At 60.0% G+C, this 112,599-nt stretch carries 107 protein-coding genes, 2 tRNA genes and 2 pseudogenes (2 of these 111 cut by a window edge); 61 read left to right on the top strand and 50 right to left on the bottom strand.

Annotated features, from left to right (window positions below; all coding sequences use genetic code 11):
• From CGA21_RS04330 to CGA21_RS04310, 5 genes are all read left to right on the top strand, one after another.
• On the top strand, positions 1-1,090 hold the 3' portion of the coding sequence (locus CGA21_RS04330) for an OprD family outer membrane porin (protein WP_188263610.1). The gene continues 152 nt to the left of window position 1, outside the view; the window shows 1,090 of its 1,242 coding nt (coding positions 153-1,242); its start codon lies beyond the left edge, outside the window; the stop codon is at positions 1,088-1,090.
• A 41-nt stretch (positions 1,091-1,131) separates the two neighbouring features.
• Complete coding sequence (locus CGA21_RS04325) at positions 1,132-2,487, top strand: spinster family MFS transporter (protein ID WP_188263609.1); 1,356 nt, start codon at positions 1,132-1,134, stop codon at positions 2,485-2,487.
• 86 nt (positions 2,488-2,573) lie between these two features.
• Positions 2,574-3,548, top strand: coding sequence for an AraC family transcriptional regulator (locus tag CGA21_RS04320; RefSeq protein ID WP_188263608.1), 975 nt, complete (start codon positions 2,574-2,576; stop codon positions 3,546-3,548).
• Between the two features lie 95 nt (positions 3,549-3,643).
• The gene (locus CGA21_RS04315) at positions 3,644-4,753 is read left to right on the top strand and encodes an NAD/NADP-dependent octopine/nopaline dehydrogenase family protein (protein ID WP_188263607.1); all 1,110 of its coding nucleotides are present in this window, start codon (positions 3,644-3,646) and stop codon (positions 4,751-4,753) included.
• Positions 4,750-5,754 carry a 3-hydroxybutyryl-CoA dehydrogenase gene (locus tag CGA21_RS04310; RefSeq protein ID WP_188263606.1) on the top strand — a complete coding sequence of 335 codons (1,005 nt, stop codon included), beginning with the start codon at positions 4,750-4,752 and terminating at the stop codon, positions 5,752-5,754. Before CGA21_RS04315 ends, CGA21_RS04310 begins: the two co-directional genes overlap by 4 nt.
• Before the next feature lie 352 nt (positions 5,755-6,106).
• Here CGA21_RS04310 and gudD read toward each other — a convergent pair whose 3' ends face one another.
• Positions 6,107-7,459, bottom strand: a complete 1,353-nt coding sequence (gudD, locus tag CGA21_RS04305) for a glucarate dehydratase (protein ID WP_188263605.1) — start codon at positions 7,457-7,459, stop codon at positions 6,107-6,109.
• 41 nt (positions 7,460-7,500) lie between these two features.
• Positions 7,501-8,865 carry an MFS transporter gene (locus CGA21_RS04300; protein WP_110754925.1) on the bottom strand — a complete coding sequence of 455 codons (1,365 nt, stop codon included), beginning with the start codon at positions 8,863-8,865 and terminating at the stop codon, positions 7,501-7,503.
• Between the two features lie 555 nt (positions 8,866-9,420).
• Between CGA21_RS04300 and CGA21_RS04295 the strand changes: the two genes are divergently transcribed.
• Positions 9,421-10,131 (top strand): FadR/GntR family transcriptional regulator, encoded by a 711-nt coding sequence (locus tag CGA21_RS04295; RefSeq protein WP_110754924.1) that lies wholly within the window; start codon positions 9,421-9,423, stop codon positions 10,129-10,131.
• 48 nt (positions 10,132-10,179) lie between these two features.
• Here the strand turns inward: CGA21_RS04295 and CGA21_RS04290 are convergent, their stop codons facing one another.
• Genes CGA21_RS04290 through CGA21_RS04280 form a run of 3 tightly spaced genes read right to left on the bottom strand, consistent with a single transcriptional unit; the run spans position 10,180 to position 11,949 of the window.
• Positions 10,180-10,851, bottom strand: coding sequence for a GNAT family N-acetyltransferase (locus CGA21_RS04290; protein WP_188263604.1), 672 nt, complete (start codon positions 10,849-10,851; stop codon positions 10,180-10,182).
• A 17-nt stretch (positions 10,852-10,868) separates the two neighbouring features.
• Complete coding sequence (locus CGA21_RS04285; RefSeq protein ID WP_188263603.1) at positions 10,869-11,315, bottom strand: GNAT family N-acetyltransferase; 447 nt, start codon at positions 11,313-11,315, stop codon at positions 10,869-10,871.
• A 10-nt stretch (positions 11,316-11,325) separates the two neighbouring features.
• A complete protein-coding gene (locus tag CGA21_RS04280) occupies positions 11,326-11,949 on the bottom strand; it encodes an FMN-binding negative transcriptional regulator (RefSeq protein WP_188263602.1) in 624 nt (207 codons plus the stop codon).
• A 90-nt stretch (positions 11,950-12,039) separates the two neighbouring features.
• Here CGA21_RS04280 and CGA21_RS04275 point away from each other — a divergent pair, with 90 nt between their 5' ends.
• The gene (locus CGA21_RS04275) at positions 12,040-13,566 is read left to right on the top strand and encodes a PLP-dependent aminotransferase family protein (protein ID WP_188263601.1); all 1,527 of its coding nucleotides are present in this window, start codon (positions 12,040-12,042) and stop codon (positions 13,564-13,566) included.
• A gap of 4 nt (positions 13,567-13,570) precedes the next feature.
• Here CGA21_RS04275 and CGA21_RS04270 read toward each other — a convergent pair whose 3' ends face one another.
• From CGA21_RS04270 to CGA21_RS04235, 8 genes are all read right to left on the bottom strand, one after another.
• Positions 13,571-18,100: a dermonecrotic toxin domain-containing protein gene (locus CGA21_RS04270; RefSeq protein WP_188263600.1), complete on the bottom strand. Its 4,530-nt coding sequence runs from the start codon at positions 18,098-18,100 to the stop codon at positions 13,571-13,573.
• 213 nt (positions 18,101-18,313) lie between these two features.
• Positions 18,314-22,882 carry a dermonecrotic toxin domain-containing protein gene (locus CGA21_RS04265; RefSeq protein ID WP_188263599.1) on the bottom strand — a complete coding sequence of 1,523 codons (4,569 nt, stop codon included), beginning with the start codon at positions 22,880-22,882 and terminating at the stop codon, positions 18,314-18,316.
• Positions 22,883-23,025: 143 nt separating this feature from the next.
• Complete coding sequence (locus CGA21_RS04260) at positions 23,026-24,126, bottom strand: polyamine ABC transporter substrate-binding protein (protein ID WP_083348698.1); 1,101 nt, start codon at positions 24,124-24,126, stop codon at positions 23,026-23,028.
• Positions 24,127-24,143: 17 nt separating this feature from the next.
• Positions 24,144-25,172 carry a histone deacetylase family protein gene (locus CGA21_RS04255; protein ID WP_110754915.1) on the bottom strand — a complete coding sequence of 343 codons (1,029 nt, stop codon included), beginning with the start codon at positions 25,170-25,172 and terminating at the stop codon, positions 24,144-24,146.
• A gap of 185 nt (positions 25,173-25,357) precedes the next feature.
• Entirely contained in the window at positions 25,358-26,350 is a 993-nt protein-coding gene (locus CGA21_RS04250; protein ID WP_110754914.1) for an AraC family transcriptional regulator, read from the bottom strand.
• A 64-nt stretch (positions 26,351-26,414) separates the two neighbouring features.
• Positions 26,415-27,044 (bottom strand): LysE family translocator, encoded by a 630-nt coding sequence (locus tag CGA21_RS04245; protein ID WP_110754913.1) that lies wholly within the window; start codon positions 27,042-27,044, stop codon positions 26,415-26,417.
• 71 nt (positions 27,045-27,115) lie between these two features.
• Entirely contained in the window at positions 27,116-28,465 is a 1,350-nt protein-coding gene (locus CGA21_RS04240; RefSeq protein WP_033044696.1) for an NCS2 family permease, read from the bottom strand.
• A gap of 289 nt (positions 28,466-28,754) precedes the next feature.
• Positions 28,755-29,198: a MarR family winged helix-turn-helix transcriptional regulator gene (locus tag CGA21_RS04235; protein ID WP_188263598.1), complete on the bottom strand. Its 444-nt coding sequence runs from the start codon at positions 29,196-29,198 to the stop codon at positions 28,755-28,757.
• An 82-nt stretch (positions 29,199-29,280) separates the two neighbouring features.
• Here CGA21_RS04235 and CGA21_RS04230 point away from each other — a divergent pair, with 82 nt between their 5' ends.
• Positions 29,281-30,447 (top strand): PLP-dependent aminotransferase family protein, encoded by a 1,167-nt coding sequence (locus CGA21_RS04230; protein ID WP_110754911.1) that lies wholly within the window; start codon positions 29,281-29,283, stop codon positions 30,445-30,447.
• A 163-nt stretch (positions 30,448-30,610) separates the two neighbouring features.
• Here the strand turns inward: CGA21_RS04230 and CGA21_RS04225 are convergent, their stop codons facing one another.
• The 5 genes from CGA21_RS04225 to CGA21_RS04205 all read right to left on the bottom strand — a co-directional run bounded on the left by CGA21_RS04225 (position 30,611) and on the right by CGA21_RS04205 (position 33,395).
• Entirely contained in the window at positions 30,611-30,982 is a 372-nt protein-coding gene (locus CGA21_RS04225; RefSeq protein ID WP_020800031.1) for a glutathione S-transferase N-terminal domain-containing protein, read from the bottom strand.
• Between the two features lie 102 nt (positions 30,983-31,084).
• Positions 31,085-31,630: a GTP cyclohydrolase I FolE gene (folE, locus tag CGA21_RS04220; RefSeq protein WP_020800032.1), complete on the bottom strand. Its 546-nt coding sequence runs from the start codon at positions 31,628-31,630 to the stop codon at positions 31,085-31,087.
• A 77-nt stretch (positions 31,631-31,707) separates the two neighbouring features.
• Positions 31,708-32,265 carry a Smr/MutS family protein gene (locus tag CGA21_RS04215; protein ID WP_020800033.1) on the bottom strand — a complete coding sequence of 186 codons (558 nt, stop codon included), beginning with the start codon at positions 32,263-32,265 and terminating at the stop codon, positions 31,708-31,710.
• Between the two features lie 87 nt (positions 32,266-32,352).
• Entirely contained in the window at positions 32,353-32,673 is a 321-nt protein-coding gene (locus tag CGA21_RS04210) for a hypothetical protein (RefSeq protein WP_110754910.1), read from the bottom strand.
• 131 nt (positions 32,674-32,804) lie between these two features.
• Complete coding sequence (locus tag CGA21_RS04205; RefSeq protein WP_008057272.1) at positions 32,805-33,395, bottom strand: cysteine hydrolase family protein; 591 nt, start codon at positions 33,393-33,395, stop codon at positions 32,805-32,807.
• Between the two features lie 239 nt (positions 33,396-33,634).
• On the opposite strand from CGA21_RS04205, the gene prmB reads away from it, so the two are divergent.
• Positions 33,635-34,543 (top strand): 50S ribosomal protein L3 N(5)-glutamine methyltransferase, encoded by a 909-nt coding sequence (prmB, locus tag CGA21_RS04200; protein WP_110754909.1) that lies wholly within the window; start codon positions 33,635-33,637, stop codon positions 34,541-34,543.
• Between the two features lie 128 nt (positions 34,544-34,671).
• Here the strand turns inward: prmB and CGA21_RS04195 are convergent, their stop codons facing one another.
• Together CGA21_RS04195 and CGA21_RS04190 are read right to left on the bottom strand one after the other, a co-directional pair.
• The gene (locus tag CGA21_RS04195) at positions 34,672-35,463 is read right to left on the bottom strand and encodes a hypothetical protein (protein WP_188263597.1); all 792 of its coding nucleotides are present in this window, start codon (positions 35,461-35,463) and stop codon (positions 34,672-34,674) included.
• Between the two features lie 92 nt (positions 35,464-35,555).
• Positions 35,556-36,553, bottom strand: a pseudogene (locus tag CGA21_RS04190) (alpha/beta hydrolase).
• Between the two features lie 83 nt (positions 36,554-36,636).
• On the opposite strand from CGA21_RS04190, the gene aroC reads away from it, so the two are divergent.
• Genes aroC through CGA21_RS04175 form a run of 3 tightly spaced genes read left to right on the top strand, consistent with a single transcriptional unit; the run spans position 36,637 to position 39,451 of the window.
• Positions 36,637-37,728 (top strand): chorismate synthase, encoded by a 1,092-nt coding sequence (gene aroC, locus CGA21_RS04185; protein WP_110754907.1) that lies wholly within the window; start codon positions 36,637-36,639, stop codon positions 37,726-37,728.
• A gap of 7 nt (positions 37,729-37,735) precedes the next feature.
• A complete protein-coding gene (locus tag CGA21_RS04180; protein WP_188263596.1) occupies positions 37,736-38,896 on the top strand; it encodes an MFS transporter in 1,161 nt (386 codons plus the stop codon).
• Positions 38,897-38,908: 12 nt separating this feature from the next.
• The gene (locus CGA21_RS04175) at positions 38,909-39,451 is read left to right on the top strand and encodes an acireductone dioxygenase (protein WP_188263595.1); all 543 of its coding nucleotides are present in this window, start codon (positions 38,909-38,911) and stop codon (positions 39,449-39,451) included.
• Positions 39,452-39,527: 76 nt separating this feature from the next.
• Here the strand turns inward: CGA21_RS04175 and CGA21_RS04170 are convergent, their stop codons facing one another.
• Positions 39,528-39,803, bottom strand: a complete 276-nt coding sequence (locus CGA21_RS04170; protein WP_110754904.1) for a DUF3509 domain-containing protein — start codon at positions 39,801-39,803, stop codon at positions 39,528-39,530.
• A gap of 344 nt (positions 39,804-40,147) precedes the next feature.
• Here CGA21_RS04170 and CGA21_RS04165 point away from each other — a divergent pair, with 344 nt between their 5' ends.
• Complete coding sequence (locus tag CGA21_RS04165; RefSeq protein ID WP_188263594.1) at positions 40,148-41,986, top strand: long-chain-acyl-CoA synthetase; 1,839 nt, start codon at positions 40,148-40,150, stop codon at positions 41,984-41,986.
• 111 nt (positions 41,987-42,097) lie between these two features.
• On the top strand, positions 42,098-42,616 hold the full coding sequence (locus tag CGA21_RS04160) for an ankyrin repeat domain-containing protein (RefSeq protein WP_020800044.1): 519 nt from the start codon (positions 42,098-42,100) through the stop codon (positions 42,614-42,616).
• A gap of 49 nt (positions 42,617-42,665) precedes the next feature.
• Here CGA21_RS04160 and CGA21_RS04155 read toward each other — a convergent pair whose 3' ends face one another.
• Positions 42,666-44,006: a phosphate ABC transporter substrate-binding/OmpA family protein gene (locus CGA21_RS04155; protein ID WP_110754902.1), complete on the bottom strand. Its 1,341-nt coding sequence runs from the start codon at positions 44,004-44,006 to the stop codon at positions 42,666-42,668.
• Positions 44,007-44,143: 137 nt separating this feature from the next.
• Positions 44,144-44,956 (bottom strand): exodeoxyribonuclease III, encoded by an 813-nt coding sequence (gene xthA, locus CGA21_RS04150; protein WP_110753940.1) that lies wholly within the window; start codon positions 44,954-44,956, stop codon positions 44,144-44,146.
• Positions 44,957-45,140: 184 nt separating this feature from the next.
• Between xthA and CGA21_RS04145 the strand changes: the two genes are divergently transcribed.
• From CGA21_RS04145 to CGA21_RS04135, 3 genes are all read left to right on the top strand, one after another.
• Positions 45,141-45,791 carry a GNAT family N-acetyltransferase gene (locus CGA21_RS04145; protein ID WP_008057251.1) on the top strand — a complete coding sequence of 217 codons (651 nt, stop codon included), beginning with the start codon at positions 45,141-45,143 and terminating at the stop codon, positions 45,789-45,791.
• Positions 45,792-45,854: 63 nt separating this feature from the next.
• Complete coding sequence (locus CGA21_RS04140; protein WP_188263593.1) at positions 45,855-47,582, top strand: autotransporter assembly complex protein TamA; 1,728 nt, start codon at positions 45,855-45,857, stop codon at positions 47,580-47,582.
• Positions 47,579-51,253 (top strand): translocation/assembly module TamB domain-containing protein, encoded by a 3,675-nt coding sequence (locus tag CGA21_RS04135; protein ID WP_188263592.1) that lies wholly within the window; start codon positions 47,579-47,581, stop codon positions 51,251-51,253. The genes CGA21_RS04140 and CGA21_RS04135 overlap by 4 nt, the downstream gene beginning before the upstream one ends.
• A 160-nt stretch (positions 51,254-51,413) precedes the next feature.
• Here CGA21_RS04135 and CGA21_RS04130 read toward each other — a convergent pair whose 3' ends face one another.
• Together CGA21_RS04130 and CGA21_RS04125 are read right to left on the bottom strand one after the other, a co-directional pair.
• A complete protein-coding gene (locus tag CGA21_RS04130) occupies positions 51,414-52,166 on the bottom strand; it encodes an anti-sigma factor family protein (protein WP_188263591.1) in 753 nt (250 codons plus the stop codon).
• Positions 52,163-52,669, bottom strand: coding sequence for an RNA polymerase sigma factor (locus CGA21_RS04125; protein ID WP_188263590.1), 507 nt, complete (start codon positions 52,667-52,669; stop codon positions 52,163-52,165). The genes CGA21_RS04130 and CGA21_RS04125 overlap by 4 nt, the downstream gene beginning before the upstream one ends.
• Before the next feature lie 159 nt (positions 52,670-52,828).
• Between CGA21_RS04125 and CGA21_RS04120 the strand changes: the two genes are divergently transcribed.
• Both CGA21_RS04120 and CGA21_RS04115 read left to right on the top strand, forming a co-directional pair.
• Entirely contained in the window at positions 52,829-53,905 is a 1,077-nt protein-coding gene (locus CGA21_RS04120) for a catalase family peroxidase (protein WP_188263589.1), read from the top strand.
• The gene (locus CGA21_RS04115; protein ID WP_188263588.1) at positions 53,902-54,447 is read left to right on the top strand and encodes a cytochrome b; all 546 of its coding nucleotides are present in this window, start codon (positions 53,902-53,904) and stop codon (positions 54,445-54,447) included. Before CGA21_RS04120 ends, CGA21_RS04115 begins: the two co-directional genes overlap by 4 nt.
• A 143-nt stretch (positions 54,448-54,590) precedes the next feature.
• Here CGA21_RS04115 and CGA21_RS04110 read toward each other — a convergent pair whose 3' ends face one another.
• Positions 54,591-55,742, bottom strand: coding sequence for a M14-type cytosolic carboxypeptidase (locus tag CGA21_RS04110; RefSeq protein WP_110753925.1), 1,152 nt, complete (start codon positions 55,740-55,742; stop codon positions 54,591-54,593).
• Positions 55,743-56,068: 326 nt separating this feature from the next.
• Between CGA21_RS04110 and CGA21_RS04105 the strand changes: the two are divergent.
• Positions 56,069-56,508 (top strand): annotated as a pseudogene (locus CGA21_RS04105) (gamma-glutamyltransferase); the annotation flags it as partial.
• A 408-nt stretch (positions 56,509-56,916) separates the two neighbouring features.
• On the opposite strand, the gene CGA21_RS04100 reads toward CGA21_RS04105, so the two are convergent.
• A complete protein-coding gene (locus tag CGA21_RS04100; protein ID WP_188263685.1) occupies positions 56,917-57,258 on the bottom strand; it encodes a DUF6124 family protein in 342 nt (113 codons plus the stop codon).
• A gap of 129 nt (positions 57,259-57,387) precedes the next feature.
• Here CGA21_RS04100 and CGA21_RS04095 point away from each other — a divergent pair, with 129 nt between their 5' ends.
• Positions 57,388-58,026: a LexA family protein gene (locus CGA21_RS04095; protein WP_188263587.1), complete on the top strand. Its 639-nt coding sequence runs from the start codon at positions 57,388-57,390 to the stop codon at positions 58,024-58,026.
• Positions 58,027-58,065: 39 nt separating this feature from the next.
• Here CGA21_RS04095 and CGA21_RS04090 read toward each other — a convergent pair whose 3' ends face one another.
• From CGA21_RS04090 to CGA21_RS04075, 4 genes are all read right to left on the bottom strand, one after another.
• The gene (locus CGA21_RS04090) at positions 58,066-60,021 is read right to left on the bottom strand and encodes an acetyl/propionyl/methylcrotonyl-CoA carboxylase subunit alpha (RefSeq protein WP_110753921.1); all 1,956 of its coding nucleotides are present in this window, start codon (positions 60,019-60,021) and stop codon (positions 58,066-58,068) included.
• The gene (locus CGA21_RS04085; RefSeq protein ID WP_110753919.1) at positions 60,021-60,836 is read right to left on the bottom strand and encodes a gamma-carboxygeranoyl-CoA hydratase; all 816 of its coding nucleotides are present in this window, start codon (positions 60,834-60,836) and stop codon (positions 60,021-60,023) included. The genes CGA21_RS04090 and CGA21_RS04085 overlap by 1 nt, the downstream gene beginning before the upstream one ends.
• Before the next feature lie 116 nt (positions 60,837-60,952).
• Positions 60,953-62,560 (bottom strand): carboxyl transferase domain-containing protein, encoded by a 1,608-nt coding sequence (locus tag CGA21_RS04080; protein ID WP_188263586.1) that lies wholly within the window; start codon positions 62,558-62,560, stop codon positions 60,953-60,955.
• 12 nt (positions 62,561-62,572) lie between these two features.
• On the bottom strand, positions 62,573-63,736 hold the full coding sequence (locus tag CGA21_RS04075; protein WP_008031893.1) for an isovaleryl-CoA dehydrogenase: 1,164 nt from the start codon (positions 63,734-63,736) through the stop codon (positions 62,573-62,575).
• Positions 63,737-64,045: 309 nt separating this feature from the next.
• On the opposite strand from CGA21_RS04075, the gene CGA21_RS04070 reads away from it, so the two are divergent.
• Positions 64,046-65,743 (top strand): AMP-binding protein, encoded by a 1,698-nt coding sequence (locus tag CGA21_RS04070; RefSeq protein ID WP_188263585.1) that lies wholly within the window; start codon positions 64,046-64,048, stop codon positions 65,741-65,743.
• 22 nt (positions 65,744-65,765) lie between these two features.
• Entirely contained in the window at positions 65,766-65,972 is a 207-nt protein-coding gene (locus CGA21_RS04065; protein WP_158539265.1) for a hypothetical protein, read from the top strand.
• Between the two features lie 387 nt (positions 65,973-66,359).
• Here the strand turns inward: CGA21_RS04065 and CGA21_RS04060 are convergent, their stop codons facing one another.
• From CGA21_RS04060 to CGA21_RS04050, 3 genes are all read right to left on the bottom strand, one after another.
• Entirely contained in the window at positions 66,360-67,259 is a 900-nt protein-coding gene (locus tag CGA21_RS04060; RefSeq protein ID WP_188263584.1) for a hydroxymethylglutaryl-CoA lyase, read from the bottom strand.
• A 143-nt stretch (positions 67,260-67,402) separates the two neighbouring features.
• Positions 67,403-67,804 (bottom strand): MerR family transcriptional regulator, encoded by a 402-nt coding sequence (locus CGA21_RS04055; RefSeq protein WP_110753907.1) that lies wholly within the window; start codon positions 67,802-67,804, stop codon positions 67,403-67,405.
• A gap of 207 nt (positions 67,805-68,011) precedes the next feature.
• Positions 68,012-68,941: a LysR family transcriptional regulator gene (locus CGA21_RS04050; protein ID WP_110753905.1), complete on the bottom strand. Its 930-nt coding sequence runs from the start codon at positions 68,939-68,941 to the stop codon at positions 68,012-68,014.
• A 163-nt stretch (positions 68,942-69,104) separates the two neighbouring features.
• Between CGA21_RS04050 and CGA21_RS04045 the strand changes: the two genes are divergently transcribed.
• Entirely contained in the window at positions 69,105-70,334 is a 1,230-nt protein-coding gene (locus CGA21_RS04045; RefSeq protein ID WP_033041303.1) for an acyl-CoA dehydrogenase, read from the top strand.
• Between the two features lie 36 nt (positions 70,335-70,370).
• Here CGA21_RS04045 and CGA21_RS04040 read toward each other — a convergent pair whose 3' ends face one another.
• Entirely contained in the window at positions 70,371-71,177 is an 807-nt protein-coding gene (locus CGA21_RS04040; protein ID WP_188263583.1) for a TatD family hydrolase, read from the bottom strand.
• Positions 71,178-71,413: 236 nt separating this feature from the next.
• On the opposite strand from CGA21_RS04040, the gene CGA21_RS04035 reads away from it, so the two are divergent.
• Both CGA21_RS04035 and CGA21_RS04030 read left to right on the top strand, forming a co-directional pair.
• Complete coding sequence (locus tag CGA21_RS04035; protein ID WP_188263582.1) at positions 71,414-72,835, top strand: transglycosylase SLT domain-containing protein; 1,422 nt, start codon at positions 71,414-71,416, stop codon at positions 72,833-72,835.
• A 103-nt stretch (positions 72,836-72,938) separates the two neighbouring features.
• On the top strand, positions 72,939-73,373 hold the full coding sequence (locus CGA21_RS04030; RefSeq protein WP_020800379.1) for a DoxX family protein: 435 nt from the start codon (positions 72,939-72,941) through the stop codon (positions 73,371-73,373).
• 63 nt (positions 73,374-73,436) lie between these two features.
• Here the strand turns inward: CGA21_RS04030 and CGA21_RS04025 are convergent, their stop codons facing one another.
• The gene (locus CGA21_RS04025) at positions 73,437-74,720 is read right to left on the bottom strand and encodes an NAD(P)/FAD-dependent oxidoreductase (RefSeq protein ID WP_110753898.1); all 1,284 of its coding nucleotides are present in this window, start codon (positions 74,718-74,720) and stop codon (positions 73,437-73,439) included.
• A gap of 183 nt (positions 74,721-74,903) precedes the next feature.
• Between CGA21_RS04025 and CGA21_RS04020 the strand changes: the two genes are divergently transcribed.
• Both CGA21_RS04020 and CGA21_RS04015 read left to right on the top strand, forming a co-directional pair.
• Positions 74,904-74,980, top strand: a tRNA-Val gene (locus CGA21_RS04020).
• A gap of 467 nt (positions 74,981-75,447) precedes the next feature.
• Positions 75,448-75,642 (top strand): hypothetical protein, encoded by a 195-nt coding sequence (locus tag CGA21_RS04015; protein WP_188263581.1) that lies wholly within the window; start codon positions 75,448-75,450, stop codon positions 75,640-75,642.
• A gap of 63 nt (positions 75,643-75,705) precedes the next feature.
• Here the strand turns inward: CGA21_RS04015 and CGA21_RS04010 are convergent, their stop codons facing one another.
• On the bottom strand, positions 75,706-76,458 hold the full coding sequence (locus tag CGA21_RS04010; protein ID WP_188263580.1) for a carbonic anhydrase: 753 nt from the start codon (positions 76,456-76,458) through the stop codon (positions 75,706-75,708).
• Between the two features lie 182 nt (positions 76,459-76,640).
• On the opposite strand from CGA21_RS04010, the gene CGA21_RS04005 reads away from it, so the two are divergent.
• Entirely contained in the window at positions 76,641-77,096 is a 456-nt protein-coding gene (locus CGA21_RS04005; protein WP_110753894.1) for a DUF2214 family protein, read from the top strand.
• A 95-nt stretch (positions 77,097-77,191) separates the two neighbouring features.
• Here CGA21_RS04005 and csrA read toward each other — a convergent pair whose 3' ends face one another.
• Positions 77,192-77,383 carry a carbon storage regulator CsrA gene (gene csrA / locus CGA21_RS04000; RefSeq protein WP_008057174.1) on the bottom strand — a complete coding sequence of 64 codons (192 nt, stop codon included), beginning with the start codon at positions 77,381-77,383 and terminating at the stop codon, positions 77,192-77,194.
• A gap of 251 nt (positions 77,384-77,634) precedes the next feature.
• On the opposite strand from csrA, the gene CGA21_RS03995 reads away from it, so the two are divergent.
• A complete protein-coding gene (locus CGA21_RS03995; RefSeq protein WP_188263684.1) occupies positions 77,635-78,000 on the top strand; it encodes an SPOR domain-containing protein in 366 nt (121 codons plus the stop codon).
• A 70-nt stretch (positions 78,001-78,070) separates the two neighbouring features.
• Here CGA21_RS03995 and CGA21_RS03990 read toward each other — a convergent pair whose 3' ends face one another.
• The 3 genes from CGA21_RS03990 to CGA21_RS03980 form a co-directional block, all read right to left on the bottom strand.
• Positions 78,071-78,760: an endonuclease gene (locus tag CGA21_RS03990; protein WP_033041209.1), complete on the bottom strand. Its 690-nt coding sequence runs from the start codon at positions 78,758-78,760 to the stop codon at positions 78,071-78,073.
• Positions 78,761-78,764: 4 nt separating this feature from the next.
• Complete coding sequence (locus CGA21_RS03985) at positions 78,765-79,055, bottom strand: DUF1654 domain-containing protein (RefSeq protein WP_110753890.1); 291 nt, start codon at positions 79,053-79,055, stop codon at positions 78,765-78,767.
• A 134-nt stretch (positions 79,056-79,189) separates the two neighbouring features.
• A complete protein-coding gene (locus CGA21_RS03980) occupies positions 79,190-80,278 on the bottom strand; it encodes an asparaginase (protein WP_110753888.1) in 1,089 nt (362 codons plus the stop codon).
• 326 nt (positions 80,279-80,604) lie between these two features.
• Between CGA21_RS03980 and CGA21_RS03975 the strand changes: the two genes are divergently transcribed.
• The 8 genes from CGA21_RS03975 (at position 80,605) to CGA21_RS03940 (ending at position 88,100) form a co-directional block, all read left to right on the top strand.
• A complete protein-coding gene (locus CGA21_RS03975) occupies positions 80,605-81,036 on the top strand; it encodes a hypothetical protein (RefSeq protein ID WP_188263683.1) in 432 nt (143 codons plus the stop codon).
• 158 nt (positions 81,037-81,194) lie between these two features.
• Positions 81,195-82,151 (top strand): sugar ABC transporter substrate-binding protein, encoded by a 957-nt coding sequence (locus tag CGA21_RS03970; protein WP_188263579.1) that lies wholly within the window; start codon positions 81,195-81,197, stop codon positions 82,149-82,151.
• A gap of 53 nt (positions 82,152-82,204) precedes the next feature.
• Entirely contained in the window at positions 82,205-83,758 is a 1,554-nt protein-coding gene (locus tag CGA21_RS03965; RefSeq protein ID WP_188263578.1) for a sugar ABC transporter ATP-binding protein, read from the top strand.
• Positions 83,755-84,732, top strand: coding sequence for an ABC transporter permease (locus tag CGA21_RS03960; RefSeq protein WP_110753879.1), 978 nt, complete (start codon positions 83,755-83,757; stop codon positions 84,730-84,732). Before CGA21_RS03965 ends, CGA21_RS03960 begins: the two co-directional genes overlap by 4 nt.
• 3 nt (positions 84,733-84,735) lie before the next feature.
• Positions 84,736-85,755, top strand: coding sequence for a LacI family DNA-binding transcriptional regulator (locus tag CGA21_RS03955; protein ID WP_188263577.1), 1,020 nt, complete (start codon positions 84,736-84,738; stop codon positions 85,753-85,755).
• 58 nt (positions 85,756-85,813) lie between these two features.
• A complete protein-coding gene (gene rbsK, locus CGA21_RS03950) occupies positions 85,814-86,731 on the top strand; it encodes a ribokinase (protein WP_110753875.1) in 918 nt (305 codons plus the stop codon).
• On the top strand, positions 86,728-87,132 hold the full coding sequence (gene rbsD, locus CGA21_RS03945) for a D-ribose pyranase (RefSeq protein ID WP_188263576.1): 405 nt from the start codon (positions 86,728-86,730) through the stop codon (positions 87,130-87,132). The genes rbsK and rbsD overlap by 4 nt, the downstream gene beginning before the upstream one ends.
• A complete protein-coding gene (locus tag CGA21_RS03940; RefSeq protein WP_188263575.1) occupies positions 87,132-88,100 on the top strand; it encodes a nucleoside hydrolase in 969 nt (322 codons plus the stop codon). Before rbsD ends, CGA21_RS03940 begins: the two co-directional genes overlap by 1 nt.
• Before the next feature lie 40 nt (positions 88,101-88,140).
• On the opposite strand, the gene CGA21_RS03935 is transcribed toward CGA21_RS03940, so the two are convergent.
• A complete protein-coding gene (locus CGA21_RS03935; protein WP_020799072.1) occupies positions 88,141-88,335 on the bottom strand; it encodes a hypothetical protein in 195 nt (64 codons plus the stop codon).
• Positions 88,336-88,469: 134 nt separating this feature from the next.
• Here CGA21_RS03935 and CGA21_RS03930 point away from each other — a divergent pair, with 134 nt between their 5' ends.
• Together CGA21_RS03930 and CGA21_RS03925 are read left to right on the top strand one after the other, a co-directional pair.
• Positions 88,470-88,775: a hypothetical protein gene (locus tag CGA21_RS03930; protein WP_110753870.1), complete on the top strand. Its 306-nt coding sequence runs from the start codon at positions 88,470-88,472 to the stop codon at positions 88,773-88,775.
• 166 nt (positions 88,776-88,941) lie between these two features.
• Positions 88,942-89,259, top strand: coding sequence for an I78 family peptidase inhibitor (locus tag CGA21_RS03925; protein WP_110753868.1), 318 nt, complete (start codon positions 88,942-88,944; stop codon positions 89,257-89,259).
• A 70-nt stretch (positions 89,260-89,329) separates the two neighbouring features.
• Here CGA21_RS03925 and CGA21_RS03920 read toward each other — a convergent pair whose 3' ends face one another.
• Together CGA21_RS03920 and CGA21_RS03915 are read right to left on the bottom strand one after the other, a co-directional pair.
• Positions 89,330-89,542: a cold-shock protein gene (locus tag CGA21_RS03920; protein WP_003179963.1), complete on the bottom strand. Its 213-nt coding sequence runs from the start codon at positions 89,540-89,542 to the stop codon at positions 89,330-89,332.
• A 292-nt stretch (positions 89,543-89,834) separates the two neighbouring features.
• Positions 89,835-90,137: a hypothetical protein gene (locus CGA21_RS03915; RefSeq protein WP_020799069.1), complete on the bottom strand. Its 303-nt coding sequence runs from the start codon at positions 90,135-90,137 to the stop codon at positions 89,835-89,837.
• Positions 90,138-90,511: 374 nt separating this feature from the next.
• On the opposite strand from CGA21_RS03915, the gene thrS reads away from it, so the two are divergent.
• The 20 genes from thrS to CGA21_RS03815 all read left to right on the top strand — a co-directional run bounded on the left by thrS (position 90,512) and on the right by CGA21_RS03815 (position 107,449).
• The gene (gene thrS / locus CGA21_RS03910) at positions 90,512-92,434 is read left to right on the top strand and encodes a threonine--tRNA ligase (RefSeq protein WP_008066670.1); all 1,923 of its coding nucleotides are present in this window, start codon (positions 90,512-90,514) and stop codon (positions 92,432-92,434) included.
• On the top strand, positions 92,434-92,985 hold the full coding sequence (gene infC / locus CGA21_RS03905) for a translation initiation factor IF-3 (protein ID WP_172435703.1): 552 nt from the start codon (positions 92,434-92,436) through the stop codon (positions 92,983-92,985). Before thrS ends, infC begins: the two co-directional genes overlap by 1 nt.
• Before the next feature lie 60 nt (positions 92,986-93,045).
• Positions 93,046-93,240: a 50S ribosomal protein L35 gene (rpmI, locus tag CGA21_RS03900; RefSeq protein WP_002553160.1), complete on the top strand. Its 195-nt coding sequence runs from the start codon at positions 93,046-93,048 to the stop codon at positions 93,238-93,240.
• Positions 93,241-93,268: 28 nt separating this feature from the next.
• Complete coding sequence (gene rplT, locus CGA21_RS03895) at positions 93,269-93,625, top strand: 50S ribosomal protein L20 (protein ID WP_007905879.1); 357 nt, start codon at positions 93,269-93,271, stop codon at positions 93,623-93,625.
• Between the two features lie 109 nt (positions 93,626-93,734).
• Positions 93,735-94,751 carry a phenylalanine--tRNA ligase subunit alpha gene (gene pheS, locus CGA21_RS03890; RefSeq protein WP_020799067.1) on the top strand — a complete coding sequence of 339 codons (1,017 nt, stop codon included), beginning with the start codon at positions 93,735-93,737 and terminating at the stop codon, positions 94,749-94,751.
• 26 nt (positions 94,752-94,777) lie between these two features.
• Positions 94,778-97,159: a phenylalanine--tRNA ligase subunit beta gene (gene pheT, locus CGA21_RS03885; RefSeq protein WP_188263574.1), complete on the top strand. Its 2,382-nt coding sequence runs from the start codon at positions 94,778-94,780 to the stop codon at positions 97,157-97,159.
• 3 nt (positions 97,160-97,162) lie between these two features.
• A complete protein-coding gene (ihfA, locus tag CGA21_RS03880) occupies positions 97,163-97,465 on the top strand; it encodes an integration host factor subunit alpha (RefSeq protein ID WP_002553164.1) in 303 nt (100 codons plus the stop codon).
• The gene (locus CGA21_RS03875) at positions 97,446-97,802 is read left to right on the top strand and encodes a MerR family transcriptional regulator (protein ID WP_003179985.1); all 357 of its coding nucleotides are present in this window, start codon (positions 97,446-97,448) and stop codon (positions 97,800-97,802) included. Before ihfA ends, CGA21_RS03875 begins: the two co-directional genes overlap by 20 nt.
• 89 nt (positions 97,803-97,891) lie before the next feature.
• Positions 97,892-97,968: transfer RNA gene (locus CGA21_RS03870), tRNA-Pro, on the top strand.
• Between the two features lie 506 nt (positions 97,969-98,474).
• The gene (locus tag CGA21_RS03865) at positions 98,475-99,251 is read left to right on the top strand and encodes a transporter substrate-binding domain-containing protein (protein ID WP_188263573.1); all 777 of its coding nucleotides are present in this window, start codon (positions 98,475-98,477) and stop codon (positions 99,249-99,251) included.
• A gap of 64 nt (positions 99,252-99,315) precedes the next feature.
• Positions 99,316-99,993, top strand: coding sequence for an amino acid ABC transporter permease (locus tag CGA21_RS03860; protein WP_020799005.1), 678 nt, complete (start codon positions 99,316-99,318; stop codon positions 99,991-99,993).
• On the top strand, positions 99,990-100,724 hold the full coding sequence (locus tag CGA21_RS03855) for an amino acid ABC transporter ATP-binding protein (RefSeq protein WP_020799004.1): 735 nt from the start codon (positions 99,990-99,992) through the stop codon (positions 100,722-100,724). The genes CGA21_RS03860 and CGA21_RS03855 overlap by 4 nt, the downstream gene beginning before the upstream one ends.
• Positions 100,725-100,744: 20 nt before the next feature.
• Complete coding sequence (locus tag CGA21_RS03850; RefSeq protein WP_110753860.1) at positions 100,745-101,980, top strand: cysteine desulfurase-like protein; 1,236 nt, start codon at positions 100,745-100,747, stop codon at positions 101,978-101,980.
• Positions 101,981-102,016: 36 nt separating this feature from the next.
• On the top strand, positions 102,017-102,895 hold the full coding sequence (locus tag CGA21_RS03845; protein WP_110753858.1) for a MurR/RpiR family transcriptional regulator: 879 nt from the start codon (positions 102,017-102,019) through the stop codon (positions 102,893-102,895).
• A 53-nt stretch (positions 102,896-102,948) separates the two neighbouring features.
• Entirely contained in the window at positions 102,949-103,845 is an 897-nt protein-coding gene (locus CGA21_RS03840) for an allantoinase PuuE (protein WP_188263572.1), read from the top strand.
• A gap of 51 nt (positions 103,846-103,896) precedes the next feature.
• Positions 103,897-105,333: a dihydropyrimidinase gene (gene hydA, locus CGA21_RS03835; protein ID WP_188263571.1), complete on the top strand. Its 1,437-nt coding sequence runs from the start codon at positions 103,897-103,899 to the stop codon at positions 105,331-105,333.
• A complete protein-coding gene (locus CGA21_RS03830) occupies positions 105,330-106,076 on the top strand; it encodes a fumarylacetoacetate hydrolase family protein (RefSeq protein WP_188263570.1) in 747 nt (248 codons plus the stop codon). The genes hydA and CGA21_RS03830 overlap by 4 nt, the downstream gene beginning before the upstream one ends.
• A gap of 335 nt (positions 106,077-106,411) precedes the next feature.
• Positions 106,412-106,630, top strand: coding sequence for a hypothetical protein (locus CGA21_RS03825; protein WP_110753852.1), 219 nt, complete (start codon positions 106,412-106,414; stop codon positions 106,628-106,630).
• Between the two features lie 284 nt (positions 106,631-106,914).
• Positions 106,915-107,115, top strand: a complete 201-nt coding sequence (locus CGA21_RS03820) for a hypothetical protein (RefSeq protein WP_110753849.1) — start codon at positions 106,915-106,917, stop codon at positions 107,113-107,115.
• Positions 107,116-107,134: 19 nt separating this feature from the next.
• The gene (locus tag CGA21_RS03815) at positions 107,135-107,449 is read left to right on the top strand and encodes a hypothetical protein (protein ID WP_223193986.1); all 315 of its coding nucleotides are present in this window, start codon (positions 107,135-107,137) and stop codon (positions 107,447-107,449) included.
• Positions 107,450-107,627: 178 nt separating this feature from the next.
• On the opposite strand, the gene CGA21_RS03810 is transcribed toward CGA21_RS03815, so the two are convergent.
• The 3 genes from CGA21_RS03810 to CGA21_RS03800 all read right to left on the bottom strand — a co-directional run bounded on the left by CGA21_RS03810 (position 107,628) and on the right by CGA21_RS03800 (position 109,268).
• Positions 107,628-108,155 (bottom strand): hypothetical protein, encoded by a 528-nt coding sequence (locus CGA21_RS03810; RefSeq protein WP_110753847.1) that lies wholly within the window; start codon positions 108,153-108,155, stop codon positions 107,628-107,630.
• 256 nt (positions 108,156-108,411) lie between these two features.
• Positions 108,412-108,831 carry a DUF6691 family protein gene (locus CGA21_RS03805; protein WP_188263569.1) on the bottom strand — a complete coding sequence of 140 codons (420 nt, stop codon included), beginning with the start codon at positions 108,829-108,831 and terminating at the stop codon, positions 108,412-108,414.
• A gap of 2 nt (positions 108,832-108,833) precedes the next feature.
• Positions 108,834-109,268, bottom strand: coding sequence for a YeeE/YedE family protein (locus CGA21_RS03800; RefSeq protein WP_188263568.1), 435 nt, complete (start codon positions 109,266-109,268; stop codon positions 108,834-108,836).
• A gap of 371 nt (positions 109,269-109,639) precedes the next feature.
• Between CGA21_RS03800 and CGA21_RS03795 the strand changes: the two genes are divergently transcribed.
• The gene (locus CGA21_RS03795) at positions 109,640-109,909 is read left to right on the top strand and encodes a hypothetical protein (protein ID WP_188263567.1); all 270 of its coding nucleotides are present in this window, start codon (positions 109,640-109,642) and stop codon (positions 109,907-109,909) included.
• A 169-nt stretch (positions 109,910-110,078) separates the two neighbouring features.
• Here the strand turns inward: CGA21_RS03795 and CGA21_RS03790 are convergent, their stop codons facing one another.
• The 3 genes in view from CGA21_RS03790 to CGA21_RS03780 are tightly spaced (at most 59 nt apart) and all read right to left on the bottom strand, a layout consistent with a single transcriptional unit that may run on beyond the window.
• Positions 110,079-110,450, bottom strand: a complete 372-nt coding sequence (locus CGA21_RS03790) for a c-type cytochrome (protein WP_188263566.1) — start codon at positions 110,448-110,450, stop codon at positions 110,079-110,081.
• Between the two features lie 59 nt (positions 110,451-110,509).
• Entirely contained in the window at positions 110,510-112,078 is a 1,569-nt protein-coding gene (locus CGA21_RS03785) for an FAD-binding oxidoreductase (protein ID WP_110753826.1), read from the bottom strand.
• Positions 112,079-112,091: 13 nt separating this feature from the next.
• Positions 112,092-112,599, bottom strand: partial view of a hypothetical protein gene (locus tag CGA21_RS03780; RefSeq protein WP_188263565.1) — the 3' portion only. 185 nt of this gene lie beyond the right edge of the window; 508 of the gene's 693 nt are visible here — the last part of the coding sequence; its start codon lies off the right edge, out of view; it ends in the stop codon at positions 112,092-112,094.

The following is a 112,599-nucleotide window of genomic DNA, read 5'->3' as shown; positions in this document are numbered from 1 at the left end:
TCCAGTGTCTGAAGTGCACAGTTGGTCCCAGGGTGTCGATGCGCAATTTACCTCCGGCTATACCGACACGGCCTTGGCCATTGGCCTTGATGTGGATGCGCAATACGCCGTGCGCCTGGATTCCTCGGGCAACGACGGTTCGCTGCCGTACAGTGTGAGCGATCAACAGACGGCCAATGACTACAGTCGCGCCGGTGCGACCTTCAAGATGCGCTACAGCAAGACCGAGTTGAAGGTGGGAGACCTGCGCCCGCAATTGCCGGTGGCGTTCGATGACCCCAGTCGACAACTGGATACCATCTATCAAGGCGCCGTGGTCGAGTCCAAGGAAATTGACGGATTGACCGTAACCGGTGGCCGCTTCTGGTCTGCCGTGACACGGGAGTCTTCCAATCACGAAAAGCTCTACAAGTTTGGCTCCACCGATAATCTCGACAGCGACGGCCTGGATTTCGGCGGCGTCACTTACGACATCAGCAAGACGTTGCAAGCCAGTTACTTCTATGGCGTCCTGCACGATATCTACCAGCAGCACTATTTCGGCCTGATGCACATGGCTGACCTGGGCAATGGCTACAAACTTAAAACCGACTTGCGCTACTTCAATAACAATGAAGACGGCAGTGCCTTGAACGGTGAAATTGACAACCGCTCCTACGGTGCCCTGTTCAGCTTGCTCAAGGGCGCGCACATGTTCGGCCTCAGTTACCAGCGCATGCTCGGTGACAGCGTGTTCCCGACCATGAACGGCTATATCCCGCAACCTTACCTGGTGCACTGGTCGTCCCTGGGTTTTGTCCGCCCCGATGAGAAGTCCTGGGGGGCGCGCTACAGCTATGACTTTGCCGGGATGGGCATGCCAGGGCTGAAGTTCTACACCCGCTACATCAAGGGCACGAACTGGGACCGCGGCGGCAACTTGAGCGACAACCAGGAAAGCGAACGCTACCTGGGGCTCAATTACGTGGTACAGAGCGGGGCGCTGCAAGGCCTTGGACTGGACCTGCGTAACATCGATGTGAAACAGAAGTACGGCTACGACTACAACGAGTTCCGTGTCGCCACGACCTACACGTGGAAGTTCTGGTAAGCGCATTGACTCCATAACAATTCCAACAGGAGCAAACACTAGTGAATATACAGGTCGATAACCCGGTCCTGCAGCGCAAGAAAACCTACGTTTACGAGTGGTACGTGGTGGCCCTGTGCATGATCGCCTACATCTTTTCGTTTGTGGATCGGCAGATCCTGGCGCTGATGATCGAACCGATCAAGGCCGACCTGCAGATCAGCGACACCCAGTTCAGCCTGCTGCACGGGCTGGCTTTTTCGTTGTTCTACGCCTTCATGGGCATGCCCATCGCCTATCTGGCCGACCGCTTCAGCAGGCCGAAGATCATCGCCGTCGGCGTGGTGTTCTGGAGCCTGGCGACCGCAGCCTGCGGCCTGAGCAAGAACTTCCTGCACATGTTCCTCGCGCGCATTGGCGTCGGCGTTGGCGAAGCGGCCCTGTCGCCCTCGGCCTACTCGATGTTCAGCGACATGTTCCCCAAGGAGAAACTCGGCCGCGCCGTGGGCATCTACTCGATCGGTTCGTTCGTCGGTGGCGGCCTGGCCTTCCTGGTGGGCGGCTATGTGATCGCCTTGCTCAAGGACATGAACACCATCGAGGTCGCCTTTCTCGGCGCGATGAAGGCCTGGCAACTGGCGTTCTTCATTGTCGGCCTGCCCGGTATCGTGGTGGGTCTGATGATCTGGCTGACCGTGCGCGACCCGGCGCGCAAAGGCCTGCAGGTCGATGCCCAGGGTCGAGCCAAGAAGGTCGCGATGAGCGATGGCTTGCGCTTCCTGGGTCGTCACCGTGCCACCTTCACCTGCCATTACCTGGGCTTTTCGTTCTACGCCATGGCCCTTTTTTGCATGATGAGTTGGAGTCCGGCGCTGTACATCCGCAAGTTCGGCCTGTCGCCGATGGAGGCCGGCTACATGCTCGGCACCGTGCTGTTGGTGGCCAATACCGCCGGCGTGCTGTTCGGTGGATGGCTCACCGACTACCTGGCCAAGAAGGGGCATCAGGACGCGGCGATGCGCACGGGTGTCATCGGCGCCCTGGGCATGGCGGTGCCGGCCGTGCTGTTCCCGCAAGCCGATCAGCTATGGCTGTCGGTGACCCTGCTGGTGCCGGCCATGTTCTTCGCCTCGTTCCCGATGCCGGCATCCACGGCAGCGATGCAGATCCTCGCGCCGAACCAGGTGCGTGCGCAGGTCTCGGCGGTGTTCCTGCTGATCAGCAACCTGCTGGGGTTGGGCCTGGGCACTACGCTGGTGGCGCTGTTGACCGACCGCTACTTCGGTTCGCCGGCAGCGGTGGGCTCGTCGATGTCGTTGGTGATCGCGGGTGCGTCGGTGTTGACCGTGCTGTTGCTCTGGCGTGGTTGCCGGCGTTTTCGCGAAAGCTATGCCCGGGAGTATCCGAGCCGCGCTTGATTGGTCATAGTCCATGATCGGTGCCTCGGCCCCGCTGCGTTTGTATGCAGCGGGGCTCAAGCACTTCCAGGCCAGGAGAATCCCCGATGTTGAATGACGTACACCTGCTGGAACGGCATAGCCTGTTCAGCTCGGCCGATTACCGGGAAATCCAGGACAAAGTCAGCCACTACCTGTGTCCGCACAGTTTCAACGTGCTGCGTGACGAGCCGATCCATACCCGGCTCAACGGCGTATTCTTCGGTACTTCGGCGCTGCTCGACCTGCGCTATGGCGCGCCGGTGGAGATCAACATCGGCGACATTGCCGACCAGTACCTGTTTCGCATCACCTTGCAGGGGCATTGCGAAGTGGCCCACGGCCGGCGCAGTGCGGCGATGCAGTCGGGCTGCCTGAGCGTTTCCTCGCCGTTCGCGCAAAGCCGTATCGTCACCGATGGCGAGTGCCGCAACCTGATCCTGCGCGTCGACCGTGACGCCCTGCAGCTGCAACTGCAACGCCTGCTCGGGCGCAGCCTGCGGCAGTCGGTGATCTTCGATGTCAGCGTCGACCCGCTGGGTGCCGGTGTGGTCAGCCTCTATCACACCCTGGACTACATCTGCCGGCTGTACGGCAGCGGCGTGGACGGGTCGCGACTCGCCAGCGGCTTGTCCGACTACCTGATGCAGCTGTTGCTCACCCAGCTGCCACACAACTATTCGGCGGATCTGCTGATCGATTCGCGCGCACCGCTGCCGCACCACGTGAAGAAAGCCCGTGACTACATCGAGGCGCACCTTGGCGAGCCGATCAACCTGGCGACCCTGAGCGAGCTCTGTGGTGTCTCGGCCCGCACCTTGCAGAACGGCTTCAAACAGTTTCTGCAGCAAGCGCCGGTCGAATACATCCGTGAGCGTCGCCTGGCGGTGATTCACGAATCGCTGCAGCAGGGCAATACCTGCGAAAGCGTCACCGATATCCTGTTGCGCCACGGCATCAACAGCTTCGGGCATTTTTCCAGTGCCTATCGGCAACGCTATGGCTGCCTGCCGTCGGACACCCTGCGCCGACACAGGCATTGAGACTTCTGCGTAATCCGTCAGTCGGCTGCGCAATCGGGACAGTCCGTGGCGGTGCAGACCGATAGCATCGAGTCTCTTACAAGAGGAGCAACTCGATGAATATTACCGTGCTGGGTGGGGGACATGGCTGCTACGCCGCTGCTGTCGAGATGGCTGAAAAGGGCCATCAGGTTCGCTTGTGGCGGCGCGATTCGGCAGCGCTCAAAGAGTTGCTGGCCATCGGCAGCCTGACCATCAAGGACTATCGAGGCACCCGTCAGCTGTCCGTCGGCAAACCGGGCGACAAACTGTCGTTCACCGACGACCTGGCCGAAGCCCTGGGCGACGCGCAACTGGTGATCATCCCTTTGCCGTCGACCTCCCACGAAGACCTGGCCCGGCACGTGGCGCCGCACCTGCGCGACGGCCAGGTGGTGTTCCTGCCACCGGGCACTTTCGGTAGCTACGTGTTCGCCAAGGCGATGGCCGATGCCGGTAACCACAGCAAAGTCGCCTTCGCCGAAACCGGCACACTGCCGTACCTGGTGCGCAAGCATGGCGCCAGCGACCTGGTGATCAGCTGCTACGCGACCCGCCTGCCGACCGGCGTGTTCCCCAGCAACCTGTCCGAGCACGCCTTCAGGGTATTGCGCGAGGCCTACCCGAGCGTCGAACCGATCGAAGACGCCCTGAGCGGTGCGTTGATGAACGCAGGCCCCATCATCCACCCACCGCTGATCATGATGAACGCAGGTCCCCTGGAGCATTTCGAGGCCTGGGACATTCACAACGAAGGCACCCAACCGTCGATTCGTCGCGTGACCAACCAGCTGGACGCCGAGCGCATGGCCGTGCGTGAAGCACTGACCTACGGTGCACCGCACTTTCCCCTGGCCGACCACTACAACACCAGTGAAGGCGAGGAATGGATGTACGGTCGCGGTGCCCATGGCAAGCTGACCGACAGCGGCGACTGGCGCGAAGACATCGACCTGCAGGCCCATCGCTACATGCTCGAAGACACCCGCCTGGGCCTGTCCTTCCTGGTGTCCGTCGGCCGTTGGGCCGGTGTGCCGACCCCGGTTGCCCAGGGCCTGCTGAGCATCGCTTCGGTCGTTGCCGAACGTGATCTCTACGCCGAAGGCCGCACCCTGGAAAACCTCGGTCTGGCCGGGCTCGACCGCGCACGGATGACTGAACTGCTGACCAAGGGTTTTCAATCATGAGCATTGAATGGCCTCAAGTCAGCGTGGTGGGCGCCGGCCGGATGGGCGAGGGCATTGCCCTGGCCTTCATCCATGCGGGCTTGCCGGTCACCCTTATCGACATCAAGGCGCGCGCCGAGGATGAGCGCGACGACTACTTCGAGCGCGTGCGCAATAACATCCGCGGCGAACTGCAGATGCTGGTTCGCCTCGGCGTGCTCCAGCCGGAACAGGCGGACATCGCGCTATCGCGCTTGACCCTGCAAACCCGGGATCGGGCCTGCGAGGCATTGCGCCAATGCGAGTTGGTGTTCGAAGCCGTGCCGGAAGTCATCGAGGTCAAGCAACAGACGTTCGCCTGGGTCAGCGAACATGTCCCGGCGTCGGCGATCATCGCGTCCACTACCTCGACGTTCCTGGTCACCGAGTTGAGTGAAATGGTCAGCACGCCAGCGCGCTTCGTCAACGCGCACTGGCTCAATCCTGCGCACCTGATGCCGCTGGTGGAAGTCAGCCGCAGCGCCGCAACCTGCCCCCAGGTGGTCGAGCGACTGCTGCAACTGCTCAAGCGCATCGGCAAGGTGCCGGTGGTGTGCAATCCGGTGGCGGGCTATATCGTGCCGCGCATCCAGGCACTGGCGATGAACGAAGCCGCACGGATGGTGGAAGAGGGCGTGGCCAGCGCAGAGGATATCGACACCGCCGTTCGCATTGGCTTTGGCTTGCGCTTCTCGGTACTGGGACTGCTCGAGTTCATCGACTGGGGTGGCGGCGACATTCTCTACTACGCCTCGCGTTACCTCAGTGGCGCGCTGGCGCCGCGCTTCGAGTCGCCACAGGTGATTGCCGACAACATGCACAACGGCCGCAACGGCCTGCGCGACGGCCAGGGTTTCTACGATTACCGTGAGCTGGACGTGGAGGCCTACAAGCAGCAGCGAATGGGTGCCTTCGTACAAAAGCTGGCGTCGTCGGGGCTGACGCCAGCGTTCGATGGCGCGTTGGGGCAGCCATCTGAATAACGGCCAAATGCAAACCGCCACTACTGTAGGAGCGAGCATGCTCGCGAAGAATCTGAGAGCGCCGCGGGGTGCCAGGTTTGCAGCGTTATCGTTGACGACCATCGCGAGCATGCTCGCTCCTACAAAACCCTCGACTACGACACTTCACCAAGCTTTGGCCTGCCCCGAATCCGTCTGAGGACGACCTCAAGCGCGCGGTCAACGGGCAGTACGGGAACCAGGTGTCGGCATCGTTGATTACCTGGCGATTGGCAGCATGGCGCTGTGCGGAAACCGGCATAAGGTCGCCGAGTTCCGCAAGCGACGCCAGGGTGCAACCCAGGGTTAGGGCACCTGGCTGTGGACCTGTCGATCAGCGCACCAGGCAAGGTTGCTTGTTGTTGAAGCGCCAGCCCGGAATCAGGAACTGCATCGCGACGCTGTCATCCCGCGCGCCGAGCCCCATGCTTTTGTAGCGCTCGTGGGCCTTGGCCACCGCGTCCATGTCGATCTCTACGCCCAGGCCATGCCGGGTCGGAACCTTGACGTAGCCGCCTTCGATTTTCAGCGGTTCCCGGGTCAGGCGCTGGCCGTCCTGCCAGATCCAGTGCGTGTCGATCGCGGTGATTTCCCCCGGTGCGGCGGCTGCTACCTGGGTGAACATGGCCAGGGAGATATCGAAGTGATTGTTGGAATGCGAGCCCCAGGTCAGGCCCCATTCGTGGCACATCTGGGCAACTCGCACTGAGCCTTGCATCGTCCAGAAGTGCGGGTCGGCAAGCGGGATGTCGACCGATTGCAACTGAATGGCGTGGCCCATTTCGCGCCAGTCGGTCGCGATCATGTTGGTGGCGGTCTTCAGTCCCGTGGCCCGGCGGAATTCGGCCATGACCTCGCGGCCCGAGTAGCCGTTTTCTGCACCGCACGGGTCTTCGGCGTAGGCGAGGACGTGATGCTGATCGCGGCACAAACGAATGGCTTCTTTAAGCGACCATGCACCATTCGGGTCAAGGGTGATTCGTGCGTCAGGAAAGCGTTCAGCCAGCGCGGTGACTGCTTCGATTTCTTCATCGCCGCTCAACACACCGCCCTTGAGCTTGAAATCGTTGAAGCCATATTTTGCGCTGGCTGCTTCTGCCAGGCGCACCACGGCTTCGGCGGTCATGGCTTTCTCATGACGAATCCGGAACCAGTCGTCTTCTGCGTCGGCTTCGTTACGGTAAGCCAGGTCCGTGACATGGCGGTCGCCGATGTAGAACAGGTAGCCGAGCATCTTCACCGCATCGCGTTGCTGCCCTTCGCCGAGCAATGCAGCCACCGGCACCTCGAGGAATTGGCCCAGCAAATCGAGCAGGGCGGCTTCCATGGCGGTCACTGCGTGAATGGTGATCCGCAGGTCGAAGGTTTGCAGGCCGCGACCGGCCGCATCACGGGAAGCAAAGGTGGTGCGCATCTGATTGAGGATGCGTTGGTATTGGCCGATGGGCTGGCCGATCACCAGGCTACGAGCGTCTTCGAGGGTCTCACGGATGCGTTCCCCACCTGGTACTTCGCCCACGCCGGTATTACCAAAGCTGTCCTTGAGAATGACAATGTTGCGAGTAAAGAACGGACCGTGGGCGCCGCTCAGGTTCAGCAGCATGCTGTCGTGGCCCGCGACGGGTACGACTTGAAAATGGGTGACGACAGGCGACTGGGTGGCGTTGGCAGAATGTTCAGCGTTCATGGCAAGTTCCTACGAGTATGGTCGTTCAACGAACAATGGAGTCAGTGCGCTTTGACTGTCGCATGCGTTGGAGCAGCGTTCGGTGGTGTCAGCACGGGTGATGGCTTGGGTGAGGTCCTGGCAAAAAACACCAGTATCGCGGCAAGAACCGAGGTGCCGGCCAAGCCGTAAAGGCCGCCTTGAATCGAGCCGGTGGTCTGTTCCAGGAAACCGAAGGTCGTGGGTGCCACGAAACCGCCCAGGTTGCCGATCGAGTTGATCAGCGCGATAACCGCGGCGGCGATACGGGCATCCAGGTAGCCCTGGGGAATTGGCCAGAACAATGAGGACGCGGACTTGAAGCCGATGGCAGCGAAGCAGATGGCGACAAAGGCGAAGATCGGCCCGCCGGTGGTGGACAGGAACATGCCGGCAGCTGCAATCAACAAGGCAGTTGCGACCCAGGCTTGCTGGAATTTGAACTTGCCCGACAGCGCCGCAAAGGAGTACATGGCGATGATCGAGATCAGCCAGGGAATCGAGTTGAAAAAACCTACCTGCACGTCACTCAGGTCACCCATCTTCTTGATGATGCTGGGTAGCCAGAAAGTCGCGGCATAGATCGTCAGCTGGATGCAGAAGTACAAGGCGCAGAACAGCAGGATCTGTCGATCTTTCAGGAGTTTGCCAATGGTCGGTTTCACGCTGGTCAGGGCTTCACGTTCGCGTTGCTCCTGATCGATGGCGCCGACCAGCGCATCCTGCTCCTGGCGCGTCATCCACTTGGCGTCGTGGGGTTTGGAGTCAAGCCAGAACCAGACGAAGAAGCCCAGGAACACCGAGGCCAGGCCTTCTATGGCGAACATCCATTGCCAGCCGTGAAAGCCAAAGCCTTCGATTTGCAACAGGGCACCCGACAGCGGACCGGAAATCAGTGAGGCAACGGCTGAGCCGCTGAGGAAAATGGCGATGGCTTTACCGCGCTCGACGCCTGGCAGCCAGCGAGTGAAGTAGTAGATCACGCCAGGGAAGAAGCCTGCTTCGGCCACGCCCAACAGGAAGCGCAGGATGTAGAAATGGGTTTCGTTCTGGATGAACGCCATCAGCGTGGCGACGATGCCCCAGGTGAACATGATGCGGGTCAGCCAGATGCGGGCGCCGACCTTTTGCAGCAGCATGTTGGAGGGCACTTCGAACAGTGCGTAGCCAATGAAAAAGAGGCCTGCGCCCAGTCCGTAGGCGGCAGCGCCAATGCCCAGGTCATGTTCCATGTGCGTGCGCACGAAGCCGATGTTGACCCGGTCGATGTAGTTGAGGATGAACATGATCACGAAAAGCGGGAGCACATGTCTCTTCACTTTGCCCACGGCGCGCGCGAGAACCGAATCATTTTCTGGAACGACAGATGCGTTGCTTGAATTGTTCACAATTCAAATCTCCCACTGATTATTTTTATGCGGGTTTGAGCGTGATAGCGGCGGCCTGGCCGCCGGTTATTGCTGTCGAGTTACCAGGCACCGAGCGCCTTGATCAGGGGCGCGTCGGGGTCGGTCAAAGGAAAAGGCAGGGAGGTCTTGCGAGAGGAGGGACTTGAGTACTTGAGGATTCATGGGATTCGCCTGCATCGATGGTTTTTGTTTAGATGTCTGGAGCGGGTTAAGTTGATAGACATCATACAAGTGGTTGTTTGGCGCTGCAATGCGGAGAATGGTGTTTTGTGTGCATAACGACGTGAGAAAATGACTTTTTTGGTTATTATAGGCAGTGTTCGTTGGCGTTTAACGGCTAAATCGTGCCGAGCCTGATAGGATCGAACTATCATTGAGCTAGAAGGTATCCCGAGTTAAACAGGACCGTATAGGTGTGTTGTCATACAAGTATGCGCCTTTTATGATGGCTTAGGGGGGGTACATTCGCATTTCGCCAGTGAATCTCCGGTGGGTGTTAAGCTCTGTGAAGCAAAATTCCGTGGACTCGAACCTATGCAAATTGAAAGCGGAACCCCTGTCCGCAGACGCCCCAATAATCTGGCTCAAGGCGTGGTCGAAGCACTGACCCAGCGCATTTTGCTCGGCCAATTGAAGCCAGGCGAAAAGCTGCCTTCGGAATCCACCATCGTTCTCGAACATGGCGTGAGCCGCACTGTTGTCCGGGAGGCTATCTCCAAGCTGCAAGCTTCGGGGCTAGTCGAGACACGACACGGAATCGGCACATTCGTGCTGGAGCAACCCTCCCAGCCAGGGCTGCGCCTGCACGTGGATACCGTTGCCAGTGTTCGCAGCATGCTGGAGCTGAGATTGGGCCTGGAGGTGCAGGCGGTTGCTCTGGCCGCTGTGCGCCGAAACGACGATCAGCTCGCGCGCATGCGCCAGGCCTTGAGTGATTACCAGGCTTCGCTGGCGAACAACGATAGTTGCGTCGAGCAAGACAAGCGCTTTCACCAGATCATTGCCGAGGCGACCGGCAATACGTTTTTCACGGAAATCATGCAGCACCTGGGCAATGCCATGATTCCTCGTACCCAGGTGAAGGCCGACGAGCGTGGAGGCGCCGATTTTTCGCAATTGGGGCAGCTGGCGAATCTGGAGCATGAAGCGATTTTCAACGCGATCAAGCGACAAGATCCCGATGCGGCTCGAGCAGCGATGGTGCTGCACCTGACCAACAGTCGGGATCGGTTTTCGGGTAGTTGAAGGGGGCTGAAACCGTGGCAAGGGAGCTTCCACTCCCTCACCGCTGTCTTATCCCCGGCACTCCACCAGGCTTTTCACCTGCCCCGAATCCGTCTGGTTCTCATCACTCAACCAGCGTTCGAACCCTGCGCCAATCGCCGGCCACTCCGAATCGATGATCGAATACCAGGCGGTGTCGCGGTTCTGCCCCTTGACCACCATGTGCTGGCGGAACACCCCTTCGAAACTGAACCCCAGGCGCTCGGCCGCGTACCTGGAGCGGGCGTTGGCGTTGTTGCACTTCCACTCAAGACGCCGGTAGCCGAGGGCGAACGACTCCTTGGCCAGCAGATAGACGGCCTCGGTGCTCTTGGGTGAGCGTTGCATCGGCGCGCCGAAGGTCACGTGGCCGATTTCAATGCGGCCCTGGGCCGGGACGATCGACATCAGGCTGAGGATACCTTGCGCCTCGCCGCTGGCGCGGTCGATCACGCTGAAGAAGTAGGGATCGCTGTTGGCGGCGTGGTTGTTCAGCCAGTCGTTGAAGGCGCTGCGTGCAGGGAAAGGACCGTAAGGCAGGTAGTCCCACAGTTTCGGGTCGGCACCCGGGCCTTGCAGGGCATTGAACAAGTCGTCGCCGTGGCGCGCCGGGTCGAGTTTTTCCAGGCGGATGAAACGCCCTTCGATCAGTTGGACTGTCGGGGCCGGGACGCCTTTCCAGTCGGCGAGTGAAGTCGGCATGCTGTTCTCCTTGAACGTTAAATGGCTTTGCGAAACTGGATGAAACCCGGACGCTCGGCGATGCGCTCGTAGAGCTGGATCGCGGTGGCGTTGGTTTCGTGGGTCAGCCAATGCACTTTGCAGCAACCGTGCGCCTTGGCAGTGGCGTAGACGTATTCGATCAGCTTGCGGCCAACGCCGGTGCCGCGGGTTTCGGGCGTCACCAGCAAGTCTTGCAGGTAGCAGGCGTTTTCGATGCTCCAGTTCGATCGATGGTAGATGAAGTTCACCATGCCGACTGCCTTGCCATCGATCCACGCCAACGCCGAATGAGTCGGTTCGTTGGTATCGAGCAGGCGTTGCCAGGTGCTTTGGGTGACAGCCTCAGGCAGTTCGGTGTTGTAGAAGCGCAGGTAAGCGTGCCACAAGGGCAGCCACGCCGCGTGATCGTCGGCGCTGACCTGGCGAATGTCGATCTGACTCATGTGAAGTTCCTTAACGCATCAAGTGGGCGAGGGCCTGATCATGCGCATCGGGGCTGGCGGCGAGCCCCTCGCGCACGCCGGCGATGTCTGCCGCGCTGCGGTTCTGGCTGAGCTTGCGCTTGCCTTCCAGGCGCTGGATCGGCAGGGCAAACCCGACGATGGCCTTGAGCATGCCGTCGATGTAGTCGGTGGGAGCATCGGCAACGGTCCAGGGTTGGGCGCGACCGGTCTCGTGACGATCGGTCAGGGCGCTGACCAGCTCGAGCAGGCGCTCGGCGTCCGTGAACACCTCAGCCGTGCCGTAGGCATGCACCGCGACGTAGTTCCAGGTTGGCACGACTTTGCCGTGTTCGGCTTTGCTCGGATAAAAACCGGGGCTGACGTAAGCGTCGGCGCCGGCAAAGATCACCAGGGCCTCGGCGCCTTCCTGCAGTGCTTTCCACTGTGGGTTGGCCTTGGCGAAGTGGCCGTAGAGGGTGCCATTGGGACCTTGCTCCGGGCGCAACAGCAGTGGCAGATGGCTGGCTTGCAGGCCTTGCTCGCCGTAGGTGACGAGCATGGCCAGGCGGGTGTCTAGCATCTGCCGGTGCAATTCATCCAGATCTTTGATGGCAAAACCGCTGGGGGTGTACATGGAAAAACTCCTTGGCGAATGCCTGCATCCTAGGCAGTCTATTGGTCTGTTGTAAGAGCCATTAATGACGAATTTCATAGGTCCATTGTCATGACGGATGCGCCGCTTTCCTTGTCGTTCAACCCGGCGGGTATCGAACTCGATCGCCGTCAGGGCCTGAGCCGTCAGCTTTACCAGGCCTTGCGCCTGCGTGTGCTCGATGGGCGACTGGCCAGTGGCACGCGGTTGCCGGCCAGCCGTGATCTGGCGGCGGCCCTGGGGGTTTCCCGCAACAGCGTGGTACGCGCCTACGATCAGCTCTTTGCCGAAGGGTTTATCGAGGGGCGGGTAGGGGACGGAACCTATGTCGCGCAACTACCGCAGACCGCGCTCCCGGCAAAAACACCGGGTAAAAAAACACCTGCCGCCTTATCCACGAACTGGCTGGACCTGCCTGTGGTTCCATCCGCCAAGGCGACTCGCAGCGCAGCGCTCGGACGCGTTGAAAACAACCATCTGGCCCTGCCGCCCAGTGGGCCGCCTCGGGCATTCCGGGTGGGGGTACCGGCGTTCGATCTGTTTCCTTTCGAGGTATGGGCCAAGCTGAATGCGGCGTTCTGGCGTAAGCCGGATTTGCAGCAACTGTGCTACGGCGATCCGGCGGGCGACGAGCGTCTGCGCGGGCTGATTGCCGCGTATTTGCGCAGTTCTCGCGGCATGCAGTGCACGGCCGAGCAAATAGTGATCACCAGTGGCGCGCAGCAGGGCATCAGCCTCTGTGCACAGCTGCTGGTGGAGCCGGGCGATGGCGTGGCGATTGAAAATCCGGGGTATCGGGCGGCGGGGCATGCCTTCGCCGTGGCCGGTGCGCATTTGCATGGCGTGGCGGTGGACAGCGAGGGTATCGACTGTGCCGAACTGGCCGGGCTCAGCGACTGCCGGCTGGCGTATGTCACGCCGTCGCACCAGTACCCCACCGGGGTGGTGATGAGCCTGGCACGGCGCCTTGAGTTGCTGGCCTGGGCCGAACGCAACCAGGGCTGGATCGTCGAGGACGACTACGATGGCGAGTACCGCTACAGCGGCGCACCCCTGGCACCGTTGGCCGCCCTCGACCGCCAGGGGCGGGTGTTGTACGTCGGCACGTTCGGCAAAGTCGCCTTCCCGGCACTGAGACTGGGATATCTGGTGCTGCCACCCGGCCTGGTCCAGGCCTTCTCGCAACGGCGCGCGGTGGACGTTCGGCATTCCGAAGTGAGCACCCAGGCGGTCATGGCGGAGTTCATGGCCGCCGGCCATTTTCAGCGGCACATCCGCCGCATGCGGCGAGCGGCGCTCAGTAGGCGTAACACGTTGCTCGCCGGTTGGCCTCGGGACATCCCCGGCGTCGGCAACCTGCCGAGTGTCGTGGCAGGGCTGCATCTGACGGTGGCGGTCGACTCGCAGGCACGTGAGCGCGAACTGGTGGAGCAGGCTTACAGTGTCGATATCGAGATCAACGCCCTGAGCAGCTACTGGTTGCCTGACTCGTCGCCACCGCCGGACTTGCGCGCCGGGCTGGTCCTGGGTTTTGCAGCGGTGCCCGAGGCGGCAATCAGCGCAGCACTGGGGCGTCTGGAAAAGGTCTGGCGTCGCTGAGCCATCAAGTTGCCGTTGTCACCGTTTCAGGCTCCAGGTCGAGGAACAATTTGCGCAGCAGCGGCTCTTCAATTTTTCTGAACACGCCATCGACGGGCTCCAGGGTACTCAAGTCCTTCTGCAATTCGGGTGTCAGCGTTTTCAGATAGTCCTCCGACACTTTCAAATGGGCCGCCGTCGGCATGTTCGCCGGGCTTTTCAAGGTTTCGTAGTGAAAGTGCGCAACCCACAGCGGCTGGTTGCGGGTCTTGTCGACAATCCGGTATTCCTGGAAAAAGTCGCCCAGGCCCCGGGTCCGGATTCGCCCTCGGGGGTCGCGGCTGATGTCGATTTGGCCGTTTTCATGCATCCATTTGAAAATGCTTTGGGTCGGTTTACGCCGACCGTAGAGGCTCGCTCGTACCTTGATGCCTTCCTGGCGAAGACGGCGGGCCGCCTCTCGCAGTTCCAGGCCCAGGTTGGCGGCGGGAGGCGGGGTGCCCTTGGCTTTGCTGATGTTGGCCAGGGCCTGATCAACGCTGTTGGCACTCTGTTCCAGCTTCAGAGCCTGTTGATCGAACAGGTCCTGTATGTCGGCCGGAATGCGCCTGGGCAGGAAAGCATCCTTGCGAGTGCGCTCCATGAACTTTTCAGCATCAAGGTTGAGTTCGGTGCCGGCCTCGATGATGTCCAGGTCACCCAGCGCCGTGGCGGGTTGCTGATAAATGGCCGGTGTGAGGGGCTGCAGCGGTTCCTCGCTCGAGCTTTGCGCCTGGTTTCTGACGGGGTCCCGTGGCCGGGTCCTGCGCACTTTTATCGCTGGCCGTGAGGGGCCAGGATGTTCGCGATCTACCGGCCCCGGCCGCGCAAGGGGTTCGGGTTCCGGGAGCAGGGCCTGGAGGCGATTGTGTGCCAGTTGTGCGAATTCATCGATGAGCGTGCGCAGGTGATTGAGCCGGGGCGGCTTGACCAACCCGGGATAAACGTCGGGCAACTCCCGGATTCGCTGTTCGGCGTCGGCAAAAACCTCCATGAGCCTGCTCAGTTCTTCGATACGCCCCTCCAGACGGGCAGGGGCTTCGCCGGCTTTCGTGAGTTCGATAACTTTGATCGCGGCCTTGGCGGCACTCACGACCAATCTGCCTACCGCGACACGCGCCTGTTGCATCAGGGGACTGGCCTGTTCCTGCAGGCACAGCTCCTGCGCCATGCCGATCTCGTTGGCCTTCAGATCCAGTGCTGAGAAGGAAGGGGCCACCTTGCTGCATAGCCGCGCACTTTCAACACCCGCTTTTCCCGCGGCGCGCATACCCTCGAGGGTCGAACTCCACAGCGTCAGCTTTTGTTCCATTTCCTGGCCGATGTCGGTGGCCAGCTGGATCTGTTCGACGTAGGTCTGTCTGGGCACCGGTTCGGCATGCCCGGGATCGGTCATGACACTGATAGCCTTGCCATAGGCGACTCGTTTGATGACAAGCCATAAGGACAGATTTTTCTGTAGCGCGCCGCTCATGCGCAGCAACTCTTGCTGGTAGTTTTCCGATCCGCCGAGTTCACGCCATTGGCGCAATTGTCCCAGTGCCTGGCGATACTCGTCGATCGCAGTGTCCAGTTTTTCCACGTACACCGCCATCAGTCGATCGTAGTCCTGGGCGCTGGCCTGCTGTGCATCGGCATACCGCTTTTTCAGTTCGGCTTCCTTCACAGGTTCCAGGTGCTTGAAGGCCTTCAGGGCCTTGTCCAGGCGCTCGAAATCAACGGTTGCCTGGAGGCGGCTGAGGGCATTCCCACCACCCCCACGCAAGCGCAGGCGAAGATCGAGCACCCATTGGCCTTTGCCGCTGTCCAGCAGCAGCGGTCCGGTTCGGGCGGGCGCATCCGGATGGACAATTTGGATCTGTTGTTCGCCACTCACGTTGACGTAGAACCACCGCTCACCGACCTGGGCGTAATTCCTGTTGTCATGCTGGTAGATATGAGGCGGGGCCGGCCTGACCGTGGTCACTTGCTCGCTGGAGAGGTCGGGGGCGACGACTTTGAATGTGTCCAGATAGGCACCCAGCGCTGTCGGTGTGCGCCGGGGCACCGAACCGGCGACGTCCAGCGAGGCGTAATGGCTCGGCGCATGTTCCGGCGCCAGCGCCACGGGAATGAAGGTGACGGTGACGGGCCTGACATCGGGTCTGGAGGCTCGGTCCAACGGCAGCCGTTCGATGTCTGGCGTGCTCGACGGCCTCTTGCGTGCCATCGCCGCGTGATGGCTGAGGATCATTCCAAGCGCCAACAGCACGTCCGCCACGGAGGTCCATTCGATGAATTCGTCACCCCGATCCCTGGCATCGAGTGCCTGTTGAATCTGATCGATGGCCTGCCAGACCCAGACCGCCGCACCCACGGCACCGCTGAGGAAATTCGAGGCGACGTTCAACAGCGCCCAGGCGCTGTCATTCAACACGCGCCAACGATATTCGGCATTGGATTGCGCCTGCCGGTCAGCGAGGTCGACCAGTGCCTGCGCGTTACTCTTGAACAGTACCGATAGAACGTCACCGGTGATCTCGTCGCTCTCCAGCACCACGCGCCCGAACCGGTCCGCCCGCTGCAGTGGATTGACCACCTGTTCGGCGACCAGCCACGGGGAGGGTAACCCCGTGGGGAAGACATACTGGGCGTACTCAAAACTCAGGGCTTTGTCGGGCAACCAGGCCAGCACCGAATCCCTGAGCTCACCGGCCTGGTGCATCGCGTACAACAGGTTTTGCCTGGAGGGGAATTGCAGAAGAGGTTCATCGAGCATCGGGCGATAAAGCAGGCAAGGACCGCCTTGTGTTGCGCGAGGGCCGATGATGAACATGTTTTCGACGGTGTCGCTGGTACTGATCAGGCGATGCTGCGGTGTCATGGTGAGCGGGTAGAGGGCGACGGTTTTGTTCGTAAGGTCCGGGTCCAGCAGCTCGCAGATGTATCGGTAACCCTGTTCATCAACACCGGTTTGCGCCTGGTACCTGGCTTCAAGCGCCTGCAGTGGCAACAGCCATCGCAGTTGGTTGCGATAGAAATCTTCCTGGCGTTGCGAACTGAGCGGATTTTCCTGAAGCCTGAGTTTGATCAGCAAGGGATATGCCTTGCCGACATCAACACGCGCCGCCACAAGGGTGAGCCATTGAGGTGTCAACCAGCCCGGTACCGCTGCGCCACTCTTGAAAAAGACCGATGCCATGAAGGGCGCTTCATTTTCCATGGCGTATTCGGCCAGTGTTTCAATGCGCTGGTCGAGCGGGTTGGGGAGCGTGAGGTTATCAGCGGCAAAGCTGTTGGTGATCTTGATCCGCAGATCGTCCAGCGCCAGGTGCGTCGCGCCAACGGCCAGCGGATCGGCAATGATCGCTTCGCGCATCAGGCGTTGCGCAAAATCGGTGATGGAGGGAACCTCGGCTCGGGCGAGTTTGCCCTGCGGTTGGCGATACAGCATGCCCAGGCCATTGATGTAGCGGCTGTAGTCCGAAATATGCTGGGGCGATGCGTTGTGCAGCCAATCAGGAATCGCCGCGTCCAGTTGCAGGAATCGCGCTTTTTCGGCGGGATCGAGCCCGGTCTCGGGTTCTACGTCATTGTTCAGCCGCGCCTCGATGGAATTCAACGAGTGGATGGCGTCCAGTTGCGAGGACACCAGTGCCCAGGCCATGTGGTCGAAAATGTTGCCTTGGGGTTCGTAGAGTCGCCAGGTCAGGGTGCGGCCTTTCAACTGCTCCTGCAGGCGCGCGGGAAGCGAATCCCCCAACTGCGTCATTGAACTGAACGACTCATAGGCACGCTCGATGGTGTACATCACCAGCAATGGGCGATTGTTGTACGTGGCCTTGAGTACCAGGGCGCCACCGATCAACAGATGGTGCGTGGCGTCATCCTCGACCGTATCGATATCGATCAGGCACGCCTGAATGACGGAAAACCCGCTGTCCGTATTTTTCCGGGTAGTGTTGTCCGGGTCATTGAAGACCTCTCGCGCCATCGCACATTCATCGCCGTCCCAACCCTTGACCTTCTGCACATTCAGCGCCTGGCGCAACGTGTCGGAGAGTTCCTGCCACCGAGCAATCCTGTGCCCCCTGGCATTCCAGAAATCGAGTTGGCTGCCTTGCAACGCCACGAACAGCATCGACGCCGACTCGTTGAGCAGCTTTGCAATCTCTTCGATGCTGACGGCTAGGTGAACCGGGCTTTTACTGGCCGGCTCGAGGGTAAGATAGTGTTCCCCTTCGAGGAAATTGGCTTTTGTACCCTGCAGGCCCTGTCGCACCAGTGCGTGGGTCAGCGATTCGAAAAGGGTCGGCCCCGCCTCTACGCTGTCGTCCACCACCCGCCACTGGGGGGAGGCGACGACGGCGGCGTCCGGGTCGATTTCCAGTTGCGGATAAAGTTCTTTCAAGGCCCGGCGCAGTAGCTGTGAAGCCACTTGATCGAGAGTCGGGCCATGACTGGTCTGGCTGATCAGATCACTCGTGTGTACCAGGGGCGTCGAGTCATTTTGCGGTAGTGAAGTGTTATTGCTCATGGCGGATACCTTGGGGGCAAGGGCGAGGCGGGGAAAGCCTCTTGTTGCGCCGAAGGTAATAGGGCGTCGACACCCGAGGGTGGTAGATAGTTATCGTGGGGGGGAAAAAGACCCCCGGCCACGATCTAAACCCATGGCGAGGCTGCCAGGCCGCCTCGCCTTAGCTTTTCTTTCCACCTCACGCCCTGAGCCTGTCCGTCAACCCGAGACGACTCATGATGGAGGCACTGTCGCGGTCTTCCTGGCGAAGAACAGCGCTTTGGCCAGTTGAGGGCTGATCTCGCTGCGATAGATCGAAATCGCTCGGAGATTGTCATTCGAGCCACGCGCCTCGTGCGCGCCGCCCAGGTGCCTTTGTTCAGCGGTTTTCAGGTGCGCAGCCGTGAAGTGCTGCACCGGCGCCGCGGCGTCGCCGTAGTGGAAGTGCGCGTACCACAGGACGCTCTGGTCGCTGGCGTCACGGATCTCATACTCATCGAGGTAATCTTTCTTGCGGCTCTTGAGCAGGCGTCGGCTCGGCGATTTGACGATGTTGACCTCGCCTTGCTCATGCAGCCACTGGACGCGGCCCGCCGTTGGGGGTTGCAGCTTGGTCATGCTGACCCGTACCTGATGCCCTTTGCCGTAGAGCCTGGTGGCCTCGTCGTTGAGTTGCTTGGCCACGGTTACGGCGGAGCCCGGGCCGCCGTCAGTCGAATTGCTGGATGTCAGCGCTTCTTCGATCATGTTCGCCGCTTCATTGAGTCGATGGGCCTGCTGGTGGAACATTTCCTCTATTTCCACCGGGATTCTTCGCAGCCCTTTTGAATGGGTCTCTGTGCGCCGGATGAACGCCTCCACCCCGTCCAGCAATGTTTGCCCCTGGACAATGCTGTTGGCCAGCGTGGGGGGGGGTGGGGTGGATGAAGCCGTGGTCGGTTTCACCCTTTCAACCCAGACGCCCGGGGACTTTTCATGAAAGGTGGTGATTTTGCCGCTCAGCGCGGATGTCACGTCAAGGAACGCGGATCCTTTCATTTGCGGATCGCTGCGCAGCTGACCAACCACAGTGCCCCGGAAGCGAGTCTTGACGATGCGTTTGTTGGGCGCGGTCGATGGCCGGGAAGGCCCGGGTTGCGGCGCCAGGCTCTGGCGTTCCAGCAGCAGGCTCGCCAAGTGCGTCTCGGTACGTTGCTGGAACGCCTCTATACGCTGGCGCATCAGGTCCAGTGGTGCTTGCAGCAACTGCCCGGGGAACTCGGCCGGCAGATCGACGATGCGTTGGTTGACGGTGGTCAGTTGTTCGAGCACATCGCTCAGGCCGTCGATTCGCTCGGGCAAACGCAGGATGTCATCCTCGGCGGCCAGATCAAGCGAAGACTGGATGGAGAGGGCAGCGTCCTCGACCACGTCGTCCAGCGCCTGTCGCACGTCCTGGCTGGACGCTGCGCTACTTTCGTCGACGCACAACTCCTGGGCCAAGGTGATCTGGAACAGCTTGAGCTCCTGCAGGTCGAACGACGGCATGATGACTCTGAGTTCACGACTCGCCTCGGCCCCGCCTCTTCCGAGAAGGTTCAGTTGCTCGAAGACTGACTGCGCGAGCTCGATCTTGTTGATGTAACCCTCGGTCAGATCGCTCAAGTGTTGATAGGACTGACGAGTAATCTGTGTGTGTTCAGCTGCGTCGCTGTCGAGCGATTGCTCGGAACGCTTCAGTTGTTCCTGGAAGTCAGGACGCTGCTGCACGAACCATTTGTCTATCAGTGACAGTTGGAGCTTGAGGCGGCTGATCATTGCCTCTCGGTAGTTGCTGATCGCCTCGCGCGCATTGATGACTTTCATCTGCTCGATATTGCCGATGACCAATGCAATTTGTGAGTCGAGGGTTTCAAGATATACCCGGCGATGGGTATCGGTGGCGGTGGCGGATTGAGCATTCTTTTCAGCCTCGTTCAGTTCCGACTCCCGACGGTTTGCCTGGCTCTCGAACATCGCCATCTGGCGTTTGCGTTGCGCATGACGCTCTGCGTTTTCCCGTTCCAGCCGTTGTTGCGCCTTGCCACCGCCCCTCAGCCGCAGGCGCATATCGATGAACCACTGGCCTTTTTCATTCTTGACCAACAGCGGGCCGCTGCGCGTGGGGGATTGCCGGGAGTCAATGATTTGCACGTCACCGTTGTCGTTGAGTATGGTTTCGAACCATCGTTGACCGACCTGTGCGTACCATTTTCCATTGCGCGAGCCGAGGTATTGGTGGGGACCGGGTGCCGTGGCGCCGGCGGTCATGCCCTTGGGTTCGGTGATGGCCAGCTCATCGAGAAAAGTGCCCAGGGAGGAGGCCGGGAGTGCGGCGACGGCATGCAAGGATGCTTCGTGGGTAGGCGGTAAACGCTGAAGGTCAGGCAGGCGCGTCACCACAGGCTTTGTCGCTGGCAGGATCTCTGGCGTTTCGAGGGGGAGCTCTGGCAGCTTGCGCGCTCGGTTCACCGGCCCATGGCGAGAGGCTGCCTGATGGACGAGCACCATGCCGAGCGTCAACAGCAGATCGGTCATGGCCGTCCAGCCACGATCGCTGTCATCGCTCTCTACGGCATCGCTGACTTGCTGCAAGTCGTCCATGATCTGCCATATCCAGGCGGCGATGCCGACATTGCGTCCGAGGAAGGGCAGGGCGATGTTGAACAGCATCCAGGCACCCTGCTTGAACGTTGCCCAGCGAGCTTGTGCGTTGGAAACCGATTGACGGTCCGCCAGGCTGATCAGGGCATTGGCGTTGGTCTTGAACAGCGTTGCCAACGGATCGTCATCCAGTGCGCGGGTACCGAGTGACACCGTGCCCATCCTACCCAGTGCCGATGTGGGATCGACCAGCAACTGGGTCAGTGTCCAGACCGATGGCAGGTCACCTGTAAACACATACTGGGAGTAGTTGAAGCGCACATCGTCAGGGAGCCAGGCCAGCACTGATTGGCGCAGTGCCTTGTCATGCTTGATGGCGTATAGCAGATTGGATTCGGTCGGGTATTGCATCAGCGAGGGTGTGAGCAGTGGCCGATACAGCAGGCAGGGTCCCTGATCGGGATGGCGGGGGCCGATCACGAACATGTTGGCGACTTCGTCGGCGGTGGTGTCCATGCGATCACCAGTCACGAAAGCCAGCGGTCGAATGACTATCGGTTGCCCGTTGACGACGCGATCGGCTGCGTTTTCCTGCAGGGCCGCCACCACGTATTGATAGCCGCATTCGTTGATGCCTGCTTCACCGCGCATTTTGTGCTGCAGCGCCTGCAACGGCAGCTGGATGCGCAAGTGCCGGGTGTAGAGGCCTTGTCGGCGCAAGCTCTCCTGCGGATCGTCCAGCAGTTTGCTTTTGATCAGGGCCGGGTACACCGCGCCAATGTCGACCTGGGTCACGAGCCTTTCCAGATAATCCGCGCTCAGCCAGGTCGGCACGGGGTCACCATTCGTGTATTGCACGGTCTTGTTGCCCAACGGGACGGCGATCAGGTTTTGCAGCGCCAGTTCACTGAGCGACAGCGTGACCGTCTGCGTCTTGCCAGGCAGCACGATGGTGCCCAGCACCACGACACTGGTGATGCTGATTTCGATGTCCTTCAGTGCCAGCCCTGCTGCCGCGGGATGATCCTTGATCATGTGTTCGCGCAGGGCTTGCAGGGCGAATTCCGGTAGCGCGGCGATGCCCTCGTCGAAGGTTTTGCCGCCATCCTGTTCGCGCAGCAGTGCCAGGTCCATCAGGTGTCGGCTGCACCGGCTGAGATCGGCGGTCGAGGCCTTGTCCAGCCAGCGTGGCAATACGCCCCTGACCTTGTTGAAATGCGACGAGGACAAGGTTTCAAAGTCGGTGAAATGCTTTGCGGCGGCGCTGACTTGTGCAGAAAGGCCGGCCGGGGAGAGGGGCTGGAACGCCTGTAAAGCACCGATGGCCTCGGTTTCAAGCGCGATCAGAGCGCAGGCCTGGTGATGGAAAAAATTCCCTTCGGGTTCATACAGGCGCCACTGCAGGTTCTGCCCCCTGCCGGCTAGCGTTTCACCCAGCGCCTCAAGGGACTCGTAGCGCTTGAACCCCTCTGAAATCGAGTGCGTCAATACAAGGCTGCGACTGCCCGCCGTGCCCACGAGAACGGTGGTGTCCAGCACCTGTCGATGGACGCTCACAGCGTTTTCCAGGTGGTCGATGTCGATCAGGCAGGCCTTGCTCAAGTACTTGTCCTGAGGCCGTCGAGTCACCCGATCCGGGTAATCGAACAGGCTGCGGGCCATGGCTTTCTGGTCCGCGTCCCAGTCCGCGGGCGGTACGCTGTTCCAGAGGTTGTGCAATGAACGCGAAAGCTGATGCCAGCGCGGAGTCGAGGGTTTGGTTTCCTGATTCCAGTAATCCAGTTGCTGTTGCTGATAGGCGATGAACAGCTGTGAAGCGAGGCGATTGATCAGGCGGCCTATCGCATCGATTTTCACCGGCATGTGAACCAGTGGCTCGGCACCGGGTTGCAAGGTCAAAAAGTGTTCACCGTCGATGAGCGTTACAACCGACCCCGACAAGCCGACTCGCACCAGCACATCGGTGAGCGATTCATAACGGTTTTCACCCGGCACGACACTGTCGTCGGTAATGATCCACGTCGGGGTGACGACCGTGGCGAGCGTCGGATCGATCTTCAACGCCGGGTACAACTTGCCGAGCGCGGGCGCTAAAGCCGTTGCCGCGACTTCTCTGATCGAGGGGCCGGTGACCAGTTGGGTCAGTATATCTTCTGCATTCTGAGGTATGGTTTCGGGCATGGTCGTCTCCTGACTGGGGCGCCGCAGTCCTGTCGGCGCTGAATCTGGAAACGGTATCGAGCCGCACCACCGGTCTGGCGGTACATAGATATCGCGGGTCAAAAAAGACCCGCGAGTGCGGGTCTTCTGTGTTCTGGCAGGTTTCAGGTCCCGGACTTGATCTTGGTCCAGGCCCGCGTACGTGCACGTTCGGCATCGCGCGGCAGCGGTTGCAGGGTGTAGAGCGTGCCCATTGCCGCCTCGGTCGGGTACAGGTTGGGGTTGTTGCGGATCGCCGGGTCGACCAGTTCCGTGGCGTCCTTGTTCGGGTTCGGGTAACCCACGAAGTCACTAACCGGCGCGATCACCTGCGGTTGCAGCAAGTAGTTGATGAAGGTGTAGGCGTCCTGCGGGTTCTTTGCGCCCTTGGGAATGGCGAGCATGTCGAACCAGATCGGCGCGCCTTCCTTGGGCAGGCGCATGTCGACGACCACGCCGTTCTTGGCTTCCTTGGCGCGGTTGGCGGCCTGGGAGAAACTGCCGGAGTAACCGACGGCGACGCAGATGTCACCGTTGGCGATGTCGGCCATGTACTTGGACGAGTGGAAGTAGGTGATGTGCGGACGGATCTTCATCAGCAGCGCTTCCGCCTTGTCGTAGTCCGCAGGCTTTTTGCTGTTGGGGTCCAGGCCAAGGTGCTGCAGGGCCAGGGGCAGGATCTCCGAAGGCGAGTCGAGCAGGGCGACGCCGCACTGCTTGAGCTTGCTGATGTTCTCTTCCTTGAAGATCAGGTCCCAGCTGTCCACCGGCGCATCGGCGCCCAGCGCGGCCTTGACCTTGTCCGGGTTGAAGCCGATCAGGATGGTGCCGTACATGTACGGCACGGCGAATTTATTGCCCGGGTCATTGGCTTCGATCAGCTTCATCAGCTTGGGATCGAGGTGGTTCCAGTTCGGTAGTTTGCTGCGGTCCAGAGGCTGGAATACACCGGCTTCGATCTGCTTGGCCAGGAACACGTTGGAAGGCACCACCACGTCGTAGCCGGAGTTTCCGGTCAATAGCTTGGCTTCCAGCGCTTCATTGGTGTCGAAGATGTCGTAGACCAGTTTGGTCTCTGGGTTCTGGGCCTTGAAATCTTCCAGGGCCTTGGGGGTGATGTAGTCGAACCAGTTGTAGACGCGCAACGTTCGTTCTTCTGCATGTGCGCCGCCACCGAGCACCGTGGCGCACAGGGCAGGAACAATCAGGCGCTTTAGATTTTTCATTGTCATGCGATTCCCCGTTAAGCGTTTTCAAAGCCTTCAAGCACGTTGACGGCGTTGATGCCGATTTCTTCCACCGCGTAACCGCCTTCCATCACGAACAGCGTCGGCACACCGAGCCTGGCGATGCGTTGACCCATGGCCAGGTAGTCGGGGCTGTCGAGCTTGAATTGGGAGATCGGATCGTCCTTGAACGTGTCCACGCCCAGGGAGACGACGACGATGTCGGCGCCATAGGTCTCGATCTCGTTGCAGGCTTGCTCCAGCGCAGCGCTCCAGGTATCCCAGCCGCTGCCGGCGGGCAAAGGATAGTTGAAGTTGAAGCCTTCACCGGCGCCTTCGCCGCGCTCGTCCTCGTAACCGAGGAAGAACGGGAACTCGGCTTCCGGATGTCCATGGATCGAGGTGAACAGCACGTCGCTGCGCTCGTAGAAAATCGACTGTGTGCCGTTGCCGTGGTGGTAGTCGACATCGAGAATCGCGACTTTTTTGTGGCCCTGGTCGAGAAAGGCCTGGGCGGCGATGGCCGCGTTGTTGAGGTAGCAGTAACCGCCCATCAAGTCGCTGGCGGCGTGGTGTCCCGGTGGACGGCACAGGGCGAAGGCGCTGCGCGCACCGCGCTGGATCTCTGCTTGCGCGGTGAGTGCGACCTGCGCCGCGCTGTACGCCGCTTGCCAGGTGCCGGCGGTGATCGGTGCGCCGCCGTCGAAGCTGTAGTAGCCGAGCTGGCCGTGCAGGCTGGTGGGCTTGACCTGACGCAGGGTACGCGCCGGCCAGGTGTAGGGCAGCAAGTCACCGTCGGTGTTGAATTCGGTCCAGCGCGCCCAGGCACCTTTGAAGAAGTCCAGATAATCGCGACTGTGGATGCGCTCGATTGGCCCCAGGCCAAAATCCTTCGGCGCTTCTACGGGACCCAGATTCTGCTTTTGCACACGTGACAGCACATGATCGGCACGCGAAGGCATTTCAAAGCAGGGCTTGAGTTGCCCGTCGATGAGTTCGCAACGGCCGTGGTGCAGGTGGTGATCATCCGAGTAGATCGTCAGCATTTTCTTGTTCTCCGCAGGCGGTTTCGGTTGCACACAGTCTTGCGGCGCGGACGAATTCGGAGAACGGCAGGAAAGGCCAAAAGGGGATTAATGTGGCCAAAATAATTGACCGAAATTCGCCCCTTGATGATGTGGGACTCACAATTAGGTGAACACTCATTACTCTTGATGTGGCCTTTTGCTGTTCAGGGCCGGAACTGGCTAGGCGTCACACCACTCCAGCGCATAAACGCATGGCGGAAACTCGCGGTCTCGCTGAAACCCAATGCTTCGGCGATCCGGTAGATCGGCATCTGGTCTTCACACAGCAAAAGCTTGGCCTGCTCGAACCTGAGCTCATCGAGCAATTCCTGATAGCTGCACCCCAGGTCCTTGAGATGCCGGCGCAAGGTGCGTGCTGAACAATTCATCTGCTCGGCCAATCCCTCGAGTCCCGGTGCCGCATGCAATTGTGCCCTGAGCAGCTGGCGGATCCGCCCCAGCCACGCCTGGCGCCCGGTGAACTCGGTATTCTGCTTGCGGCAACGCTCGGCCATGGCCTGGTGGGTGATGGCATCGGCCAGGGGCAAGGGTTGATCGAGCCAGCGCTTGTCGAACGCGAAGGCGTTGTCCTGGGCGCCGAAATGCAGGGGGCAATTGAAGTGATCGTTATAGGACGCTTCATAGTCGGGCGCAGCATGTTCAAAGCGTGCAGCCAACAGCGGCAGTGGATGCCCGAGCAGGTCATCGCAGATGACTTTCAGCGACACCAGGCAGAACTCGGCGTTGAACACCGCCAGTGCCGGATTCTCCCGGTAATCGGCGGCGACAAACCAGACGCGCTCGTCGTCCTCTTCCAGGCTCAGTTCGAAAAGTGTTCCCAACAGCGCCGGATAACGCAGCGCCAGGCGCAATGCGTCACCGAAGGTGGCACTGGTGAGCAGGGCGTAGCCGAGGATGCCGTAGGACGAAACATGCATGCGTCGACCCAGCTCCAGGCCGATATCGTGCTTTAGGGCGACGGCGTTGGCGCAGACCTGCATCTCTTGATTGGTGGTGATGCGCGTGTCCGCCCGGGCCAGATCCGCGGCACAGATGCCGCTGCCGGCGAGCAGGGTGTCGCTGGGCAGACCTTGGGCCTTGAAGGTGTCGAGCACCAGGGAAACGGCGTTGAGGGTGGTGAGGTGGGAGTGGAGCATGCTCGATTCCGGTGTGGGGGTGCCAGAACCGAGCAACTTGTGTGCCGGTTTGCGTCAGAAGGCCTTAATGACCGCTGAGCAAGGACGCCGCCCCGGCTCCACCGAACAATCCGGCGCTGACCCGGTTGAACCAGCTCTGCCCCTTGCCGCTGCGCAGATACCGCGCCGCGCCATGGGCACCCAGGCCGTAGGCCAGCTTGCATAGCAGATCCAGTACGGTCCAGGTGGCGATCATCACCAGCAATTGCGGCAGGAACGGTTGCCCGGCGCTCAAGAATTGCGGCAGGAACGCGGCGAAGAACAGGATGTCCTTGGGGTTACTCGCGCCCAGCATGAAGGCGCGCCCGAACAGTGCGCGAAAGCGCGGCACTGCGGCGGCCTGAGGCACTTGCGCACCGTGGGACGGTTGGCGCGACTGCTGCCAGCTCTGCCAGGCGAGGTAGAACAGGTACAGCGCGCCGACGATTTTCAGTGCGCTGAACAATTGTTCCGATGCCAGCAGCAGGGCGCCCAAGCCCAGCGCCGAAGCACTCAACAGGCAGATCGAGGCAATCACGCCGCCAAGAAACGCGGGGTAGGAACGGACCAGGCCGTAATTCAAACTGTTGCTGATCATCAGCAAAGACAGTGGCCCCGGGATCAGGATCACCACCAGCGCAGCGCCGCTGAACAGCAGCCAGGTTTCCAGACTCATCACTTTCCTCCATTTGCACAAAAGCCTCACCCGACGGGGTGAGGCTGGTTTAACGCGCGTACCGCCGAGATTTACAAGAAGATGAACTTGGCAATGAAAATTGCGCAGAGCACCCACAGACTGACGGAGATTTCCTTGTACTTGCCAGTGCCGGCCTTCAGCGCCACGTAGGTGATGAAGCCCAGCGCGATGCCGTCGGCGACCGAGAAGGTCAGGGGCATCATGATTGCCGTGACGATTGCCGGAATGCTGTCGGTCGCCTCGTCCCATTCGATGTGGGCCATGCCGCCCATCATCAACATGGCCACATAGATCAGCGCACCGGCCGTGGCATAGGCGGGGATCATCCCGGCCAGCGGCGCGAAGAACATGGCCGCAATAAATAGCACACCTACGGTCACTGCGGTAAGACCAGTCCGACCACCCGCTGCCACGCCCGCCGCACTTTCCACGTAGCTGGTGACCGGCGGAACGCCCACGACCGCACCAAAGACACTGGAAGCACTGTCGGCTTTCATGGCACGCGAGAGGTTTTCGATGCGACCGTCAGCGCCCACCAGGTTGGCGCGCTGGGCCACGCCCATCAGGGTGCCGGCGGTGTCGAACATGTGCACGAAGAGGAAGGCCAGCACCACGCTGATCATGCTGACGTTGAACACGCCGGCAACGTTCATGGCCATCCAGGTGGGGGCCAGGCTCGGCGGGGCCGACATGATGCCCTCGTAGTGCACCAGGCCCAGGCCCCAACCGGCCAGGGTCACGGTGATGATGCTGATGAGGATCGCGCCGAACACCTTGTGGTAGCTGAGGATGGCGATCATCAGGAAGCACACGGCGGCGAGCAGCGGGCCAGGCTCGCGCAGGGAACCGAGCTTGATCAAGGTGGCCGGGCTATCGACGACGATGCCTGCGGTTTTCAAGCCGATCAGCCCAAGGAACAGGCCTACACCAGCGCCCATCGCGTAGCGCAGACTGACCGGGATGCTGTTGAGCAGCCATTCGCGGATACGCGAGAAGGTCAGGATCATGAACAGCACGCCGGAGACGAATACCGCGCCCAGTGCAGTTTCCCAGTTGTAGCCCATGGTGCCGACCACGGTGTAGGTGAAGAAAGCGTTCAGGCCCATGCCTGGTGCCAGGCCGACCGGCCAGTTGGCATACAGGCCCATCAACAGGCAGCCCAGGGCGGCGGCAATGCAGGTGGCGACGAACGCCGCGCCATGGTCGATGCCGGCATCCGCCATGATGTTGGGGTTGACGAAGATGATGTAGGCCATGGTGATGAAGGTGGTCAGACCGGCAATCAACTCGGTCTTCACCGTGGTGCCATGCAAGCTGAGTTTAAAGATGCGCTCCAGCCAGCCATTGCGTAAAGGCGGCGAGAGATCCAGCGTCGATGCTTCGGATTTGCGGCTTTCCACAGCGAGGTACTCCTCAAGAGTTTTATTGTTATTTCCAGGGCCGGACCCATGAGGGTGGCAGCGGCCCTTTGAGGCACTTGCGATTTGTTGACCAAAAGGTCAGGAACTCGCACGAAGTGGATTATGCTTTTGTATACAAATAAAGCAAATAATGTTTTTGATTTTGTAGACGAAAAGTTTGGCAATAGGGATATATCGCCTGCTTTAGCCCCTTCGCGAGCAGGCTCGCTCCTACAAGGGATCGCATTCCCCTGTGGGAGCGAGCCTGCTCGCGAAGCTTTTGTGGTACTCAGATTTTTTGCAGGTTCTCACCCAGCGCCATATTCACCGCCAACCACCCATTCACCGCCGTCTCACCCGCCTCGGCAAACACCCGCTCCAACAATTTCACCTGTTCGCGGCGCAGCGCCTGTTCAAACCGCGCGCCGTCTTCGGTCAACTCCAGCAGCCGCTTACGCTTGTCGGTCTCGGACGCCACGCTGTTGACCAAATGCATCTCCAGCAGTTGGCGCAACGGCATGTTCAGCGCCTGTTTGCTCACGCCCAGCAATGCCAGCAACTCCTTGACGCTAAGGTTTGGGTAGCGGGCAATGAAAAACACAATGCGCTGATGCACCCGACTCAAGCCGCGGCGCTCGAGCATTTCATCGGCCTTGGCGGTGAAGGCCTGGTAGCCGAAGAAAAACGCTTCCATGGCCTGCTGTTGGGAAATCGGGCTTTTAAGGTCAATCATGTTGACGTATCCGTTGGTGATGCCGTAATTTCGGTCAATAAGTTTGACTCATTTTTCCCTGGCCTCGCTACCGGTGACCCCCATGGCTTTTTCCGAACGTGTCTCGCGCCTTAAAAGTTCTTTGATCCGTGAAATCCTCGCTGCCGCCCAGCGTCCGCAAGTGATGTCGTTCGCCGGGGGCTTGCCGGCCGAAGCCATGCTGCCGAAAGTCGAATGGGCGCGGATGCCGGTGTCCATGGGCCAATACGGCATGAGTGAAGGCGAACCGGCTTTGCGTGAAGCCCTGGCGCAACAAGCGCGAGCGGTGGGCGTGCCATGCGAGGCGAGTCAGGTGTTGGTGGTCAGTGGTTCACAGCAAACCCTCGATCTGGCTGCCAAGCTCTATATCGACAAAGGCACCGAAGTGCTGCTCGAGGCACCGACTTACCTGGCGGCGCTACAGATCTTCCAGCTGTTCGGCGCCGATTGCCTCACGGTACCGCTGGAAGCCGACGGCCCGAACCTGGCGCAACTGCGTTCGCGCCTGGAAAAACATCGCCCGGCGTTCATCTACCTGATCCCGACTTTCCAGAATCCATCGGCGGTGCGTTACAGCGAAGCCAAGCGCGAGGCGGTCGCCGGATTGCTGGATGAGTTCGGCGTGACCTTGATCGAAGACGAACCCTACCGTGAGCTGACGTTTGACGGCGGCAGCGCCAAACCCATTGCCGGACGCCTGAAAAAATCCAGCTGGATCTACACCGGCACGGTGTCGAAAACCTTGCTGCCGGGTCTACGCGTGGGTTATCTGATCGCCAGCCCGGACCTTTTCCCGCACTTGTTGAAACTCAAGCAGTCGGCGGACTTGCACACCAATCGAGTCGGCCAGTGGCAAGCGTTGCAATGGATCGGCAGCGAGTCTTACCAGCAGCACCTGAGTGAGTTGCGTGGTTTTTACCGCGTGCGTCGCGATGCATTCCAGGCGGCGCTGCAAACGCATTTTGCCGATCTGGCGGATTGGAATGTGCCCCAGGGCGGGCTGTTTTTCTGGTTGACGCTCAAACAGCCGCTGGACACCCGTACCCTACTCGATGGGGCGTTGGCCAACGACGTGGCGTTCATGCCCGGCGAGCCGTTTTTCCCTGAACCGGATAATCATCACGGGCACATGCGGTTGAATTTCAGCCATATTGACCCGGCGCGGCTGGAGGAGGGGATCAAGCGGTTGGCGCAGGTGGTGCGACAGGCGCAGGCGGCGCAAGCGGCCTGAAGAAAAAAACCGCTTCCAGGGCCGGTTTGTTTTTGTCCGGGATTTGTAGCGTTTGTGCCGGCCTCTTCGCGAGCAGGCTCGCTCCCACATTGAATCTGTGCAACCAGTTCCCTGTGGGAGCGAGCCTGCTCGCGAAAGCGTCGGTCAGAACACCACAAATAAATCAGGCTGCCGCGAATCGCTTATCCAGATAATCAATGATCACCTTGGACTCATACATCCAGGTCGTCTGGCCATTCTCTTCAATACGCAAGCACGGCACCTTGACCTTGCCGCCGTGCTCGAGCAGGGCCTGGCGATCCTGTTCGTTGTTTTTCGCGTCGCGCAGGGCCACCGGCACGTTCAGGCGGCGCAGGGTGCGGCGGGTTTTCACGCAGAACGGGCAGGCATGGAACTGATACAGGGTCAGGCCCCTGGCGGCGGCTTCGACCTGGGCCTGAGCGGCGGCAGGGCGCTGCTTCTTGCCTGGACGGGTGATGAAGTCGATGAAGATGATCAGTTGGCCAAGGCCGACACGAAGCGCTTTTACGAACACGTTGAAGCCTCACGGTGCTAATGAGAAAGGCGCGCAGCTTACCTGATTTTTTCAAGACGAAAAAAAACCGGCGATGAAAGCCGGTTCTCTTCGTACCGCCAATTACTTGATCAAGCTGAGAAACTCGCTGCGGGTAGCAGCGTTCTCACGGAACTCGCCAAGCATCACCGAGGTGATCATCGTCGAATTCTGTTTTTCCACACCGCGCATCATCATGCACATGTGCTTGGCCTCGATCACCACGGCAACGCCCAGGGCGCCGGTGACCTGCTGGACTGCATCGGCAATCTGGCGGCTGAGGTTTTCCTGGATCTGCAGGCGGCGGGCGTACATATCGACGATACGCGCGACTTTCGACAAACCCAGCACTTTGCCGCTCGGGATGTAGGCCACGTGGGCCTTGCCGATGAACGGCAGCAGATGGTGTTCGCACAACGAGTACAACTCGATGTCCTTGACCAGCACCATTTCGCTGTTGTCGGAGCTGAACAAGGCACCGTTGGTGACCTCTTCCAGTGTCTGTTCATAACCGCGGCAGAGGTACTGCATGGCTTTGGCGGCACGTTTTGGCGTGTCGAGCAGGCCCTCGCGGGAAGGATCCTCGCCCAGTTGGCCAAGGATCGCGGTGTAATTCTGTTCCAGGGACATGAAACTACCTGTGGGATTTTACGCAAAGGGCAAGGGTACGGTGGCAGACACGGCGCTGCAAGCGCGGCGCATCAGGTTTACTCGTCGCGACCTTCCATCATGGTGCGTTTGAGCATCACATAAACGGCTCCGGCACCGCCATGCCTGGCCTGGCACGAGGTGAAGCCAAGTACCTGTGGATGCTGGCGCAGCCAGGTGTTGACGTGGCTCTTGATCATCGGCCGCTTGCCGTCCAGGCGCACGGCTTTGCCGTGGGTGACACGTACGCAGCGGATTTCGAATTTTGTCGCTTCAGCCAGGAACGCCCAAAGGGTTTCCCGGGCTTTTTCCACGCTCATGCCGTGCAGGTCAAGGCTGCCCTCGAACGGGATCTGCCCGATCTTGAGCTTGCGCATCTGGCTTTCCTGCACGCCGTCGCGTGCCCACATCAGTTCGTCTTCCGGGCCGACGTCGATGACGAACTGATCGGACAGCCCGTCAACAGTGGTGGCATCGGTACGCACGGTGGCGGCTTGGCGCAACGTGGCGATGTGCGCGCGGTCCGCCTTGGGCTTGCCGGTTTCGGCGCGATCGTGCTTGATCGGCTTGACGCCTTGGATCGCACTTTTGAACAGGGAAAAATCGTCGTCTTGCATGTCAGCCTCCGCGAAGGGTGGCCAGTTTACCCAACTCGAAGCGAATCGGGCGCGAGAAAACGTGCGGCATCGCGCTGCAACTTGCGCTTAGTCGTGTTTTTTCATCAGGTGCGGGGAGATGTTCAGCGCGTTCGACTGGCGCGAGCGGCGGCGGCAGCGGCGCCACAGCCAGATCCCAAGGTACAGCACGAACAGGCCCAGGACCAGGATCACTGCCGCGCCCGCCCGGTTGGTGTTCAACTCGCCCAGGGCCGGAGCGTGGCCGAACAGGCTGGCGGCGCCGGCCATCGCCAGCAGCACGCCGCAGGTCGCCAGCAAGGCAGCGAAGGCTGCGCCGATTCGAAAACGCCAGTTGCTTTGGCCTTTGGGCCGTAAACGGCGAGCGTCAAAACCATCGGATAACTTCATTCCGACCTTCCTCAATGGGTATCGGCCCTTCGACCGGAAGTTGACCGGGATGTTCCTGAGGCTAAGACATTTACGGCATATGAGAGGCTTTTGCGGATGAGCGGCGGCATGGACCGCTCACGAACCGCCGATCAGACCAGGTCGTTGGTCAGGGCGAGGGCGGCAAAGTTGTCCGCCATGATCGCCATTTCGGTCTGCTGCACATGCTCGGCACTCAGGACGCCGCCTTTGTACGGCAGGTCTCGGGTGGCGCAGGCGTCTTCCACCAGGGTGCAGCGGAAACCCAGGTTCTTGGCTGCCCGCACGGTGGTACTGACACTGGAATGGCTCATGAAGCCGCACACCACCAGATCCACCGAGCCCAGGTCTTCCAGGCGTTTTTTCAGGTCCGTGCCATGGAACGCGCTGGGCAGGATTTTCTCGATCTTGATTTCCCCGGCCAGCGGTTCCAGCCCTGGAATGAACTGGCCGCGCTCGCCGCGTGGGTCGAACAGCCCCCCAACGGTGCCGAGGTGGCTGACATGCACGATCGGCCGGCCGGCCGCGCGGGCGGCAGTCACCAATTTCTTGATGTTCGCGACCGCCGCATCCATGCCGCTCAGGGCCAGGGGACCGCTGAGGTATTCTTTCTGGGCATCGATGATGATCAGGGTCGCATGACTCAGTTTGGCTGCTGCATAACCGCGGCCGCTGAGTTGAAACATCGTTTGTGGAACGGACATTCTGGGGCTCCTTCGGGTGGGGCTTTTGCGACATTGTCCTCTGGCTGAGCGCTTCTGTGAATCGCTACCATCGCAGGCACCGTCGTTACTGGCTTACAGCGTTGTCAAGTATTGAGTTTTGTTCAATAGCCGGCGATAAAACCAGATAATTCCTACATTTGTCCCGGTGTATTTCCTGCGTCGTCGGGACGCCGTTTGACTGGTAGAATCGCCCGTCGATTTTTCTGGAGTTTACCGTCGTGATCACTTCCCGCCTTCGTACCCTGCGTGACCATATCCGTTGGGCCGTCAGCCGCTTCCATGGGGAGGATCTGTTTTTCGGCCATGGGACCGACAATGCCTGGGACGAAGCCCGTCAATTGGTGTTGGGTGCGCTGCACTTGCCATGGGAAATCTCCGACAGTTACCTGGACTGCAATCTGGAAGAAGACGAAGTGGCGCACCTGCAGAACTTGCTCAAGCGCCGGATCGAAGACCGCGTGCCGACCGCCTACCTGCTGGGTGAAGCCTGGTTCTGTGGCATGTCGTTCATCGTCGATGAGCGCGTATTGATCCCTCGCTCACCGATTGGCGAACTGATCGAAAACCGTTTCGCACCCTGGCTGGGCACCGAGCCTGCGCGAATTCTCGACCTGTGCACCGGCTCCGGCTGCATCGGTATCGCTTGCGCCTACGAGTTCCAGAATGCTGAAGTGGTGCTGGCCGACCTGTCCTTCGAAGCGCTGGAGGTGGCGAACCAGAACATCGAGCGCCACGGCGTCGACGAGCGTGTCTACACCGTGCAGGGCGATGGTTTCGATGGCTTGCCAGGGCAGCGTTTCGACCTGATCGTGTCGAACCCGCCGTACGTCGATGCCGAGGATTTCGCCGACATGCCGGACGAATACCAGCACGAACCGGAACTGGGCCTGGCCTGTGGTGATGACGGCTTGAACCTGGTGCGCCGCATGCTCGCCGAAGCGGCGGATCACCTGACCGAGAAGGGCTTGTTGATTGTCGAGGTAGGTAATAGCCAGGTGCACGTCGAGACGTTGTACCCGGAGGTCGACTTCGCCTGGCTGGACTTCGAGCGCGGCGGGCATGGCGTGTTCATGCTGACGGCTGAGCAGTGCCGCGATCATCAGGCCCTGTTCGCCTCCCGCGTCTGACTCAGATCGTTCCCACGCTCTGCGTGGGAATGCAGCCCGGGACGCTCTGCGTCCCTTTCGCAAGCTGGAACGCGGAGCGTCCCTTGAGGCATTCCCACGCAGAGCGTGGGAACGATCAGCCGTTACCGTTACCGGTGCGTCGCAATCCAGATCAGCAATCCCGCCTGAAACACCGCAAACGCCACCAAACACGTAATGGTGAAGCGCAAACCGGCGTCTTCACGCTTGTATTTGCTGACCTTCTCCTCGTGTTTCTTGAGTTTGACTTCCTGCTCGGCCAGGTACTGCTCGGCTTGCTGGAGCATCTGCGCCGCCTCGAGAATTTCCACGACTTGGACTTTCTCGGTGTTCCAGTCACTCAAGAGGTCGCCGACCCTGACCTCCTTGACGCTGCCCTTCAAATGCTGGGCATCGGCATAGATCACGTCGAACCCGTGCACCCGCAAAAAGTGATCGCGGCGCAGGCGCGTGTCTTCGTTCAGCGCGTCCTTGTTGTTGAGATCGGTGCCGTCGACGGTGTAGCCAGGCCATCTTTTCTTCGCCCAGTTGATGCCGTGGGCGGCCATGAAACGGCCGATGCCACGGTTCAGTGGTTCGATTTGCAGGCCGCTGTCGGGGCCGAAATGCACGCGTTTTTCCGCGTGGTCGACCCATACGTCCAAATGATTCTGTTCCTTGCGCACGCGCTGGCCGGGCAGGGCGATGCTCATGCGCATCAGGCTGCGCAACTTGTCGTTGCGCTCGGCGTAGCCGAATTCGACAAAGCGCAGGGGCCGGCCACCGGTATTTCGGTCTGTCTGCAGCGGCGCCAGGCGGAGCATCTTGTGGTGCTCGACGTGGACGTCCGCCCAAGGCAGCTCGACCGCTGGCGGTACGTCTTTTTCAGCGGTGGTGTCGGGTGAAGTCTGGGTATCGGTCATAACGGCGAGATCCTGTCCAAGCTCGACTGCCGCCAGCCAGTACGCTGGCGACAAAGGCTTATCGGCCGTTTTCGACAAGACTGGAGAGCAAATTAGCTGGAGCGAAGCCCGTCAATGAATCCGAGGATGCGCGCACCCAGCTCCGCCGCCAGTGGCAAATTCGGATCCTTGTAGGAGGCCAACTGGCGTTTGACGTCGTTGGGCACGATGCGCATCACGTGGTTCATGCCTTCGATCAGCGCCAGTTCGGCGTCCGGTTTGGCCGCCTTGAGCAGTTTGGCGTCGTTAACCCCGACCTGGATGTCATTGCTGCCCTGGATGATCAGTGCCGGCATTTTCAACTTCGCGAACGCGGCGGCGGGGTCCTGGCGGAACAGCGAAATCAGGTACGGCTGCACGCTCGGACGGAATATCACCTGCAGTTGCGGTGGCACGTTGTCGTCGGTTTTCCCGGCCTTGAGGCTGTCGAGCAGCTCATTGCTGCGCAACATCAGCGGGGGAGGCAGGCGATTGCCCAGTTGCTGGCGCAGGACCTGGTCGATCGGCCGTGCGCTGCCGGACACGGAAATCACCGCCGCCGCATCGACGCTGGGTGCCGCGAGGCTGGCGATCAAGGCCCCTTCGCTGTGACCCAGCAGGATCAGTTGGCCGAAGCGCGGATCGGTCTTGAGTTTTCGCCCCCAGGCTTCGGTGTCGGCCACATAGGCTTCCACCGACAGGTTGCGTTCGTCGGGGGTGGCCGCCAGGCTCGCCGCCACGCCGCGCTTGTCGTAGCGCACGCTGGCGATGTTGTGTTTGGCCAGCACCCAGGCCAGGCGCTTGAGGCTGTCATTGCGCCCGCCTTCGGGGTTGTTGCCGTCACGATCGGTCGGGCCGGAACCGGAAATGATCAGGACAACAGGCACCGGGGTGTCGGATTTAGGCAGCAGCAGCGAGCCGAAAAGCTCGCCGGTGCCGGTGTCCAGGGAGATTGGCCGCTGCAGGACAGTGGCCTGGGCGAAGCCGGAAATCAGGGTAAGGCTCAAGGCAAGAACTCGCAGCATTGTCGGGCCATCATCAGAGGGTGCCGGTTGGACTCGCAGGCAACCATAAGGTTCGAGGATGAACTAGTTGGATAGCCTGCGTATACTGGCGCGCATTACGTATTCAGGTTCATTTCACGGAGCGTCCTGCATGTCCGGCAATACCTACGGCAAGCTATTCACTGTCACCACCGCTGGCGAAAGCCATGGCCCGGCGTTGGTCGCCATAGTCGATGGCTGCCCGCCGGGGCTGGAGATTTCCCTGGAGGACCTGCAGCGCGACCTGGATCGACGCAAGCCCGGCACCAGCCGTCACACCACCCAGCGCCAGGAAGCCGACGAAGTCGAAATCCTCTCGGGGGTATTCGAAGGTCGCACCACCGGCTGCGCCATTGGCCTGCTGATCCGTAACACCGATCAGAAGTCCAAGGACTACTCGGCGATCAAGGACTTGTTCCGTCCGGCCCATGCCGACTACACCTACCACCACAAATACGGCGAGCGCGACTATCGCGGCGGCGGCCGCAGTTCGGCCCGGGAAACCGCGATGCGCGTGGCCGCAGGTGCGATTGCCAAGAAGTACCTGGCGACCCAGGGCATCGTCATTCGCGGCTACATGAGCCAGCTTGGCCCAATCGAAATTCCGTTCAAGACCTGGGACTCGGTGGAGCAGAACGCGTTTTTCAGTGCCGATCCGGACAAAGTGCCGGAACTGGAAGCCTATATGGACCAGTTGCGCCGCGACCAGGATTCGGTCGGCGCGAAGATCACCGTGGTCGCCGAAGGCGTGATGCCAGGCCTTGGCGAGCCGATTTTTGACCGTCTCGATGCGGAGCTGGCCCATGCGCTGATGAGCATCAACGCGGTCAAGGGCGTGGAAATCGGCGCCGGTTTCGCCAGCGTCGCCCAGCGTGGCACCGAGCATCGCGATGAGATGACTCCAGAAGGCTTCCTCAGTAATAACGCCGGCGGCATTCTCGGCGGCATCTCGTCCGGCCAACCGATCGTCGCGCACCTGGCGTTGAAGCCAACGTCCAGCATCACCACGCCGGGCCGTTCCATCGATATCCATGGCAACCCGGTGGACGTCATCACCAAAGGCCGCCACGACCCCTGCGTCGGCATCCGTGCCACGCCGATCGCCGAAGCGATGATGGCCATCGTGCTCATGGACCACCTGCTGCGTCACCGCGGCCAGAACGCCGATGTGCGTGTGAGCACGCCGGTGTTGGGCCAGATCTAAGCCAGCGGTGACGGCGCTCCCGTACTGGCGGCTGTCCAGCTTCTATCTGTTCTATTTCGCTTTGCTCGGTTCGACAGCGCCTTTTCTGGCGCTGTACTTCGATTACCTGGGATTCTCCGCGGCGCGCATCGGCGAACTGGTGGCCATCCCGATGCTGATGCGTTGCGTAGCGCCGAACATCTGGGGCTGGCTCGGCGACTATACCGGGCGGCGGCTGGCCATCGTGCGCTTCGGCGCCGTGTGCACGTTGCTGACGTTTTCGCTGATTTTCGTCAGCCAGACCTATGCCTGGCTGGCGATGGTCATGGCCTTGCACGCGTTCTTCTGGCACGCGGTGCTGCCGCAGTTCGAAGTCATCACCCTGGCGCACCTGCAAGGCCAGACCTCCCGCTACAGCCAGATTCGCCTGTGGGGCTCGGTTGGTTTCATCATTACCGTGGTCGCGCTGGGACGCTTGTTCGAATGGCTTAGCCTGGACATTTACCCCGCGGCGCTGGTGCTGATCATGGCCGGGATCGTGCTCAGCAGTCTGTGGGTACCGAACGCCCAGCCGGTCCAGGGCGAGCGATTGAGCGGCGACGGTTTCCTCGCGCAACTGCGCAGCCCCGGGGTGTTGGCGTTTTACGCCTGCGTAGCGCTGATGCAGATGAGCCACGGCCCTTATTACACCTTTCTCACGTTGCACCTGGAACGACTGGGCTACAGCCGGGGCGTTATCGGCATGCTCTGGGCCGTCGGCGTGGTCGCTGAAGTGCTGATGTTCATGGCGATGAGCCGGATCCTCGCGCGTTTCTCGGTACGGCGCGTGCTGCTGGCGAGTTTTCTGCTGGCGGCGTTGCGTTGGCTATTGCTCGGTTCGCTGGCCGAGTTTCTCTGGGTGCTGTTGTTTGCCCAGGTGCTGCACGCGGCGACGTTCGGCAGCTTTCATGCCGCGGCCATCCAGTTTGTGCAGCGCAGCTTCGGCCCACGCCAGCAAGGGCAGGGCCAAGCGCTGTACGCCGCATTGGCCGGCACCGGTGGCGCAATGGGCGCGTTGTATTCCGGTTACAGCTGGACGGCCCTTGGCGCCCCCTTAACCTTTAGTATTGCCAGCCTCGCCGCGTTGGCCGCAGCCGTTATCATTGCCACACGAATGCAAGAGGACACGCGTTCCCTCTTGAACCCTTAAGGAGTTGTCCTGATGAGCACCCTGTCCGTTTATCACGTTTCCAGCCCCGACGTACCCAACAAGGTGCTGACTCATTTCGAAGATATTGCCTCGACCCTCGCCGAGCAGGGCGTGCGCTTCGATCATTGGCAAGCCACGGCGAAAATCCGCCCCGGTGCCAGCCACGAAGATGTCATCAGCGCCTGCCAGGCGCCCATCGATACACTGATGACCCAGCACGGGTTGCGCGCGATCGATGTGATCAGCCTCGATCGCGATCACCCGCAAAAAGAGTCGATACGCGCGAGTTTCTTCGCCGAGCACCGCCAGGACGAAACCGAAGTCATGCTGTTCAGCGCGGGTAGTGCACTGTTGTCTGTATACATCGACGACTATGTCTACGCCGTGCTGTGCGAGAAAGGCGACCTGATTGTGCTGCCGGCCGGCACCCGGCAGTGGCTGGACATCGGCGAACAGCCCTATGTGGTGGCGATTCGTCTGTTCAGCAGCCAACCCTGGGTGGCCAATTTCACCGACGTCGACAACGCTGGACGTTTTCCGCGAATGGATGATTGAAAGCTGTTGGCGACCCACACAACTCAGGCCGTGAAGCGAAAGCTTGCACGGCCTGATGGTTTACCGCGGCGCAACCTTACAGCGAATGATAGGTCGGCAGGGCAAAGCGCTGCTGGCTTTGCAGCAGGGAGATTTGTGGCAATTCGCTGGCCTGTTCGGCCAGGTCGCGGCGAATGGCGCTGATGACCCACGACAGTTGATCGCCATTGTGCAGCTGCTGGTAGGAGATTGAGCGTTTGAATTCCTTACCCTCGCCGCGCAGGGTCAGCAGGATGCCGCCATCAGGTCGGTCCTGGGTGGTGACGTCGAAGTTGGAGAACAAGGAGGAAAATTTTTCTTGGATGAGGCTCATGTCTGTCAGCTCCGTTAGCTCTTGAATGGCAAGCATGGGGAGACTGTTGCAGTGATTGTGCCAGTATGTAGTTCTCTAAAATAATCATATAAAACAACGACATATAAAATCTGACGATTTTTGGTTTCGTGCAATCTGCATGAATGGCTATCGTGCATCCTGCATTTTGCGTGGTCGTCGGCGCTTCAATGGAACCATTTGCCGTACACGCGCTCACGATTTCAAACGTCGGTGTCGCGGATACAAAACATTTCAAAAACCGCGTGTACAGCCGCAGAACCGTTGACGTATTTTCGGGGTCATTCAATGCCGCCCGACAATAAGAAGAGCCAACGGGATCAGCCATGAGCCGCACGCCGCACGACACGATCACCTGGGGCATGATGCTCCGCAAGCTGCCTTCCATTGCCAAAGCCATTCCTCGCGTGGTCAAGGGCATGAAGGTCGCCAACGTCAAGGATCCGACCCAAGCGTGTGGCCTGGGCTGGAGTTTCGAGCAGGCTACCCTGCGTAACCCCGAAGGCCCGGCCTTGCTGTACGGAGAGGTGCGGCTGACATATGCCCAGGTCAACCGTTGGGCCAATCGCATCGCCCACCACCTGATTGCCCGAGGCATTGGCAAGGGTGACGTGGTGGCGGTCTTCATCGAGAACCGCCCGGAACTGCTGGTGACCCTTCTGGCGGTGGCCAAGGTCGGTGCCATCAGCGCTTTGCTCAATACCTCGCAAACCCGCGATGCCCTGGCCCATAGCCTGCACCTGGTGACACCCGCGGCCATTGTCGTCGGCGCGGAACTGGTGCCGGCCTACCTGGCGGTGCGAGAGCGGGTGCCGATCGAGATGGCGCGTATCTGGTTCGTCGCCGACCAGGACACCTACAGCCACCCCGGCATCGCGCCCGACGGGTTCGTCAACCTGATGACAGCCAGCGTCGATGCCTGCAGCGACAATCCCGCCAGTAGCCAGCAGATCTTTTTCGACGACCCTTGTTTCTACATCTATACCTCGGGCACCACCGGGCTGCCCAAGGCCGGGGTTTTCAAGCACGGGCGCTGGATGCGCAGTTGCGCAAGCTTCGGCATGATCGCATTGGATATGCGCCCAGAAGACATCGTTTACTGCACGTTACCGCTGTATCACGCCACCGGCCTGTGCGTGTGTTGGGGCTCGGCCATCAGCGGGGCGTCGGGGTTTGCCATCCGCCGCAAGTTCAGCGCCAGCCAGTTCTGGAACGATGTGCGCAAGTACCGGGCGACCACCCTGGGCTACGTGGGGGAGCTGTGCCGCTACCTGGTCGACCAGCCTGCCAGTGCCGACGACGGCAAACACGGCGTGACCAAGATGATCGGCAATGGATTGCGTCCCGGCGCATGGGGCGAATTCAAGACGCGCTTCGCGGTTGGGCACATCTGCGAGTTGTATGCCGCCAGTGACGGCAACATCGGCTTCACCAACATCCTCAATTTCGACAACACCGTGGGCTTTTCCCTGATGTCCTGGGAACTGGCCGAGTATGACCACGATAGCGGTGTGCCGATCCGTGGCGCCGATGGGTTCATGCGCAAGGTCGGCAAGGGCGGGCAGGGGTTGCTGCTGGCCAGGATCGACGACAAGGCGCCGCTCGATGGTTACACCGATCCGCATAACACCGAAAAAGTCGTGCTGCATGACGTGTTCGCCAAGGGCGATCGATACCTCAACACCGGCGACCTGTTGCGCAACATCGGTTTCGGTCATGCGCAGTTTGTCGATCGCCTGGGCGACACTTACCGCTGGAAGGGGGAAAACGTGTCGACCACCGAGGTCGAGAACATCCTGCTGCAGCACCCGAACATTTCCGAGGCCGTTGCCTATGGCGTGGAGGTGCGCAACACCAATGGTCGGGCCGGGATGGCGGCGATCACGCCAGCGGAATCCCTGGCAACCCTGGACTTCGGCGAGCTGCTGGCTTTCGCCCGACAGCACCTGCCGGCGTACGCGGTGCCGCTGTTCCTGAGGGTAAAGGTGAAAATGGAAATCACCGGGACCTTCAAATACCAGAAGACCCGGCTCAAGGACGAAGCCTTCGACCCTGGCAGGACCGGCGATGACCCGATCTACGCCTGGTTGCCGGGCACCGAGACCTATGTGCAGGTCACCGGGCAGGTGCTGGCGGACATCCAGGGTGGCAAGCATCGTTATTGAAAGAAGCGTTATTGAATTGGGCTATGGCCGCGCAACAGAAAAAACAAGTGACAGTGGCGAGCACCGTCGGGAAACTATCGGCTTTGCGAAAAACTGAAAGTGGAGCGTTCAATGTCTGACAAAAGCCGCCAGATGACCCCCGAAGAAGCCGCCGAGTTTGCCGAACAGGTCTTCAACAAGGCGCGCGAGGGTGATGCGGCCATGATGGCTGCGCTGCTGAGCAAGGGCCTGCCGCCGAACCTGCGCAATCACAAGGGCGACACCTTGCTGATGCTGGCCGCTTACCACGGCCACGTGGACACGGTAAAAGTCTTGCTTGAGCACAAGGCTGATCCGGAAATCCGCAACGACAACGGCCAGAGCCCGATTGCCGGCGCGGCCTTCAAGGGCGACCTGGCCGTGATCAAGGCCCTGGTCGAAGGCGGCGCCCAGGTCGAGGGCTCGTCATTCGACGGGCGCACTGCGTTGATGATGGCCGCGATGTTCAACCGTGTCGAAGTCGTCGACTACCTGATCAGCAAAGGCGCCGACCCGAAAGCCAAGGACGCCAATGGCATTACCGCGCTGGATGCTGCCAAGACCATGGGCGCCGTCGATACCGTGGCGCAACTGGAGAAATTGCTCGGCTGATGGCGTTTCGGGCCAGGTTCGATGTGCGCGAGGACCTGGCCTGGCAGCCTCAGTAAACCCAGACCTCGACCCGCCGATTCCTGATCCGTCCTTCATCCTCGCTATTGGCCGCCACCGGCATTTCGGCGCCAAAACCGCGAATGTCCCGCAGTACCACGCCGCTTTTCACCAGTTCGCGGCGCACCGCCATGGCCCGCAACTTCGACAGCAGGTCGGCGCGTGCCGGATCGAGCTTGGCATCGCCGAACCCGACCAGCGTTACCCGGCGATCGGTCTTTTCGTGCTGCTTCATATAGTCGAGGACCCGTGACAGGTCCTGTCGGGCCTTGTTGTCCAGGCTGGCGCTGCCTTCTTCGAAACGAAAGTTCACTGTCAGGCGCATGGCGTGGCGGCTCAGTGCCTGGTAGCCCTCGGGCATCAACGCATTCGGCGTGACGCTCATGGCCTGGATCGTCTGGGCGACGAAACCGTTGGCCGCGACGATCGCCTGGCCTTTCTGACTTTGCGCGAAGGCCACCAGTGCTTCGGCCCAAGGGTTCAAGCGCTTGGGCGGCAGGTAAAAAAACAAGCGCCGCGACAGCGGATAGTCTTCAGTGGCAATCAGGCTGTTGAGTGGCAACATGGCCATGGACTGGCCGTCGGCAATCGCCACGGCCTTGGCCGAGCGCACGTAGGGCAGGCCGATAAAGCCGATGCCGTGCGGGTCCTGGCTGACTGCGTCGGACAACTGTTCGCTGGACTCGAATCGTTTTGCGCTTGCGCTCAGGGTTTTGCCATGACCACTGAGCACCAGCTCCCTGAACGTATCGTAGGTGCCGGACTGATCGTCGCGCGCATAGAGATGGATGGCCCCGCCGTGGCCACCGAGCTCCTCCCAGGTTTTCACCTCACCGCTGAAAATGCGCGCCAGTTGCTCAGTGGCGAGGGTGTTCAACGGGTTTTGCGGATGGAGGATGATTGCCAGCCCGTCGATGGCGATGACTTGTTCGGCGTTGGCGCCTTTCAGGTCGCCCAAGGGTTGCAGGTTGACCAGCTCGCTGTCCTTGATCGGCCGGGAAGAGGCAGCGAGATCGGCACTGGCCGCTTTCAGCGCGCTGAATCCGGTACTGGAGCCATGGGCCGCCAGTTGCACTTCGACCCGGCGGCCTTGTTCGGTTTCACCGACGATACGCGATTCATTGGGCTGGTCCGTCGCTTCGCTGTGCACCTTGAGCAGACCCTGCTCACGCATCAGGCCCTCGACCAGCGCCGGCCCCAGTGCCGCGCCAATGGTGTTGGAGCCCTGGATACGCAGCACCGGACCTTGCCCGGGAATCGGCAAGGCGCTGGCCGCCACCGACAACGGCAGCCAGGTGCAGAGGATCAACAGGAGCAAACCGCGTAGCGACATGCCGGCACCTTTCAAGACCAAGGGAAGTGCCGGGAGAATAAGTCAGAAAGATTTCCGAAAGATGACAGCTCTGTCTGCCACCCATGCTTTGCTCGTTCCCACGCAGAGCGTGGGAACGAGCAAACAGGCAGCGATTTTTAACTCAACTCCAACCAGATCGGCGCATGATCCGAAGGTTTTTCCATGCCGCGCAGTTCATAGTCCACGCCTGCGTCCTTGATCCGTGGCAGCAGCCCGTGGGACGCCAGGATCAGGTCGATGCGCAGCCCGCGCTTGGGCTCGTCTTCGAAGCCACGGCTGCGGTAGTCGAACCAGCTGAAGCGATCGGCAACATCCGGGTTGAGGTGGCGGAAGCTGTCCACCAGGCCCCAGTTTTTCAGCCTGAGCATCCACTCGCGCTCTTCCGGCAGGAAGCTGCACTTACCGGTTTTCAGCCAGCGTTTCATGTTGTCCGGGCCGATGCCTATGTCGCAGTCTTCCGGGGAAATATTCACGTCGCCCATCACCACCAGTGGCTGGTCGTTCTTGAACTGGCTTTCCAGCAGCGCCTGCAGGTCGCTGTAGAAGCGCTGCTTGGCCGGGAACTTGGTCGGGTGGTCGCGGCTTTCTCCTTGTGGGAAGTAACCGTTCATGATGGTCACGGGCACGCCGTTGGCATCGGCAAAGGTGCCCCAGATAAAGCGTCGCTGAGCATCGTCTTCATCGGTGGCAAAGCCCTTGTACAGTGCCAGTGGTTCCTGACGGGAGAGCAGGGCGACGCCGTAGTGACCCTTCTGCCCATGGAAATACACGTGGTAGCCCAGAGCCTTGATTTCATCGAGTGGAAACTGATCATCATGGACCTTGGTTTCCTGCAACCCGATCACATCGGGCTGATGCTTTTCGATCAGCGCCGCCAGCTGATGCGGGCGAGCGCGCAGCCCGTTGATGTTGAAGGAGACGATCTTCATGCTCGGCAGTCCTGGCAAAAAGGCGATGCTAGCTGACATGGGCAACGGGAGCCAGTGCGCGGTGGGACGAACGGGATTTCATTGCCTACACTGATTTGCGATCAGCAAGGAACTGCGTCAGCCCAAATGAGCTCGTAACATCAAGAGCGCAGCCGTGCGAGCTGCGCCAGGGAGAACGACCGTCATGCCTGAAACCTCGACCGCCATCGCCGATATCCATATGCTCGACAGTGGCTACTCCCGTGAAGCCCGCTCGCTGTTGTACCAGGCCTATCGTCACGAGCCGACGTTCAGCTATCTGTTCGAAGCCGAGCGCCCCGGCTATGAACAACGGGTGCGTGCCACCGTGCGCGAGTTGGTCAAGCAACATTTTTTCCAGGAGTTGCCGGCCATCGGCCTGCTGGTCAATGACCGGCTGATCGGCATTGCCCTGATCGCGCCACCACAACGGCGCCTGGGTGTGACTGAAAGTTGGGCATGGCGCCTGCGCATGGTGCTCAGTACCGGTTTTCGCTGCACCCGCCGCTACCTTGAGTACCACGACGCCGTCGCTGCCTGCGTGCCGAACGACTCGGTGCACGTGCTGCCGTTGCTGGGGGTTCACCCACAATTCCAGGGCAAGCACTTTGGTGAGCAGCTGCTGCAGGCGGTGCATAACTGGTGCGCGGTGGATGAAAATTCCCAAGGTGTGATTCTCGACACCGGCAATCCTCGTTACCTGGACTTCTATAAGCGCCAGGGCTATGAAGAAATCGGCGAGGTGGCCGTGGGGCCGATTCGCGAGCACGTGTTTTTTCACGCCAATCCGCAGGTATTACATACCGCAACAGCTTGAGGTCGAACTTTCCGTGCACGCCAGGCTCTATCACGCTCCACGCTCGTGATAGCATCCGCGCCTATGAAGTTTCCAGGAAGAATTACCAGTGGCGTGCTGATGCTGATTACCAGCTGCGCGGCGCTGGCGCAAAGTGAATTGGATGTGCGGATCAAACCGTCCAACGATGCACTGAAGGCCAATATAGAGGGCTATATAGGCAGTCTCGGCGATCGTGACGAAGAGGCCTTGCTGCGCTTCAGTCGTGGTGCCGAGGAGCAGGCGCGCAAGGCTGCCCAGGCCTTGGGTTACTACCAGCCGCACATCGACAGCGAAGTGAAGACTGGCAAGACACCGCGCCTGGTGCTGACCATCGAGCCCGGCGAGCCGGTGCATTTGCGCAACGTCACGATCCGCGTCGACGGCCCGGCGGCCAGCCTCAAGGCCTTTCGCGTGCCCAAAAGCCATGCCCTGCAAACCGGTGCGGTACTCAACCACGGTCAGTACGAAGACGCCAAGCGCCTGATCCAGAACCAGGCTTCGCGCTATGGCTTTTTCAGCGGCCACTTCACCCGTCAGAAGTTGTCGGTCGACCCGCGCGCTGGCGTGGCCGATATCGAGCTGGTCTACGACAGTGGCCCGCGCTACTCGCTGGGCAAGGTCAGTTTCGAAGGCGATACACCGTTCGACGAAGACCTGCTGCAGCGCATGGTGCCCTTCAAGGCGGGTACGCCGTATGACTCCGAACTGATCGCCGAACTCAACCAGGCGCTGCAATCGAGCGGCTATTTCGAAGGCGTGCGGGTCGACGCGGCGCCGACCGCGTCCAAGGACGATGTGATCCCGGTGGACGTCAAGCTCGAAACCCGCAAGCCTCGCACCATGGGCCTGGGCCTTGGCTACTCCACCGACGTCGGCCCGCGCGTGAAGGCCAACTGGACCCGGCACTGGGTCAACCCCCAGGGTCACAGTTATGGCTGGGAGACCGAAATCTCGGCGCCGCGGCAAAACGTCGGGGTGTTCTACGACATTCCCCTGGACCCGCCGCTGACCGACAAACTGCGCTTCGCCGGTGGTTATCAGAACGAAGAAATCGCTGACAAGGACAGCCTCAGCAAATTGCTGACTGTGGGGCCTGAGTGGCACAGCAAGTTGCCCAGCGGCTGGCAACGGGTGGTTTCGCTCAAGTGGCAGCGCGAGGAATACCGACTCGGCGACGATTCCGGCCTCAGTACGCTACTGATGCCCGGTGTGAGCTACTCGTACCTCAAAAGCGACAACCGCATCGACCCGCACAACGGTTATCGCCTGCAGTTCGAAAGCAAGGTCGCCAAGGAAGGCCTGGGTTCGGATAACAACTTGCTGTACGGCACCGCGCTGGTCAAAGGCCTGACCACGGTGTTCGACAAGCACCGCTTGCTCGGCCGGGTGCAGGTCGGCGGCAGTGCCACCAACGGCTACAAGTCGATCCCGCCTTCATTGCGCTTTTTCGCCGGTGGCGATCAGAGCGTGCGGGGGTACGACTATCAAAGCCTGTCCCCGGAGAACAATCAGGGTGATCGCATTGGTGGGCGCTACATGGTCACCGCCAGCGCCGAATACCAGTATTCCGTTGCGGAAAAATGGCGCGTGGCGACCTTCGTCGATCAGGGCAACTCCTTTAATACACTTGAGCTGCCAAACCTCAAGACCGGGGTCGGTATCGGCGTGCGCTGGATTTCTCCGGTGGGGCCGATTCGCCTCGACCTCGCCCATGCGCTGGACGACGATGGCGGCATTCGACTGCACTTTTCCATGGGGCCCGAGTTGTGAAGCGTGGTTTGAAAATAACACTGCTGGCCGTTCTCGCGCTGCTGATGCTGGTGGTTTTGACATTGGCCGCGGTGCTGGGCACGGCGACGGGCAGTCGCTGGGCGCTCGGGTTCGTGCCAGGTTTGAGCCTGGACAATTTCCAGGGTCGCCTGGGTGGGCAATGGAGCGCCGATCATGTGTTGTGGCAGCAAGACGCCAGCCGGGTCGAACTGGATAAGGTCATCTTCGCCTGGTCGCCGCTGTGCCTGACGCGCATGACCTTGTGCATCGGGCAATTAAAGGCTGATCGGGTCAGCCTGCAATTGCCGCCCGGCGCGCAAGAGGAGAGCACTGGGCCGATCAGTCTTCCTGACTTGAAACTGCCCCTGGCGCTCGAGCTGGGGGATATCCAGGTTGGCAGTCTGCTGTTCAATGGCAGCGAACAACTCAAGGGCTTGCAACTGGCGGCACACTGGACAGCCAACGGCTTGCAGATCGACTCGGTGCAATTGCAGCGCGATGAGCTGAGCCTGCACTTGTCTGGCCTGTTGCAACCGACCGGCAACTGGCCGCTCAAGGCCGAGGGCAAGCTGACCCTGCCCGCACCCGGTAGCGGACCCTGGGCGCTGGCGCTGAAGATTGACGGTGACCTGCTCAAGACCCTGAACCTGAAAGCCGACAGCAGCGGCTATCTCAGTGGGCAGCTGACCGGCCAACTGCAACCCTTGGTGGACAACCTGCCGGCCACCTTGCGCATCACCGCTGACGGCTTCAAACCCAGCGCCGACTTGCCAAACACCTTGCAACTCAATCAGCTTGAACTGACCGGCGCCGGTGACCTGAAAAACGGTTATCAATTAGTCGGCAAGGCCACGTTGCCCGCCGAGCAAGGCCCGGTCGGGCTGGCGCTGCAAGGCAAGGTCGACGCCAACGGCGCGCAAATCGCCGCGCTGGACCTGACTGCCAACGACAAGCAAAGCCTCAAGCTTACCGGCCAGTTGGACTGGAGCAAGGGCCTGAGCGCTGATGCCAAAGTCGCCTGGCTGGATTTCCCGTGGCACCGTCTTTACCCGCTGATCGACGAGCCCCAAGTGGCCTTGCGCAGCTTCAATGGTGACGTCTCCTACACCGACGGCAAATACCTGGGGCACTTCGATGCGGCTCTGGATGGTCCGGCCGGGGCCTTCAGCCTGGCCAGCCCGTTTGCCGGCGACCTGACGAAAATTTACCTGCAACAGATCCAGCTCGTCGCCGGGCAGGGCAAGGCCGAAGGGCACCTGAACCTGCAATTCGCCGACGGCATCGCCTGGGATACAGCGCTGGATCTTTCCGCGATCGACCCGGCGTACTGGGTCGCGGAACTGCCGGGCACCCTGGCCGGACCGTTGCGCAGCAAAGGCGAGATGAAGAACGGAACGCTCAGCCTGAGCGCTGACCTGGACCTGAAGGGCAAGCTGCGTGGCCAGCCAGCCGTCCTGCAAGCCAAGGCCGATGGCAGTGGCGAGCAATGGAACTTGAACGCCCTGCAGATTCGCCTCGGCGACAACAGCATCAATGGCAAGGGCAGCCTGCAGCAGAAACTCACCGGGCAGATCGACATCAAGCTGGCGCGACTGGCCCAGCTCTGGCCGCAATTGCGCGGCCAGATCAATGGCCGGGTCGATGTCGCCGGCACGCTCAAGGCGCCGCAAGGCAAGCTCGGGCTGCAAGGCACGCTATTGGCTTTCCAGGACAACCGCCTGCAAAGCCTGAACCTCGATGCGACACTCGACAGCGCGCAACGGGCGAAAATCGACCTCAAGGGCAGCGGCATCCAGACGGGCGATACCTCGCTGGGCACGCTGACTGCCAGCGGGCAGGGCGACATCAAGAACCAGAAACTGAGCCTCGACCTGCAAGGGCCCAAGCTCAAGCTCGCCCTCGGCCTCGACGGTGCACTGGACAAAGGCAACTGGCGCGGACGCCTGGCCAGCGGCGATATCCAGGCCGGTGGCCAGGACTGGAGGTTGCAAGGTCCGGCCAAACTGGAACGGCTAGCGGACGGCAAAATCAATTTCGGCGCCCATTGCTGGGCGTCCGGCCCGGCCAGTTTGTGCGGTGAAGACCAGCGCCTGATGCCCGAGCCGAAGTTGCGTTACCACCTCAAGCAATTCCCCATCGACAGCCTCGCCCAGTGGTTGCCCAAGGATTTCGCCTGGCAGGGCCGGCTCAACGCCGACGTGCAATTGGACCTGCCGGCCAGCGGCCCGAACGGTGTGATCAGCATCGATGCCAGCGGCGGCACGTTGCGCGTTCGCGAGAAAGAGCAGTGGTTGGACTTCCCCTACCAGACCCTCAAACTCACCAGCAAGCTCACGCCCAAGCGCATCGATACAGACCTGAATTTCGTCGGTGGCAAGCTTGGAGAATTGAGGGTGCAGGCGCAGATCAACCCGTTGCCGAAGAACAAGCCAATGACCGGCACGTTCCGTTTGAATGGCCTGGACGTGTCGGTGGCGCGCCCCTTTGTGCCCATGGTCGAGAAGCTGTCCGGTCGCTTGAATGGCAGCGGCACGATTTCCGGTGGCCTGCTGGCGCCGCAGGTCAATGGCAATCTGTTGCTCAGCGACGGTGAGGTTTCCGGCGCCGAATTGCCGATGGAGATTCAAGCGTTGCAATTGCAGGCGCTGATCGCCGGCGAATCCGTGCAGCTCAACGGCAACTGGAAAAGCGGCAAGACCGGGCAGGGCAGCCTGAATGGCAATGTCGCCTGGGGCCAGGCACTGGTGGTGGACCTGGCGCTCAAGGGCTCGCAGTTGCCGGTCAGCGTCGAACCCTACGCCAAGGTCGAAGTGGCCCCGGACCTGAAAATCTCGATGAAGGGTGATGAGCTGGCCATCGCTGGCAAAGTGCGGGTACCAAAAGGGGACATCACCATTCGAGAGTTGCCGCCCTCGACGGTCAAGGTATCCGGTGACACGGTGATCGTCGGGCAGCAGACCGAGGAGGGCAAACCACCCTTGGCGATGAAAATGGACATCGATGTGGTGGTCGGCGAAGACAAGCTGAGCTTTGCAGGGTTTGGCCTGACCGCCAATGTGCAGGGGCATGTGCACATCGGTGACTACATGGACACCCGTGGTGAGCTATGGCTCAACGACGGCCGTTACCGCGCCTACGGCCAGCGGCTTACGGTGCGTCGGGCGCGGTTGCTGTTCGCAGGCCCGATCGACCAGCCGTACCTGGACATCGAGGCGATCCGCCAGACCGACGACGTGATCGCCGGCATCCGCTTGAGCGGCAGCGCCGAGCAACCCACCACGCAGATTTTCTCGGAACCGGCCCTGGCCCAGGAACAGGCGTTGTCCTACCTGGTGCTGGGGCGTCCGCTGAGCAGCAACGGTGAAGACAACAACATGCTCGCCCAGGCTGCGCTCGGCCTGGGCCTGATGGGCAGCTCCGGGGTGACCGGCGGCCTGGCGAAGAATCTGGGCATCGAGGATTTCCAGCTCGACACCGAGGGCAGTGGCAACGCCACCAGCGTGGTCGCCAGCGGCAACCTTTCCGAGAAGCTCAGCCTGCGTTATGGCGTCGGCGTGTTCGAACCGGCCAATACCATTGCCTTGCGCTACAAGTTGAGCAAAAAGGTCTACCTTGAGGCCGCGGGTGGCGTGGCCAGTTCGTTGGATATCTTTTATAAGCGCGATTTCTGATCCGGTGTAGTTCCTGTGCGCCAGCCTTCGCGGTGTCAGGGCATACGCGAACCCTGTAGGCGCTGGCTTGCCAGCGATAGCGGTCGGCCAGGCAACATTGTTGTCGACAGGGAGGACGCCTTCGCTGGCAAGCCAGCTCCTACAGGGAGTGGTGGTGTTGTCAGAACTGCGTGGTCTGCCTGAGCATCTGCGCCGCCGGCGTATTCGACGGGCTGACCATCGCATAGTTGTAGCCACCACCCGACCAGTATTCGGCCTGTAAGCCGCCATCACTGCGGCTACCCCGGGGCAGCAAAAAGTTCTTCGGTCCCGGCGGGCGCACATAAAAACTGATTTTCTGCCCGTTCCGATCCTCGTAGACCACCATCGCCGCCGGTCCTTGCTCGGTGCTGAGCAAGCGCCCGCTGGCCGGTTTGAAGCCTGCGCCTGACAAATCAGGCAGGCGATTGGCCTGGGTGAAATAACGGTCGAGCCAGCCCTGCATGTCACCGGTGTCCCCGGCCTTGTAGTCCGCCGGCAATAGCCCCTGCTCGGCTATCAGGCGGTAAGCCTGCATCGCATCGGCCATCGGTTGCGCTGCGCTGAGGAGGGTCATTTCCCGAGCCTGCCAGCCGCTGACCCCGCCGATGCTGACGGCGATCAGCAATACCGCGGCGCTGGCCAGGTGGCGTCGGGACTGTCTTTTGAGGCGTCGGCGGATCTGCGCCGGATCGAGGTCCGGATTGGCCGGTTGCTGCAAGGCGCCACTCAGGGCGGCACGCAGTTTTTGGGCGTCCTGTTGCCAGGCGCGGACTTGTGCGGAGATTTGCGGGTTACTGGCCAGAAAAGCCTCCACCAGGCGCCGGTCTTCCTCGTCCAGCTGATGGTCGACGTAAGCGTGCAGGTCGCGCTCGCTGGGGGGCATGCTGATCATTTGAGTCTCCGCAGGGCAGGGCGGTTGATTTCGCCATCGCTGAGTTGGCGCAGGGCTTGGCGAGCCCGAGACAGTCGGGACATCACGGTGCCGGTGGGTACGTCGAGAATCTCGGCGACCTCTTTGTAACTCAGCCCCTCAACCGACACCCACAACAGCAGCGCACGCTGTTCGGTTGGCAGTTGATCGAAGGCATTGAGGGTCGATTGAGCGATCACGGTCCGCTCCACCGAAGGCTGCGCATCATCGCGTCCGGTAAAGAATTCAAGCATTCGCGCGTAGCGTCGGGAGCGACGGTGAGCATCGAGAAACTGTCGATAAAGAATCGAGAACAACCAGGCGCGCAAGTCGCCCTCGACGCGCTTGTCGCCCCAGCTTGTTAGCGCACGCTCAAGGCACGACTGCACCAGATCATCGGCGCTGCTGGCATTGCGCGTCAGCGATACGGCGAAGCGGCGCAACCTGGGAATGATTTCTCGCAGTTGTTCGTCGATATCGTTCATGAATTTCTGGTTACTCACTACGCTTTGAACCAGGAAGACGCTTGGCGTAGGAGGTTATTCCACACCCGGAAAAATAAATACCGGTCGATGGAATAAACAGCCGCCAGGTTCGTCTGCCTGATTCTTCTCACTTGTGGCCGATGGCCCTGGAGTCTTTCGATGGTAGATCGATCATCACCGCCACCCTTGAGTGCCGCGAGCCTGATGTTGCGTCTGGCCGGCATTGCCGTGGTCGTGGCTGCAGTGGCTGGGGCGTTTGCCTACGTCAATGGCACCTTTGACCCACAGCGCCTGACCCCGAAAAAGCTGGTCAATGTGTTGGAAACCAACAACGGCGTGCACCCGGGATTTCGCCGTAACCACGCCAAAGGCGTGTGCGTGATCGGCCATTTCGAGAGCAGTGGCGAGGCACGTAGCTATTCCACTGCACAGGTGTTTAATGAGGCGCGCACGCCGGTGGTTGGCCGTTTTGCCTTGCCGGCGGGCAACCCTTATGCGCCGGACAGCGCGGTACCGATCCGCAGCCTGGCGTTACGTTTCACCCAGGTCAACGGCCAGCAATGGCGCACCGGGATGAACAGCATGCCGGTGTTCCCGGTGGGCACGCCCGAGGCGTTCTATCAATTGCAACAGGCCCAGTCGCCGGTTCCCGCGACGGGCAAACCGGACCCGGCGGCGGTGCCGGCGTTTTTCGGCTCGCACCCGGAAGCCGCACCGTTCCTGGCCTGGATCAAGACGGCCAAGCCATCGGCCAGTTACGTCACTGAAACCTACAACAGCGTCAACGCGTTTTACCTGGTGAACGCTGCAGGACAACGGCAGGCGGTGCGTTGGAGCATGGTGCCGGTAGCCCAGGACGCGCCTGGGGACACGGCGCCGCAAGGGACTGATTTTCTGGAGAAGGATCTGCTCCGGCGAATCGCCGCAGGGCCCCTGCGTTGGCAGTTGAACATCATCCTGGCCAACCCCGGCGACCCGGTCAACGATGCGAGCAAGGCCTGGCCCGAGGGGCGCAAGGTGTTGAACGCAGGCACCCTGGTTCTTGAAAGCACCCAGCCACAACTCAGCGGTGAGTGCCGCGATATCAACTATGACCCGCTGGTGCTCCCTGCCGGCATCGAAGGTTCCGACGACCCGCTGCTCGCCGCTCGTTCAGCCGGTTATGCCAATTCCTACCTGCGCCGCACCAGCGAAGTCAGCCAGTTGCCCGCCGCCAAACAGGAGGCCCAGCAATGAGCAACCAACCCAACCACTTCGCTCCCCTGGCGCGCCTGCTGCACTGGCTGATGGCGCTGATGATCATCGCCATGCTGTTCATCGGCGCGGGCATGGTCGCCTCGGTGTCCGAGCGCCATGAATGGCTGATCCACCTGCACAAGCCCCTGGGCGTGGCGATTCTGTTGCTGGTGATCGTGCGATTGTTCGTGCGCTTCTCCACGCAGCAGCCACCGCTGCCCGCAGACCTGCCGGGTTGGCAAGCGCTGGCGGCCAAGGCGTCCCATGTGCTGCTATACGCCCTGATGCTGGTTCTGCCGTTGTTGGGCTGGGCAATGATTTCAGCATCGGGCGAACCGGTGATGCTCAGCAGCTCATTGCAGTTGCCGTCGATTGTGCCGGCGAATGCGCAGGTGTTCGCGTTCTTGCGCAAGGCGCATGGGTATCTGGCGTATCTGCTGTTTCTGACCGTGCTGCTGCATCTGGCCGCAGCATTGTTTCACGGTTGGGTGCGCCGCGATGAGGTGCTGGACAGTATGTTGCGGGGTAAAGACCGCGGGTGATCGCCGGCAGCATTGACACTTAAAACCTGTAGGAGCGAGCCTGCTCGCGATGGAAGCACGAGCACCGAGGGGCATCAGACAGCCAGCGTTTTCGTTGGCGACCATCGCGAGCAGGCTCGCTCCTACAGGTATCGCGCGGTAGATCAGCGCAAAACGCCAACCATATCCGCCACCGTCGTCAACACATCCTTGCCCAATTGCTTCGAGCGTTTCCCCGACCAGCCGGTCAACGGGTTCGGATGGTCGTCGTGGTCCTTGAACGGCATTTCCAGGGTCAGCGACAGGCAATCGTATTTCTGCCCGACACTGTTGCACGCCAGGGTCATGTTCGCCTGGCCCGGTTCGTCACGGGTGTAGCCGTGCTTGGTCTGGAAGTCCTTGGTGGTGTGTTTCAGATGGCTGCGGAAGTGTTCTTCCAGTTCGGCGATCCGCGGCGTGTAGCCTGGATTGCCCTCGCAGCCAGCGGTAAACACGTGGGGGATTTCCTCGTCGCCATGGATGTCGAGGAACAGGTCGACGCCGTATTTTTCCATCTGCTGCTGGACGAAAAAGACTTCCGGGCTGAGCGCCTCGCTGGCGCTTTGCCAGGCGCGGTTCAGGTCCTGGCCCATGGCGTTGGTGCGCAGGTGGCCGTGGAAGGCTCCATCCGGGTTCATGTTCGGCACCAGGTACAGGTCGGCACTGGCCAGCAGTTTGTTCAGCACCGGGTCGTCGTGTTTCTCCAGGCGCTCGATCACACCTTCCATGAACCACTCGGCCATGTGTTCGCCGGGATGTTGCTGGGCAATGATCCACACCTTGCGCTGGCCTTCGGCGCCAGTGCCTTTGCGCAGCAGCTGGATGTCGCGACCTTCGACACTCTTGCCGGTGGCCAGCAATTCGGTGCCGGCCTTGGTCAGTGCCTGCTCGATCAACCAGTCGTGGCGGCCACGGCTGTAGGGTTCGAAGTAGGCGAACCAGGCGTGGGTCTGTTCAGCTTCGAGGCTGAAACGCAGGCAGTCGCCCTCGAAAATGGTCGGCACACGGAACCAGTTGACGTGGTCGTAGGACGCCACCGCCTGATAGCCGGTCCAGGCCTTGTTGTAGGAGGACTGGCTGGCATTGTTCAGGCGAAACCAATGGTCCTGGCCGACATGCAGGCCGCTGGCCTTGAAGTGGAACCATTGGAAATGGTTGCTTTTGCTATCGGGACGGATGGCCAGCAGGGGTTTGAGCGGGTCGCTGACATCGATGACCTGGATGTTGCCGCTGTCGAAATTGGCACTGATGTCGAGTGAGGATTTGGCCACGGTCAGGGTTCCTGATTGAGATTTTTATGGCGGTACTTTACACGCAAGCTTAGAGGGTTAGCAGCGCGGATAAAACGTTTCACCCGGCATGTCGCGGTTTGCTCCGCGGCTTCCTCACTGGTTCGCGATCAGCCGTGTTACCACGCGCACCTTATTGGAGGCCGTCGGGACAAATCGCCCCGCAAGCCCTGAGCATCGAGGCGGTGAAGGCGGCCGTTCATGAAAAAATGCCGTTGCATGGCTGGACGCCCATTCGCGCGCCACCGGCGGCTATCTGTGCGCCAGTGATCTGCAAGACTACCGGGCCCAGTGGGTCGAGCCGATCAAGGTCAGCCCTGCAAAACCGCGGTGAAGAATTCAGTCTTGATCCAGGTCACGCCAGTTGCCTGGCACCCGGCAAAACGACCTTCCACACCATCATCCCCGGGTTTCTCAGCAAGGACGGTGAAGCGCTGGGGCCTTTCGGCGTGATGGGTGGCTACATGCAGCCCCAGGGGCATGTGCAGATGGTCATGAACCTGGTGGATTTCGGGCTTAACCCGCAAGCGGCCCTGGACGCCCCGCGCTGGCAGTGGTTGGGCGAAATGTCGGCATCGAGCAGGACGCCTCGCGAGACATGGCGGCGGCACTGGCACGGCGTGGGCACGAAGTCGAGGTGGTGTGCGATCGCACGAGTTACGGGCGAGGCCAGATCATCCTGCGCGATCCTGACTCCGGTTTACTGTGTGGCGGGACCGAGCCGCGAGCGGACTCGCATATAGCCGTGTATTGATAGGCTGAGGGGGGGCGTCTTCCTTGACGCCGTCGCAGCTTAGAGATTATGCGATTGATTCTCAAGTGCTATTTGCCATTAGTTTGCCTCCTCGACAGAAGGCTTCCCTTGCCAACTAATATTGCTTGATATGATCCGCGCCATCGAATTTGCGACACATCAAGACTTCATTAGCCTGAAGCCATAAGCCAGAAAACTGGCAAAAAAAGACCCGGCAAAAGCCGGGTCAAAAACCGTGATTAGCCTGATGAGGAGATAGTCCAGGCGACCGACCTAAGGTCCCTGGGCCATCGACTGATCTCGCGATCAGTTGGTGCAATAATAATCATTCTCGTTTGCAAGTCAAACGATTTTGACTGCGCGTCGGGAAAATTCTTTCCTGTCCTTCTGTCCCAATACTCCTCCAAACTAGCCTTTCTGGCCGCCCTCCAGGGAGCGGTTCACCATGGCCTTTGCCATATCGATCATGTGCACGGTCGAGAGCGCCAGGTCCCGATGTGCCCCGTGCAAGTGATTGGCTGACTCGTAGGCGGTGGCGGCAGCGCACCGTAGCAGTCCCGAAGCATGCACCAGGGCTTCCTCGATGCTGATGTTGCGGTTTACGTCGAAGAGACGCTCCTGTGACGGCTCCTCTGAAACAGCTGGTTTCAAGTAGTAATCCAGTGCTCGCTGTGCGGCGGCAGATCCCTGGGGTGAGTGGAGGGAGGTATCGATGTGCATGTCGGGCAAGTCGTTGCTGGGCAGGTTCATGGTCAAGGCGAACTCCGTGATAAATTCAGATCCGTTCATTCATCCTAATACGTTATGTATTTATGACAATTTTATTAATACTACATTTTGTGTTTTGTCGGGCGAGTCGCGCCACGTATCGTGCCGCACATGGATAAATGGATAGCCTTGGTCAAGGCCAAGATGAGTGAACTCAAGATCACTCAGGAAATACTCGCCGACCGCCTCGGGATGTCCCAGGGGGGCATCGGTCATTGGCTGACAAAACGCCGTCAGCCCGGCATCGACGACATGAATCGTGTGCTGCAGGCCCTGGGCCTGGATTTTCTCGAAGTGACGCTGGTGATTCGCGAACCTGGGCAGGAACAGGACGATGAGGTCTGCCTGACGCAAAAGTACAACCCGTACTTTCGCTACCCGGTCAGTGACTGGCGGGACACCGTGCGGGTGCGCGATGGCGAGCGGGCGCCGTACCGTTTCGAACTGTCTGACTACCACGCTCGAGGCGCGGCGTTCTGGCTGACGGTGGTTGGCGATGCCATGACCGCTCCCAGCGGCCCCAGCGTTGCCGAGGGTATGTTGATCCTGGTGGACCCGGATGTGGACGCGGTGCCGGGCAAGCTGGTGATCGCGCAATGGCCCGACAGCAGCGAGGCGATTTTTCGTAAATTGAGCGAAGAGGGCGGGCAGCGTTACCTGGTCCCGCTCAATCCGACCTACCCGAAAAGCCTGTTCACCGACGAGTGCCGAATCATCGGCGTGGTGGTCCAGGCAACCGTGAAGTTCTAGCCAGGCCGGCCCGCGTCATGCGCAGGGCCGGCCTGCCTGTCAGGCTTCTTCCAGTTCGACCAGCGCACTGCCTTCGCTGACCATCTCGCCTTCCTGGCAATACAGCGCCTTGATCACGCCGGCGTGGGGTGCGCGGATGCTGTGCTCCATCTTCATGGCCTCCAGCACCACCAGTTGCGCCCCGGCCTCGACCGATTGCCCGGCCTCTACCAGCACGCGTACGATGCTGCCATTCATGGGGGCGGTGAGCCCGCCGTGATGGGCGTGACTGGCTTCAACGGCGGTGATCGGGTCGTAGGTCTCGATGCGGCGCAGTTCGCCTTCCCATTGCAGGTAGACAAAGTCGCCACGGCGGATCGCCCGGTGCTGGCGACGTACGCCTTCGTGCTCGGTCAGCAACTGCTCGCCCTTGAGTCGGGCGCTGTGGGATTGGGGGTTGCCCAGCGTCAACGCGCGATCCTGGCCCTCGCAACTCAGGTGCAGGGTGATTTGCGCGGGCAAACCGGCGCGCATACCGTTGCCAATAGCCCATGGCGAGCTTGGGTCATCGCTGCGCGATGGGCTGTGCAGGCTCTGGGCGAATGCCTGGGCGGCGGCTTGCCAGAACGCGTCGCTGAGTGCCGCAGGTTGTGGCAATAGCTGTTCCTGGTAACGGGGGATGAACCCGGTATCGAGTTCGGCCTGGGCAAACGCCGGATGGCCGATGATTCGCCGCAGGAAGTTGATGTTGGTCTTGAGCCCGCCAATCGCGAATTCGTCGAGCATGGCCAGCAGTCGCAAGCGCGCCTGCTCACGGTCCTCACCCCAGGCAATCAGCTTGCCGAGCATCGGGTCGTAGAACGGCGAAATCTCATCGCCTTCTTCAACGCCGCTGTCCACCCGGCGACCCGCACCTGGCGCGGATTCGCGATACAGTTCCAGGCGACCGGTAGCGGGCAAAAAGTCGTTGGCCGGATCTTCGGCGTATAAGCGCACTTCAATCGCGTGACCGTTCAGCGGCACCTGGTCCTGGGTCATCGGCAAGGCTTCGCCGCGGGCCACACGAATCTGCCAGGCCACCAGGTCGAGGCCGGTGATGGCTTCGGTTACCGGGTGTTCGACCTGCAGGCGGGTGTTCATCTCCATGAAGAAAAACTCGCCGCGCGCATCCAGCAGGAATTCCACCGTGCCAGCACCGACGTAACCGATGGCCTGTGCCGAACGCACGGCCGCTTCGCCCATGGCGCGGCGCAGTTCCGGGCTCAGGCCGGGCGCCGGCGCTTCTTCGACGACTTTCTGGTGCCGACGCTGAATCGAGCAGTCCCGTTCGTTGAGATACAGGCAGTTGCCGTGTTGATCGGCGAATACCTGGATTTCAACGTGACGGGGTTTGAGCAGGTACTTCTCCACCAGCATCCGCGAATCGCCGAACGACGATTGAGCTTCGCGTTGCGCCGAGGCCAGGGCTTCGGCCAGTTGGCTGACGTCCTCGACCACTTTCATGCCCTTGCCGCCGCCACCGGCCGTGGCTTTGAGCAGCACCGGGTAGCCGATACGTTCGCAGGCATCGCGGAAGGTCTCGAGGTCCTGGGCTTCACCGTGATAGCCCGGTACCAACGGCACGCCGGCGGTTTCCATCAAGGCCTTGGCCGCGGATTTGCTGCCCATGGCGTCGATGGCCGAGGCGGGCGGGCCGAGGAAGATCAGGCCAGCGGCTTCGATGGCGCGGGCGAACCCGGCATTCTCGGAGAGGAAACCGTAGCCGGGATGGATCGCCTGGGCACCGCTGGCCTTGGCGGCAGCAATCAACTTGTCGATTTGCAGGTAACTGTCGGCGGCCTTGCTGCCGCCGAGGTCGACACGGATATCGGCTTCACGGCTGTGTCGGGCATCGCGGTCGGTGGCGCTGTGCACAGCCACGGTGGTCAGGCCCAAGGCTTTGGCAGTGCGCATTACCCGACAGGCGATTTCGCCGCGGTTGGCCACCAACAGGGTAGTGAGGACGGGTGCGCTCATCAACGCGGCTCCTTGGTGGTGGTTGCGGCTTGCCAGCTCGGCGGACGTTTTTGCAGAAAGGCGCGCAGGCCTTCCTGGCCTTCCGGGCTGACGCGAATGCGGGCAATGGCGTTCTCGGTGTAGCGACGCAGGGACGGCGTCAGCGTGCCGTCGCCGACTTCACGCAGCAGCTCCTTGCTGGCGCGCATGGCCGCCGGGCTGTTGAGCAGCAGATTGTCGATCCACTGTTCGATTTTCTGTTCCAGCTCGGCTGACGGGTAACTCTCCGACAACAGGCCGAGCTCCCGTGCCCGCTGCCCGCCGAAGCGCTCGGCGGTCAAGGCATAGCGTCGGGTGGCGCGCTCACCCATGGCTTGTACCACGAACGGGCTGATCACGGCCGGTGCCAGGCCGATACGCACTTCCGACAGACAGAACTGCGCGTCATCGGCGCCGATGGCCATGTCACAGCAACTGATCAGCCCCAGGGCGCCGCCAAACGCCGCGCCTTGCACCACGGCCAGGGTCGGGATTTTCAGCTTGGCGAGGTTGTACATCAACTCTGCCAGCTCGCGGGCGTCGTCGAGGTTGGTGGCGTAATCGAGCTCAGCCGATTGCTGCATCCAGGCCAGATCGGCCCCCGCGCTGAAGTGTTTGCCGCGACCACGCACCAGCAGGAAACGCAGGTTGGCATCGCTGGCCACCTTGTCCAGGGCGAGGATCAGTTCGCGGATCATTTCGGCGTTGAAGGCGTTGTTCTTTTCTTCACGACTGAGCCACAGCGTGGCAAAGCCACGGGGGTCGGTCAGCAGTTCGAGGGTGTTGAAGTCGCTCATATTCATCCGTCTCCACGGTCTTTTTGGGAGCGGGCTTGCTCACGATTGGTGGCGATTGCTGCGCAATCGAACGGGGATAAATCCCCTCGCCACAAAAGCCCGTTCCTACAAAAAAATCACATCCGGAACACGCCGAAGCGGCTCGGTTCGATTGGCGCGTTCAACGACGCGGACAAGGCCAGTGCCAGGACATCGCGGGTCTGGGCCGGGTCGATGACGCCGTCATCCCACAGGCGAGCGCTGGAATAGTAGGGGTGGCCCTGTTCTTCGTACTGGTCGAGGATCGGTTGCTTGATCTCGGCTTCCTGCTCGGCGCTGAAACCATGACCACCACGCTCGGCCTGCTCGCGCTTGACCTGCACCAACACGCCGGCTGCCTGTTCGGCACCCATCACGCCGATGCGCGCGTTCGGCCACATCCAGAGGAAACGTGGATCGTAGGCCCGACCACACATGCCGTAGTTACCGGCGCCGAAGCTGCCGCCGATGATCACGGTGAACTTCGGCACCTTGGCGCAGGCCACGGCGGTCACCAGTTTTGCGCCGTGCTTGGCGATGCCGCCGGCTTCGTATTTCTGGCCGACCATGAAGCCGGTGATGTTCTGCAGGAACAGCAGCGGGATGCCGCGCTGGCAAGCCAGCTCGATGAAGTGCGCGCCTTTCTGTGCAGCTTCGGCAAAGAGAATGCCGTTGTTGGCGAGGATGGCGATCGGGTAACCATGCAGGTAGGCAAAACCGCATACCAGCGTGGTTCCGAACAGCGCTTTGAATTCGTCGAACACCGAACCGTCCACCAGCCGTGCAATCACTTCACGCACGTCGAACGGTTGCTTGGCGTCCGACGGGACCACGCCGTACAGTTCGTCGCTGGCGTAGAGCGGGGCGATCGGTGCGCGTTGCTGCACTTCGCCGAGTTTGCACCAGTTGAGGTTGGCAACGCTGCGGCGGGCGATGGCCAGGGCATGTTCGTCGCTTTCGGCGTAATGGTCGGCCACACCGGAGATCTTGCAGTGCACATCGGCCCCGCCCAGGTCTTCGGCGCTGACCACTTCGCCCGTGGCGGCTTTGACCAGCGGTGGGCCGGCGAGGAAGATGGTTGCTTGCTCGCGCACCATGATGGCCTCGTCGGCCATGGCCGGCACATAGGCACCGCCCGCGGTGCAGGAGCCCATGACCACGGCAATCTGTGGGATGCCCTGGGCGCTCATGTTGGCCTGGTTGAAGAAGATCCGCCCGAAGTGCTCACGGTCTGGAAACACTTCATCCTGGCGCGGCAGGTTGGCGCCGCCGGAATCCACCAGGTAGATGCACGGCAGGCGATTCTGCTGGGCGATCGTCTGGGCGCGCAGGTGCTTTTTCACTGTTAGCGGGTAGTACGAGCCACCTTTTACCGTGGCATCGTTGGCGACGATCATGCATTCGACGCCTTCCACGCGGCCGATCCCGGCAATCACGCCAGCGGCGGGAACGTCTTCGCCGTACACCTCGTAGGCCGCCAACTGGCTGATTTCCAGGAACGGCGAACCCGGGTCGAGCAGGCGGTTGATGCGCTCGCGCGGCAGCAGCTTGCCCCGGGAGGTGTGGCGTTCTTGCGCTTTCGGGCCGCCACCTTGTGCCACCTGGGCAAGCAGGGTGTGCAAGGCATCGACCTGTTTGAGCATCGCCGCGCTGTTGGTCGCGAACTCCGCCGAACGGGGGTTGAGCTGGGTATGCAGGATAGCCATGGACAGCTCCGTTTAGCGGGTTTCGTTGAACAGTTCGCGGCCGATCAGCATGCGGCGGATCTCACTGGTACCCGCGCCGATTTCGTACAGCTTGGCGTCACGCAGCAGGCGACCGGCCGGGAATTCGTTGATATAGCCGTTGCCTCCGAGAATCTGGATCGCGTCGAGGGCCATTTGCGTGGCGCGCTCGGCGCTGTAGAGGATCACGCCGGCGGCGTCCTTGCGGGTGGTTTCGCCACGCTCGCAGGCCTGGGCGACGGCATAAAGATAGGCGCGACTGGCGTTGAGCTGGGTGTACATGTCGGCAACCTTGCCCTGGATCAGTTGGAACTCGCCGATGCTCTGGCCGAACTGCTTGCGGTCGTGGATGTACGGCACGATCAGGTCCATGCAGGCCTGCATGATCCCGGTCGGGCCGCCTGAAAGCACGACGCGTTCGTAGTCGAGGCCGCTCATCAGCACCTTCACGCCGCCGTTAAGTACGCCGAGGATGTTTTCTTCCGGCACTTCGACGTCATCGAAGAACAGCTCGCAGGTGTTGGAGCCGCGCATGCCGAGCTTGTCAAACTTGTTGCTGCGGCTGAAGCCTTTCCAGTCGCGCTCGACGATGAAGGCGGTGATGCCGTGAGGGCCTTTTTCCAGGTCGGTCTTGGCGTAGATCACGTAGGTGTTGGCGTCCGGACCGTTGGTGATCCAGGTCTTGCTGCCGTTGAGCACGTAGTGATCGCCGCGCTTGTCGGCACGCAGCTTCATCGAGACCACGTCGGAACCGGCGTTCGGCTCACTCATGGCCAGGGCGCCGATGTGTTCGCCGCTGATCAGTTTGGGCAGGTACTTGGATTTCTGTTCGTGGTTGCCATTGCGGTTGATCTGGTTGACGCAGAGGTTGGAATGCGCGCCGTACGACAGGGCTACAGAGGCCGAGCCGCGGCTGATTTCTTCCATCGCAACCACGTGCGCCAGGTAGCCCAGGCCGGCACCGCCGTACTCTTCCGGCACGGTAATGCCCAGCAGGCCCATGTCGCCGAATTTACGCCACAGGTCAGCGGGGAACAGGTTGTCGATGTCGATCTGAGCGGCGCGCGGGGCGATCTCCTTGGCGACGAAGGACTGGACCTGATCGCGCAGCATGTCGATGGTTTCACCGAGGGCAAAGTTCAGGGATGGGTAGCTCATGGGTCACCTTTTGGCTTTTTTGTTGGGCGGGGAGGGCAGTGCTTTGGCTCTCACCTTTACGTTAACGTAAACCTGTGACGAATGGCTGTCAATCGCCCTTTACGTTAACGTCAACTTGAGCGAGAGTAGAGGCAGGTTCCTGTAGGAGCAGCCGGTCGACGCTCGAATGCTCGCGATGAACGCAAGGCTGAAGCGTTTATTCAGAAAGCACGCGTTATTGTTGACGACTTTCGCGAGCATTCGAGCGTCGACCGGCTGCTCCTACAGGTATCCGTCGGTAGCCCATCAATAAAGACAATAGGGGTCGTCATGGATCAACCCAGTGCAAGCCCGCAACGCAGTTACACCCGTGGTTCCCAGGACAAAGCCTTGCTGGCGATGACCATCGGCCAGGCGTTCGACAACACCGTGGCAAAGTACCCCGACGGGGAAGCGCTGGTCGTGCGCCATCAACAGCTGCGCTACACCTGGCGACAATTGGCCGATGCGGTGGACCTGCATGCCCGGGCGTTATTGGCGCTGGGCCTGCAGGCCGGCGACCGCCTCGGCATCTGGGCGCCTAACTGTGCCCAGTGGTGCATTACACAGGTGGCCACCGCGAAAATTGGCGTGATCCTGGTCAACATCAACCCAGCCTATCGCAGTTCCGAACTCGAATACGTGTTGAAGCAGTCCGGTTGCCAATGGCTGGTCAGCGCCGGGGCTTTCAAGACCTCCGATTATCACGCCATGCTGCAGGGCCTGGTGCCGGAGCTGGCGGAGCAAGTCGTCGGCCAATTGCACAGTGAACGCCTGCCGGAACTGCGCGGTGTGATCAGCGTCGACGCGCAGCCGCCGAAGGGTTTCCTGCCCTGGTCGCAACTGACCGGGCTGGCGGACAGCGTATCGGTCGAGCAATTGCATGAACGCCAAGACAGCTTGCACTTCGATCAGGCGGTGAACATCCAGTACACCTCCGGTACGACCGGCTTCCCCAAGGGCGCGACCCTCAGCCACTACAACATTCTCAATAATGGCTATATGGTCGGCGAAAGCCTGGGCCTGAGCGCCGTCGACCGGCTGGTGATCCCGGTGCCGTTGTACCACTGCTTCGGCATGGTCATGGGCAACCTCGGTTGCATCACCCATGGCAGCACCATGATTTACCCCAACGACGCGTTCGACCCGCTGCTGACCCTGCGCACTGTCGCCGAAGAAAAAGCCACCGCGCTCTACGGTGTGCCAACCATGTTCATCGCCATGCTCGACCAGCCACAACGCGCCGAATTCGACCTGTCGAGCCTGCGCACCGGGATCATGGCCGGGGCGACCTGCCCTATCGAGGTCATGCGCCGGGTGATCAATGAAATGCACATGAGCGAAGTGCAGATTGCCTATGGCATGACGGAAACCAGCCCGGTGTCCTTGCAGACAGGTCCCTCGGACGACCTCGAGTTGCGTGTGACCACTGTCGGCCGTACCCAGCCACAGCTGGAAAGCAAGATCATCGACGAAGCGGGCAATCTGGTGCCCCGTGGCACCATCGGTGAGCTCTGTACTCGCGGCTACAGTGTGATGCTCGGCTACTGGAACAACCCGCAAGGTACGGCGGAAGCCATCGACCAGGCCGGCTGGATGCACACCGGTGACCTGGCAAGCATGAATGAAGAGGGGTACGTGTGCATCGCCGGGCGCAACAAGGACATGATCATTCGTGGTGGCGAGAACATTTATCCGCGCGAGCTGGAAGAGTTCTTCTTCACCCACCCGGCGGTGGCCGATGTGCAGGTGATCGGCATTCCTTGTTCGCGTTATGGCGAAGAGATCGTTGCCTGGATCAAGTTCCACCCCGGCCATAGTGCCACCGAGCAGGAGCTGCAAGCCTGGTGCAAGGAGCGCATCGCGCACTTCAAGACACCGCGGTACTTCAAGTTCGTGGACGAGTTTCCAATGACCGTGACCGGCAAGATCCAGAAATTCCGCATGCGCGAGATCAGCATCGAGGAGCTGCGTAGCAAGCAGGGCTGATGATTAACCTGTAGGAGCGAGCATGCTCGCTCCTACAAGGGGCGGTGAAATCGTGAATGCCAGACAGCACAAAGGGGAGCCGAAGCTCCCCTTTAATTTTCGTTGCGCGTGCTCTTTTTTTATTATTGAGGGGCGGTTTGTTTTTGTTTTTGGTAACCGTGGCCCTTTACCGCTGTTTTTGTCGATCCCCATCCGGGATCAAGAGCAAACGTATTTTTTTGAGCGCTGATCTACTTTTTCGCTTAGCGATCCAACCAGTTCGGGAGCTACCTGAAGGTAGTTTTATTGTTCTCTGCCCGGTTGCGGGTAACTTCGAAAAGCACCCTGAAAAGCACATCCTCTCCAAAAAAATCTGTTAGCTGCGTCTCTGCCGTGTTGTTTTTGTTATGTCAGAGTCGTTACGTCTTGTTTTTATTGGGTTTGCCGCAATTTTTTTATTCTTGTTATGCGATAGATATAGCAGAAGCCGTGCCAACTTTTAAAAATCCTTTAAAAACAGCAACTTAGGTTTTTCTAGGGTTTTCGGCCTCAGGGAAAACCCTACATTTTGTTTCCGTGTTACTCGCTTGTGCCCACGCTTTCGTGTCTGCGGTAACACCTCGACACACCCGCACACTTACTGTGCGCTGCGCGCCTTCGCCACACGGGAGCCGGTGGGGCGCCCCAGCACGGTACAAATTTGCTGGCCCGCCTGGATCAGCGCATCCAGGTCGATTCCGGTTTCGATCCCGAGGCCGTTAAGCAGGTAAACCACGTCCTCGGTGGCGACGTTGCCGCTGGCGCCCTTGGCATATGGGCAGCCACCGAGGCCAGCGATGGAGCTGTCGAACACCGAGATGCCTTCCAGCAGGCTGGCGTAGATATTGGCCATGGCCTGGCCGTAGGTGTCGTGGAAGTGCCCGGCCAGTTTGTCCCGTGGCACATCGGCCGACACCACGTCGAACATCTTGCGCGTGGCGCCCGCGGTGCCGGTGCCGATGGTGTCGCCCAGCGACACCTCGTAACAGCCCATGGCATAGAGCTCCCGTGCGACCCGTGCAACTTGCTCGGGTGCGACGTCACCTTCATAGGGGCAGCCCAGCACGCAGGACACGTAGCCGCGCACGCTGACGCCATGCTGCTTGGCGGCCTCCATGATGGGGACGAATCGCTCCAGGCTTTCACTGATCGAGCAGTTGATGTTGCGCTGGGAAAACGCTTCCGACGCCGCGGCGAACACCGCGACTTCCTTGACCCCGCAGGCAAGGGCATCTTCAAAGCCGCGCAGGTTGGGGGCGAGAGCGCCATAGGTCACGCCGGGTTTACGCTGGATCTGCGCGAACACCTCGGCGGAACCCGCCATCTGCGGCACCCACTTGGGCGAGACGAAACTGCCGACTTCTATATAGCCAAGGCCCGCCGCCGTCAGTGCGTCGACCAACTGCACCTTGTCGGCAACGCTGATGGGTTGGGCTTCGTTTTGCAAACCGTCGCGAGGGCCGACTTCGACAATGCGTACGTGGGTAGGTAGGGACATAAGAATCACCTGAAGTATTGGGTGAGCGGTGAGCTAATGTGGGAGCGGGCTTGCTCGCGAATACGTCAGTTCAGCCCACATCAATGTTGAATGACAAATCGCATTCGCGAGCAAGCCCGCTCCCACATTCGATTTGTGTGGATCTATTGAACCGATTCCTGATTCTTGAGGGTTTGTTCTAGCGCCTGCACACAGCGCTCTTCAGCCGTATCAAGCTCCAGCTTCATCTGCTCGATATCCAGCATCTGCTGTTCCAACTGTTCTCGACGCTCGGTGATTTTCGCCAGCATGCTGTGCAGTTGCTTGGTGTTACCGCTGGAAGGATCGTAGAGCTCGATCAGCTCGCGGCACTCGGCCAGGGAAAAGCCGATACGCTTGCCCCGCAGGATCAACTTCAGGCTGACCTTGTCGCGGGGTGAGTAGATGCGTTCCTGGCCACGTCGCTCGGGGCTGAGCAAACCTTGTTCTTCATAGAAGCGAATGGCCCGGGTGGTGATGTCGAGCTCACGGGCGAGGTCGGAAATGCTGTAGGTCTGGCTGCTCATGGGCGCGCTCGCAAAAGGTCATGGCGCTAAGCTAATGGCAGGTTGACGTTTACGTCAAGGGGCAGGGTTTTCCAGTGTCCTTGCTGGCCCCATCGCGAGCAGGCTCGCTCCCACAGGGGATCGCTGGCTGACACAAATTATTGTGTTCACTGGAGATCCAATGTGGGAGCGAGCCTGCTCGCGAAGAAGACGCTGCGGTCCAGCGTCCTACACCTTCTCCAGCTTGCGCTCCTGCGCCGTCACCTGCTGGCACAACTCGATCATCTGCTCGCGCATCCAGCGGTTCGCCGGGTCCTGGTCAGTGCTTTCGTGCCAGTAAAGGTGGGTTTCCACCGGGGGCACATCGTTGACCGGCAGATAAAAGGCGTGCAAATCGTTGCGGCGCGCGAAGCGTTCCGGCACGGTCATGACCATGTCGGTCTGCTGCAGCACCTGCGAGGCCATCAGGTAATGCTGGGAGCGCAGGGCGATCTTGCGCTGGATGCCCATTTTGCCGAGGGCCAGGTCGACATAACCCAGGCCGCTGCGACGGCTGGAAATGTGGATGTGGGTCAGTCCCAGGTAATCATCGAGGGTGAATTTTTCCTTGCCCGCCAGCGGGTGCCCTTTGCGCATGGCGCACACGTAGCGATCCTCCATCAACTTGACGTGACGCACCTGCGGGTCGGTGTTGAGCGGTGCATCCACGGCGAAGTCGAGTCGGCCCGCGGCCAGTTCCTTGGTGGTCTCGCGGCGCTTGGACAAAAAGCTTTCGATGATGACCGTCGGCGCAAGGCGGCGCAGGCGCTGGAACAGCGGTGGCAGGATCACGGCTTCAGTGAGGTCGGTCATGCTGATGCGGTAGGTCTTGACCGCCTGCAATGGATTGAAGATGCGGCTTTCCTGTACCGAAACGCGCAGCAGTGACAGCGCGTTGCGCACCGGGCCGATAATGTTTTGCGCCATGGGTGTTGGCACCATGCCTTGGGCGGTGCGCACGAACAATGGATCGTTGAAGGTCTCGCGCAGCCGGGCCAGCGCGTTGGACACCGCAGGTTGGGTAATCCCGACGATCTGGCCAGCACGGGTCAGGTTGGCTTCGGTGTAGATCGCGTCGAAGACGATAAAAAGGTTGAGGTCGACCTTGCTCAGATTCATTTACGCGGCTCTCTTATTGTGTGGACGGTAGCCTTGGCTATCAGTCGATCATATATCGGTGATGAATGTTTATACACGCCGAGAATAGGCTAGGTAAATTTTCATGGCTGTTCTAGCATCGATTGCATGACCTAAACAACCTCCCGCAAGAAGGTAGCTGCCCATGGATTTCGCTTATTCGCCCAAGGTGCAAGAACTGCGTGAGCGCGTGACCGCGTTCATGGACACCTATGTCTATCCCGCCGAAGCGGTATTCGAGCGTCAGGTCGCCGAGGGCGACCGCTGGCAGCCGACCGCGATCATGGAAGAACTTAAACTCAAGGCAAAGGCTCAAGGCCTGTGGAATTTGTTTCTGCCTGAGTCCGAGCTCGGCGCTGGCCTGACCAACCTTGAATACGCTCCGCTGGCGGAAATCATGGGGCGTTCGCTGCTGGGGCCTGAGCCGTTCAACTGCTCGGCGCCAGACACTGGCAACATGGAAGTACTGGTGCGCTACGCCAACGAAGAACAGAAACAACGCTGGCTCGAACCCTTGTTGCGCGGTGAGATTCGCTCAGCGTTCGCCATGACCGAACCAGACGTTGCGTCCTCCGACGCCACCAACATGGCCGCCCGTGCCGAGCGCCAGGGTGACGAGTGGGTCATCAACGGCAAGAAATGGTGGACCTCCGGCGCGTGCGATCCGCGTTGCAAGATCCTGATCTTCATGGGCCTGAGCAACCCCGACGCACCGCGCCATGCGCAGCACTCGATGATTCTGGTTCCGGTGGACACCCCTGGCGTGAAGATCGTGCGTCCGTTGCCCGTGTTCGGCTATGACGATGCACCTCACGGCCATGCTGAAGTGCTGTTTGAAAATGTCCGGGTGCCGTACGAAAACGTCCTGTTGGGTGAAGGGCGCGGCTTCGAAATTGCCCAGGGTCGTCTTGGCCCGGGCCGGATTCACCACTGCATGCGTTCTATCGGCATGGCGGAGCGTGCGCTGGAGCTGATGTGCAAACGCTCGGTGAACCGTACCGCGTTCGGCAAACCCCTGGCGCGCCTTGGCGGCAACATCGACAAGATCGCCGATTCGCGGATGGAGATCGACATGGCTCGCCTGCTGACGCTCAAGGCGGCGTACATGATGGACACCGTCGGCAACAAAGTGGCGAAGAGTGAAATCGCGCAGATCAAAGTAGTGGCGCCAAACGTGGCCTTGCGCGTGATCGACCGGGCTATCCAGATCCATGGCGGGGCAGGGGTGTCCAACGATTTCCCGCTGGCCTATATGTATGCCATGCAACGCACCCTGCGCCTGGCGGATGGTCCGGATGAAGTGCACCGCGCGGCCATCGGCAAGTTCGAGATCGGCAAGTACGTGCCCAAGGAAATGTTGCGCAGCAGTCACTAGGACGGCATCTGAAGCGGGCCCGGTTCGGGCCCGCACTCAATCCACGCTGGGCAGCCCGTAGAACGCCCGCGCGCATGCCGTACTGTGGGCGGCCAGGTCTTCCTGGCTTTCCCCGCGGTGCAAGGCCACCTCACGCAAGACTTCCGTCAGATACGCCGGCTCGTTGCGACCGTTTTTCGGTTTGGGGCGAAGACTGCGCGGTAACAGGTATGGCGCATCGCTCTCCAGCATCAACCGCCCACGCGTGATCTCCTTGACCAGCGGGTGCAAATGCGTACCCCGGCGCTCATCGCAAATCCAGCCGGTGATGCCGATGTGCAAATCCATGTCCAGGTAACTGAACAGGGCTTTCTTTTCGCCGGTGAAGCAATGCACCACGGCGGCCGGCAATTGATCGCGGTAGTCGCGCAGGATCTCCAGCAGCCGCTGGCTCGCATCGCGTTCGTGCAGGAACACTGGCATTTGCAGTTCTACCGCCAGCGCCAGGTGTTCTTCGAGGACTTTCTCCTGTTGTGCGCGCGGTGAAAAATCGCGGTTGAAATCCAGGCCGCATTCACCGATCGCCACGATGTTCGCTTCCTTCAGCAGGCTGCGCAGGCGACGCGCGCTGTCGGCATTCCAGTCGCTGGCCGCGTGGGGATGAACGCCGGCGGTGGCGAACAGCCGTTGCGCTGTTTCGTCCAGTTGCAGGCACAACTCCAGTGCCTGCTCACTGCCCTCGACACTGGTGCCGGTGAGCACCAATTGGCAGACCCCGGCGGCATAGGCGCGGTCCAGTACAGCCTGGTGCTTGTCGGCAAAACTGGGGTTGGTCAGGTTGACGCCGATATCGATGAGTTGCATGGTGCTACCTCGGGCCCAGGGCCGCAAAGCATACCAGAGCCCGGGATTTATAAGAAAAGCCAAGAACTACAACAGGTTATCGCTGTCTCTTAATGCCGCGAAGAAGTCTGGGTGGTGGCACGGCCATCATTAAGCCAGTCTTTCGCGCGTTGCCAGCGCTTCAGGGCGCTCTGTTTCTGTCGCTTGATTGCGTGAAGCCATTCATGCAGTCGACCTGAATTCTTTGCGGAGAGTGGATGATTCGTCCCTCGGTTTTGCTACTGCTGTGTTGCTCGCTGCTGCTGCCGATGTCGGCGGTTGCGCGTCTGCCCGGGCCGCTGCAAGCCGTACCGGCGACCAAGGTGCGTGACCTGACGGACATCCGCAGCAGCCGTGTGCTGCGCGTGCTGGTCAACCAGAGCCGTAACAGCTCCGGCGAAGTCCAGGGCCAGGCCATCGGCGTCGAATACCATCGCTTGCGTGCTTTCGAGCAATACCTCAACGGTCACGCCCGCGACGGCCAGGAAATCACCCTCAAGATCATTCCCAGAGCCAAGGATCAACTGCTCGGCGCATTGCAGCGTGGGGAGGGCGACCTTGTGGCTCCCGGCGAGTTGCTGGACTTGCAGCCAGGCTTCGCCGTCAGCAGCAGTGAGCCGGTGGCCAGTAACATCCCGTTGGTGCTGGTGGGGATCAAGGGCGAACGTCGCTATACCCGTCTTGAACAACTGTCGGGTAAAACCCTGGCGTTGCCCAACGGCAGCGCCGCCGGTGACGCCATCAACCAGATCAATCAGAAGTTGGCGCTGCACAAATTGCCGCCGGTCAAGATCGAGTGGGTCGACCCGAGCCTGGCGGTCGAGGATGTGCTGGAGATGGTCCAGGGCGGGATATTTCACCTGACCATCGTCGAGCAACCAATCGCCGAGCGCTGGGGCAAGATCCTGCCGAAATTGCGGGTCGATCGCCAGGTGCTCATCAGCGATCCAGGCGAAGAGTTCTGGTTCGTGCGCCGCGATGCGTCAATGCTGCGCGCCAGCATCGATCGTTTCCTGGCAGGCTATAAAAAGCCGTCGGACCAGGATGCCGCGTTCCTGCGGATCTATCGACGCCAGTACCAGGTCCACTATCCCCTGGCCAAGGCTGACCGCCAGCGCCTGGAAAAGCTGCGGCCGGTGTTGCAGAAACATGCAAGCGCCCAGGACATGGACTGGCTGAACCTGGCGGCGCTGGCGTTCAAGGAGTCCGGCCTGCAGCCTTCGGCACGCAGTGGCGGTGCGCCAACCGGCCTGATGCAGATCACACCGTCAGCGGCGCAGCGGGTGGGCGTCAGCAACATCCATGAACTCGATGCCAATGTGCAGGCCGGGGCCAAGTACCTGGCGATGATCCGCCGCAAGTTCTTTGCCAGTCCCAAGCTCAATGAGCGCGAGCGCATGGCCTTTGTGCTGGCGGCCTACAACATCGGCCCGGAGCGGGTGCAAGGGATGCGCGCGGAAGCCAGGCGTCGCGGGTTGAACCCCAACCAGTGGTTTTTCCAGGTGGAGCGCATCGCCATGGAGCAGGTGGGAATGGGACCTGTCAGCTATGTTAATAGCGTGAACAAGTATTACCTGGCGTTCGATCGGGAGCGGGAGTCGTTGGAGCCCCAGGGGCAAAAAGTTGCCCTTCGTAAATGATCGAATAAACTGATTGTTATGGCGGATTATTTGCGCTTTTAACATGAGATTTACTGATTAATATAGCGGCCAACCAACACACACTCTTTAGGGATGACACAGCATGAGCACACTGATCAACAAGGTACTGTTTACCCGCGCTGGCTACGGCCTGACCGTTTTGCGGATTGTCGTCGGCATCATCTTCGCCGCCCACGGTTCGCAAAAACTCTTCGGGGCATTGGGTGGCTATGGCCTGGCGGGCACCGCGCAGTACATGGAAAGCATCGGCCTGACACCGGGCTACCTGATGGCGACGCTGGCGGGCGGTACCGAGTTCTTCGGCGGCCTGGCATTGATCATCGGCTTGCTGGTACGTCCGGCAGCATTGGGCCTGACCTTCCTTTCACTGGTGGCGATCTTTACGGTTCATATCAGCAACGGCCTGTTCATGGCCAACAACGGCTATGAATTCGCCCTGGCGTTGCTCGGTGGCAGCATTGCGGTACTGATCGAAGGGGCTGGCAAACTGTCGGCGGACCGCGCCATCGCTGGGTAACGGCTTTGTGAGCAGATAAAAAAATGCCCGTATCAGCAGATACGGGCATTTTTTTTGGGCGCATCAGAACCCGAGTTTGTCGCGCAATCCGTAGTACCACGCACCCAGCGCAGCAAACGGGGTGCGCAACAGTTGTCCCCCCGGGAACGGATAGTGGGGCAGGTCGGCAAAGGCGTCGAAACGTTCCGCCTGACCGCGCAATGCCTCGGCCAGGACCTTGCCCGCCAGGTGCGTGTAGGTGACGCCGTGGCCGCTGCAGCCCTGGGAGTAATAAATGTTGTCGCCCAGTCTTCCGACCTGAGGAAGACGCGACAGGGTGAGCAGGAAATTTCCGGTCCAGGCGTAGTCGATTTTCACATCCTTGAGCTGCGGGAACGCCTTGAGCATCTTCGGACGTATGATTGCTTCGATGTTCGCCGGGTCCCGTGCGCCATACACCACGCCGCCGCCGAAAATCAGGCGCTTGTCGCCGCTGAGGCGGTAATAGTCGAGCAGGTAGTTGCAGTCTTCGACGCAATAGTCCTGGGGCAGCAGGCTTTTCGCCAACTCTTCGCCCAAGGGCTCGGTGGTAATCACCTGGGTGCCGCAAGGCATCGATTTGGCCGCCAGCTCCGGAACCAGGTTGCCCAGGTAGGCGTTGCCCGCCACGATAATGAACTTGGCCCTGACTTTGCCCTGCGGCGTGTGGACGACCGGGCTGGCTCCGCGTTCAATGCGCACTGCCGGCGACTGCTCATGAATGGTGCCGCCCAACGACTCCACGGCCGCCGCTTCGCCCAGCGCCAGGTTGAGCGGATGGATGTGCCCGCCACTCATGTCGAGCATGCCACCGATGTATTGATCGCACGCCACGACCTCGCGAATGCGGCGCTGGTCGAGCAACTCCAACTGCGTGTGCCCGAATCGTTCCCACAAACGCTTCTGGGATTCCAGGTGGCCCATCTGTTTGGCGGTGATGGCGGCAAACACGCCGCCGTCCTTCAAATCGCATTGGATGTTGTACCTGGCCACCCGATCACGAATGATCCGCCCACCTTCGAACGCCATCTGCCCCAGCATCTGGGCCTGCCGGGGGCCGACACTGCGCTCGATCACATCGATATCGCGGCTGTAGCTGTTAACGATTTGCCCACCGTTGCGCCCCGACGCACCGAAACCCACCTTGGCCGCTTCCAGCACCGTCACCCGAAAACCGTGCTCCAGTAGGAACAACGCCGAGGACAGTCCGGTGTAACCGGCGCCGATCACGCAGACATCAGTCTCGACCTCGCCTTGCAAAGACGGGCGCGGCGGCACCGCATTGGCCGAAGCGGCGTAATAGGACTCTGGGTAAGGGGTGTTCGCCATCCTGCAGCCTCTGTTTAATAAATTTAACGATTGCGTCGATCCTACCCGAGTTGAAAAACCGCCGCCAGCCACCGGAAAATCTTCTTCATCGCAGCAAAATTAAATATTTTGCATATTCATAGGGTTAGCTCGAAAAAAGGTGTTGACACCCTCCCGGAATTCCGTAGAATGCCGCCTCACAGCAGGCACGTAGCTCAGTTGGTTAGAGCACCACCTTGACATGGTGGGGGTCGTTGGTTCGAGTCCAATCGCGCCTACCAAACAAAATCCGCTCTGCTGGGCGGTCTGGAAGGGCTCACCGAAAGGTGGGCCCTTTTTTGTTGTCCGGGATTTGAGCCGTGGTTTCAAAACTCGCACCCAAAGCGCCAAAGCCCCCCGCATTACTGATCTGCTTCAATCCCGCCAAGCCCAAATGAAAAGCAATTCGTCTCGCATTGAACTGCCTGCAACCAATTGCATCAAAGCAGGACAGGCGAGCGGACTATTCGTGGGTTCACTGAGGCGGGAGAGTGACGATGGGGAGGCGGGCGACGATCAAGTTCTTTGCGGCGTACCTGTCCATTTGCCTTTTGCTTCAATGGACGATGGTCGAAGCGTCTCCCTGGATAGCCCGCCACGTGCTGCTGCGGTGGATTTTGTAGTGGCACCTCTGCAAGTGACAGTCATCCCTTGCTACCGCGATTCAGGCGTAATATAGGCAGTGTTATCTCATCTGAAGGAGTCGCATATGATCTCCGACCAAATGAACAGACAGGCATCCGAGCACAAGGCTGTGTGGGATCAATATTTCTGCGCTGCGTTGATTGCCGAAAGCCATCTGACGGCGCCCGTCGTTGGCGCGGTCACGCATGAAGACCGGCAGAATCTGTTGATTGAAAGGGCCAAGGCGCTCGCGGACAAGATGATTGAATGCAGGAAATGACCTGAGCCCAGCCTTCGCGCTGGGCTCTTCACATCGGCGACCTGGCAATCATGGCTGGACGATTCAGGCAACCAGTTCGACTTTACCTGTCGCCAGGCGATAAATGCCCCCCACTATTTTCAGCTGGCCCTTGCTGAGCGCATCGGTCAGCAGGGGCGTGGCTTGCTTGAGGCGTTCGATCGAGTTCTTGATGTTTTGCACGGTCGCGTTTTCCACCAGGTCACCTGGACGACCGCTGACCTGCTCGACAGAGGATTTGAGTGCATCTGTCAGTGCAGGGATCTTCCCGGGGAACACCGTGTGATCCTTGACGGCTTTAACGCCAGCCTCGATGGCACCGCAGCGTTCATGGCCCAATACCAGGATCAGGGGGGCGCCGAGCACGGCCACGCCGTATTCGAGGCTTGCAAGGCCTTCGTCGGTGACGAAGTTGCCGGCCAGGCGAACGGCGAAAAGATCGCCCCGTGCGGTATCGAACGCGTATTCCGGGGCGATGCGCGAGTCAGAGCAACTCAGCACCGCCACGAAAGGATTCTGACCGGAAACCAATGCTTCTCGCTCATCCTTGAAGTCGTGGGTTTCGGAGTTACCGCTGACATAGCGTTCGTTGCCCGCCATCAACCTTTTCAGGGCCTCATCCGGACTGATGACGTTTTTGGGTTTTGGAGGGGCGGAGGTTTTCTCGGCTGCCTGGATTATTCGGCTCGGCAAGGCGCCCGCCAATAGCAGGGCACCTGCTCCCAATCCGGCAAGGCGAAGGAAACGACGACGCTCGTGGGTAGTTGCTGTTGAGTTTGAATCACATGATTCACACATGATGTTGTGTACTCAGGTCACTTCGGTGGGAATGACAGCGGTTGGCGTAGTGCCTCGAAGAGCCTCGGCACTGGAGTGTTGGAGTCTAGTAGACCTGTAACATTATGTTTTTGCGGCAAACCCCGGGTTCATGGGCTACTACTGACAGGCTGATTCAACTTCGTCCTTACAGGAGTTTCCCGATGCTGACTCACTGGTTGCTCGCAGCGATTCATCTTTTGGCGTTTGCGCTTGGATTCTGGGCTGTCCTGGTGCGTGGCACGGCTTTTCGGCGCCTGGCTGTCGGCGCAGGCGAGGCTCGTGATGTATTGATCGCAGACAACATATGGGGCATTTCTGCCCTTGTCCTGCTGGTTACCGGCGGCATGCGCGCTTTTGGCGGCTTAGAAAAAGGCACGGATTACTACCTGCACCAGCCGTTGTTTCATCTCAAGATGACGTTGTTGGTGCTTATCCTGCTACTGGAAATTGCGCCCATGGTGACGTTGATCAAATGGCGGGTTGCACGGTCGCGTGGGGCGGCTATCGATACCTGGCGTGCAACGCTATTTGCACGAATCAGCCATATCGAGGCGGTGCTGGTGTTGCTGATGATGGTGGCGGCGAGCGGGATGGCGCGGGGTTTCACATTCGGCTGACAGAAAGTGAAGGGAAAGCGCAGGCGTGTTGCGCTGGAATCTTTAGCCAGCCGTCGTTGCGGGGCGAACGGGCTGGCTACTGACTACGACAGGATTCAGGTTTGTGGCTTTTCCGGGGCGGTCAGGCCGGCCTGAATGCGCTGGTAAATTTCTTCGCGATGCACTGCGACGTCTTTGGGGGCATTGATGCCAATCCGGACTTGCTGGCCGCTTACGCCCAGGATGGTGATCGTAATGTCATCACCAATGTTTATGCTTTCACCGACTTTGCGGGTGAGTATCAGCATGGTCTTCTCCTTGATTGCTTCGTGGGGCACCTGATTCGGACAGTGCAGAGGTCGGTGTTATGTATAGATTAGTGCGAAGTCTCACGGTTTGGGTGCCTCTTTCTGACGCGCAGATACAGCATTAATTCCCAAGGTGTAACTATACAGAGGCCGTCACTATCATTCTCGTTGTTTTGCGCCCATTTTACGGCACTCGCGAAGTATTCATGAATGCTAAAATCCCCCGCTTTAAGCATTCAGAGGGAAACGCTGTGCGCAAAATGGTCTTGGCAATCGCGGTATTGGCTCTGGCGGGATGCGGTGAGGGCAAGCGCGAGGAGACACCAAAGCCGCAGCCTGCAGCGGCGGCGACGTCGGCGCAGGTGGCGGGGCCACAGTGGGATCTCGAAGTACGGGGCGAAACGCCCCAGGCCGTCAGCGATCTCAGCGGCTGGCTGATCGAGCATAGCTTCATGTCCAACGTGGTCAGGGAAAATGGCAAGACTCGCATCCTGATGGGGCCTTACAACTCCAGGGAAGAAGCCGATGCCAAACAGGCGCAGGTAAATGCCGCGCTCATCAAGGCGAAGAAACAGAACATCGAAGTGCTGGTGCTGGAGCGCCCGACGGCTCAGTGAGGGCCCAGCCGGGCGGCTAAAAAAAAGGCCTGGGGTGTTCAACCCCCAGGCCTTTTTTTACCGCTGGCGTTCAGCCGCAGGCTTTCATGTCGACCGGGCCGACGAACTCGTTGCCGCGCCCCATGACACACGCCACGCTCTGGTTGCGCTGGCGTTCCCAGGCTTGCACCGGGTAGGTCTTGTCCCATGCCTGGTACAGCTGCTGGTCCTGTTTCGACAGGCGCAAACCATATTGCTTGCTCATGTAGAAATAGGTTCGGGCGATCATGCCGCGAATGGACGGGCGGGGCATGACTTTCTTCGCCTTGAAGTCGACCTGGGTCAGGCACGACCCGTATTGGCCCGATTGCTCCGGTAGCCAGCCGAAACTGAAGTTGCTGCGGTCACCATTAACCTCGCCAATGCTGGGCACCAGGTTGTGCAGGTCGGCTTCGGCCTTTTGGTAGGTCGGGTCGTATCGCGTACAGTTTTTACGCCCGCCCTCCTGCCAGCACTGGCGCTGATGCCCGATTTGCCACGCCGGAACAATGTGTTCCCACTCGATGCGGGCGGCACGCTTGGCGTTTTTGCGTGGCACATAACCGCAGGCCGCGAGGTTCACTTTGTTACCGGTGTATTTGCAGCCGCAATAAAACTCGGTGGATTGCGGTGCATACAGCTTCCAGGCGACTTTCTTGGCCTCGCTGAACGTGCGTGGCGCATCAGCCTGGGCCCCCATCGCGAACAACAGGAGCAGCAGGGCAAAACAACGGACACTCATCGACTCAGTCTTCCTTCGGCACTACCCAGAAAATCTGCACACCACCATCGTCGCGGTAGGCGAGGGTGACGTTGTCGTTCTCGTCGATTTCTTCGAGCAGGCGTTCCCATTCATCCACGGGCTCGTCTGGAAGGCGGAAGATCAGGGCTGCCCTGGCTTTTTGAGCGGTTGGGCCGTTGATGATTTTCTGAACGCGCAGGCCCATGCGCACATAGGTGTCTGGTGAGGCGGAGGTGGTGTCCACAGGATTATCCTTATTAAGCTGTACGTGCATACAGTATTTAACTGTAGGCATTTTCGCAACTGCTTAAAATTCAAGAGAATCCTCTGACAGTGGTTTTTACCGATTGGTGTAGGAACAAACGAGTTTTTTTGTCAGGCGGGAGTGACGAGAGATGCCCGACCGGAGTCGGTCGGGCGAGGGGCGAATCAATATTCCCAGAACATCCGCTGCAGCTCTTTGCTGTCATTGGTCTTGGTCAGCGCGACCATCGCCAGGATCCGGGCTTTCTGCGGGTTCAGGTCATGCGCCACCACCCAGTCATATTTGTCGTCAGGCTGTTCGGCGTTACGCAGGACAAAACCACCGGCATTGACGTGGGAAGAGCGGATGATCTGCACGCCATCCTTGCGCAGGGCTTGCAAGGCTGGAACGACCCGGGAAGAGACCGAGCCATTGCCGGTGCCGGCATGGATGATGGCCTTGGCACCCGACTGGGCCAGTGCCTTGTAGGCGGTGTCGCTTACGTTGCCGTAGGAGTAGGCGATTTCGACGTCAGGCAAGCTCTGGATGTTCTTGATGTCGAATTCCGAGTCCATGGTGTGGCGCTTGGACGGGAGGCGGAACCAGTAGGATTTGCCTTCGACCACCATACCGAGAGGGCCCCAGGCGCTTTTAAACGCTTCGGTCTTGATGTTGATCATTTTGCTGACATCGCGACCCGACTGGATTTCGTCGTTCATGGTCACCAGCACGCCTTTGCCACGCGCGTCCTTGCTGCTGGCCACGGCGACGGCGTTGTACAGGTTCAGCATGCCGTCGGCGGACATTGCGGTACCCGGGCGCATGGAGCCCACGACAATGATGGGCTTGTCGGTTTTTTCCACCAGGTTGAGGAAATAGGCAGTTTCTTCCAGGGTGTCGGTGCCGTGGGTGATCACGATGCCATCGACGTCCTTGCTGTCCGCCAGTTCGGCAACACGACGGCCCAGTTGCAACAGGTTGTCGTTGGTGATGCTTTCGGAGGCGATCTGCATGACCTGTTCGCCGCGGACATTGGCCAGTTCGCTGAGCTGCGGTACCGCGGCAATCAATTGTTCGATGCCGACTTTCGCCGCTTGATAGGTGGCGCTGTTGGCGGCGCTGGCGCCTGCACCGGCGATGGTGCCGCCGGTCGCCAGGACCACGACATTCGCCAGTTTCTGTTGAGTTTCGACTTCTTTTGCCTGAAGGGCGGCGGGCAGGAGCAGCAAGAGGGCCAAGGTGCCCGGAATAAGGTTTTTCAAAGCAGATGTCATTATTTTTCTCTCTTGTAGTGACGGTGCTGATGCAGGTTCATCTAGATGCGCCCCAAATGGATCTGAAGCCGTGGGGTGCAGGAGAAAAAGCACGACCCGTACCAGTTACAACCGGAATCAGAAAAAAATCGTAACACGTTGATTTGTTTATAAATTTAAACAAGTGGTTGAGCGGCGATCTTCCTGTGTTGTCCGGCTTTCCGACTGTTCGTGGATTTTTCATTCGGCTTTCCGAAAAGGATTACGGCTCCCATTTAAATATCGGCGTTAAAGAAACCGGCTGGCAGGTCGATGCTTCAGTGAAGAATCATCTACAAGGAGTTCACATGTCGTTGACGGTCGGTTTGCCACATTCAGCGGTTGTTAATATCGGCGGGAAATCAGCGGCTGCCGCAGATACCTTGAGTGACGCGGCATCGGTGCAGCAGCCCGGTGAGCCCGTGCAGGATGAAAAGCCTGTCCGAATGGAGCAGGGCGCGCAGGCGGGTGAAAACGCCGAAGGCACCGGCAGCCAGCAAAGCGTTGCTGCGCAATTGCTGCTCAAGCGCATGCAGGAACTGCAAGAGCAACTGCGTGAGCAACAGCAGCAACTGGCGGCTGCCCAGGCCGCGTCTTTTCAGTCTGAAGAGGCCAAGGCCGTGGCCGTGATGGCGCTCCAGTCACAGATTGCCGATACGTTGTCGGCATTGATGCAGGTGGCCGCCAGCCTGGCAAAAGAGTTGACCGGTTCCGGCAGTATTGTCAGCACTACGGCGTGACCAGGTGTGCTGGTAGCTATATGCAACCTGCGGACGAGGTATGACGGTCGTTGACAAATTCCGGCAAGCTTCGCATAGTCAGGGTTCGCAAACGTTTGCGACATCTCTATATGCCGCCCCGACGTTGCTCACAATAATCATAAGATCGGAGTGAACCCATGAAGCTGCCATTCGCTGGACGTCTTCTTGCTGTCGCAATACTGGCTGGCGCAACCGCCGCGCTGCCTGTTTCTTCGGCGTTCGCACAGGCGCCTGAAAAGCCAAAAGTCGCGCTGGTGATGAAGTCCCTGGCCAACGAATTCTTCCTGACCATGGAAGACGGCGCCAAGGCGTATCAGAAAGATCACTCCGATGAGTTCGAGCTCATCTCCAACGGCATCAAGGACGAAACGGACACGGCCAACCAGATCCGCATCGTCGAGCAAATGATTGTGTCGAGGGTCAATGCGCTGGTGATCGCGCCGGCTGATTCCAAGGCCATGGTGCCGGTGATCAAAAAAGCCGTCGACGCCGGCATTACCGTGATCAACATCGACAACCAGCTCGACCCGGCCGTGGTCAAGAGCAAGAACATCAGTGTGCCGTTCGTAGGCCCGGATAACCGCAAAGGCGCGCGCCTGGTGGGTGAGTACCTGGCCAAAAAGCTCAAGGCCGGTGACGAAGTCGGCATCATCGAGGGGGTGTCCACCACCACCAATGCCCAAGCCCGTACCGCAGGCTTCAAGGATGCGATGGAGGCGGCGCAGATCAAGGTCGTGTCCGTGCAATCGGGCGACTGGGAAATCAACAAGGGCAACCAGGTGGCGTCCTCGATGCTCAGCGAATACCCGAACATCAAGGCCCTGCTCGCCGGCAACGACAGCATGGCGGTGGGCGTGGTGTCTGCCGTGCGTGCCGCGGGCAAGGCTGGACAGGTCCTGGTAGTCGGTTACGACAACATCAATGCCATCAAGCCGATGCTCAAGGATGGCCGCGTCCTGGCCACCGCGGATCAGTTTGCCGCCAAGCAGGCGGTGTTCGGCATCGAGACCGCGTTGAAGATCATCAAGGGCGAGAAAGTCGACAGCGGCGCCAACGGCGTGATCGAAACTCCGGTAGAGCTGGTTACACAGTAAATTTCCGGCGACGCAATGACGCTCGCCATCCCGGCGAGCGCCTGGAGAGCCTTATGTCTGTTAGCGCCCCGCACGCTGTCCTCTCGGTCAGCGACATTGGCAAGACTTACGCGCAGCCGGTCCTGGCCGGCATCAACCTCACGCTCATGCGCGGTGAGGTGCTCGCGCTGACCGGCGAGAACGGCGCCGGCAAAAGTACGTTGTCGAAGATTATCGGCGGGCTGGTCACGCCGACTACTGGCCAGATGCAGTTTCAGGGGCGCGATTACCGCCCGGGCAGTCGCACCCAGGCCGAAGAGCTGGGGATCCGCATGGTCATGCAGGAGCTCAATCTGTTGCCGACCCTGTCGGTGGCGGAAAACCTGTTCCTGCACAAACTGCCCAGCACTGCTGGCTGGATCAATCGCAAGCAACTGCGCCTGGCTGCGATCGAGGCCATGGCTCAGGTCGGGCTCGATGCGATCGACCCGGACACCCTGGTGGGCGAGCTGGGCATCGGTCATCAACAGATGGTCGAGATCGCGCGCAACCTGATCGGTGATTGCCACGTGCTGATCCTCGATGAGCCGACCGCGATGCTCACCGCCCGTGAAGTCGAAATGCTCTTCGAACAGATTACGCACCTGCAGGCCCGGGGCGTGTCGATCATCTATATCTCCCACCGCCTCGAAGAGCTTGCGCGGGTGGCCCAGCGCATTGCGGTCCTGCGTGACGGTCACCTGGTGTGTGTCGAGCCGATGGCCAACTACAACAGTGAGCAACTGGTCACGCTGATGGTCGGGCGCGAACTGGGTGAACATATCGACATGGGGCTGCGGGACATCGGCGCCACGGCCTTGACGGTCAAGGGGCTGACCCGCGCCGACAAAGTACGTGACGTGTCCTTCGAGGTGCGGGCTGGTGAGATCTTCGGCATTTCCGGATTGATCGGGGCAGGGCGCACCGAATTGCTGCGATTGATCTTCGGGGCCGACACCGCGGACAGCGGCACGGTGGCGCTCGGTTCTCCCGCAAAGGTGGTGAGTATCCGTTCGCCGGTGGACGCGGTTGGGCATGGCATCGCCTTGATCACCGAAGACCGCAAGGGCGAGGGCCTGCTGCTGACGCAATCGATCGGCGCGAACATTGCGCTGGGTAACATGCCGGTTATTTCCAGCGGTGGCCTGGTCAATCCTGACGCCGAAGCGGGGCTGGCCCAGCGGCAGATCGACGCCATGCGTATCCGCAGTTCCGGGCCGGCGCAGTTGGTGTCCGAGTTGTCCGGTGGTAACCAGCAGAAGGTAGTCATCGGTCGCTGGCTGGAGCGTGATTGCTCGGTGCTGCTGTTTGACGAGCCGACCCGGGGCATCGATGTCGGCGCCAAGTTCGACATTTACGCGCTGCTCGGTGAATTGACCCGCCAGGGCAAGGCCTTGGTGGTGGTGTCCAGTGACCTGCGCGAACTGATGTTGATCTGCGACCGCATCGGCGTGCTCTCGGCGGGGCGTCTGATCGACACCTTCGAGCGCGACAGCTGGACCCAGGATGATTTGCTTGCCGCCGCGTTCGCCGGCTACCAGAAACGTGATGCGCTGCTTAACGAAGCGGCGCCTAGGGATCTTCAATGAAAACCGTAACTACGGCCGGCCCACGCAGCGGCAATTTCTATGGGCTGGGCACTTACCTGGGGCTGGCCGGTGCCTTGCTGGCCATGGTGGTGCTGTTCTCGCTCCTGAGCAGCCATTTCCTCTCCTACAACACCTTCAGCACCCTGGCCAACCAGATTCCGGACTTGATGGTCCTGGCGGTCGGGATGACCTTCGTGCTGATCATCGGCGGCATCGACCTGTCGGTGGGGTCGGTGCTGGCGCTGGCCGCGTCGACGGTCAGCGTGGCGATTCTCGGTTGGGGCTGGAGCGTGCTGCCGGCGGCGTTGCTCGGCATGGCGGCTGCCGCGTTGGCGGGGACCGTCACCGGTTCGATCACCGTGGCCTGGCGCATTCCTTCGTTCATCGTGTCCCTGGGTGTGCTGGAGATGGCCCGGGGCGTGGCGTACCAGATGACCGGTTCGCGCACGGCCTATATCGGCGACGCCTTTGCCTGGCTGTCCAATCCGATCGCCTTCGGGATTTCGCCCTCGTTCATCATCGCCTTGCTGATCATTTTCATCGCCCAGGCCGTGTTGACCCGTACCGTGTTCGGGCGCTACCTGATCGGCATCGGCACCAACGAAGAAGCGGTGCGCCTGGCGGGGATCAACCCCAAGCCCTACAAGATCCTGGTGTTCAGCCTGATGGGGTTGCTGGCCGGTATTGCCGCGCTGTTCCAGATTTCTCGACTGGAAGCGGCGGACCCCAATGCCGGTTCCGGGCTGGAGCTGCAAGTGATCGCCGCCGTGGTGATTGGCGGCACCAGTCTGATGGGCGGGCGCGGCTCGGTCATCAGCACCTTCTTCGGCGTGCTGATCATTTCGGTATTGGCGGCTGGCCTGGCGCAGATCGGCGCCACCGAGCCGACCAAACGCATCATCACTGGCGCCGTGATCGTGGTGGCGGTAGTGCTGGATACTTATCGCAGTCAGCGCGCAAGCCGGCGGACCTGAGTCATGGCAACGATCAAGGATGTAGCAGCACTGGCGGGGATTTCCTACACCACGGTTTCCCATGTGGTGAACAAGACCCGGCCGGTGAGTGAAGAAGTACGGGTCAAGGTCGAGGCCGCAATCAAGACCCTCGACTATGTGCCCAGCGCCGTCGCCCGGTCTCTCAAGGCCAAGACCACGGCAACCATCGGCCTGCTGGTGCCCAACAGCCTCAACCCGTATTTCGCCGAGCTGGCGCGGGGTATCGAGGACTACTGCGAGAGAAATGGCTACTGTGTGATCCTGTGTAATTCGGACGACAACCCGGACAAGCAGCGCAGTTACCTGCGGGTATTGCTGGAGAAGCGCATCGACGGCCTGATCGTCGCTTCGGCCGGTGGTGATGGTGGGTTGGCCCAAGGCCTGGCGGCCGTACGCACGCCGATGGTGATCGTTGACCGAGGACTCGAAGGCGTCGACGCGGACCTTGTGCGCATCGATCACGAGTACGGCGCCTACCTGGCCACGCGGCATCTGCTGGAGTTGGGGCATCGGGATATCGCCACCATCAGCGGCCCTGCAACCACCAGTGTGGCGCAGATGCGCTTGGCCGGCTTTTGCCGGGCCCTTGAAGAGGCGGGTATCCGTCTTGCGCGCGGGCGCATGCTCGAAAGCGATTTCACCAGCACTGGTGGCTACAGCGCCGCCGCTGTGCTTCTGGAAAACAATCCGCCCAGTGCGATTTTCGCCGCCAACGACATGATCGGTATCGGCGTGCTGCGTGCCGCCGCCGAGCGCAATATCCGCGTACCGACGGACCTTTCCGTCATCGGCTTCGACGATATCCAGATGAGCCGCTATGTCTATCCGGCACTGACCACCGTGGGCCAGTCGATCCTGCAATTGGGCGAAATGGCGGCCGGGGTGCTGCTGCGCCGGATTGCCAAGCCGGACCTGGCAACCGAACAACGCATCGTGACCCCGAGCATCGTCTTGCGCGAATCGACCGCGCCGTTGGCCGGGGTGTTCGCACAGTATCGTTAAATGAAAAGCATCGCTAAATCCCGAGCAGCGCTGAAACAGTCTTGATGAGTAGTAATGTATGTCCGCAAAAGTAGTGGTAGTCGGCAGCTTGAACATGGACCTGGTGACCCGGGCGTCGCGCTTGCCCCGTGGTGGAGAAACACTGATCGGCCAGTCCTTTGCGACGGTCTGTGGCGGCAAGGGTGCGAACCAGGCCGTGGCGGCAGCGCGCCTCGGCGCGCAGGTGTCGATGGTGGGCTGCGTGGGCAGCGATGCCTACGGCCAGGTGTTGCGCCAGGCATTGTTGGACGAGGGCATCGATTGTCGGGCGGTCAGCGCCGTGGAAGGTACCAGTGGCGTGGCCTTGATCGTGGTCGACGACAACAGCCAGAACGCCATCGTGATTGTCGCCGGGGCCAACGGCGCACTGACGCCAGCGGTGCTCGGCTGTTTCGATGCGGCGCTGCAGGAGGCGGATGTGATCATCTGTCAGCTGGAAATACCGGACGCAACGGTTGGCCATGCGCTCAAGCGCGGTCGTGAGCTGGGCAAGACCGTTATCCTCAACCCTGCGCCGGCCAGTCGACCGCTGCCGCCGCAGTGGTATGCGTCCATCGACTACCTGATTCCCAACGAGAGTGAAGCGGCAGCGCTCAGCGGCTTGCCGGTGGACTCTCTGCAAACGGCGCAGATCGCGGCTACTCGACTGATTGAAATGGGCGCCGGCAAGGTCATCATCACCCTCGGCGCCCAAGGGTCGTTGTTTGCCGATGGCAAAGGCTTCGAACATTTCCCGGCGCCGAGCGTGAAGGCGCTCGACACCACGGCGGCCGGCGATACCTTCGTTGGTGGCTTCGCCGCGGCGTTGGTGGCCGGGATGAGCGAAGCGCAAGCGATACGTTTCGGCCAGGTCGGCGCCGCATTGTCGGTCACCCGGGCTGGCGCGCAACCCTCGATTCCCACCCTGGCCGATGTGCAGGCGTTTAAAACACCATGAAAAAGACTCCTCTACTCAATGTCGCGCTGTCGCGGCTTATCGCTTCCCTGGGCCATGGCGACAAGGTGGTGATCGGCGATGCGGGTCTGCCCGTACCGCCAGGCGTCGAACTGATCGACCTGGCCTTGACCCAGGGCGTTCCGGATTTCGTCACTACCCTGAAAGTCGTGCTCAGCGAAATGCAGGTCGAAAGCCATGTGCTGGCGAAAGAAATCCTCGAGAAACGGCCGTCGGTACTGGCGACCCTGGACGCGCTGGAAGTCGAAGGTGCATTGGGGCGGCGCGAACTGCTCAGCCATGAGCGATTCAAGGCTCTCAGTCAACAGGCGCGGGCGATTGTGCGCACCGGCGAATGCCAGCCTTATTGCAATATCGTGCTGGTGGCCGGGGTAACGTTCTGATGAGTAACACCACCGGCGCCCAGTCGGCACAACCGATCGACTTGATTATCGATACCGATCCCGGTGCCGACGACGTGATTGCCTTGCTGTTTGCCCTGGCGTCGCCGCAAGAACTGAACGTGCGCGCATTGACCACCGTCGCCGGCAACGTACGCCTGGACAAAACCTCGCGCAATGCACGGCTCGCCCTCGAGTGGGCCGGGTGTGAACACGTGCCGGTGTATGCCGGGGCATCGAAGCCGCTGGTGCGCAAGCCTGTCTATGCCGAGCACGTCCACGGCGAGGAAGGTTTGCCGGGTGTTGTGGTCCATGAGCCGAAGAGGGGGCTGGCCGAGGGTAGTGCGATCGACTTCCTCATCGACACGTTACTGGCCGCCACGCCCCATAGCACGACCATCGCCATGCTGGGGCCGCAGACCAACCTCGCCCTGGCGCTGCTGCGCGAGCCGCAGATTGTCCAGGGCATCAAGCAGGTGGTGGTCATGGGCGGTGCGCATTTCAACGGCGGTAACATCTCGCCGGTGGCCGAATTCAACCTGTTCGCCGATCCACACGCGGCCGAGGTGGTGCTCAAGAGTGGCGCAGACCTGGTCTACCTGCCGCTGGACGTGACCCACAAGATTCTTACCAGTGACGCGCGCCTCGAGCAGATAGCGGCGTTGAACAACAAGGCCGGCAAGCTGGTGGGCGATATCCTGCAAGCGTGTATTGGTGGTGACATGGAGCGCTATGGCATTCCCGGTGGCCCGGTGCATGACGCCACGGTTATCGCCTACCTGCTCAAGCCGGCGCTGTTCAGTGGCCGTTCGGTCAACGTGGTGGCCGACAGCCGCGAAGGTCCGACGTTTGGCCAGACCATCGTCGACTGGTATGACAGTCTCAACGCGCCGAAGAACGCCTTCTGGGTTGACAGCGGTGACGCCCAAGGCTTCTTCGATTTGTTGATCGAGCGCCTGGCGCGTCTGTAGGGGCGAGTACCAGGCTGCCTTCACGCCCAGAGGCTTTCTCTCACTGCGAATGCCCGGTGCGCGAGTGTTTTTCGAAGATCTGGTCGATAAAAGAGCGTGCCGCTTCGGTGCCCAGATCCTTGACCAGCAGGTCGATGCCAATGATGGCCAGCTCTTCCGGGCTACCGGGGCTGTAGGAAATATGGCCGTCTGGCCATTTGATCTTGATGTCGGCTTCGATGCTCACGGTGGTCATGGACAGGGCTCGGGAGTCAGGGAGAATGGTGAGTGCCGAGTTAATCACTTTGCGATGCTTTTGGCACTGCGACTTAGGCATGTGCGCAGGGCTATGCGACACTTGGTCTTTGATGGCTATTCCAGGATTGTGCTGTGCAGATCGATTTGAACACTCCCGATGGCTTGACCCTTGACGCGGTGCGCCAAATGTTGGCAGCAGCCAGCGACGATGAGCACACGCAATTGCGCGTGACCAAGGGCGGCATCGCCTATATTTCTTCGGGTGTCGTGGGTGGCAGCGATATCGACGGCTTGCTGTTTCGCCTGGAAACCTGGGCGAAAGGGTCTGGCTATGTCGGACGGGTGGCGGCCAGTGACGAAGTCTGGGTCATGCAAATCTACAATGCGTTGAAGGATAACTGGCCAAAACCGGCCTTTGACTACATTGACGTTTATTGAATGCCGTTCATATTCAGTCACGATTGAATGATGAAGGGCAGGGCGTTACTCAGGCAAACTTGCCGTTTGTCCGTTGTGAAGGACGGGGGTGCCTGGCTCCCCGTGAAACCAAACGCCGAAATGGCGGTCGCAAGAATTCAGCTAAATCATCGAATAAGGAGGCGTCATGCCTTGGAAGCTCGCGTCATTGGGTACTGTGCTGGCTGCTGCCATGCTGGCCGGTTGCAGCACGGGAACCACCGAGCCGACTGACCCGGCCACTACCACTGAGTCCGGTCATAGCCGTTGCGAGGCCAAGGCGGCCGAATTCGCCATCGGCAAGCAAGCGTCGCCCCAGCTGCTCGAGCAGGCGCGCACCCGTGCAGGCGCGCAGAACGCGCGATTCCTGCAGCCAAACGACATGGTGACGCTCGAGTATCGTTCTGACCGCCTGAATCTCAACACCGATGCCAATCGGGTCGTCACCCGCGTCAACTGCGGCTGATCGAACAACCTTTATAGCGCCCACAAAAAACCCCGTCACATGGACGGGGTTTTTTTAGTGCGCCTGGAAATTACTCTGGGCGAACTTGAGCAGCTTGCATACCCTTTTGGCCTTTCTCAGCCACGAAGGAAACAGTCTGGCCTTCTTTCAGGCTTTTGAAACCGTCGCTTTCGATAGCTTTGAAGTGTACGAACAGGTCGTCACCGCCACCTTGAGGAGTGATGAAGCCGAAGCCTTTTTCATCGTTGAACCATTTAACGGTGCCGGTTTGGCGATTAGACATGGTGTATCTCCAAGAAACATATATTTTCAGTAGTACTGTGCTGCTCAGGCCAACTGGGCACACCCGAGTATCATAGTCGAAATGTTCGCTTTGGGAGCCCCCCGCAGCGGTTGTTTGCCCTGCAGTCGCACATTCTTTGTTCGCTGATTGGGCTGAAAGCCCCGTATTTAAAGGCTTTTAGCCCAAAGTAAAGGTAAGAAAAAAACCTGTAAAACCTGCACAATTTGTAGGAAAAAGCGTTTTCCCGAGGGTTTTCACCGGCTGAAAACGCTTTTACAGCACGTTTTCAGGCTTATTTTTTCGCCGCAGGGGCGGCCTTGCACTTGGCTATCTTGCCCAAGGCCTCTTGTTTCAGAGTGTCGCTGGCCTGGTTGTCCATCAGTGCCTGCAGGTCCTTGGCCGGGTACGACTTGATAGCGTCGGCGCCGCAGGCGCAGTGGGATTTTGCCGCTGCGGCGCCGATCTGTGGCGTGGCGGCCTGGGTGCACTGGGCCATGTACTTCTCGCGCTCACCCTTCGGCCAGTCGGCGTGGGCGGCCAGCGGAAGCAGCAGGACGATGGGTGCGACTACAGCGAATAAGCGATTCAGACGCATGCCGGGATGCTCCTTATGGGGGAATGTCTTGTTATCTGAGGGGTAAAACGCGGTTCAAGTTCAGCACTCTGGCACAAAAACCGCAGTTTCGCCTCGACGCAAGGCCTCGACGCCGCCATGACCGTTCATCTGTGCTAGCATGCCTCGCTCGGGCGTTCGCAGGCGCCGGTCGACCTTCAGTCCCGGCCGCGGCAGATGTCCGAATAACCCTGATTTGAATCCCAGTCACTCTGGTTCGATTTTCCGGTTGGCCGCAAGGCTCCTGCCGCTGTAAGGCAGGCGTTCGTCATTGAATGGCCTGGATCGGATCTTGTACTGGCTCATCCCAACCCACGTGACCTTTGGTAGGGGTCACCACTAGGAGAGGAGGCGCCATGCCAACTATTACTCTTCCCGACGGCAGTCAACGTTCATTCGATCACCCGGTTTCCGTAGCCGAGGTCGCCGCATCCATTGGTGCCGGCCTGGCCAAGGCCACGGTAGCGGGCAAGGTCGATGGCAAGCTGGTCGACGCCAGCGACATCATCAGCAGCGACGCCACGCTGCAAATCATCACGCCAAAGGATGAAGAGGGGCTGGAGATCATTCGCCACTCTTGCGCCCACCTGGTCGGTCATGCGGTCAAGCAACTGTACCCGACGGCCAAGATGGTCATTGGTCCGGTTATCGACGAAGGCTTCTATTACGACATCGCCTTCGAGCGTCCTTTCACCCCGGACGACCTGGCCGCCATCGAACAGCGCATGCAGCAGCTGATCGAAAAAGATTACGACGTGATCAAGAAAGTCACTCCGCGCGCCGAAGTGATCGAAGTGTTCAAGGCCCGCGGCGAGGACTACAAGCTGCGCCTGGTCGAGGACATGCCGAACGAGCAGGCCATGGGCCTGTACTATCACGAAGAATACGTCGACATGTGCCGCGGTCCGCACGTGCCGAACACGCGTTTCCTGAAATCGTTCAAGCTGACCAAGCTGTCCGGCGCCTACTGGCGTGGCGATGCCAAGAACGAGCAATTGCAGCGCGTCTACGGCACCGCGTGGGCCGACAAGAAGCAGCTGGCAGCCTACATCCAGCGCATCGAAGAAGCTGAAAAGCGCGATCACCGCAAGATCGGCAAGCGCCTGGGCCTGTTCCACACCCAGGAAGAGTCGCCGGGCATGGTGTTCTGGCACCCGAACGGCTGGACCCTGTACCAGGTGCTCGAGCAGTACATGCGCAAGGTGCAGCGCGACAACGGCTACCTGGAGATCAAGACGCCCCAGGTCGTTGACCGCAGCCTGTGGGAGAAATCCGGGCACTGGGCCAACTACGCCGACAACATGTTCACCACCCAGTCGGAAAACCGCGACTACGCCATCAAGCCGATGAACTGCCCTTGCCACGTGCAAGTGTTCAACCAGGGCCTGAAAAGCTACCGCGAGCTGCCGATGCGCCTGGCCGAGTTCGGTGCCTGCCACCGTAACGAGCCATCGGGTGCGCTGCACGGCATCATGCGCGTGCGCGCATTCACCCAGGACGACGCCCACATCTTCTGCACCGAAGAGCAGATGCAGGCTGAATCCGCTGCGTTCATCAAGCTGACCATGGACGTCTACGCCGATTTCGGCTTTAAAGATGTCGAGATGAAGCTGTCCACTCGTCCGGAAAAACGCGTGGGTTCCGACGAACTGTGGGATCGCGCCGAAGCGGCCTTGGCTGCAGCCCTTGATAGTGCTGGCCTGCCGTATGATCTGCAGCCGGGTGAGGGAGCGTTCTACGGTCCGAAGATCGAATTCTCGCTAAAAGATTGCCTTGGCCGTGTCTGGCAGTGTGGTACTCTGCAGCTCGATTTTAACCTGCCTGTGCGTCTGGGTGCCGAATTCGTCTCCGAAGACAACAGCCGCAAGCATCCGGTGATGTTGCATCGGGCGATCCTGGGCTCCTTCGAACGTTTCGTTGGAATCCTGATCGAGCACTACGAGGGTGCATTCCCTGCGTGGCTAGCTCCGACCCAGGCAGTGATCATGAATATCACTGATAAGCAGGCAGATTTTGCTGCTGAAGTGGAAAAAACTCTCAACGAAAGCGGGTTTCGTGCCAAGTCTGACTTGAGAAATGAAAAGATCGGCTTTAAAATCCGCGAGCATACCTTGCTCAAGGTTCCCTATCTCTTGGTTATCGGAGATCGGGAAGTCGAGATGCAGACTGTCGCTGTGCGTACTCGTGAAGGTGCTGACCTGGGCTCTATGCCCGTCGCCCAGTTCGCTGAGTTCCTCGCGCAAGCGGTTTCCCGGCGTGGTCGCCAAGATTCGGAGTAATTATTATTAAGCGTGAAATGAGACAAGATAAACGAACTGCACCGAAAGCCCCGATCAACGAGAATATCTCGGCACGCGAGGTTCGGTTAATTGGGGCTGAAGGTGAACAGCTCGGGATTGTGTCAATTGAAGACGCGCTTCTTAAGGCTGAAGAGGCCAAGCTGGATCTGGTGGAGATTTCCGCCGATGCAGTACCACCTGTTTGCAAACTGATGGACTACGGCAAATCGATCTTCGAGAAGAAGAAGCAGATTGCTGCGGCCAAGAAAAACCAGAAGCAGATCCAGGTTAAAGAAATCAAGTTTCGTCCAGGGACGGAGGAAGGGGATTACCAGGTAAAACTGCGCAACCTGGTACGTTTCCTGAGTGATGGGGACAGGGCCAAGGTATCCTTGCGATTCCGCGGCCGTGAGATGGCCCACCAGGAGCTGGGGATGGAACTGCTCAAGCGAGTTGAAGGTGACTTGCTGGAGTACGGTTCGGTCGAACAGCATCCTAAGATGGAAGGACGCCAGCTGATCATGGTCATCGCCCCGAAAAAGAAGAAGTAATCAACAGGGCACGGCAGGCCTTCTGATTATGTTTATCAACTGAATGCGGAGTATCCGAACATGCCAAAAATGAAGACCAAAAGTGGTGCTGCTAAGCGGTTTCTGAAAACTGCTAACGGTATCAAGCACAAGCACGCTTTCAAGAGCCACATCCTGACCAAAATGTCGACCAAGCGTAAGCGTCAACTGCGCGGTAGCAGCTTGCTGCATCCGTCTGACGTGGCAAAAGTCGAGCGCATGCTGCGCCTTCGTTAATTTTAGTCAAGAATAGAGGAAGTAACTCATGGCTCGTGTAAAGCGTGGCGTCATTGCCCGTAAGCGTCACAAAAAAATTCTGAAACTTGCTAAAGGCTACTACGGCGCACGCTCCCGCGTATTCCGTGTTGCCAAGCAAGCGGTAATCAAGGCAGGCCAATACGCCTACCGTGACCGTCGTCAGAAAAAACGTCAGTTCCGCGCTCTGTGGATCGCTCGTATCAACGCTGGTGCTCGTATCAACGGTCTGTCCTACAGCCGTTTCATCGCCGGCCTGAAAAAAGCGTCCATCGAGATCGACCGTAAGGTTCTGGCTGATCTGGCAGTGAACGAAAAAGCGGCGTTTGCTGCGATTGTCGAGAAAGCTAAAGCCACCTTGGCTTAAGTACCCCCGACAGTCACCGGGCCTCACCTCTGTGGGGCCAGGTGTTAAACGTCATAAATAGGGGAAGAGCCTTCAAGCTCTTCCCCTATTTTGTATCTGGAGTCTGTACATGGAAAACCTGGATGCGCTCGTCTCTCAAGCACTAGAGGCTGTGCAAAGCGCTGAAGATATCAATGCCCTGGAGCAAATCCGGGTTCACTACCTTGGCAAGAAGGGCGAGTTGACTCAGGTGATGAAGACCCTGGGGAATTTGCCGGCAGAAGAGCGTCCGCAAGTCGGCGCCCTGATCAACGTTGCCAAGGAGCGTGTCACAGAGGTCCTCAATGCCCGCAAGGCACTGTTTGAAGAGGCCGACATGGCCGCCAAACTGTCTGCCGAGTCCATTGACGTGACCCTGCCTGGCCGTGGCCAGGCCTCGGGTGGTCTGCATCCGGTTACTCGCACTCTGGAACGTATCGAACAGTTCTTCACCCATATCGGCTACGGCATTGCCGAGGGCCCTGAGGTCGAAGACGACTACCACAACTTCGAAGCGCTCAACATCCCTGGCCATCACCCGGCCCGGTCGATGCATGACACCTTCTATTTCAATGCCAACATGTTGCTGCGCACCCATACCTCCCCGGTACAGGTCCGCACCATGGAGTCGAAACAGCCACCGATCCGCATCGTCTGCCCAGGCCGTGTGTACCGTAGCGACTCGGATATCACCCACTCGCCGATGTTCCACCAGGTCGAAGGCCTGCTGGTCGATCGCGACATCAATTTCGCCGACCTCAAAGGCACCATCGAAGAATTCCTGCGGGTGTTCTTCGAGAAAGAACTGGCCGTGCGTTTCCGTCCTTCCTACTTCCCGTTCACCGAGCCGTCGGCCGAAGTCGACATGGAATGCGTGATGTGCAGCGGCAAAGGCTGCCGCGTCTGCAAGCAGACCGGCTGGCTGGAAGTGATGGGCTGCGGCATGGTTCACCCGAACGTGCTGCGCATGTCCGGGATCGACCCGGAAGAGTTTTCGGGCTTCGCCTTCGGCATGGGCGTCGAGCGTCTGGCCATGCTGCGTTACGGCGTGAACGACTTGCGTCTGTTCTTCGACAACGACTTGCGGTTCCTCGCGCAATTTCGCTAGTCGTAACGAATTCTTAGGAGAGCAGGATGAAATTCAGTGAACAATGGCTGCGTGGCTGGGTAAGCCCGCAGGTAAGTCGCGACGAGCTGGTTGCCCGTCTGTCGATGGCCGGTCTTGAAGTCGATAGCGTGACGCCGGCCGCCGGCGAATTCACCGGTGTGATCGTTGGCGAGGTGCTGAGCACCGAGCAGCACCCGGACGCCGACAAGCTGCGCGTTTGTCAGGTCAGCAATGGCTCGGAGACCTTCCAGGTGGTTTGCGGCGCGCCAAACGTGCGCCCGGGCCTGAAGATCCCGTTCGCCACCCTCGGTGCCGAACTGCCAGGCGACTTCAAGATCAAGAAAGCCAAGCTGCGTGGCGTCGAATCCAACGGCATGCTGTGCTCCCAAGCCGAGCTGCAAGTGGGCGAGGGCAACGACGGCCTGATGGAACTGCCGGCCGATGCGCCGGTAGGCCAGGACATTCGCGAGTACCTGGGCCTGGACGACGCCAGCATCGAAGTCGACCTGACGCCGAACCGTGGTGACTGCCTGTCCCTGGCCGGCCTGGCCCGCGAGGTCGGCGCGCTGTATGCCACGCCGGTCACTCGTCCGGTAGTCGCCACTGTCGCGGCTGTGCACGATGAAGTGCGTTCGGTGGAAGTGCTGGCCCCTGCCGCCTGCCCGCGTTACCTGGGTCGCGTGATCCGTAACGTCGACCTGTCCAAGGCAACTCCGCTGTGGATGGTCGAGCGCCTGCGCCGTGCCGACGTGCGCAGCATCGACGCCGCCGTCGATATCACCAACTACGTGATGCTGGAGCTGGGTCAACCGCTGCACGCCTTCGATCTCGCCGAAATCAATGGCGGCATCCGCGTGCGCATGGCCGAGGAAGGCGAGAAACTGGTTCTGCTCGACGGCCAGGAAGTCAGCCTGCGTAGCGATACGCTGGTGATCGCCGACCATACCCGTGCCCTGGCAATCGCCGGCGTCATGGGCGGCGAGCACAGTGGCGTGAACACCGCGACCACTCGCGATATCTTCCTGGAAAGCGCGTTCTTCGATCAGATCGCTGTCGCTGGCAAGGCCCGTTCCTATGGCCTGCACACCGACGCATCGCACCGCTACGAGCGCGGTGTGGACTGGCAACTGGCCCGTGAAGCCATGGAGCGCGCCACTGGCCTGCTGCTGGAAATCACCGGTGGCGAAGCCGGCCCGATCATCGAGACGGTCAGCGAACAGCACCTGCCGAAGATTGCCCCGGTCACCCTGCGTGCCCAGCGCATCACCCAGATGCTGGGCATGGAAATGGATGCGGCCGAAGTCGAGCGTCTGCTCAACGCCTTGGGCCTGACCGTTACTGCCGAGGGGGCAGGGCAGTGGCGCGTAGAAGTGCCAAGCCATCGTTTCGATATCAGCCTGGAAGTCGACCTGATCGAAGAACTGGCTCGCCTGTACGGCTACAACCGCCTGCCGGTTCGTTACCCGCAAGCGCGCCTGGCACCGCAAGCCAAGGCCGAAGCCCGTAGTGACCTGCCTGAGCTGCGCCGTCTGCTGGTCGCCCGTGGTTACCAGGAAGCGATCACCTACAGCTTCATCGATCCGAAACAGTTCGAGCTGTTCAATCCAGGTGTCGAGCCGCTGCTGCTGGCCAACCCGATCTCGAACGACATGGCCGCCATGCGCTCGTCCTTGTGGCCAGGCCTGGTCAAGGCGCTGTCGCACAACCTGAACCGCCAGCAGGATCGCGTTCGTCTGTTCGAAAGCGGCCTGCGTTTCGTCGGCCAGCTCGAAGGGCTCAAGCAAGAGCCGATGCTCGCCGGCGTCGTGTGCGGCAGCCGTCTGCCGGAAGGTTGGGCGCAGGGTCGCGATACGGTCGACTTCTTCGACGTCAAGGCTGACGTGGAAGCGGTGTTGGGCTTTGCCGGTGCTCTGGATGCCTTCAGTTTCGTGCCGGGCAAACACCCTGCGTTGCACCCGGGTCAAACCGCGCGCATCGAGCGTGAAGGTCGCCTGGTCGGTTTTGTTGGCGCCATCCACCCAGAGCTGTCGAAAACCTTGGGCCTGGATCGTCCGGTCTTCGTTTTCGAGCTGGTCCTGGCGGAAGTGGCCTCGGGCAAAATGCCTAAATTCCAAGAGTTGTCGCGCTTTCCTGAAGTGCGTCGTGACCTTGCACTGATTGCGCACAAAGACGTCGCTGCCGCGGCAGTACTCGACGTAATCCGTGAAAATGCAGGCGAATGGCTGACAGACCTCAGGCTATTTGACGTGTATCAGGGTAAAGGCATTGATCCTGATAGAAAAAGCCTCGCAGTTGGCTTGACCTGGCAGCATCCATCGCGCACTCTTAATGACGATGAGGTGAGTTCTACGACGCAAAACATCCTCACCTCGCTCGAACAAAGGTTGGACGCCACGTTAAGGAAGTGACGTATGGGGGCTTTGACGAAAGCTGAGATGGCGGAACGTCTGTATGAAGAGCTGGGCCTGAACAAGCGGGAAGCCAAGGAATTGGTAGAGCTGTTTTTCGAGGAAATCAGGCACGCTCTTGAAGACAACGAGCAGGTCAAATTGTCCGGTTTCGGCAATTTCGACCTTCGGGACAAACGCCAGCGGCCTGGCCGCAACCCGAAAACGGGGGAAGAAATCCCGATCACGGCTCGCCGTGTGGTCACCTTTCGTCCAGGGCAGAAGTTGAAGGCCCGAGTTGAGGCTTATGCTGGAACCAAGTCATAACGACGAACTTCCCGTCATCCCAGGCAAACGCTACTTCACCATTGGTGAAGTCAGCGAGCTGTGTGCGGTAAAACCACACGTGCTGCGCTACTGGGAGCAGGAGTTTCCTCAACTCAACCCCGTCAAACGCCGCGGAAACCGCCGGTATTATCAGCGCCAGGACGTGCTGATGATCCGGCAGATCCGCGCGCTGCTGTACGATCAGGGTTTCACCATCGGCGGGGCACGCTTGCGCCTGTCCGGCGATGAAGCCAAAGATGACACCACCCAGTACAAACAGATGATCCGGCAGATGATTGCCGAGCTCGAAGACGTGCTGGTTGTGCTCAAGAAATAAATTTATGCTTTTAAATACTTCCAGTTTTCAAAAGCTTGCGATATATTCTTGAGCGTTCCTCGAGATGAGGAACAGGTAACACGCCTAGTCGGGGCGTAGCGCAGTCCGGTAGCGCACTAGCATGGGGTGCTAGGGGTCGAGTGTTCGAATCACTCCGTCCCGACCATTTATTCTTTAAGAAATCCAGTCACTTAGCGGTGACTGGATTTTTTTATGGCTGATCGTTTTCTCACGGAGCTGATTTTCGCCCCGTCTTTTACCCCACAGGGTCAATTGCATCAACACGGTTCACCTCATGGCCAATGGCAGTAGATGACAAGACTGCACAGACAGATTGCGTCACTTCGTAACTCGCAGCGTTCCACCTGGCGGTTGGCGAAAAGCTGTTTTTGGCTGATTGCGGGCTCTTGCGAAGGGCGGCGGTCGACTGTCACCAGAAACTGGCTGTTTTTTGCCCGCCGCGAAGTCTGCTGCGCGTGGCCACCTTGGTCGGTTACGACCGTCACCAGCCCTTAGGACGTGACCTTTAAAGAAAACTGAACACGGCGATGGAGTAAAAAATTCACAGATAAGTGGTATTGAAATAAATAATCCACTGATTTACTCTCGATCCCACGTTGCACGAGATCAACCGCTGTTAGCACCTAAAAAAACAAACAATCGGGAGCAAACATGAAAGCGAAAGTGATGTTGGGATTGTTCATGACCGCCGCCGTTGCACTGCCGGCCTGGTCAGCTGACTGGACGGTAGGGGCTAACGTTGGCAACGTGCCCTGGGAGTTTCAGGACGCCAAAGGGGAGTTCGTCGGCTTCGAGGTCGATGTTGTAAAAGAGGTGGCCAAGCGCGCCGGGAAAAGCGTCGAGTTCGTCAATATTCCATTCAATGGCCTGTTCAGTGCCGTGCAATCCAAGCGTGTCGAGATCGCTATCTCCTCCATCACCATCACCCCTAAACGCCTCGAGTCAGTTGCCTTCGCACAGCCTTATTTCGACAGCGATCAGTCCCTTACTGCGCTGACCACGTCCAAGGTCAAGAGCCTGGCTGATATGAACAATAAGGTCGTTGGCGTCGATACCGGCTCAACCGGTGACATGTGGATTGGCCAACACAAGGACGAGTACAAGTTCGCCGACGTCTCGCGTTATGAGGGGCTGTCGCCGGCCATGCTTGATCTGGCTTCCGGGCGCATCGATGGCTACCTCAGCGACATTCCCGCGGTGCTCTACTACATCAAGGACAAGCCGCAATACACCATCGTCGCTCGCATTCCTACCGGTGAGCGCTACTCGCTGATGCACGCCAAAGGCTGGGCGATGAGCGATCAGGTCAACGATATCATCAGCAAGATGAAAGAAGACGGCACACTCGGAAAGATCCACAAAGAATGGTTTGGCACCGACGCGGCTAAAGACTCGAGCACTCTGCAAGTGACCGCTGTTCTCAAGTAGGTCTTGCTGCTGTTGCATGAAAGTGGCGACGCCCGTTCGCCACTTGTATTGACCGAGGTATCCCATGGATCTTTTGCAGACATTTTTTAATTGGAATGTGCTCATCGAGTCACTTCCTCTGATGATGCGTGGTCTGGGCGTCACCATTCTGCTTGGAGTGGTAAGTATTGCCCTGGGCCTGGTGGGTGGGCTGTTGCTGGCGCTGTTGAGGTTGTATTCCTACGCACCCGTTCGGGCGCTGGCACGTATCTACATCGATATCATGCGCTCCATTCCATTGCTGGTTTTGCTGGTACTGATCTATTACGCACTGCCTTTTGTGGGTATCCGGCTGTCGTCTTTTGCGGCTGCTGCCAGTGCGCTCTCGCTTGTGTCCTGCGCTTACAGCGCGGAGATTTTTCGGTCGGGTATCGAGGCGATTCCCCGTGGCCAGTTTGAAGCCTCGGCATCTCAAGGCATGAGTTTTTTCAACACCATGCGCGACGTCGTTTTACCCCAGGCCATACGCATCGTAATGCCGCCCATGACGAGCAATTGCATCAACGTCATGAAAGACACGGCGCTTGCCTCGGTGGTCGCAATGCCTGACTTGTTGAAACAGGCCACCCAGGCGCAGGCGTTGGCTGCCAACCCGACACCGCTGGTAGGGGCTGCCTTGCTGTACCTGTTGCTGCTGTTGCCGTTGGTGCAAATGGTCAGCTGGGTTGAGCGTCGTAATGCCTCGGGAGGAAAAACCGCATGAGCACGTTGATCGACATCGAAAAGCTAGACAAGTACTACGGCAGCTTCAAAGCGTTGAGTGATATCAACCTGCAGGTTGAAGAAGGTGAAGTGGTAGTCATTCTTGGCCCGTCCGGCTCGGGGAAATCGACCTTGATCCGCTGCATCAATCTGCTTGAAGACTATCAGCAAGGCCATATCCGTGTGGCAGGCGAACGGGTCGAAAACGGCCCGCGACTCGCCGCCATTCGCAGCGAAGTCGGCATGGTGTTTCAAAGCTTCAACCTCTACCCGCACCTCAGTGTTCTCGACAATGTGTCGCTGGCGCCGATCCGGGTGCGGGGCTTGAGTCGGCGTGATGCCCATGCCCGGGCCAAGGAATTATTGGTCAAGGTCGGCATGGCCGATCATGCGCACAAATACCCCAGCCAACTGTCTGGCGGCCAACAACAGCGTGTGGCAATCGCCCGCACCATGGCCATGGAGCCTCGGGCGATTCTGTTCGATGAGCCGACTTCCGCGCTGGACCCGGAAATGGTTGGCGAGGTGCTCGATGTCATGCAAAACCTCGCTCGCTCCGGTGTCACGATGGTTGTGGTCACTCATGAAATGGGCTTTGCCCGTCGGGTCGCCGATCGGGTCATTTTCATGGAAAGCGGACGCATTGTTGAGCAGAACATCCCTGAACCGTTTTTTACCGCACCTAAGGAAACACGCACACAAGCGTTCCTGCAGGCCATCCTGCATCACTGAATCCGGCTGGAGAAAGTAGAGTGAATCCTCTCGATATCGATTACGTTCGCAAGCAATTTCCAGGTCTGGCCGGCGGCTTTGCCTACATGGATAACGCCGGTGGTTCGATGGTGCTGAGCACCGTGGCGCAAAGGGTCAGCGATTACTTGCTTAACAACAGTGTGCAACTGGGCGCGTCCTACCAGGCTTCCGTCGACGCTGGCGAGCGAGTGATGCAGGCACGTCACTCGGTCATGCAATTGATCAACGCCGAGCATCCCGAAGAAGTAATCATGGGCGGCTCGACCACCCACCTGTTGCAAATCCTGTGTCGCGCCATCGCCCCGTCAATCGTCCCGGGCGATGAAATCATCGTCACCAATTGCGATCATGAAGCGAACATCGGTCCATGGGTCAAGTTGTGCGAAAGCCGTGGCGCGACCTTGCGCGTGTGGCAAGTCAATCCCGACACTTGTGAACTCGAACTGGATGACCTGCAGGTTCTGTTGAATGACAACACCCGCTATGTGGCGATGACCCACACCTCGAATATTCTTGGTTCAGTCAATCCGGTCGCCGAAGTGGCGCGGCGTGTCCATGCAGTGGGCGCCAGGTTGTGCGTGGACGCCGTCGCTTATGCGCCACACCGACTGGTGGATGTGCAGGCCAGCGGTGCCGATTTCTACGTCTACAGCTTCTATAAAACGTTCGGCCCGCACTTTGCCGTGCTCTGGGGGCGTCGTCATCTGTTGCTTGAATTGCCGAGCCTGAACCACTTTTTCATCGGCCAGGACGTGGTGCCTTACAAATTGCAGCCGGGCAACGTCAACTACGAGTTGTCATTCGGTTGCATCGGTATCACCGACTACCTGCTCGACATCAGCACCCGTCTTGGCGCCCAAGGCAGCGAGCGCAAGTGCATGCAGGCTGCGTTCGATGCCTTCGAGGTGCAGGAAGATTTGCTCGCCGAGCGCTTGCTGGCGTTTTTGCGCCAGCGCGAGGGCGTTCGCATCATTGGCAAGGCACATATCCGCAATCGGGTACCTACGATCAGTTTCGTGGTTGAGGGGGTTCAGTCGGAGGCCATTGTGCGCAGGGTGGATGAGCACCGGATCGGCATTCGCTTTGGTGACTTCTATGCGCGGCGGCTTATCGAAGCCCTCGGGCTTGATCGGTTCGGCGGGGTAGTGCGAGTGTCGTTGGCGCATTACAACACGCTGGAAGAAGTCGACCGTCTTATCACTGCGCTGGATCAAGCAATCGATGCGTTGCGTTGACAGGCCTACACCCTTCTAATTTGACGAGCCTTCATCATGGCCTTACCTGAAACCCTTGCAGAGCTGCGTGACTGTATAGCGGCACAGCACGAACACCTGACCGGTCGCTTGCGCGATGCTGCCCGATTCCTGATCGACAACCCGCATGAGATCGCACTCAGCACGGTAGCCGAACTGGGTAAGCGTTCGAGTATCGCGCCTACCGCTTATATCCGGCTGGCTCAGGCCCTTGGCTTTGCAGGTTTCAAGGATTTGCAGCGGCTGTTCCGTGCACCGCTGCAACAGGCCGCCGACTCCCACAGCGAACGCAGTGAACGCATTCGACACTACGGCGGTGAGACGTTGCTGGAGGACCCGAGTGACGTCGGCGCGATTTTGCGCGAATTCAGTCAGGCCAATATCGTTTCCCTGGAACACCTGGCTGAAGGGGGGGAGCAGGCCAATATCGAAGCGGCCATCGCTCATCTGCAAGTGGCGCGAACCACCTTCGTTATCGGCATGCGTCGCGCCTTTCCGGTGGCGGCGTATCTGAGCTATGCATTGAGTCGTGTGGGCCGCAGAACCGTGCACATCAGCGGTGCTGGCGGCACCTTGCCTGAGCAGGTCAGCGCCATTGCCGATGATGATTTATTGATAGCTGTGAGCTTTCCGCCGTACGCCAATGACACCGTTGAGGCTTGTCGCCAGGCGCGCCAGGCAGGCGTGACGCTGGTGGCGATCACTGACAGCGTTCTGAGCCCCATCGGGCAGATGGCCGATACCGTGATTGAGGTTAACGACGCTGAACTGCTGGGCTTTCGTTCGCTTACCGCGTCGTTCTGTATTGCGCAATCCCTGGCCATGGGGCTGGCCTTTAGCGAGTGGCAATCGGATAGCACCTTCAGTCATGACCGACTGAAAGAGATCGACTGCTAAGTCGCTACCTTCGCTACGTACTTTTTAACCCGTCACTTCAGGAGACAATCCCGATGGTTTCACCTGCACGCGATTTAGTGGGTTACGGTAGAAAACGCCCGCAAGGCACCTGGCCGAATGGCGCACGATTGGCCATCAGCCTGGTGATCAACTACGAAGAAGGTTCCGAACGCTCGCTCGCCATGGGCGACCCGGACCAGGAGTCCATGACCGAATGGGGTAGCTATTCAATACCCGACGGCACACGCAATCTGGCGATGGAGTCCATGTATGAGTACGGCTCGCGCGTGGGTATCTGGCGAATTCTGGATATGCTCGATCAGCAATCGGTAAGGGCAACGTTTCATGCCTGCGCTGTGGCCTTTGAGCAGAATCCCGATGTTGCTCGCGCTGCAGTGGCCGGTGGTCACGAAATTTGCAGTCACGGGTATCGCTGGGAGGAGGTGTTTCGCCTGACTGAAGAGCAGGAACGTGAACACATGCGCTTGGCCATCGAGTCCTTCGTGCGCACCTGTGGCAAGCGTCCTGTTGGTTGGTATTGCCGCTATGGCGCCAGCGTCAACACCCGCCGCCTGGTCGCCGAGGAGGGCGGTTTCCTTTACGACTCCGATGCCTATAACGACGATGTTCCCTACTTCGTCGAGGTCGAGGGCAAGCGGCACCTCGTGGTGCCCTACACCGCCGATGTGAACGATTTCCGCTACTGGAATTCTCCGGGGCTTTCCCAGGCATCGGACTTTTTCGAGTACATGAAAGAAAGCTTTGAAGTCCTTTACGAGGAATCCGCTGAAGGGCCACGGATGATGTCGATCGGGCTGCACCCACGCATGGTAGGCCGTCCCGGGCGGGTCAGGGCGATCAAGCAATTCATCGAGTATGCCAGGCAATACGGTGGTGTCTGGTTTGCCACGCGGGAAGAGATCGCCCGTGCCTGGCTTGAGCGCGGTTGATTGCGTGGCAATCACGCTCGCTCAACCACAGTCATTTCAAGGCGGCCTGGTATGCAATCTTTTGATACGGTGATTCGCAACGCCCGGGTGGTGACCGCCGCGGACACGTTTACCAGCGATATCGGTATTCGGGATGGGCGCATCGTCTCCCTTGGCCTGGACCTGCCGCCAGGTCACCAGGAAATCGACGCGGCAGGCCGGCATGTCACCCCCGGTGGCATCGACAGCCACGTGCACCTCGACCAGCCGACCGGCGACGGCTCGGTGATGGCCGACGACTTCTTCAGCGGCACGGTCTCGGCGGCCTGCGGTGGCACCACCACCGTCATCCCGTTCGCCTGTCAGCAGAAGGGCGAAAGCTTGCGCTCTGCCGTCGATGACTACCATCGTCGGGCGGGGAACAAGCCGGTGATCGATTATGCCTTTCACCTGATCGTCACCGATCCCACGCCGAAGGTGCTGCGTGAAGAACTGCCGGCCTTGATTGCTGAAGGCTATACATCGTTCAAGATCTACATGACCTACGATGCGCTGAAGCTGGGCGACCGGGAGATTCTCGAGACGTTGTCGGTCGCGCGCCGCGAGGGCGCCATGGTGATGCTCCACGCCGAGAACAGCGATTGCATCGCCTGGCTGACCGAGCGGCTGCTGGCGGCCGGGCTGACTGCGCCACGCTACCACGCCGCGTCGCGGCCGATGCTGGTGGAGCGCGAAGCGACCCATCGCGCCATCGCCCTTGCCGAGCTGGTGGATGTGCCGATCCTGATCGTGCATGTGTCGGGTCGCGAGGCCGTTGAGCAGATTCGCTGGGCCCAGAGTCAGGGGTTGAAGGTGTACGCCGAAACCTGCCCGCAGTACCTGTTCCTGACCGCCGCCTCGCTGGGGTGTGACGACAGCTTCGAAGGTGCCAAGTGCGTCTGCAGCCCGCCGCCGCGCGATGCCGCCAACCAGCAGGTGATCTGGGATGGCCTGGAGAACGGTTCTTTCGAGATTTTCTCGTCAGACCACGCACCCTTTCGCTTCGATGGCCCTGATGGCAAGAAGGCTCACGGTGAAGAAGTGTCGTTCGACCAGATCGCCAACGGCATTCCCGGTGTCGAAACCCGCATGGCATTGCTCTGGTCCGAAGGCGTGCGTTGCGGGCGCATTACCCCGCAAAGCTTTGTTGCGCTGACCTCCACTAATGCCGCCAAGATGTATGGGTTGTACCCGCGCAAGGGCAGCATCGCTATTGGTGCCGATGCCGACCTGGTGATCTGGAACGAAGGAAAGCCGGTGCACCTGTGCAACGAAATGCTGCACCACAACGTCGATTACACGCCTTACGCCGGCATGACGCTGAGCGCCTGGCCGGCCATGACCCTGTCTCGCGGTGAGGTGGTCTGGGACGGCGAGCCGCGCGGTGAGGCGGGGCGGGGCCGGTTTCTGCCGTGCGAGCGCCCGGCGCCGGCGCAACTGCGCCGACGCAAGACTGAGTTGCCATTGTGAGTGCGGTCGCGCAGGTCGCCGCCGCCCTGATTCGTGGTTGGCGTGAGGGGCGCCAGCAACCGTTGCCAACCATGGAACTGGCTAACGAAGCCCAAGCCTATGCCGTGCAGCATCAGGTCGCGAATGCCCTCGGCTGGTTCGCCGACGGGCCGCCAGCGGCCTGGAAACTGGGCGGCGCACCGGGAGGGCTGATCAGCGCCGCCGGGGTACCGGCAATGGCGATACACCCCTGCGGTTGGCAGGTTCCGCCGGGCGATGCCTTTGGTTTCGGGATCGAGGGAGAGCTGATCGTGCGCCTGTCGCGCGACCTCGACCAGCACACGGATCTGGCCATGGCCCGTGCGGCGGTCGATGTCTGGATGCCGGGCATCGAACTGTGTGGTACGCGCTGGCTGCAGGGCGCTCAGGCCGCGCCACTGCTTCGGCTGGCCGACCAGCAACTCAACTGCGCGCTGGTACTCGGTGCACCGCAAACGCTGGGGAAAATGCCGGATTGGTCAAGACAACAGGCGGTGTTGCGGGTAGACGGAAAGCCTGAGTTTGTCGGCGTTGGCAGCCATCCATTCGGTGAGCCGCTGAGTTCGCTGCCGTGGTTGGCGCGTCACGCTGCGGCACTGGGCAACCCTTTGCGAGCCGGTGACCTGGTGGCTTGTGGTAGCTGGACCGGTATCTACTGGGCATCGGCCGGGATGCAAGTGGAAGTCGAGTTTGCCGCAATAGGGCGGGTTGTCTTGTCGACTTGATTTTAAAGGTCGCTTTTGGCCCCTTTTGGCCGACAGCTGCGACCCTGCACGGGGCTATCCCGGCCACCTAAGGGCCTGGCTTGGCTGGAACTGGGCTAGCCGAAGTCGGGCGGCTTTGACCCCGTTCCAGTTTTGAAACCTAAGTTCGATTGCTGACCTCTGCCAAGTTCTTATGAGACAGAGCCATCTTGATGATTTTTTTTCATTGAATGCCCCATGTCGCGCATGGCGGTCGGCATTGGGTTGAGAGGGGGAAGTTAACCGTTCGTCAGTGCTTACGCACGATCAGCCAATTGGCAAGTCGATGAAGTAGCCCAAAAAAAGAAAGGTTCCTTATGCGACCGCTAATCCTCGATTTGCCGAATGGGCGTGAGCTCGCAAATGAACTTGATCTTGCTATTGAGCAGATGATGGCCATCTCGGTCGAGCTAATTGGTGGCGCAGAGTGGCTCGCGGCCTCCACCAGGCAGCAGCAAGCCTTCCAAAAATGGCGAGAGTATCTTCAGCTCATGGCTGATGGGCGAGTGCATGTCGACTCATTAAAAGTTGCCTGAATTTATGGCTCCTTGTAGTTGAGCCATGAAGTACTCCTTAGTTTTCCAGCAGCCTGACGTCGTTTTCCTTGAGGCTTTCATCTGCGCCTCGATCTTGCGATGCACATAGCGCGGTTGTTTCGCCTGCGAACGCTATTCGAGGTGTATACAGAGAGTAGGGCACGATGTTTTTCGTGGATGTTTGTCTTTCTCGCCCTGGTGAGACCATGACTCAGGCAGTATTCCACCCTTTAAGGGCCTTCGCATCAGCATTCGATAGTGCGTGACGCTCGAGGAAATAAGTTATGACATTCAACGACGAGTTCAGACTTGCTACGTACAAGCTGCTGCTTGAGTTGGATGCTTCAACTACAAGCATGATGCTGCTGGTCTCTTCACGAGACACGGCGGGGATCGATTGGGATCTGGCCGTTCAGAGGCATCGCGATGCTTTTGAGGTCTGGAACTCTTTCCTCAATCAGCCAGTCCCCAAGGCGTACATTTGAACGCAAGGCATAGCCTAAAATGAACGACAGACGCCGTGAAGATCAGGTGTTGAGTTCAGCTACATTTGAGCAATCAGCCAAACAGGTGAAGCTCATGACTTGCTTGATTTGCAACGGGCCTGCAACGGCAATTGATGCTGATGAGGATTATCTGGAGAGGGCCTGTCCGAAGTGCGGGCATTATCGAATCACCGGTGCGGCGCTTGTGCTGATAAAAGCCCACGGCTGGCACTTTGACGTGGAGCTGGCCCGGAAGTGGATCGCGGATCATCAGGGATCTGGCATGATTCCAATCATCGATTCGCACCAGGCACCCCGCTTGATCGACGTTTAGATTCACTTCATGTTGCTTTTGCGACAGTCTGGCGAAAGACGGGAAGGGCACCAGCCTGCTCGCGCACAGCCGTCCTGACCGCTGTGGCGTAACTCCAGAGGTTGCTGCCGTCGAACCGCTAAGGGCCGAGATAGCCGGGACGCAGCGGTTCGCCGATGCAGCTGTAATTTTGGAGTTCTTACTGCCCGGGCTTGGCTGGCGGCTGTCCCTGCATGTAGTTCTGATGCCACATCATGTGATCCATCATCATTTGTTGCATCCCGGTGTACCTTTCCATCATGTACTGGCGTTGACTCTTTTGCTCCGGGGTCAGGTTCGAGTAGTCGTGCCAGCCCATCGTGTGGTCAGCACCCATCATGTGGTCGCCACCCATCATGTGTTCTTTGCCCATCATGCCACCACCTGCGCTTCCCATCATTCCCGGCCCCCACATGCCATTCATCATGCTCATCCCGTGTTGCATCGTTTTCCAATGCTCCTGAAGGAGCTTCTGCCGTTGCTGGGGATCCTGGGTTTGCTGGATTTTCTCCATCTGTGCCTGCATCTTCTTGAAGGTGTCTTGCGCCTGAGCCATCTGTTTATCGAACTCGGCAACATTCGGCGTCTGCTGCTGCGTCTGGGTCGGTTGAGATGGCTCGGCTGCCAGGGCCCAAGCGGGGGTTAGGGATGCGACGAAGAAAAGCACGGCCAATTTGCTATTTTTCATGTCTGGCTGCCTTGGGTGGGGGTGAGCTGAACCCGATTCTGAGTTAACCGTTTGCGGAATGTGCGTTAGCCCGTATTCGCCAACATCACGGATTTCAGCATGACGATCGCCTGTGACCCCTCACTAGTTAACAGGCCTGTCAAAAACAACCTTGATATTTATCAGATACCGAAGGGGTCTTTGGCAAACGCATCTTTGCGCCAGCCAACGCTGCAGCAGTGCCCGCGCCATCGACCTTTCATGGGCAACCAACCGATCAATGGCTGCGTCGGGACTCCAGCGCAGTGAACAACAGCATTCCCGCCAGCATGGCTAACATGAATACGATGGCTTGCCAGTGCCCGGTCAACAGTATGACTACAGCAGGACCTGGACAGATCCCGGCTATTCCCCAACCAATGCCGAATAACAGGCTGCCGCCAACCAGGCGCGGGTCCAGTTCACGCTTGACCGGTAGCTGCATTGGCCGTCCCAGCAGCGAGCTGGATTGTCGGCGTGCCCAGGTCAGGGGGCCAATGGCGACACCAATCGCGCCAACCATGACCAGCGCCAGGGAAGGATCCCAGGCACCGGTCAGATCCAGGAACGCCAATACTTTTCCCGGGTTGGCCATGCCTGCCAACAGAAGGCCGAAGCCGAACAGCAAGCCGGCAATGAATGCGCTCAGTTTGATCATGATCAGCCCCCCAGCAGATGACGCAAGACATACACCGTGGCGAAACCACTGAACATGAAGCACGCGGTGGCAACCATCGATCGCCGCGACAAGCGCGATATGCCGCACACCCCATGGCCACTGGTGCAACCGGAACCGTACCGTGTGCCGATGCCCACCAATGCACCGGCAACCACCAGTCCGAACCCGCCACTGTGGAACTCAATTCGCGGCAGCGTGGCGAACAAGCCCCATAGCAGCGGCGCGATGAGCAGGCCCAGGAGAAACAGTGCTTTCTCACTCACCCCCTCGCTTCTACGCTGTAAAAGACTGCCGATCAGACCGCTTATGCCTGCAATACGCCCGTTGGCGACCACGAACAGACTGGCCGCCAAGCCGATCAAGGCGCCGCCTGCGAGGGATGACCAGGGGGTGAAGTTGAGCCAGTCGATAGTCATGAAGTTTCTCCGGCGCAAATGTAGACAAAAGCGAAGGGTGCCAAGTGTTAATGTTTGGAACAGTCACGCATATTCGTACTGGTCAATAATCTAGCTCATCTCGGATGCCGGGGGTGTTTGCCTCGATCTGCAATACCTGTTGGAGCATGAGGGCAGTACATCTTCCAGTCTCGATGACACAGAGGCTGAAGCGTTTCGTGGAGTGCTCGCAGTTATCTAAAATGTTCGGGCTTAGGTCATCCAGATCGCCACGTCTGTCATTACTTGCCGAAGCAATGACATTAAGCAAGGCGGAATTGCCGGGCATCTCCGGGCGGTGGAGGGTGGGAGTAGATCAGCTACAGTTGATAGGTAATCCAGAAGGAGCAGCTATGAGCATCACGGTCTGTGTCGTATGTCGCGAGAGTGCCGAGAAAGCCTTTCCCGTAGGCAGTTTTGATGAATTTAAATGTCCGAACTGCGGCTACTACTCAGTCAATCGGCAGTTGCTTGAGGAAATGGCGGCAGCAAAGCAAACATTTGACACCGAGCGTACCCAGCAATACTTGAAGACCCGGCTTCGGTCAGACCCGGTGCCAGCGATTTCGCGTGCCGAGGCTGCGGAGCATGAGTTGATTGCGGCGAACGAACGTAACAGGTGAGGGTGAGTCAGGGGCAGTTGTTGGCCCCCGCAGTTGCGATGTCTCCTTTCCCCCTCGCCAAGGGAGGGGGAAATAAATCTGTTCCTTTTGAATAGTGGCCGTTTTGACCTCACCAGAATTCGCACCGTTCCTGTTGAGGGGGGAACGTCCTATCGGGCCCGCAATCTATTCACCTCAAACTCTTCAAATAGGCAATCAGATCCTGACGACTCTGGCTATCGGCCTGGCCGGCAAACATCATCACATTGCCCGGCACCAGGCTGGCAGGACTGGTCAGCCACTTGTCCAGATTAACGTCATCCCACTTCAGGCTGGCGCCTTGCAGGGCGGCGGAATAGGTAAAGGCTGGGGCCTGGGCGCTGGTGCGATCGAATACGCCGTGCAGGCTCGGCCCCATCAGGTTCTTGCCCGCTTCGGGGCTGTGGCAGAAGCCGCACTGAGTCTTGAACAGGGCTTGGCCCTGAGCGACGTCGCCTTGGGCCAGTGTCAGAGGGGCGGCCAGCGCCAGCGCGCCGGCCACCAGAAATTGTGTGTAGGTCATTGTGTTCCCTGTCAATAAAAGGCCCCGCCAGGACAGACCTGGCGGAGCCGCAAGCGCAATCAGAATGAGTTGGCGAGGTCGATGCCCGACTTGCCCGGCGCCAGGATGTTGTTCGGGTCCAGCGCACGCTTGATGGCATGTTCAAGCTTGCGTTTGACCGGGCCGTAGCTCTGCGCGACTCGATCCTGGAAGGCGGTATTGACGCGGTAGACGGCGTAGCCTTCCTTCTCGAACACATCCAGCAACTCGGCGAAGCAGGCGTTCGCGCGCTGGGTCTCTTCGGGGTTGGTGCGGTCATATAAAACGTCGATGACGTGGTGCATGTCGCGCCAGCCGACGATGAACTCGCCGACGTAGTCCAGGCCGTGTTTGTTGAGGGTCTTCTTGGCCAGGGCCTGCTGTTTGTCGCACTCGCTGCCCCGGGCCTGGCTCACCGGTGCGAACCACATCGAGCCGCCACCGCCACGCCAGTTGTACAGGCCGAATTCCTGCAGGTTAGGCACGCCGGACATCAATTGGGCGCGGTACTTGAACGGCTGGGTATCACCCGCTTCTTCCTGGGTGACGATCCGGCCTTTGCCCAGTTGCTTGAGGGCGCCGGTGACGATGTTCCAGTTGACGTCGACCTGCTCCTTGGTGCCATACAGCGCGGCGTAGACGTTCCAGGCGCCGAGGTTCTTGTCTTTCTGGATTTGCTTGAGGATCGCGTCGGGGGTCGCGCCCGGCTCGCTGGTGTAGTCGGAGCGGCGGGTGTTGCAGGTGGAGGCTTCCCAGAGTACGCCAGCGATCACTACCGAATTGGGAATGACCTGGGCGATGCGCAACGGGCGGATGAATTCGACGATCTCGGCGATGTCCGATTCGTTCTCGAACTTGATCTCGAACGGTTTGAAAACCGGAGGTTTTGGCATCAGCCAGAAGCCCATCTTCGTGCAGATACCGTAGTTGGCCTGGGTGAACATGCCATCCAGGGTCGGGCCATAGCCCCACTTGAATACCTGCCAGGCATTGTCGCCTTTTACGCCGCCCATGCCGGTGCGGTACACATCGCCGTTGGCCAGCACAACCTCCATGCCGCACTGCATCAGGAAGTGTTCGCCGTAGGGTGTGTAACCCACGCCGCGATCCATGGTGTTGCCCAAGGGGCCGGCGATGGCCGACGGCGCGGAGAACGACAGCATCAAGGGCAGGTTGTGTTCCTGGATGTAGTCGTAGAGCTGCTGATAGGTCACGCCCGGCTCGACCAGGGCGGTACACAGTTCAGGGTCGACGTGGAGGATTTTGTTCATCTTCTTCAGGTCGAGAATGATCTGTCCGCGCTGGCCTGGTGCTGCCGAGCCGTAACCGAAGTTGCGACCTGTGGAGATAGTCCACACCGGGATCTTGTGTTCGTTGCAGATCTTCACCACGCCCTGCACCTGTTCGACGGTGGTGGCGGTGACGGCGGCAGACGGCGTGTGCCCGGCATTGTCCACGGCCATCATGATCTTGGCGTAGGGGATCAGTTGATCGTCTTTGACCAGGACGTTGTCATCGCCCAGCAGTTTGCGGAACTTGGCGATGGCTTGCTCGAAGTTTGCGCTGTCGACGCCGCGCGGGAGCAGGGTCTTGTTGTTTTGCTCAGTCATTGGATTAGCTCCTTCAAGCCTCGATCGAAAACGAAACGAAATTGCCGGTAAGCGGCACGGGGCGGCGGGCAATCAGTGGTGCCTGCCGGTCGCTGGTGGTGCCAAGTGCTGCAAGGGTGTAGCCCAGCGTGGCGGCCCATTGGTCTGAGCTGTCTCTGTTGCGGGCGGTGGCAGACGCTTGCAACGGCGCTTGCAGGCTGTGCATACGCTGTTCGGTCAGGCTGAAGCCGCTGCCACAGGCGTTCAGGCTCAGGCCCAGTTGGGGGGCGCAGCCGCTGGCGGCTTCGGCGCTGAGCAGACGGTGCTGTGAAGCGTGGGGCGTGGCGCGGTGCTGGCCGAGCCACTGCACGCGCGCGCCAGCGCTGCGCGCCAGGTCGACAATCAGTGCGGCACTGGCATCGTCGACCAGGCCGATGATGCGTTGCGGTTGGCCGCTACGCAGGCGTTTTTCAAAGCCCAGGATGAAGTCCAGGCTGAGGTCGGTACGCTGGACCTTGACGTGCTTGCCCCCCTGGCTGGCG

Origin of the sequence: Pseudomonas sp. PSB11, assembly GCF_014596605.1 — a bacterium.
Lineage (GTDB): Bacteria > Pseudomonadota > Gammaproteobacteria > Pseudomonadales > Pseudomonadaceae > Aquipseudomonas > Aquipseudomonas umsongensis.
This window is presented reverse-complemented; position numbering and strand designations above follow the sequence as displayed.

Excerpts from the sequence above, each read along its gene's own strand:
- thrS (WP_008066670.1), top strand. The coding sequence starts at position 90,512 with ATGCCAACTATTACTCTTCCCGACGGCAGTCAACGTTCATTCGATCAC.
- CGA21_RS04255 (WP_110754915.1), bottom strand. The coding sequence starts at position 25,172 with ATGCTGACGATCTACTCGGATGATCACCACCTGCACCACGGCCGTTGC.
- folE (WP_020800032.1), bottom strand. The coding sequence starts at position 31,630 with ATGTCCCTGGAACAGAATTACACCGCGATCCTTGGCCAACTGGGCGAG.
- CGA21_RS03920 (WP_003179963.1), bottom strand. The coding sequence starts at position 89,542 with ATGTCTAATCGCCAAACCGGCACCGTTAAATGGTTCAACGATGAAAAA.
- CGA21_RS03940 (WP_188263575.1), top strand. The coding sequence starts at position 87,132 with ATGAGTAACACCACCGGCGCCCAGTCGGCACAACCGATCGACTTGATT.
- rbsD (WP_188263576.1), top strand. The coding sequence starts at position 86,728 with ATGAAAAAGACTCCTCTACTCAATGTCGCGCTGTCGCGGCTTATCGCT.
- csrA (WP_008057174.1), bottom strand. The coding sequence starts at position 77,383 with ATGCTGATACTCACCCGCAAAGTCGGTGAAAGCATAAACATTGGTGAT.
- CGA21_RS04060 (WP_188263584.1), bottom strand. The coding sequence starts at position 67,259 with ATGTCCCTACCTACCCACGTACGCATTGTCGAAGTCGGCCCTCGCGAC.
- CGA21_RS04205 (WP_008057272.1), bottom strand. The coding sequence starts at position 33,395 with ATGTCCGTTCCACAAACGATGTTTCAACTCAGCGGCCGCGGTTATGCA.
- CGA21_RS04050 (WP_110753905.1), bottom strand. The coding sequence starts at position 68,941 with ATGAATCTGAGCAAGGTCGACCTCAACCTTTTTATCGTCTTCGACGCG.
- hydA (WP_188263571.1), top strand. The coding sequence starts at position 103,897 with ATGCAATCTTTTGATACGGTGATTCGCAACGCCCGGGTGGTGACCGCC.
- CGA21_RS04270 (WP_188263600.1), bottom strand. The coding sequence starts at position 18,100 with ATGAGCAATAACACTTCACTACCGCAAAATGACTCGACGCCCCTGGTA.
- CGA21_RS03800 (WP_188263568.1), bottom strand. The coding sequence starts at position 109,268 with ATGACTATCGACTGGCTCAACTTCACCCCCTGGTCATCCCTCGCAGGC.
- ihfA (WP_002553164.1), top strand. The coding sequence starts at position 97,163 with ATGGGGGCTTTGACGAAAGCTGAGATGGCGGAACGTCTGTATGAAGAG.
- CGA21_RS04215 (WP_020800033.1), bottom strand. The coding sequence starts at position 32,265 with ATGCAAGACGACGATTTTTCCCTGTTCAAAAGTGCGATCCAAGGCGTC.
- CGA21_RS03790 (WP_188263566.1), bottom strand. The coding sequence starts at position 110,450 with ATGACCTACACACAATTTCTGGTGGCCGGCGCGCTGGCGCTGGCCGCC.
- CGA21_RS04070 (WP_188263585.1), top strand. The coding sequence starts at position 64,046 with ATGGATCAACCCAGTGCAAGCCCGCAACGCAGTTACACCCGTGGTTCC.
- CGA21_RS04115 (WP_188263588.1), top strand. The coding sequence starts at position 53,902 with ATGAGCAACCAACCCAACCACTTCGCTCCCCTGGCGCGCCTGCTGCAC.
- CGA21_RS03810 (WP_110753847.1), bottom strand. The coding sequence starts at position 108,155 with ATGAAAAATAGCAAATTGGCCGTGCTTTTCTTCGTCGCATCCCTAACC.
- CGA21_RS04260 (WP_083348698.1), bottom strand. The coding sequence starts at position 24,126 with ATGAAAAATCTAAAGCGCCTGATTGTTCCTGCCCTGTGCGCCACGGTG.
- CGA21_RS03865 (WP_188263573.1), top strand. The coding sequence starts at position 98,475 with ATGAAAGCGAAAGTGATGTTGGGATTGTTCATGACCGCCGCCGTTGCA.
- CGA21_RS03785 (WP_110753826.1), bottom strand. The coding sequence starts at position 112,078 with ATGACTGAGCAAAACAACAAGACCCTGCTCCCGCGCGGCGTCGACAGC.
- gudD (WP_188263605.1), bottom strand. The coding sequence starts at position 7,459 with ATGAACGCTGAACATTCTGCCAACGCCACCCAGTCGCCTGTCGTCACC.
- rbsK (WP_110753875.1), top strand. The coding sequence starts at position 85,814 with ATGTCCGCAAAAGTAGTGGTAGTCGGCAGCTTGAACATGGACCTGGTG.
- CGA21_RS03875 (WP_003179985.1), top strand. The coding sequence starts at position 97,446 with ATGCTGGAACCAAGTCATAACGACGAACTTCCCGTCATCCCAGGCAAA.
- CGA21_RS04170 (WP_110754904.1), bottom strand. The coding sequence starts at position 39,803 with ATGAGCCTCATCCAAGAAAAATTTTCCTCCTTGTTCTCCAACTTCGAC.
- CGA21_RS04145 (WP_008057251.1), top strand. The coding sequence starts at position 45,141 with ATGCCTGAAACCTCGACCGCCATCGCCGATATCCATATGCTCGACAGT.
- CGA21_RS04100 (WP_188263685.1), bottom strand. The coding sequence starts at position 57,258 with ATGAACCTGCCCAGCAACGACTTGCCCGACATGCACATCGATACCTCC.
- CGA21_RS03955 (WP_188263577.1), top strand. The coding sequence starts at position 84,736 with ATGGCAACGATCAAGGATGTAGCAGCACTGGCGGGGATTTCCTACACC.
- CGA21_RS03855 (WP_020799004.1), top strand. The coding sequence starts at position 99,990 with ATGAGCACGTTGATCGACATCGAAAAGCTAGACAAGTACTACGGCAGC.
- CGA21_RS03925 (WP_110753868.1), top strand. The coding sequence starts at position 88,942 with ATGCCTTGGAAGCTCGCGTCATTGGGTACTGTGCTGGCTGCTGCCATG.
- CGA21_RS04035 (WP_188263582.1), top strand. The coding sequence starts at position 71,414 with ATGATTCGTCCCTCGGTTTTGCTACTGCTGTGTTGCTCGCTGCTGCTG.
- CGA21_RS03975 (WP_188263683.1), top strand. The coding sequence starts at position 80,605 with ATGTCGTTGACGGTCGGTTTGCCACATTCAGCGGTTGTTAATATCGGC.
- rpmI (WP_002553160.1), top strand. The coding sequence starts at position 93,046 with ATGCCAAAAATGAAGACCAAAAGTGGTGCTGCTAAGCGGTTTCTGAAA.
- CGA21_RS04160 (WP_020800044.1), top strand. The coding sequence starts at position 42,098 with ATGTCTGACAAAAGCCGCCAGATGACCCCCGAAGAAGCCGCCGAGTTT.
- CGA21_RS04045 (WP_033041303.1), top strand. The coding sequence starts at position 69,105 with ATGGATTTCGCTTATTCGCCCAAGGTGCAAGAACTGCGTGAGCGCGTG.
- CGA21_RS04065 (WP_158539265.1), top strand. The coding sequence starts at position 65,766 with ATGCTCGCTCCTACAAGGGGCGGTGAAATCGTGAATGCCAGACAGCAC.
- CGA21_RS03965 (WP_188263578.1), top strand. The coding sequence starts at position 82,205 with ATGTCTGTTAGCGCCCCGCACGCTGTCCTCTCGGTCAGCGACATTGGC.
- CGA21_RS04290 (WP_188263604.1), bottom strand. The coding sequence starts at position 10,851 with ATGCCGACTTCACTCGCCGACTGGAAAGGCGTCCCGGCCCCGACAGTC.
- CGA21_RS03960 (WP_110753879.1), top strand. The coding sequence starts at position 83,755 with ATGAAAACCGTAACTACGGCCGGCCCACGCAGCGGCAATTTCTATGGG.
- CGA21_RS03845 (WP_110753858.1), top strand. The coding sequence starts at position 102,017 with ATGGCCTTACCTGAAACCCTTGCAGAGCTGCGTGACTGTATAGCGGCA.
- CGA21_RS04245 (WP_110754913.1), bottom strand. The coding sequence starts at position 27,044 with ATGAGTCTGGAAACCTGGCTGCTGTTCAGCGGCGCTGCGCTGGTGGTG.
- CGA21_RS03805 (WP_188263569.1), bottom strand. The coding sequence starts at position 108,831 with ATGATCAAACTGAGCGCATTCATTGCCGGCTTGCTGTTCGGCTTCGGC.
- CGA21_RS04010 (WP_188263580.1), bottom strand. The coding sequence starts at position 76,458 with ATGTGTGAATCATGTGATTCAAACTCAACAGCAACTACCCACGAGCGT.
- CGA21_RS04140 (WP_188263593.1), top strand. The coding sequence starts at position 45,855 with ATGAAGTTTCCAGGAAGAATTACCAGTGGCGTGCTGATGCTGATTACC.
- CGA21_RS04210 (WP_110754910.1), bottom strand. The coding sequence starts at position 32,673 with ATGAAGTTATCCGATGGTTTTGACGCTCGCCGTTTACGGCCCAAAGGC.
- CGA21_RS03860 (WP_020799005.1), top strand. The coding sequence starts at position 99,316 with ATGGATCTTTTGCAGACATTTTTTAATTGGAATGTGCTCATCGAGTCA.
- CGA21_RS04265 (WP_188263599.1), bottom strand. The coding sequence starts at position 22,882 with ATGCCCGAAACCATACCTCAGAATGCAGAAGATATACTGACCCAACTG.
- CGA21_RS04165 (WP_188263594.1), top strand. The coding sequence starts at position 40,148 with ATGAGCCGCACGCCGCACGACACGATCACCTGGGGCATGATGCTCCGC.
- CGA21_RS04085 (WP_110753919.1), bottom strand. The coding sequence starts at position 60,836 with ATGAGCGACTTCAACACCCTCGAACTGCTGACCGACCCCCGTGGCTTT.
- CGA21_RS03915 (WP_020799069.1), bottom strand. The coding sequence starts at position 90,137 with ATGCGTCTGAATCGCTTATTCGCTGTAGTCGCACCCATCGTCCTGCTG.
- CGA21_RS03985 (WP_110753890.1), bottom strand. The coding sequence starts at position 79,055 with ATGCCTACAGTTAAATACTGTATGCACGTACAGCTTAATAAGGATAAT.
- CGA21_RS04055 (WP_110753907.1), bottom strand. The coding sequence starts at position 67,804 with ATGAGCAGCCAGACCTACAGCATTTCCGACCTCGCCCGTGAGCTCGAC.
- CGA21_RS03825 (WP_110753852.1), top strand. The coding sequence starts at position 106,412 with ATGCGACCGCTAATCCTCGATTTGCCGAATGGGCGTGAGCTCGCAAAT.
- CGA21_RS03820 (WP_110753849.1), top strand. The coding sequence starts at position 106,915 with ATGACATTCAACGACGAGTTCAGACTTGCTACGTACAAGCTGCTGCTT.
- CGA21_RS04280 (WP_188263602.1), bottom strand. The coding sequence starts at position 11,949 with ATGTACACCCCCAGCGGTTTTGCCATCAAAGATCTGGATGAATTGCAC.
- CGA21_RS04095 (WP_188263587.1), top strand. The coding sequence starts at position 57,388 with ATGGATAAATGGATAGCCTTGGTCAAGGCCAAGATGAGTGAACTCAAG.
- CGA21_RS04040 (WP_188263583.1), bottom strand. The coding sequence starts at position 71,177 with ATGCAACTCATCGATATCGGCGTCAACCTGACCAACCCCAGTTTTGCC.
- CGA21_RS04320 (WP_188263608.1), top strand. The coding sequence starts at position 2,574 with ATGTTGAATGACGTACACCTGCTGGAACGGCATAGCCTGTTCAGCTCG.
- CGA21_RS04235 (WP_188263598.1), bottom strand. The coding sequence starts at position 29,198 with ATGATTGACCTTAAAAGCCCGATTTCCCAACAGCAGGCCATGGAAGCG.
- CGA21_RS04015 (WP_188263581.1), top strand. The coding sequence starts at position 75,448 with ATGATCTCCGACCAAATGAACAGACAGGCATCCGAGCACAAGGCTGTG.
- CGA21_RS04195 (WP_188263597.1), bottom strand. The coding sequence starts at position 35,463 with ATGACCGATACCCAGACTTCACCCGACACCACCGCTGAAAAAGACGTA.
- CGA21_RS04005 (WP_110753894.1), top strand. The coding sequence starts at position 76,641 with ATGCTGACTCACTGGTTGCTCGCAGCGATTCATCTTTTGGCGTTTGCG.
- CGA21_RS04025 (WP_110753898.1), bottom strand. The coding sequence starts at position 74,720 with ATGGCGAACACCCCTTACCCAGAGTCCTATTACGCCGCTTCGGCCAAT.
- CGA21_RS03970 (WP_188263579.1), top strand. The coding sequence starts at position 81,195 with ATGAAGCTGCCATTCGCTGGACGTCTTCTTGCTGTCGCAATACTGGCT.
- CGA21_RS04080 (WP_188263586.1), bottom strand. The coding sequence starts at position 62,560 with ATGGCTATCCTGCATACCCAGCTCAACCCCCGTTCGGCGGAGTTCGCG.
- CGA21_RS04275 (WP_188263601.1), top strand. The coding sequence starts at position 12,040 with ATGACGGATGCGCCGCTTTCCTTGTCGTTCAACCCGGCGGGTATCGAA.
- CGA21_RS04130 (WP_188263591.1), bottom strand. The coding sequence starts at position 52,166 with ATGATCAGCATGCCCCCCAGCGAGCGCGACCTGCACGCTTACGTCGAC.
- CGA21_RS04030 (WP_020800379.1), top strand. The coding sequence starts at position 72,939 with ATGAGCACACTGATCAACAAGGTACTGTTTACCCGCGCTGGCTACGGC.
- pheT (WP_188263574.1), top strand. The coding sequence starts at position 94,778 with ATGAAATTCAGTGAACAATGGCTGCGTGGCTGGGTAAGCCCGCAGGTA.
- CGA21_RS04315 (WP_188263607.1), top strand. The coding sequence starts at position 3,644 with ATGAATATTACCGTGCTGGGTGGGGGACATGGCTGCTACGCCGCTGCT.
- CGA21_RS04155 (WP_110754902.1), bottom strand. The coding sequence starts at position 44,006 with ATGTCGCTACGCGGTTTGCTCCTGTTGATCCTCTGCACCTGGCTGCCG.
- CGA21_RS04310 (WP_188263606.1), top strand. The coding sequence starts at position 4,750 with ATGAGCATTGAATGGCCTCAAGTCAGCGTGGTGGGCGCCGGCCGGATG.
- rplT (WP_007905879.1), top strand. The coding sequence starts at position 93,269 with ATGGCTCGTGTAAAGCGTGGCGTCATTGCCCGTAAGCGTCACAAAAAA.
- CGA21_RS04125 (WP_188263590.1), bottom strand. The coding sequence starts at position 52,669 with ATGAACGATATCGACGAACAACTGCGAGAAATCATTCCCAGGTTGCGC.
- CGA21_RS03815 (WP_223193986.1), top strand. The coding sequence starts at position 107,135 with ATGAACGACAGACGCCGTGAAGATCAGGTGTTGAGTTCAGCTACATTT.
- CGA21_RS04075 (WP_008031893.1), bottom strand. The coding sequence starts at position 63,736 with ATGAGCTACCCATCCCTGAACTTTGCCCTCGGTGAAACCATCGACATG.
- xthA (WP_110753940.1), bottom strand. The coding sequence starts at position 44,956 with ATGAAGATCGTCTCCTTCAACATCAACGGGCTGCGCGCTCGCCCGCAT.
- CGA21_RS03935 (WP_020799072.1), bottom strand. The coding sequence starts at position 88,335 with ATGACCACCGTGAGCATCGAAGCCGACATCAAGATCAAATGGCCAGAC.
- CGA21_RS04250 (WP_110754914.1), bottom strand. The coding sequence starts at position 26,350 with ATGCTCCACTCCCACCTCACCACCCTCAACGCCGTTTCCCTGGTGCTC.
- CGA21_RS04295 (WP_110754924.1), top strand. The coding sequence starts at position 9,421 with ATGCAAATTGAAAGCGGAACCCCTGTCCGCAGACGCCCCAATAATCTG.
- CGA21_RS03990 (WP_033041209.1), bottom strand. The coding sequence starts at position 78,760 with ATGAGTGTCCGTTGTTTTGCCCTGCTGCTCCTGTTGTTCGCGATGGGG.
- CGA21_RS04090 (WP_110753921.1), bottom strand. The coding sequence starts at position 60,021 with ATGAGCGCACCCGTCCTCACTACCCTGTTGGTGGCCAACCGCGGCGAA.
- CGA21_RS03795 (WP_188263567.1), top strand. The coding sequence starts at position 109,640 with ATGAGCATCACGGTCTGTGTCGTATGTCGCGAGAGTGCCGAGAAAGCC.
- CGA21_RS04175 (WP_188263595.1), top strand. The coding sequence starts at position 38,909 with ATGAGCACCCTGTCCGTTTATCACGTTTCCAGCCCCGACGTACCCAAC.
- pheS (WP_020799067.1), top strand. The coding sequence starts at position 93,735 with ATGGAAAACCTGGATGCGCTCGTCTCTCAAGCACTAGAGGCTGTGCAA.
- CGA21_RS03980 (WP_110753888.1), bottom strand. The coding sequence starts at position 80,278 with ATGACATCTGCTTTGAAAAACCTTATTCCGGGCACCTTGGCCCTCTTG.
- CGA21_RS03840 (WP_188263572.1), top strand. The coding sequence starts at position 102,949 with ATGGTTTCACCTGCACGCGATTTAGTGGGTTACGGTAGAAAACGCCCG.
- CGA21_RS04285 (WP_188263603.1), bottom strand. The coding sequence starts at position 11,315 with ATGAGTCAGATCGACATTCGCCAGGTCAGCGCCGACGATCACGCGGCG.
- CGA21_RS04230 (WP_110754911.1), top strand. The coding sequence starts at position 29,281 with ATGGCTTTTTCCGAACGTGTCTCGCGCCTTAAAAGTTCTTTGATCCGT.
- aroC (WP_110754907.1), top strand. The coding sequence starts at position 36,637 with ATGTCCGGCAATACCTACGGCAAGCTATTCACTGTCACCACCGCTGGC.
- CGA21_RS04120 (WP_188263589.1), top strand. The coding sequence starts at position 52,829 with ATGGTAGATCGATCATCACCGCCACCCTTGAGTGCCGCGAGCCTGATG.